The sequence below is a fragment of the Pseudomonas sp. genome (assembly GCF_040514055.1).
Taxonomy (GTDB): Bacteria; Pseudomonadota; Gammaproteobacteria; order Pseudomonadales; family Pseudomonadaceae; genus Aquipseudomonas.
This window is the reverse complement of the sequence record NZ_JBEVDL010000064.1, coordinates 55,623-165,796: the sequence shown is the minus strand read 5'-3', so window position 1 is coordinate 165,796 and position 110,174 is coordinate 55,623. Positions and strand designations below refer to the sequence as shown.

Annotated in this window: 108 protein-coding genes and 1 pseudogene (2 of these 109 cut by a window edge); 54 read left to right on the top strand and 55 right to left on the bottom strand. The window is 64.1% G+C overall.

The features are described 5' to 3' along the window. From ABWY06_RS15500 to ABWY06_RS15480, 5 genes are all read right to left on the bottom strand, one after another. A protein-coding gene (locus ABWY06_RS15500; RefSeq protein WP_353926453.1) for an acyltransferase family protein crosses the window boundary here: on the bottom strand, positions 1 to 711 show its 5' portion. The gene continues 492 nt to the left of window position 1, outside the view; only the first 711 of its 1,203 coding nucleotides appear in the window; it begins with the start codon at positions 709 to 711; its stop codon lies beyond the left edge, outside the window. 134 nt (positions 712 to 845) lie between these two features. Then, positions 846 to 2,570 carry a hypothetical protein gene (locus ABWY06_RS15495; protein ID WP_353926452.1) on the bottom strand — a complete coding sequence of 575 codons (1,725 nt, stop codon included), beginning with the start codon at positions 2,568 to 2,570 and terminating at the stop codon, positions 846 to 848. Between the two features lie 14 nt (positions 2,571 to 2,584). Continuing rightward, on the bottom strand, positions 2,585 to 3,322 hold the full coding sequence (locus tag ABWY06_RS15490) for an SDR family oxidoreductase (RefSeq protein ID WP_353926451.1): 738 nt from the start codon (positions 3,320 to 3,322) through the stop codon (positions 2,585 to 2,587). Positions 3,323 to 3,325: 3 nt separating this feature from the next. Next, positions 3,326 to 4,630, bottom strand: a complete 1,305-nt coding sequence (locus ABWY06_RS15485) for an FAD-binding oxidoreductase (protein ID WP_353926450.1) — start codon at positions 4,628 to 4,630, stop codon at positions 3,326 to 3,328. Continuing rightward, positions 4,630 to 5,217 (bottom strand): GtrA family protein, encoded by a 588-nt coding sequence (locus ABWY06_RS15480; RefSeq protein WP_353926449.1) that lies wholly within the window; start codon positions 5,215 to 5,217, stop codon positions 4,630 to 4,632. Before ABWY06_RS15480 ends, ABWY06_RS15485 begins: the two co-directional genes overlap by 1 nt. Before the next feature lie 99 nt (positions 5,218 to 5,316). On the opposite strand from ABWY06_RS15480, the gene ABWY06_RS15475 reads away from it, so the two are divergent. Genes ABWY06_RS15475 through ABWY06_RS15440 form a run of 8 tightly spaced genes read left to right on the top strand, consistent with a single transcriptional unit; the run spans position 5,317 to position 14,343 of the window. Then, a complete protein-coding gene (locus tag ABWY06_RS15475) occupies positions 5,317 to 6,231 on the top strand; it encodes a GDP-mannose 4,6-dehydratase (RefSeq protein ID WP_353926448.1) in 915 nt (304 codons plus the stop codon). Beyond that, the gene (locus ABWY06_RS15470; RefSeq protein ID WP_353926447.1) at positions 6,228 to 7,199 is read left to right on the top strand and encodes a GDP-mannose 4,6-dehydratase; all 972 of its coding nucleotides are present in this window, start codon (positions 6,228 to 6,230) and stop codon (positions 7,197 to 7,199) included. Before ABWY06_RS15475 ends, ABWY06_RS15470 begins: the two co-directional genes overlap by 4 nt. A gap of 7 nt (positions 7,200 to 7,206) precedes the next feature. Next, the gene (locus ABWY06_RS15465) at positions 7,207 to 8,646 is read left to right on the top strand and encodes a mannose-1-phosphate guanylyltransferase/mannose-6-phosphate isomerase (protein WP_353926446.1); all 1,440 of its coding nucleotides are present in this window, start codon (positions 7,207 to 7,209) and stop codon (positions 8,644 to 8,646) included. Further along, complete coding sequence (locus ABWY06_RS15460; RefSeq protein WP_353926445.1) at positions 8,646 to 9,443, top strand: ABC transporter permease; 798 nt, start codon at positions 8,646 to 8,648, stop codon at positions 9,441 to 9,443. Before ABWY06_RS15465 ends, ABWY06_RS15460 begins: the two co-directional genes overlap by 1 nt. Continuing rightward, positions 9,443 to 10,708, top strand: coding sequence for an ABC transporter ATP-binding protein (locus ABWY06_RS15455; RefSeq protein WP_353926444.1), 1,266 nt, complete (start codon positions 9,443 to 9,445; stop codon positions 10,706 to 10,708). Before ABWY06_RS15460 ends, ABWY06_RS15455 begins: the two co-directional genes overlap by 1 nt. Then, positions 10,705 to 12,096, top strand: coding sequence for a glycosyltransferase family 4 protein (locus ABWY06_RS15450; protein WP_353926443.1), 1,392 nt, complete (start codon positions 10,705 to 10,707; stop codon positions 12,094 to 12,096). The genes ABWY06_RS15455 and ABWY06_RS15450 overlap by 4 nt, the downstream gene beginning before the upstream one ends. Continuing rightward, positions 12,074 to 13,216, top strand: coding sequence for a glycosyltransferase family 4 protein (locus ABWY06_RS15445; RefSeq protein ID WP_353926442.1), 1,143 nt, complete (start codon positions 12,074 to 12,076; stop codon positions 13,214 to 13,216). Before ABWY06_RS15450 ends, ABWY06_RS15445 begins: the two co-directional genes overlap by 23 nt. Further along, a complete protein-coding gene (locus tag ABWY06_RS15440) occupies positions 13,216 to 14,343 on the top strand; it encodes a glycosyltransferase family 4 protein (protein WP_353926441.1) in 1,128 nt (375 codons plus the stop codon). The genes ABWY06_RS15445 and ABWY06_RS15440 overlap by 1 nt, the downstream gene beginning before the upstream one ends. A gap of 12 nt (positions 14,344 to 14,355) precedes the next feature. Here the strand turns inward: ABWY06_RS15440 and ABWY06_RS25935 are convergent, their stop codons facing one another. The 12 genes from ABWY06_RS25935 to ABWY06_RS15380 all read right to left on the bottom strand — a co-directional run bounded on the left by ABWY06_RS25935 (position 14,356) and on the right by ABWY06_RS15380 (position 26,907). Then, positions 14,356 to 14,586, bottom strand: a complete 231-nt coding sequence (locus ABWY06_RS25935; protein WP_502948208.1) for a DUF1127 domain-containing protein — start codon at positions 14,584 to 14,586, stop codon at positions 14,356 to 14,358. Between the two features lie 258 nt (positions 14,587 to 14,844). Continuing rightward, the gene (locus ABWY06_RS15430) at positions 14,845 to 15,063 is read right to left on the bottom strand and encodes a DUF1127 domain-containing protein (protein WP_353926440.1); all 219 of its coding nucleotides are present in this window, start codon (positions 15,061 to 15,063) and stop codon (positions 14,845 to 14,847) included. A gap of 352 nt (positions 15,064 to 15,415) precedes the next feature. Beyond that, entirely contained in the window at positions 15,416 to 16,876 is a 1,461-nt protein-coding gene (locus ABWY06_RS15425; RefSeq protein ID WP_353926439.1) for an NAD(P)(+) transhydrogenase (Re/Si-specific) subunit beta, read from the bottom strand. Position 16,877: 1 nt separating this feature from the next. Beyond that, a complete protein-coding gene (locus ABWY06_RS15420) occupies positions 16,878 to 17,189 on the bottom strand; it encodes an NAD(P) transhydrogenase subunit alpha part 2 (RefSeq protein ID WP_353926438.1) in 312 nt (103 codons plus the stop codon). 14 nt (positions 17,190 to 17,203) lie between these two features. Further along, entirely contained in the window at positions 17,204 to 18,325 is a 1,122-nt protein-coding gene (locus ABWY06_RS15415) for a Re/Si-specific NAD(P)(+) transhydrogenase subunit alpha (protein WP_353926437.1), read from the bottom strand. 457 nt (positions 18,326 to 18,782) lie between these two features. Continuing rightward, a complete protein-coding gene (locus ABWY06_RS15410; protein ID WP_353926436.1) occupies positions 18,783 to 21,242 on the bottom strand; it encodes a LuxR C-terminal-related transcriptional regulator in 2,460 nt (819 codons plus the stop codon). 209 nt (positions 21,243 to 21,451) lie between these two features. Next, positions 21,452 to 22,186: a hypothetical protein gene (locus ABWY06_RS15405; protein WP_353926435.1), complete on the bottom strand. Its 735-nt coding sequence runs from the start codon at positions 22,184 to 22,186 to the stop codon at positions 21,452 to 21,454. Positions 22,187 to 22,299: 113 nt separating this feature from the next. Next, positions 22,300 to 22,680 carry a deaminase RidA gene (gene ridA / locus ABWY06_RS15400; protein ID WP_353926434.1) on the bottom strand — a complete coding sequence of 127 codons (381 nt, stop codon included), beginning with the start codon at positions 22,678 to 22,680 and terminating at the stop codon, positions 22,300 to 22,302. A gap of 41 nt (positions 22,681 to 22,721) precedes the next feature. Continuing rightward, entirely contained in the window at positions 22,722 to 24,830 is a 2,109-nt protein-coding gene (spoT, locus tag ABWY06_RS15395) for a bifunctional GTP diphosphokinase/guanosine-3',5'-bis pyrophosphate 3'-pyrophosphohydrolase (protein ID WP_353926433.1), read from the bottom strand. 59 nt (positions 24,831 to 24,889) lie between these two features. Next, positions 24,890 to 25,153, bottom strand: a complete 264-nt coding sequence (rpoZ, locus tag ABWY06_RS15390; protein ID WP_353926432.1) for a DNA-directed RNA polymerase subunit omega — start codon at positions 25,151 to 25,153, stop codon at positions 24,890 to 24,892. 114 nt (positions 25,154 to 25,267) lie between these two features. Continuing rightward, positions 25,268 to 25,888, bottom strand: coding sequence for a guanylate kinase (gene gmk / locus ABWY06_RS15385; RefSeq protein ID WP_353926431.1), 621 nt, complete (start codon positions 25,886 to 25,888; stop codon positions 25,268 to 25,270). Between the two features lie 155 nt (positions 25,889 to 26,043). Next, positions 26,044 to 26,907: a YicC/YloC family endoribonuclease gene (locus ABWY06_RS15380; protein ID WP_353926430.1), complete on the bottom strand. Its 864-nt coding sequence runs from the start codon at positions 26,905 to 26,907 to the stop codon at positions 26,044 to 26,046. 134 nt (positions 26,908 to 27,041) lie between these two features. On the opposite strand from ABWY06_RS15380, the gene rph reads away from it, so the two are divergent. Together rph and ABWY06_RS15370 are read left to right on the top strand one after the other, a co-directional pair. Continuing rightward, entirely contained in the window at positions 27,042 to 27,764 is a 723-nt protein-coding gene (gene rph, locus ABWY06_RS15375) for a ribonuclease PH (RefSeq protein WP_353926429.1), read from the top strand. A gap of 25 nt (positions 27,765 to 27,789) precedes the next feature. Continuing rightward, entirely contained in the window at positions 27,790 to 28,155 is a 366-nt protein-coding gene (locus ABWY06_RS15370) for a DUF4870 domain-containing protein (protein WP_353926428.1), read from the top strand. Positions 28,156 to 28,209: 54 nt separating this feature from the next. Here ABWY06_RS15370 and crc read toward each other — a convergent pair whose 3' ends face one another. Further along, positions 28,210 to 28,989: a catabolite repression control protein Crc gene (gene crc / locus ABWY06_RS15365; protein ID WP_353926427.1), complete on the bottom strand. Its 780-nt coding sequence runs from the start codon at positions 28,987 to 28,989 to the stop codon at positions 28,210 to 28,212. 93 nt (positions 28,990 to 29,082) lie between these two features. On the opposite strand from crc, the gene pyrE reads away from it, so the two are divergent. Next, positions 29,083 to 29,724: an orotate phosphoribosyltransferase gene (gene pyrE / locus ABWY06_RS15360; protein ID WP_353926609.1), complete on the top strand. Its 642-nt coding sequence runs from the start codon at positions 29,083 to 29,085 to the stop codon at positions 29,722 to 29,724. Between the two features lie 29 nt (positions 29,725 to 29,753). After that, entirely contained in the window at positions 29,754 to 30,347 is a 594-nt protein-coding gene (locus tag ABWY06_RS15355) for a DUF4124 domain-containing protein (protein WP_502948207.1), read from the top strand. A gap of 139 nt (positions 30,348 to 30,486) precedes the next feature. On the opposite strand, the gene ABWY06_RS15350 is transcribed toward ABWY06_RS15355, so the two are convergent. From ABWY06_RS15350 to coaBC, 6 genes are all read right to left on the bottom strand, one after another. Continuing rightward, positions 30,487 to 32,490 (bottom strand): polysaccharide pyruvyl transferase family protein, encoded by a 2,004-nt coding sequence (locus tag ABWY06_RS15350; protein ID WP_353926426.1) that lies wholly within the window; start codon positions 32,488 to 32,490, stop codon positions 30,487 to 30,489. A gap of 35 nt (positions 32,491 to 32,525) precedes the next feature. Next, entirely contained in the window at positions 32,526 to 33,791 is a 1,266-nt protein-coding gene (locus ABWY06_RS15345; protein ID WP_353926425.1) for a phytanoyl-CoA dioxygenase family protein, read from the bottom strand. Between the two features lie 184 nt (positions 33,792 to 33,975). Continuing rightward, positions 33,976 to 34,881, bottom strand: coding sequence for an acetylglutamate kinase (argB, locus tag ABWY06_RS15340; RefSeq protein WP_353926424.1), 906 nt, complete (start codon positions 34,879 to 34,881; stop codon positions 33,976 to 33,978). A 17-nt stretch (positions 34,882 to 34,898) separates the two neighbouring features. Then, positions 34,899 to 36,293: a phosphomannomutase/phosphoglucomutase gene (gene algC, locus ABWY06_RS15335; protein WP_353926607.1), complete on the bottom strand. Its 1,395-nt coding sequence runs from the start codon at positions 36,291 to 36,293 to the stop codon at positions 34,899 to 34,901. A gap of 1,232 nt (positions 36,294 to 37,525) precedes the next feature. Further along, complete coding sequence (dut, locus tag ABWY06_RS15330; RefSeq protein WP_353926423.1) at positions 37,526 to 37,996, bottom strand: dUTP diphosphatase; 471 nt, start codon at positions 37,994 to 37,996, stop codon at positions 37,526 to 37,528. Positions 37,997 to 37,998: 2 nt separating this feature from the next. Further along, entirely contained in the window at positions 37,999 to 39,207 is a 1,209-nt protein-coding gene (coaBC, locus tag ABWY06_RS15325; RefSeq protein ID WP_353926422.1) for a bifunctional phosphopantothenoylcysteine decarboxylase/phosphopantothenate--cysteine ligase CoaBC, read from the bottom strand. A 132-nt stretch (positions 39,208 to 39,339) separates the two neighbouring features. Between coaBC and radC the strand changes: the two genes are divergently transcribed. Beyond that, positions 39,340 to 40,014, top strand: coding sequence for a RadC family protein (gene radC, locus ABWY06_RS15320; RefSeq protein ID WP_353926421.1), 675 nt, complete (start codon positions 39,340 to 39,342; stop codon positions 40,012 to 40,014). A 64-nt stretch (positions 40,015 to 40,078) separates the two neighbouring features. Here the strand turns inward: radC and ABWY06_RS15315 are convergent, their stop codons facing one another. Continuing rightward, positions 40,079 to 41,656 carry an ABC transporter substrate-binding protein gene (locus tag ABWY06_RS15315; RefSeq protein ID WP_353926420.1) on the bottom strand — a complete coding sequence of 526 codons (1,578 nt, stop codon included), beginning with the start codon at positions 41,654 to 41,656 and terminating at the stop codon, positions 40,079 to 40,081. Between the two features lie 360 nt (positions 41,657 to 42,016). On the opposite strand from ABWY06_RS15315, the gene rpmB reads away from it, so the two are divergent. Further along, positions 42,017 to 42,253 (top strand): 50S ribosomal protein L28, encoded by a 237-nt coding sequence (rpmB, locus tag ABWY06_RS15310; protein WP_353926419.1) that lies wholly within the window; start codon positions 42,017 to 42,019, stop codon positions 42,251 to 42,253. Between the two features lie 10 nt (positions 42,254 to 42,263). Further along, the gene (gene rpmG, locus ABWY06_RS15305; RefSeq protein WP_353926418.1) at positions 42,264 to 42,419 is read left to right on the top strand and encodes a 50S ribosomal protein L33; all 156 of its coding nucleotides are present in this window, start codon (positions 42,264 to 42,266) and stop codon (positions 42,417 to 42,419) included. Between the two features lie 63 nt (positions 42,420 to 42,482). Here rpmG and ABWY06_RS15300 read toward each other — a convergent pair whose 3' ends face one another. Further along, the gene (locus tag ABWY06_RS15300; protein ID WP_353926417.1) at positions 42,483 to 42,848 is read right to left on the bottom strand and encodes a cupin domain-containing protein; all 366 of its coding nucleotides are present in this window, start codon (positions 42,846 to 42,848) and stop codon (positions 42,483 to 42,485) included. A gap of 300 nt (positions 42,849 to 43,148) precedes the next feature. Here ABWY06_RS15300 and ABWY06_RS15295 point away from each other — a divergent pair, with 300 nt between their 5' ends. Both ABWY06_RS15295 and ABWY06_RS15290 read left to right on the top strand, forming a co-directional pair. Beyond that, complete coding sequence (locus tag ABWY06_RS15295) at positions 43,149 to 44,642, top strand: aldehyde dehydrogenase (RefSeq protein WP_353926416.1); 1,494 nt, start codon at positions 43,149 to 43,151, stop codon at positions 44,640 to 44,642. A gap of 94 nt (positions 44,643 to 44,736) precedes the next feature. Next, positions 44,737 to 45,891 (top strand): MFS transporter, encoded by a 1,155-nt coding sequence (locus tag ABWY06_RS15290; protein WP_353926415.1) that lies wholly within the window; start codon positions 44,737 to 44,739, stop codon positions 45,889 to 45,891. A gap of 19 nt (positions 45,892 to 45,910) precedes the next feature. On the opposite strand, the gene ABWY06_RS15285 is transcribed toward ABWY06_RS15290, so the two are convergent. Both ABWY06_RS15285 and ABWY06_RS15280 read right to left on the bottom strand, forming a co-directional pair. Next, positions 45,911 to 47,467: a phospholipase D family protein gene (locus ABWY06_RS15285; RefSeq protein ID WP_353926414.1), complete on the bottom strand. Its 1,557-nt coding sequence runs from the start codon at positions 47,465 to 47,467 to the stop codon at positions 45,911 to 45,913. Between the two features lie 116 nt (positions 47,468 to 47,583). Next, entirely contained in the window at positions 47,584 to 49,005 is a 1,422-nt protein-coding gene (locus tag ABWY06_RS15280) for an aminotransferase-like domain-containing protein (RefSeq protein ID WP_353926413.1), read from the bottom strand. A 183-nt stretch (positions 49,006 to 49,188) separates the two neighbouring features. Between ABWY06_RS15280 and ABWY06_RS15275 the strand changes: the two genes are divergently transcribed. Beyond that, entirely contained in the window at positions 49,189 to 49,431 is a 243-nt protein-coding gene (locus tag ABWY06_RS15275) for a DUF1127 domain-containing protein (protein WP_353926412.1), read from the top strand. 37 nt (positions 49,432 to 49,468) lie between these two features. Here ABWY06_RS15275 and ABWY06_RS15270 read toward each other — a convergent pair whose 3' ends face one another. Then, entirely contained in the window at positions 49,469 to 50,782 is a 1,314-nt protein-coding gene (locus tag ABWY06_RS15270) for an NAD(P)/FAD-dependent oxidoreductase (RefSeq protein ID WP_353926411.1), read from the bottom strand. 174 nt (positions 50,783 to 50,956) lie between these two features. On the opposite strand from ABWY06_RS15270, the gene ABWY06_RS15265 reads away from it, so the two are divergent. Beyond that, positions 50,957 to 51,310, top strand: coding sequence for a YkgJ family cysteine cluster protein (locus ABWY06_RS15265; protein WP_353926410.1), 354 nt, complete (start codon positions 50,957 to 50,959; stop codon positions 51,308 to 51,310). Between the two features lie 6 nt (positions 51,311 to 51,316). Here the strand turns inward: ABWY06_RS15265 and dadR are convergent, their stop codons facing one another. Next, a complete protein-coding gene (gene dadR, locus ABWY06_RS15260) occupies positions 51,317 to 51,805 on the bottom strand; it encodes a transcriptional regulator DadR (RefSeq protein ID WP_353926409.1) in 489 nt (162 codons plus the stop codon). 156 nt (positions 51,806 to 51,961) lie between these two features. Here dadR and dadA point away from each other — a divergent pair, with 156 nt between their 5' ends. The 6 genes from dadA to ABWY06_RS15230 all read left to right on the top strand — a co-directional run bounded on the left by dadA (position 51,962) and on the right by ABWY06_RS15230 (position 58,197). Beyond that, entirely contained in the window at positions 51,962 to 53,260 is a 1,299-nt protein-coding gene (gene dadA, locus ABWY06_RS15255) for a D-amino acid dehydrogenase (protein ID WP_353926408.1), read from the top strand. Further along, positions 53,235 to 53,612 carry a RidA family protein gene (locus ABWY06_RS15250; protein WP_353926407.1) on the top strand — a complete coding sequence of 126 codons (378 nt, stop codon included), beginning with the start codon at positions 53,235 to 53,237 and terminating at the stop codon, positions 53,610 to 53,612. The genes dadA and ABWY06_RS15250 overlap by 26 nt, the downstream gene beginning before the upstream one ends. A gap of 56 nt (positions 53,613 to 53,668) precedes the next feature. Continuing rightward, entirely contained in the window at positions 53,669 to 54,757 is a 1,089-nt protein-coding gene (alr, locus tag ABWY06_RS15245) for an alanine racemase (protein ID WP_353926406.1), read from the top strand. 85 nt (positions 54,758 to 54,842) lie between these two features. Next, complete coding sequence (locus tag ABWY06_RS15240; RefSeq protein ID WP_353926405.1) at positions 54,843 to 55,391, top strand: cupin domain-containing protein; 549 nt, start codon at positions 54,843 to 54,845, stop codon at positions 55,389 to 55,391. Between the two features lie 136 nt (positions 55,392 to 55,527). Continuing rightward, positions 55,528 to 55,950 (top strand): c-type cytochrome, encoded by a 423-nt coding sequence (locus tag ABWY06_RS15235; protein WP_353926404.1) that lies wholly within the window; start codon positions 55,528 to 55,530, stop codon positions 55,948 to 55,950. A gap of 96 nt (positions 55,951 to 56,046) precedes the next feature. Beyond that, the gene (locus ABWY06_RS15230; protein ID WP_353926403.1) at positions 56,047 to 58,197 is read left to right on the top strand and encodes an acetyl-CoA hydrolase/transferase C-terminal domain-containing protein; all 2,151 of its coding nucleotides are present in this window, start codon (positions 56,047 to 56,049) and stop codon (positions 58,195 to 58,197) included. Positions 58,198 to 58,267: 70 nt separating this feature from the next. On the opposite strand, the gene ABWY06_RS15225 is transcribed toward ABWY06_RS15230, so the two are convergent. Both ABWY06_RS15225 and rep read right to left on the bottom strand, forming a co-directional pair. Further along, the gene (locus ABWY06_RS15225) at positions 58,268 to 58,840 is read right to left on the bottom strand and encodes a xanthine phosphoribosyltransferase (RefSeq protein ID WP_353926402.1); all 573 of its coding nucleotides are present in this window, start codon (positions 58,838 to 58,840) and stop codon (positions 58,268 to 58,270) included. Positions 58,841 to 58,893: 53 nt separating this feature from the next. After that, complete coding sequence (gene rep, locus ABWY06_RS15220) at positions 58,894 to 60,903, bottom strand: DNA helicase Rep (protein WP_353926401.1); 2,010 nt, start codon at positions 60,901 to 60,903, stop codon at positions 58,894 to 58,896. Between the two features lie 274 nt (positions 60,904 to 61,177). Between rep and ABWY06_RS15215 the strand changes: the two genes are divergently transcribed. Continuing rightward, positions 61,178 to 62,857: a putative bifunctional diguanylate cyclase/phosphodiesterase gene (locus ABWY06_RS15215; RefSeq protein ID WP_353926400.1), complete on the top strand. Its 1,680-nt coding sequence runs from the start codon at positions 61,178 to 61,180 to the stop codon at positions 62,855 to 62,857. Between the two features lie 12 nt (positions 62,858 to 62,869). Here ABWY06_RS15215 and ABWY06_RS15210 read toward each other — a convergent pair whose 3' ends face one another. Next, positions 62,870 to 64,261 carry a NorM family multidrug efflux MATE transporter gene (locus ABWY06_RS15210; RefSeq protein ID WP_353926399.1) on the bottom strand — a complete coding sequence of 464 codons (1,392 nt, stop codon included), beginning with the start codon at positions 64,259 to 64,261 and terminating at the stop codon, positions 62,870 to 62,872. 176 nt (positions 64,262 to 64,437) lie between these two features. On the opposite strand from ABWY06_RS15210, the gene ABWY06_RS15205 reads away from it, so the two are divergent. Beyond that, entirely contained in the window at positions 64,438 to 65,358 is a 921-nt protein-coding gene (locus ABWY06_RS15205) for a LysR substrate-binding domain-containing protein (protein ID WP_353926398.1), read from the top strand. 709 nt (positions 65,359 to 66,067) lie between these two features. Here ABWY06_RS15205 and ABWY06_RS15200 read toward each other — a convergent pair. Further along, on the bottom strand, positions 66,068 to 67,561 hold the full coding sequence (locus tag ABWY06_RS15200; protein WP_353926397.1) for a YifB family Mg chelatase-like AAA ATPase: 1,494 nt from the start codon (positions 67,559 to 67,561) through the stop codon (positions 66,068 to 66,070). A 37-nt stretch (positions 67,562 to 67,598) separates the two neighbouring features. Then, on the bottom strand, positions 67,599 to 67,871 hold the full coding sequence (locus ABWY06_RS15195) for an accessory factor UbiK family protein (protein ID WP_353926396.1): 273 nt from the start codon (positions 67,869 to 67,871) through the stop codon (positions 67,599 to 67,601). Positions 67,872 to 68,290: 419 nt separating this feature from the next. On the opposite strand from ABWY06_RS15195, the gene glnK reads away from it, so the two are divergent. The 5 genes from glnK to sutA all read left to right on the top strand — a co-directional run bounded on the left by glnK (position 68,291) and on the right by sutA (position 72,326). Beyond that, a complete protein-coding gene (gene glnK, locus ABWY06_RS15190; protein WP_353926395.1) occupies positions 68,291 to 68,629 on the top strand; it encodes a P-II family nitrogen regulator in 339 nt (112 codons plus the stop codon). Positions 68,630 to 68,666: 37 nt separating this feature from the next. After that, complete coding sequence (locus tag ABWY06_RS15185; protein WP_353926394.1) at positions 68,667 to 69,983, top strand: ammonium transporter; 1,317 nt, start codon at positions 68,667 to 68,669, stop codon at positions 69,981 to 69,983. A gap of 67 nt (positions 69,984 to 70,050) precedes the next feature. Continuing rightward, positions 70,051 to 71,301, top strand: a complete 1,251-nt coding sequence (locus ABWY06_RS15180) for an ammonium transporter AmtB (protein WP_353926393.1) — start codon at positions 70,051 to 70,053, stop codon at positions 71,299 to 71,301. A gap of 200 nt (positions 71,302 to 71,501) precedes the next feature. Next, positions 71,502 to 71,927: a secondary thiamine-phosphate synthase enzyme YjbQ gene (locus ABWY06_RS15175; RefSeq protein WP_353926392.1), complete on the top strand. Its 426-nt coding sequence runs from the start codon at positions 71,502 to 71,504 to the stop codon at positions 71,925 to 71,927. A 75-nt stretch (positions 71,928 to 72,002) separates the two neighbouring features. Beyond that, on the top strand, positions 72,003 to 72,326 hold the full coding sequence (gene sutA / locus ABWY06_RS15170) for a dormancy-specific transcriptional regulator SutA (RefSeq protein WP_353926391.1): 324 nt from the start codon (positions 72,003 to 72,005) through the stop codon (positions 72,324 to 72,326). Positions 72,327 to 72,390: 64 nt separating this feature from the next. On the opposite strand, the gene ABWY06_RS15165 is transcribed toward sutA, so the two are convergent. Genes ABWY06_RS15165 through lptM form a run of 6 tightly spaced genes read right to left on the bottom strand, consistent with a single transcriptional unit; the run spans position 72,391 to position 76,968 of the window. Further along, positions 72,391 to 73,098: an HAD family hydrolase gene (locus tag ABWY06_RS15165; RefSeq protein WP_353926606.1), complete on the bottom strand. Its 708-nt coding sequence runs from the start codon at positions 73,096 to 73,098 to the stop codon at positions 72,391 to 72,393. Next, complete coding sequence (xerC, locus tag ABWY06_RS15160; protein ID WP_353926390.1) at positions 73,095 to 73,991, bottom strand: tyrosine recombinase XerC; 897 nt, start codon at positions 73,989 to 73,991, stop codon at positions 73,095 to 73,097. The genes ABWY06_RS15165 and xerC overlap by 4 nt, the downstream gene beginning before the upstream one ends. 49 nt (positions 73,992 to 74,040) lie before the next feature. Beyond that, on the bottom strand, positions 74,041 to 74,730 hold the full coding sequence (locus tag ABWY06_RS15155; RefSeq protein ID WP_353926389.1) for a DUF484 family protein: 690 nt from the start codon (positions 74,728 to 74,730) through the stop codon (positions 74,041 to 74,043). After that, positions 74,727 to 75,557, bottom strand: coding sequence for a diaminopimelate epimerase (gene dapF, locus ABWY06_RS15150; protein WP_353926388.1), 831 nt, complete (start codon positions 75,555 to 75,557; stop codon positions 74,727 to 74,729). The genes ABWY06_RS15155 and dapF overlap by 4 nt, the downstream gene beginning before the upstream one ends. A gap of 4 nt (positions 75,558 to 75,561) precedes the next feature. Further along, complete coding sequence (lysA, locus tag ABWY06_RS15145; RefSeq protein ID WP_353926387.1) at positions 75,562 to 76,833, bottom strand: diaminopimelate decarboxylase; 1,272 nt, start codon at positions 76,831 to 76,833, stop codon at positions 75,562 to 75,564. Positions 76,834 to 76,842: 9 nt separating this feature from the next. Next, on the bottom strand, positions 76,843 to 76,968 hold the full coding sequence (gene lptM / locus ABWY06_RS15140; protein ID WP_353926386.1) for an LPS translocon maturation chaperone LptM: 126 nt from the start codon (positions 76,966 to 76,968) through the stop codon (positions 76,843 to 76,845). Positions 76,969 to 77,140: 172 nt separating this feature from the next. Here lptM and ABWY06_RS15135 point away from each other — a divergent pair, with 172 nt between their 5' ends. The 5 genes from ABWY06_RS15135 to ABWY06_RS15115 all read left to right on the top strand — a co-directional run bounded on the left by ABWY06_RS15135 (position 77,141) and on the right by ABWY06_RS15115 (position 80,408). Next, positions 77,141 to 78,175 carry an AraC family transcriptional regulator gene (locus ABWY06_RS15135; protein WP_353926385.1) on the top strand — a complete coding sequence of 345 codons (1,035 nt, stop codon included), beginning with the start codon at positions 77,141 to 77,143 and terminating at the stop codon, positions 78,173 to 78,175. Positions 78,176 to 78,323: 148 nt separating this feature from the next. Continuing rightward, positions 78,324 to 78,656, top strand: a complete 333-nt coding sequence (gene cyaY, locus ABWY06_RS15130; protein WP_353926384.1) for an iron donor protein CyaY — start codon at positions 78,324 to 78,326, stop codon at positions 78,654 to 78,656. Then, entirely contained in the window at positions 78,637 to 78,846 is a 210-nt protein-coding gene (locus tag ABWY06_RS15125; RefSeq protein ID WP_353926383.1) for a DUF1289 domain-containing protein, read from the top strand. Before cyaY ends, ABWY06_RS15125 begins: the two co-directional genes overlap by 20 nt. A gap of 150 nt (positions 78,847 to 78,996) precedes the next feature. After that, on the top strand, positions 78,997 to 79,401 hold the full coding sequence (rnk, locus tag ABWY06_RS15120) for a nucleoside diphosphate kinase regulator (protein ID WP_353926382.1): 405 nt from the start codon (positions 78,997 to 78,999) through the stop codon (positions 79,399 to 79,401). A gap of 170 nt (positions 79,402 to 79,571) precedes the next feature. Then, on the top strand, positions 79,572 to 80,408 hold the full coding sequence (locus ABWY06_RS15115; RefSeq protein WP_353926381.1) for a lipase family protein: 837 nt from the start codon (positions 79,572 to 79,574) through the stop codon (positions 80,406 to 80,408). A gap of 24 nt (positions 80,409 to 80,432) precedes the next feature. Here the strand turns inward: ABWY06_RS15115 and ABWY06_RS15110 are convergent. From ABWY06_RS15110 to ABWY06_RS15095, 4 genes and pseudogenes are all read right to left on the bottom strand, one after another. Next, a pseudogene (locus tag ABWY06_RS15110) lies at positions 80,433 to 80,852 on the bottom strand (glycine-rich domain-containing protein); the annotation flags it as partial. Positions 80,853 to 80,867: 15 nt separating this feature from the next. Beyond that, positions 80,868 to 83,729 (bottom strand): class I adenylate cyclase, encoded by a 2,862-nt coding sequence (locus ABWY06_RS15105; protein ID WP_353926379.1) that lies wholly within the window; start codon positions 83,727 to 83,729, stop codon positions 80,868 to 80,870. 113 nt (positions 83,730 to 83,842) lie between these two features. Beyond that, complete coding sequence (locus tag ABWY06_RS15100; RefSeq protein ID WP_353926378.1) at positions 83,843 to 84,088, bottom strand: TIGR02647 family protein; 246 nt, start codon at positions 84,086 to 84,088, stop codon at positions 83,843 to 83,845. A 143-nt stretch (positions 84,089 to 84,231) separates the two neighbouring features. Then, on the bottom strand, positions 84,232 to 84,522 hold the full coding sequence (locus tag ABWY06_RS15095; protein ID WP_353926377.1) for a hypothetical protein: 291 nt from the start codon (positions 84,520 to 84,522) through the stop codon (positions 84,232 to 84,234). A gap of 166 nt (positions 84,523 to 84,688) precedes the next feature. Between ABWY06_RS15095 and ABWY06_RS15090 the strand changes: the two genes are divergently transcribed. Beyond that, positions 84,689 to 85,348: a glutathione S-transferase family protein gene (locus ABWY06_RS15090; protein ID WP_353926376.1), complete on the top strand. Its 660-nt coding sequence runs from the start codon at positions 84,689 to 84,691 to the stop codon at positions 85,346 to 85,348. Between the two features lie 16 nt (positions 85,349 to 85,364). Here ABWY06_RS15090 and ABWY06_RS15085 read toward each other — a convergent pair whose 3' ends face one another. Both ABWY06_RS15085 and argH read right to left on the bottom strand, forming a co-directional pair. Then, positions 85,365 to 86,237 carry a polysaccharide deacetylase family protein gene (locus ABWY06_RS15085; protein WP_502948206.1) on the bottom strand — a complete coding sequence of 291 codons (873 nt, stop codon included), beginning with the start codon at positions 86,235 to 86,237 and terminating at the stop codon, positions 85,365 to 85,367. Between the two features lie 20 nt (positions 86,238 to 86,257). Continuing rightward, positions 86,258 to 87,652, bottom strand: a complete 1,395-nt coding sequence (gene argH, locus ABWY06_RS15080) for an argininosuccinate lyase (protein ID WP_353926375.1) — start codon at positions 87,650 to 87,652, stop codon at positions 86,258 to 86,260. A 262-nt stretch (positions 87,653 to 87,914) separates the two neighbouring features. Between argH and ABWY06_RS15075 the strand changes: the two genes are divergently transcribed. The 10 genes from ABWY06_RS15075 to ABWY06_RS15030 all read left to right on the top strand — a co-directional run bounded on the left by ABWY06_RS15075 (position 87,915) and on the right by ABWY06_RS15030 (position 97,390). Further along, positions 87,915 to 88,997, top strand: coding sequence for a sensor histidine kinase (locus ABWY06_RS15075; RefSeq protein WP_353926374.1), 1,083 nt, complete (start codon positions 87,915 to 87,917; stop codon positions 88,995 to 88,997). Further along, a complete protein-coding gene (locus ABWY06_RS15070) occupies positions 88,994 to 89,740 on the top strand; it encodes a LytR/AlgR family response regulator transcription factor (protein ID WP_353926373.1) in 747 nt (248 codons plus the stop codon). The genes ABWY06_RS15075 and ABWY06_RS15070 overlap by 4 nt, the downstream gene beginning before the upstream one ends. A gap of 123 nt (positions 89,741 to 89,863) precedes the next feature. Next, on the top strand, positions 89,864 to 90,802 hold the full coding sequence (hemC, locus tag ABWY06_RS15065; protein WP_502948205.1) for a hydroxymethylbilane synthase: 939 nt from the start codon (positions 89,864 to 89,866) through the stop codon (positions 90,800 to 90,802). Beyond that, positions 90,799 to 91,584: a uroporphyrinogen-III synthase gene (locus tag ABWY06_RS15060; RefSeq protein ID WP_353926371.1), complete on the top strand. Its 786-nt coding sequence runs from the start codon at positions 90,799 to 90,801 to the stop codon at positions 91,582 to 91,584. Before hemC ends, ABWY06_RS15060 begins: the two co-directional genes overlap by 4 nt. Before the next feature lie 15 nt (positions 91,585 to 91,599). Next, on the top strand, positions 91,600 to 92,733 hold the full coding sequence (locus tag ABWY06_RS15055) for a uroporphyrinogen-III C-methyltransferase (protein ID WP_502948204.1): 1,134 nt from the start codon (positions 91,600 to 91,602) through the stop codon (positions 92,731 to 92,733). After that, positions 92,730 to 93,971: a heme biosynthesis HemY N-terminal domain-containing protein gene (locus ABWY06_RS15050; protein WP_353926370.1), complete on the top strand. Its 1,242-nt coding sequence runs from the start codon at positions 92,730 to 92,732 to the stop codon at positions 93,969 to 93,971. Before ABWY06_RS15055 ends, ABWY06_RS15050 begins: the two co-directional genes overlap by 4 nt. Before the next feature lie 219 nt (positions 93,972 to 94,190). Beyond that, positions 94,191 to 94,685: a disulfide bond formation protein B gene (locus tag ABWY06_RS15045; RefSeq protein WP_353926369.1), complete on the top strand. Its 495-nt coding sequence runs from the start codon at positions 94,191 to 94,193 to the stop codon at positions 94,683 to 94,685. 10 nt (positions 94,686 to 94,695) lie between these two features. Beyond that, positions 94,696 to 95,238 (top strand): DUF3833 domain-containing protein, encoded by a 543-nt coding sequence (locus ABWY06_RS15040; protein ID WP_353926603.1) that lies wholly within the window; start codon positions 94,696 to 94,698, stop codon positions 95,236 to 95,238. Between the two features lie 179 nt (positions 95,239 to 95,417). After that, on the top strand, positions 95,418 to 95,891 hold the full coding sequence (rsd, locus tag ABWY06_RS15035; protein WP_353926368.1) for a sigma D regulator: 474 nt from the start codon (positions 95,418 to 95,420) through the stop codon (positions 95,889 to 95,891). 461 nt (positions 95,892 to 96,352) lie between these two features. Next, the gene (locus ABWY06_RS15030; RefSeq protein ID WP_353926367.1) at positions 96,353 to 97,390 is read left to right on the top strand and encodes an AlgP family protein; all 1,038 of its coding nucleotides are present in this window, start codon (positions 96,353 to 96,355) and stop codon (positions 97,388 to 97,390) included. Here ABWY06_RS15030 and ABWY06_RS15025 read toward each other — a convergent pair. Beyond that, positions 97,387 to 97,839 carry a TIGR02444 family protein gene (locus ABWY06_RS15025; protein ID WP_353926366.1) on the bottom strand — a complete coding sequence of 151 codons (453 nt, stop codon included), beginning with the start codon at positions 97,837 to 97,839 and terminating at the stop codon, positions 97,387 to 97,389. The two genes, ABWY06_RS15030 and ABWY06_RS15025, sit on opposite strands and share 4 nt — an antisense overlap. 50 nt (positions 97,840 to 97,889) lie before the next feature. Between ABWY06_RS15025 and ABWY06_RS15020 the strand changes: the two genes are divergently transcribed. The 3 genes from ABWY06_RS15020 to ABWY06_RS15010 all read left to right on the top strand — a co-directional run bounded on the left by ABWY06_RS15020 (position 97,890) and on the right by ABWY06_RS15010 (position 101,066). Then, complete coding sequence (locus tag ABWY06_RS15020; protein WP_353926365.1) at positions 97,890 to 99,800, top strand: ATP-binding cassette domain-containing protein; 1,911 nt, start codon at positions 97,890 to 97,892, stop codon at positions 99,798 to 99,800. A 205-nt stretch (positions 99,801 to 100,005) separates the two neighbouring features. Further along, positions 100,006 to 100,638, top strand: a complete 633-nt coding sequence (locus ABWY06_RS15015) for a LysE family transporter (RefSeq protein ID WP_353926364.1) — start codon at positions 100,006 to 100,008, stop codon at positions 100,636 to 100,638. 89 nt (positions 100,639 to 100,727) lie between these two features. Next, on the top strand, positions 100,728 to 101,066 hold the full coding sequence (locus ABWY06_RS15010; RefSeq protein WP_353926363.1) for an enhanced serine sensitivity protein SseB C-terminal domain-containing protein: 339 nt from the start codon (positions 100,728 to 100,730) through the stop codon (positions 101,064 to 101,066). A 54-nt stretch (positions 101,067 to 101,120) separates the two neighbouring features. Here ABWY06_RS15010 and ABWY06_RS15005 read toward each other — a convergent pair whose 3' ends face one another. The 4 genes from ABWY06_RS15005 to ABWY06_RS14990 are packed head-to-tail and all read right to left on the bottom strand — an operon-like array spanning position 101,121 to position 104,283. Next, positions 101,121 to 101,876 carry a penicillin-binding protein activator LpoB gene (locus tag ABWY06_RS15005; RefSeq protein ID WP_353926362.1) on the bottom strand — a complete coding sequence of 252 codons (756 nt, stop codon included), beginning with the start codon at positions 101,874 to 101,876 and terminating at the stop codon, positions 101,121 to 101,123. Between the two features lie 2 nt (positions 101,877 to 101,878). Next, a complete protein-coding gene (lpoB, locus tag ABWY06_RS15000; protein ID WP_353926602.1) occupies positions 101,879 to 102,466 on the bottom strand; it encodes a penicillin-binding protein activator LpoB in 588 nt (195 codons plus the stop codon). A 31-nt stretch (positions 102,467 to 102,497) separates the two neighbouring features. Next, complete coding sequence (locus ABWY06_RS14995; RefSeq protein WP_353926361.1) at positions 102,498 to 102,866, bottom strand: YcfL family putative periplasmic lipoprotein; 369 nt, start codon at positions 102,864 to 102,866, stop codon at positions 102,498 to 102,500. A gap of 13 nt (positions 102,867 to 102,879) precedes the next feature. Next, entirely contained in the window at positions 102,880 to 104,283 is a 1,404-nt protein-coding gene (locus tag ABWY06_RS14990) for a COG3014 family protein (protein ID WP_353926360.1), read from the bottom strand. A gap of 661 nt (positions 104,284 to 104,944) precedes the next feature. Between ABWY06_RS14990 and ABWY06_RS14985 the strand changes: the two genes are divergently transcribed. Both ABWY06_RS14985 and ABWY06_RS14980 read left to right on the top strand, forming a co-directional pair. Further along, the gene (locus ABWY06_RS14985) at positions 104,945 to 106,567 is read left to right on the top strand and encodes an FTR1 family protein (RefSeq protein WP_353926359.1); all 1,623 of its coding nucleotides are present in this window, start codon (positions 104,945 to 104,947) and stop codon (positions 106,565 to 106,567) included. Positions 106,568 to 106,647: 80 nt separating this feature from the next. Next, positions 106,648 to 107,097: a YaiI/YqxD family protein gene (locus tag ABWY06_RS14980; RefSeq protein WP_353926601.1), complete on the top strand. Its 450-nt coding sequence runs from the start codon at positions 106,648 to 106,650 to the stop codon at positions 107,095 to 107,097. Positions 107,098 to 107,116: 19 nt separating this feature from the next. On the opposite strand, the gene ABWY06_RS14975 is transcribed toward ABWY06_RS14980, so the two are convergent. Continuing rightward, complete coding sequence (locus tag ABWY06_RS14975) at positions 107,117 to 107,587, bottom strand: thioesterase family protein (protein ID WP_353926358.1); 471 nt, start codon at positions 107,585 to 107,587, stop codon at positions 107,117 to 107,119. A 112-nt stretch (positions 107,588 to 107,699) separates the two neighbouring features. Next, positions 107,700 to 108,365 (bottom strand): isoprenoid biosynthesis glyoxalase ElbB, encoded by a 666-nt coding sequence (elbB, locus tag ABWY06_RS14970; protein WP_353926357.1) that lies wholly within the window; start codon positions 108,363 to 108,365, stop codon positions 107,700 to 107,702. A gap of 219 nt (positions 108,366 to 108,584) precedes the next feature. Between elbB and ABWY06_RS14965 the strand changes: the two genes are divergently transcribed. Next, the gene (locus ABWY06_RS14965; protein ID WP_353926356.1) at positions 108,585 to 109,811 is read left to right on the top strand and encodes a sterol desaturase family protein; all 1,227 of its coding nucleotides are present in this window, start codon (positions 108,585 to 108,587) and stop codon (positions 109,809 to 109,811) included. Here ABWY06_RS14965 and ABWY06_RS14960 read toward each other — a convergent pair. Then, on the bottom strand, positions 109,808 to 110,174 hold the 3' portion of the coding sequence (locus tag ABWY06_RS14960) for a DedA family protein (RefSeq protein WP_353926355.1). Its footprint extends 218 nt past the window's final position; 367 of the gene's 585 nt are visible here — the last part of the coding sequence; its start codon lies off the right edge, out of view; its stop codon occupies positions 109,808 to 109,810. The two genes, ABWY06_RS14965 and ABWY06_RS14960, sit on opposite strands and share 4 nt — an antisense overlap.

Sequence of the window (110,174 nt, the reverse complement as noted above, 5' to 3'; positions counted from 1 at the left end):
CGCCAGCAGCCAGTGGTAGGCGAAATACACCCCGCCCCCCAGGAAGAAAGCAAACAGCCCACGGCCGATCAGCGCCGACCCGTCCTGCAGGACCAGGCCGATCAGTGCCAGAGTCAACGCGACCGGCGCGCGCATGGGCAACCAGCGGGCGACGCAGAAGAAGATGCCGTAGAGCAGCACCTCCACCGACACCGACCAGATCGGTGCGTTAAAGGAAAAGCCTCGTTCGAAACCCCAGGCGGAGGCGAACAGCAGGTTGAGCAGGAAATGATAGGCATCGTTGAAGGCGTAGACGAAGTAACCGCCCTGGGTGTTCCACAGTGCCCATTGGAGCCCGGCGACCAGCAGCAGACTGGCGAGGTGCAAGGGGTATAAACGGCTCAGGCGCAGCCAGAAGAACTTTCCAGCACTGATCTGGCGCTGTCTTATGGGGCGGGCGTACAGCCAAAAAAACACGAACCCGGACAAGCCGAAGAAAAAGTCGACGGCGAGCCAGCCTTTTTCGTAGAACAGGAACAGTGCCCCATAGAAGGGCTGTTGCTGCCGGTCGAATGCCCCGGGCAGGGCGCCGTTGAAGAAGAAATGCTGCCAGTGCCAAAGCACCACGGCCAATGCCGCCAAGCCGCGTGCGCAGTCCAGTGAGTGAAAGTAATGGGTTGCGCCGGGCTGGCTGGCGCGGGAGCTCACGCACGGTGTGGGTGGTGACTGCATCATGGCTCGGTAAGGGCAAGGCCCTGCTGGTGGGTGAGCAGCACGACAGTCGGCAAAAATGGCCGCGCTGCGTGCCAAGCGTTCGAGCGGATGGTCGGCGCCGCCGCCAACCTGCACCGCGGCAATCAGCCCCGTTAGCGCAGGGACAGTTTACGGAAGGCCATGGCCATGATGCGCGGGTCTTCCGACGCCGGAGCGTGCGCGTCCGGCAGGCTGAAACCGAGCGTGTTGATTCCCGGACGTAACAGTTGCGTCGGCGCGACAAAACGAATTTCCCGTTCCCCGCCCCTGGGCCGCCCTTGATAGACCGCCGAGCCATTCAGGGTGATCTCCAGACGCTGGTCACCCAGAAACCCGGCCGTCAGGTTGAACTCGCCCTGCAGGGCCTGAGGCTCGAGTACGAAGCTCAGCTTGGCCTCCTGCCCCTCGCTCCAGCGGAAGCCGGTTTCCAGGCCGTAAAAATGCTCGAAGACCGCCTGGGTAGAGTCATAGGGAATCTCGACCTGGCCGCTGAAGGCTGGCAGCTGCTGACTGTTGAACTCCGCCAAACGTGTTTCATGACGTGGCTGGTTGTGCAGGAACTGCGGGTAGCGCCAGTCGAACAGATACTCCGGGTGCTGATCGACGTTGGGTTCGACGTTCCATTGCACGGCATAGGGATTGAACAGTCCCTGGTAGGTGTTGATGTAGATCGCCAGCAGACCGCTGATGAAGACTGCCGCATAAGCCAGGCGGCGGCGCCGTTCAAGGGCCCCCAGTGCGCTGAAGAGCCCGACGAACAGACCAGGCAGAGCGTCGACCATCAGGCGCGCGCCGAATGACCAGCCGGCCCACCAGTGAGGGAACTGGCTGATTGAGAGCCAGTGGAGCAGCGGCCAGACCAGGGTGAGCAGCCCCAGGGTGGCGATGCGGCGATTACGCGGCGCCAGTCCCAATGTCAGCAGCAGCGACACCAGCAAGAAGGGTGAAAAGACCAGCAGGCCTCTGGCCGGGCTGAACAGGTTGCCATACAGCGCATCACCGGAATCGCTACTCTCCAGTCGCTTCGGCAGGTAATAGTCGGGCAGGATTTGCCCAAACTCGCCCTGGCTCCAGCCCATGAATCCGAGCAGTAACAGGCCCAGCGTCAGGGCGGCGACCAATGCCCGTTTTTTATCCTGGGTAAAGCAGTAGAGCAGCAGGCAGGGGGCAAGCAGGGCCAATGTCGGCCTGCACAGGTAGGCCAGAAAGAGGCACAGGCCAATCAGCCCGGCACCGCTTAGCCAGCCAGCCGATCGCCGACGAAGGGTCAGCAGGATCGCCGCGCTGGAAAACACCCAGGCGAAATCGTGGGACCACAACGCGGTGCCCAGGGAGCTGGCCAAGGCGCTGCCAAACCAGCATAACCCGGTCAGTAGCAGGCTCGGTGTCTGAGGTAGGTAGAGCCGCGCGGTCTGGTAGAGCAGCGCCGCGATCAGCAGCGCCACCAGGGCCGTGATGGCCATCTGGATCAGCGGTTCGTCCTGGACCATGTCGAAACCCAGGCCCAGGGCGATAGCCACGAAAGGCGTGCTGACAACGGCGGTGCCCAGCGGGAAATAGTTGTAGGCGTGTCCGTTCTTCCGATGAATCACATAGCCGAGATTGTCGAGGACTTGCGACCCGTAGCTGTCCAACTTCAAGGTGCCGTGTTGAACCAGCGCTTGGCTGACCAGCAGCGTGCCCCGCGGGTCGCTGCTGGTGTGGTAAATCCGCTGGCTCGCCATGACCGCCAGGATCAGCATGGCCAGCACTGCGCCGAGCCAGAATAGCTGGTGAGTGCCCAGCAGCCGGCGAGCGCCGGCTGCCGGCACGCCAGGGCCGGAGTTTTGCGCAGACATGTGCAGGGCCTTGATCAGAGGGAAAGGCGCTTGAAAAGCCATTCCGGGACGCTTTTGATGATCGCCATGATCAGCCACCAGAACGACGGAGTGTACAACACGTTGCGTTTGTTCTGGATGGCCTTGTCGATGTCGCCGGCGATCTTCTGTGGGCTGGCCCACAGGGGACCCTTGGGGAAGCTGGCGGTCATGGGGGTGTCGACGAAACCCGGTTTGATGGTCAGCACCTGCACGCCGCTTTTATGCAGGCGATTGCGCAGGCCCTGCAAGAAAATGCTCAACGCACCCTTGGCGGTGCCGTACACATAGTTCGACTGACGACCGCGGTCACCCGCTACCGAGCCGATCACGGCGATGCAACCTTCGCGCTGTGCTTCGAAGTGTGGTGCCAGTAACGTCAGCAGTGAAATGACGCTCAGGGCATTGGTGTTCAGTTCCTGCAGGGTCAATGCGACGCTGGTCTCGCAGGCTTTCTGGTCGCCGAGGGTGCCGTAGGCGATCAATACCGTGTCCAGTCCGCCCAGGGTGGCGATGACCTGCTCCAGCAGCGCCGCGTGCTGCTCGAATGCATTGGCATCGAAGGCCCCATAGGCGACCGTGCTCGCGCCGCGGACCTTCAGGTCGCTGGCCAGGGTGCCGAGGCGCTCCTGGTCGCGCGCCAACAGGTAGAGCTGGGCACCTTGTGCGGCGAAGCGTTGGGCCGTGGCTTCGGCGATGGCCGATGCGGCGCCGATAATCAGTATCTTTTCCATCAGTTAGTCCAGTCCCAGTCGTTGCGCTTGTCGCGAAGTGAATTTGCCGTGGGCGCCATACTGGGCGCGCGCCGCTTGTAGCGCTTCCCAGCCTGGGTAGCTGCGCTTGAACGTCTGCTCGCTCATGCGTGCATCCTTGGTCAGGTAGATGCGCCCGCCCTGTTCCAGCACCCGTGCATCCAGGTCGTCGAGCAAGGCGAACAGGCCAGGGTCGTATTTGAAGTCCAGCGCCAGGGTGTAACCCTCAAGGGGGAACGACAGCGGGTTGCGGTTCTGCTCGCCGAAAACCTTGAGTACGGCGAGGAACGAACCGCGGTGCGAGGCGGCGATACGCTCGAGGATACCGCGCAGGCCCGTCACTCCGGCCGCCTTGGGAATCACGAACTGGTATTGCAGGAAGCCCTGGCGACCGTACATGCGGTTCCATTGCTGGATGCCGTCGAGCGGATAGAAAAAACTCTGGTAGTCCACCCGTTGCTTGGATTTCTTCTGGCGTATGCGCTGGTAGTACAGGCTGTTGAAGGCTTGCACCGACAGGGGGTTGAGCAGCATGGCCGGCATGTCCAGCGGCAGGCTCAGCGAGCGCTTTTCCGGCAGCAGCAACGAGCCGCCGCCGGCATGTTCGCCGACCATCAGCAGTGAACGGCCCAGGTCGGCGCCGCGGGCCAGGCAGTCAATCCAGGCCACCGAATAGGTGCGTTGCTGCTGGGCGTCGAACAGCTGAAGGACCTCCTCCAGGTTGGCGGCCTTGAAGGTGGTCTGGCTGATATGGGCGCTGCGGATGGGGGTCAGGCGCAGGCTGACCTCTAGAATCAGGCCGGTCAGGCCCATGCCGCCACAGGTCGCGTAGAACAGCTCGGGGTGTTGGTCGCGCGAGCAGGTCAGCAGGCTGCCGTCGGCCATGCCGAGCAGCAGTTCATCGACGAATTCGCTGAAGCAGCCATGCAAGTGATGATTTTTGCCATGCACGTCGCTGGCGACCGCGCCACCTACCGAAACGAAGCGGGTGCCAGGAGTGACCGGCAGAAACCAGCCGCGTGGCACCAGCACGGCCAGCAGTTGGTCCAAGGTGACTCCGGCCTGGCAGCGCAGGGTGCCAAGGAGTGGGTCGAAAGCCAGCAGGTGCTGCAGTTGCTGGGTGCTGGCCACCCGGGTGTGCAGCGCACTGTCGCCATAGCTGCGGCCCATGCCACGGCCAATCAGCGAGCCTTCGCTGAGCAACAGGCGCCGGGCGGTACTGAGTGTCGTTGGGCTGTCCAGGGTCACGTCATCGATCACGGGGTAGCGGCCCCAGCCGTGCAGGCGCATCAGGCCTCCTCGCTGCGAAAGACAAAACGTTTGTCCAGCAGGTATTTGGCCACATAACCGATGGAAAGGCCGATAATTGCCCCCAAATAGCGCATTTCCTTGCTCTGGAAGGCATATTCAAAGGCCAGTTCGAAGCCCCAGAAAATCATGGTGGTGAACAGGCCCATCAGCGCATAGAGCAGAAAAACCTGGCCATCGTGAATGGCATTTCGCGCTTGAAAGCGAAAAATATAGCGTTTATCCAAGGCATATTTGACAATTAACCCCACGGCGGTGCCCACCAACATGGCCAATGGCACATGATAGGGGCCTGCATACAGGCGCACCAGCAGATCCTGGGCGCCAATGTTGAAGCCAGTGGCAACCATCGCCAGCAGCGCGTAAATCACCGCGAGTTTCATAATCTTGCTGAGCTCCAGAGCGCGAAATGCTGCGCATGCTACCGTAGCGAGCCGCCTGTCTCCAGGTCGCTCGTATTGCTCGGCGGCGTACAGGCGGTCCGGTCTCTGCAGCGGCGTTTTCCATAAGGATTGCAGCGCCTGCCCATGGGGTATTGGTAATTTTTGTAATTTTTGTGCACCAAACAAGGGTTAATCGGCTAATCAGGCGGTCTAGAGCCTGACGCCGTATAGGCGAGGCGTAGCCAAGGCACATCATTCATGGGCGGCAGGAGCATTGACCCTCAGATGAAACAACTTTTAGTGACAGGCCTGAGCGGCTTCGTGGGCGGCCATGTACAGGGCGCCCTGGCATCCGACCAGCAGTCCGAATGGTCGCTGTGGCCCGCTGCGGCATTCGACCTGCTGGATACAGACAGCCTGGACCGCCTGTTCAGCCGGGGTTGTCCGGACGCGGTGATCCACCTGGCCGGGCAGACCTTTGTGCCCGAAGCCTTCAGGGATCCCAGGCGCACACTGGAGGTGAACCTGCTGGGCACGCTGAACCTGCTGCAGGCGTTGAAACGCCACGGCTTCAACGGCAGCTTTCTCTATGTCAGCTCTGGTGATGTGTACGGCAAGGTCGAGGAAGCGGACCTGCCGGTCCGAGAAACTTTATTGCCGCAGCCGCGCAATCCCTATGCGGTGAGTAAAGTTTCCGCTGAACTGCTCTGCCAACAGTGGAGCTATGCGGAGTCATGGCGCATCATAGTGGCACGTCCGTTCAATCACATCGGCCCCGGGCAAAACGACTCCTTCGTCATTGCCAATATGGCGAGGCAAATTGTTCGTGTCCGCAAGGGGTTGCAGGCGCCTCAGCTGGATGTGGGCGATGTCGATGTCACGCGTGACTTTCTCGACGTCCGCGATGTGGTACAGGCCTATCTTCAATTGTTGCAGCGCGGTAAAAGCGGCTCGGTGTACAACCTGTGTTCCGGTCAGGAGCGCCGGATACGCGACCTGATCGAAGAGATGGCGGCGCTTGCCGGTGTCGAGATCCAGTTGCAACAGGATGCGACGCGGTTACGTCTGTCCGAGCAGCGCAGAGTGGTCGGCAGCGCCGACAAGCTACAAAAAGAGACTGGCTGGAAGCCCAGCATAACGATAACGGAATCCCTGCGCAGCGTGCTCTGCGACTGGGAACTGCGGGAAACACAAGAATGAGCAAGAGTGCATTGATTACCGGGCTGACGGGCCAAGATGGCGCGTATTTGGCCAAGCTGCTGCTGGATAAAGGCTATCGCGTACACGGCATGGTCGCTCGTCGCAGCACCGACACCCGCTGGCGTTTGCGTGAACTGGGCATTGAAGGCGACATCGTTTACCTCGAGGGCGACCTGGCCGATGCCTGTGCGGTGCAACGGGCCGTGATCAAGGCCAAGCCGGACGAGTTCTATAACCTGGGTGCGCAAAGTTTTGTCGGCAGTTCCTGGGACCAGCCGGTAACCACGGCCGTGGTCGATGGCCTGGGCGTGACCCATGGATTGGAAGCGATCCGCCAGTTCAGCCCTGAGACGCGCTTTTATCAAGCCTCCACCAGCGAGATGTTCGGCTTGATTCAGGCCGAGTTGCAGGACGAGAACACTCCTTTCTATCCGCGCAGCCCCTATGGCGTGGCCAAGCTCTATGGCCACTGGATCACCGTGAACTACCGCGAAAGTTTCGGCCTGCATGCCTCCAGTGGCATCTTGTTCAACCACGAATCACCGCTGCGTGGCATCGAGTTCGTTACCCGCAAGGTCACCGACGCGGCCGTGCGGATCAAGCTCGGCAAACAGAAGGAACTGCGCCTGGGCAATATCGACGCCAAGCGTGACTGGGGTTTCGCTGGCGACTATGTCGAAGCCATGTGGCTGATGCTGCAACAAGACAAGGCCGACGACTACGTGGTGGCCACCGGTATTACCACCACGGTGCGCGACATGTGCCGTATCGCATTCGAGCACTTGGATCTCAATTATGAGGATTACCTGGTGATCGACCCGGCCTTTTTCCGCCCTGCGGAAGTCGAGGTGTTGTTGGGCAATGCCGGCAAGGCCGAGCGGGTGCTTGGTTGGAAACCCAAGACCAGCCTGGACAGCCTGATCCAGATGATGGTCGATGCCGATCTTCGTCGCATCAGCAAGGAGTAAGGCCGCGATGATCATTCCGGTAATCCTGTCGGGTGGGGCCGGCACGCGGCTGTGGCCGGTTTCGCGCGAGGGGCACCCCAAGCCCTTTATGAAACTGCCGGATGGTCAGTCGTTGCTGCTCAAGACCTATCAGCGGGCGGCGGCCTTGATCGCCGAGGGCGGTGAAATCGTCACGGTCACCAACCGCGAGTATTTTTTCGAGAGCAAGGACCATTTCACCGAGGCCAAGCTGCCGCTGCACCGCGGCCGCTACCTGCTCGAGCCGCAAGGTCGCAACACCGCGGCGGCGATGGCCGTCACGGCCTTGGCGCTGAGCGCCGAGTTTGGCGACGACGTGGTGCTGGTGGTGATGCCTGCCGACCACCTGATCGCGGACCGGACGGCATTCAAGGCCGCCACTGAACATGCAGTGGCCCTGGCCAACGCTGGGCATCTGGTGACGTACGGGATTGAGCCGACCGCCCCGGAAACTGGCTTCGGGTATATCGAGGCCGGCGCCGCGCTGGACGAGCAGGGCGGTTGCCAGGTGCTGCGCTTTGTCGAAAAGCCGGATGCGCCGACGGCGGTGGAGTACCTCGCCAGCGGCCGTTACCTGTGGAATTCCGGGATGTTCTGTTTCAGCGCCGGCAGCCTGATCCGCGAATTGGCGTTGCACGCGCCTGAATTGCTGGAACTGGCGCGCGCCTGTGTGGCCGACAGCCCGGTGCAACAGAGCGGTACCGTACTGCTGCAGGAGCTGAATGCCGAGCGGTTCGCCCTGCTGCCGGACATCTCCATCGACTACGCGCTGATGGAGCGTTCGGCGCGGGTGGCCGTAGTGCCGGCCCGTTTCGATTGGAGCGATATTGGGTCCTGGGGCGCGCTGTGCCAATTGGTGGAGCCGGATGCCTTGAACAACCGTGCCCAGGGCGATGCCCTGTTCGTCGATACCCGCAACACCTACGTGCAGAGCGAGGGGCGCCTGGTCGCCACCGTTGGGGTGGACGACCTGATCGTGGTCGACACCGGCGATGCGGTGCTGGTGGCCCGGGCGGACCGTGCCCAGGATGTCCGGCAGGTGGTCAAGTTGCTCAAGCAGGGCAATCACCCGGCCTATCGGTTGCACCAGACGGTTTCGCGGCCCTGGGGCACTTACACGGTGCTGGAGGAGGGGCCGCGCTTCAAGATCAAGCGTATCGTCGTCAAGCCCGGCGCCGCCCTGTCGCTGCAGATGCACCATCACCGCAGCGAGCATTGGATCGTGGTGCAGGGCATGGCCAAGGTCACCAATGGTGAGGGCGAGCAACTGGTCAATACCAATGAGTCGACCTTTATCCCGGCTGGCCACAAGCATCGACTGATCAATCCGGGCGTCATCGACCTGGTGATGATCGAGGTGCAAAGCGGCGAGTATCTGGGGGAGGACGATATCGTTCGTTTTGAAGACCAATACGGCAGGGTGCGCTAATGGCGGTCGGCATGGCACGCGCGGTGTGGAACTACCGCGGCTTTGTCCTCGGCAGTGTCCAGCGCGAATTCCAGACCCGTTACCGCAACTCCCTGCTGGGCGCGGCGTGGACCATCCTCAATCCCTTGTCGATGATCATCGTATACACGGTGATTTTCTCCCAGTTGATGAAAGCCCGCCTGCCGGGTGTGGATAACGGCCTGGCCTACGGCATCTACCTGTGCGCGGGGATCCTTACCTGGGGCTTCTTCGCCGAGGTGTTGGGACGCAGCCAGTCGGTGTTTCTGGAGCACGCCAACCTGATCAAGAAGCTGAGCTTTCCGCGTATCTGCCTGCCGCTGATCGTGGTGCTCAACGCCGGGGTTAACTTCGCCATTATCTTCGCGCTGTTTCTCGGGTTCTTGCTGGTGACACAGAATTTTCCGGGCTGGGCGGTGCTGGGCGTGATTCCGGTGTTGTTGGTGCAGATCGCCTTTTCGATCGGCCTGGGAATCATCCTCGGCGTACTCAACGTATTTTTTCGCGATGTCGGGCAATTCGTCGGCATCTTTCTGCAATTCTGGTTCTGGTTCACCCCCATCGTGTATCCGTTGTCGATTTTGCCCGAAAGCGTCCGCCCGCTGGTCGATGCCAATCCCATGGCGCCATTGATCGCGGCCTATCAGGGCATCTTCGTCTATGGCCTGTGGCCGGACTGGAGCAGTTTGTGGCCCACCGCGCTGCTGGCGGTGGCGCTCTGCATCCTGGGCATGCGCCTGTTTCGCAAGCGCTCCGGCGAAATGGTGGATGAACTCTGATGGGTAGTATTCAGGTTACTCAACTGGGCAAGGCTTACAAAGCCTACCCGACCCGCTGGTCGCGCCTGGCGGAATGGCTGATTCCGTTCTCACCGTCTCGCCACCAGCTGAAATGGGTGCTGCAGGACCTGTCCTTCCACGTCAACCCGGGTGAGGCGCTGGGCATCATCGGGATCAATGGCGCTGGCAAGAGCACCTTGCTGAAGATGATTACCGGTACCACCCAGCCCAGCACCGGGCAGATCCAGATTCAGGGCCGGGTCGCGGCGCTGCTGGAACTCGGCATGGGCTTTCACCCGGACTTCAGCGGCCGGCAGAACGTCTTTATGGCCGGGCAGCTGCTGGGCCTGAGCATGGACGAATTGCACGGGTTGATGCCGGAGATTGAAGCCTTCGCCGAAATCGGCGATTACATGGATCATCCGGTGCGCACCTATTCCAGCGGCATGCAAATGCGCCTGGCGTTCAGCGTGGCCACCGCGCGCCGTCCGGACGTGCTGATCGTCGACGAGGCGCTGTCGGTCGGGGACGCCTATTTCCAGCACAAGAGCTTCGACCGGATCCGAGAGTTCCGTAAGGCCGGTACCACCCTGCTGATCGTCTCCCACGACCGCCAGGCGATCCAGTCGCTCTGTGACCGGGCGATTTTGCTGGCCCATGGTCGCCTGGCACTGGAAGGGGCGCCGGAGGAGGTCATGGACTTCTACAGCGCCATGCTGGCGGAAAAGGAACAGCAGACCGTGCGCCAGGAGCGCCTGGACAACGGTAAGATCCGCACCATTTCCGGTACCGGTGAGGCTGGGTTTGCCGATATCGCCCTGCTTAACGCCGAGGGCCAGCGGGTCGAGGTGATCGAGGTCGGTAGCCGGGCCACCCTGGAGGTGACGGTCGAGATCCGCGCGCCCATCAGTCGTCTGGTGCTCGGCTTTATGATCAAGGACCGTATGGGGCAGGCCATTTATGGCATCAACACCCATCGGCTGAATCGGCCGCTGACCGATCTGGCGGCGGGCGAGCGAGTGGTCTATCGCTTTCCTTTCCAGGCTTCGCTGGGCAAGGGCAACTATTCCATCGCCTTGTCGTTATCGCGTTTCGATTCGCATCTGGACACCAACTATGAATGGCGCGATTTCGCCATGGTGTTCCACGTAATCAACATCAAGCAGCCAGACTTCATCGGCTGCTCTTGGTTGGACTCGACTGTCAATATTGAACGCAGTGCACCTGCCACTGCAGAACTAACCCGGGAAAGAAGCGGCACATGAGACTGTTGATCGAATGCACCTATGTTTATGACCACCCTGAGGACAACTCCGGGATCCAGCGTGTGGTGCGCAATATCGTCAATAACCTTGACGCACTTTCCGAACAGGCCACCTGTGTGCCGGTGATCCTGAAAAACGACAAGGTCTACAGCGTCACTCAGCTCAGTCCCTCCCGTGGGCGCATGCCGAGCCTGCAAACCTGGTTGTCGCACCAGCACGATCGACTCGGTCGCTTGCGCAACCGCATCTGGCTGGCGCATGCCCAGCGCGAGCGGCGCTGGCCGTTCCAATTCTCGCCGCTGTTGCGGTTCTTCCTGCGGCTGGCCTGCAAGGTCCTCAGTTTCTGCCTGGCGATCCCGCAAAAGATACTGGCGCGGTTGTCGTTGCGCTACGTGGACAAGGCGCGCGCGGTGGAGTTGAGCTGTCAGCCGGGTGATGTTCTGGTGCTGCTGGACTCGTCCTGGCATGCGGATTTCTTTCCGGTCGCCGAGCGGTTGCAGCAGCAGGGTGTCGGCATTGTCTCGGTGATCTACGATCTGATCCCACTGACCCATCCGCAATTCTGCGACGAGGGGCTGGTGAGGGTTTTCGAGAACTGGTTCGACTGGATCGCCCGCACGGCGGACGGTTTCATCGCCATTTCACAAACCATCAGCGACCAGGTTCGCAGCGAAGTGCAGTGGCGCTTGGGGCGGGATGTGGCTGCCGAGCGCTGGTTCGATCATTTTCACCTGGGCAGCGAACTGGACCAGGTGAATCCGCGTGCAGTCGTGCGGCAAGACGTCCAGCGCATGTTCAAGGGGCGTTCGGTCTACCTGATGGTCAGCACTATCGAGCCGCGTAAGAACCACCTGTATCTGCTCAAGGCGTTCGAGCGCTTGTGGGAGGAGGGCAGTGAAGTCGCCCTGTGCTTCGTTGGCAAGGTTGGCTGGAAGACGGAAAAGCTGATCGAGCAGATCCGGCAACACCCCAAGCTGAACACGTGCCTGTTTATGTATAACGACCTCAGCGATCGGGAGCTGGAGTACTGCTACAGCCACTCTCGCGCCCTGGTCTTTCCTTCCTATGTCGAAGGTTTTGGTTTGCCGTTGGTCGAGGCCATGCAGCGCGGGTTGCCCGCGATGGCCAGTGATATTTCAGTGTTCCGTGAAATTGGCGGGGATTCCATGGCTTATTTCGGCCTGTCCGAGCCCGAGTCGCTGTGCCGGTTGGTACGGCGCTTCGAAAGTACTGGCGTATTTCCCGCCGTCACCTGTTTGAGCCACTGGACGTGGTTGTCCTGGAAGGGCTCGGCCGCTCAACTTATCGAGCGGGTCATGCTTCAAACCCGCACGCGTCAGCAACTCTTGCCCGCAGTCGGCCCTGATGTCCTTATCGGTCGCTCTTAACGCCAGTATCCTGCGTGCGCCCAGAACCGGCATCGGTCAGTACCTGGTCGAACTGGTGGAGGCGCTGACGAGCACGGCCGAATACGAGCTGAAATTATTCAACGGCTGGCGCTGGCTCGACGAGTTGCCCGCCGCATCGTTACCGGGTTATTCGCGGTGGGCCAGCCTGGCTAGACGTTATGTGCCGAATGCCTATCGGGTACGCCGCTGGACTGAGCAACGGCGTTTCGATCGCGCGGTCGCTGCGCAGCCCGTTGCGCTTTATCATGAACCCAGTTTGTGGCCGCTGGAGTTCGAGGGGCCGATGGTCATGACCCTGCACGACCTGACGCATGTTCATTACCCCGAAACCCAGCCTCGGGACCGCTTGCGCGAGATCGAGCGACACGCGGGGCGGGCGGTACAGCGGGCGCAACGCATCCTGGTGGACTCACAGTTTATCGCCGGGGAGCTCTGCGACTACTATGGTCTCACCCCGGAGCGGGTGGTGGTGGCCCCTCTCGGCTGCGCCGCGCGTTTTCATCCGCGCGACTCTGCCATCTTGCGCGAGCCCCTGCAGGCCCTGGGGCTTGAGCCTGACGGTTACCTGCTGTGCGTGGGTACGCTGGAGCCACGCAAAAACCTCGGTGTTGCCCTGCGTGCATACCGCGGCCTGCCGGCGGCATTACGTGCGCGTTTCCCATTGTTGATCGTTGGCATGGCGGGCTGGCACCCTGACCGCCTGGCCCCAGAGTTGGCCGAGGCACTGCGTTCCGGTCAGGTCAGGTTGCTGGGTTATCAGGAGGATGAAATGCTTGCACGGTTGCTCGCCGGTGCTCGCGTGCTGCTATTCCCCTCGCTTTATGAGGGGTTCGGGCTGCCGGTGTTGGAGGCCATGGCCAGTGGTACGCCGGTGGTTGTCGGCAACTGTCCGGCCCTGGCCGAGGTAGCCGGTACTGCCGGTGCCTATGCCGATTGCCACGATCCGCGGGCCTATGGGTTAGCGGTGCAGCGGCTATTGGAGGACCCGGCCGAATGGCAGGCGCGCCGTGACGCAGGGCTACGACGGGCAGCCGATTTTTCCTGGGCGCGCTGCGCGCAGATCACCGCCGGTGTTTACCGGCAGGCGGTGAACGGCTGATGCGCGTGCTGCATTTTTTCAAGACCTACCTGCCCGAGTCCATGGGCGGCATAGAGCAGGTAATCTACCAGCTGTGCCAGAGCGGGCTGCCTCATGGGATCGAAAGCGAGGTGCTGACGCTCAGTGCCACCCCCGAGCCTTCCTCGTTGATGCTCGATGGTCATCGGGTACACCGCGCCAAACTGGACCTGCATATCGCGTCTACCGGATTCTCCTACAGCGTGATCAAGCGCTTCCGTGAACTGGCTGCCGAGGCCGACGTCGTCAATTATCACTTCCCTTGGCCGTTCATGGATCTGGTGCATTTCGCCGCGGGGGTACGCAAGCCGTGCGTGGTGACCTATCACTCGGACATTGTGCGACAAAAGTACCTGCTCAAGCTGTATCAGCCGCTGATGCACAGGTTCCTGGCGAGCGCCGATCGCATCGTGGTGGCATCGCCCAATTACTTGGCCACCAGTGAAGTGCTGGCGCATTACCGGGACAAGACTCGGGTCATTCCGTACGGCCTGGATCGTGCCAGCTACCCCAGCCCGAGCACCGAACGCCTCGCACGATGGAAGGCCGAGGTGGGCGAGCGATTTTTCCTGTTTGTCGGGGTGATGCGCTATTACAAGGGCTTGCATATCCTGCTGGAGGCCCTGGTCGGTACGGCTTTCCCTGTGGTGATAGTGGGGGCCGGGCCGCTGGAGCTGGACCTGCGTGCGCAAGCACAGGCGTTGAACCTGCAGCATGTGCGCTTTCTCGGGCGGTTGGACGATGAGGACAAGGTCGCACTGCTGCAGTTGAGCGGCGCCATCGTCTTTCCATCGCACCTGCGCTCTGAGGCTTTTGGCATCTCCCTGCTGGAGGGGGCGATGTATGGCAAGCCGATGATTTCCAGCGAAATTGGCACTGGCACCAGTTATATCAATATCCACGGTGAGACCGGTTTGGTTGTCCCGCCCAGTGATCCACACGCCTTGCGCGCCGCGCTGGGAACGCTTTGGGACAATCCGGGCCTGGCGGCTGCCATGGGCGAGCGCGCCGTGCAGCGTTATGAGCGCCTGTTCACCGCCCAACGGATGGGCGAACAGTGCGCCGAGTTGTACCGAGAGCTGCTGGCCGAGAAGTCCACCGGCGCCTGAGTCGGTGCGGGCTCAGCGCCAGAAGGGTTTCTCCATTTCGGCCGAGCGCTCGGCCAGGCTGATCCCCAGGTCTGCTAACTGCCGCTCGTCAAGGCGTGCCAGGTGTTGCCGGCTGCGCGCGCGCTGCCGGCACTCCTGCAGGCAGCCCTCGGCGGCAGTCAACCATGCCCGGACTCTGATTCGCAGGCTCGGTAGCCTACTTGGCTGCGAGGTGGGGGTAGGGGCTGAAACGAAGCGATCCATGGCTGCTGTCCTTGCCGCGTTGAGGCGGTCGTTGGCGGGTGAATCAGCATGCGCCGGAAAGGACCTGGCGATCAGCCACAGTCTACTTAAATTGTTATGGTCCAGTTTTAATGCTTTTAAAACTGTACCGGCCATGATTGCCTGGACTGTTAACCGGCGCACTCGGCTGGTCGTGTAAACGACAAACCCCGTCGCAGCCAGGCTGCGACGGGGTTTGGAGGGGGACGCTGTGGCGACTGATGGATCAGTCGCGACCCGTTAACGCCAGAACGGTTTGCTCAGCTCGGCGTAACGCTGGGCTTCGCTAATCCCGGCATCGGCCAGCAGGCGCGAGTCCAGGCGTGCCAGCTGGTGACGGCTGGCAATTCGGCGCTGCCAGACCATCAGATTGGCCAGCAGGCGCAAGGGCGCAGCAGAGGCTGCAGGGGTGGCTTCGACTTTACCGAAATACAGACCGGAACTGAGGGTACGTTCCATGATGACTTCCTTCCGCTTGTGGCGGGCTAGATGATTTAACCTGGAGCCATGATCCTCCTTGCCAGGCTGACCCAACAGTCACAGCTGGTTGAAATTGAGTGGGGGAAACGACTGTTTTGCAGTAACTGTACTGTTACCGATCGAAGCAGCTGTACCGGTTTTGCCCCGCGGAGGTGCGTTTTATCTACCCACAGTGCCGGTAACGCCCAAAAATGAGCAGGGGTGCTACCCATACAGCAGTACAGTTTTTGTGAGGTGCAGCCTGACGACTGCTCCCGCGAGCGGGCTCGGTCCCGGGCACGCGGATACAAAAACACCGGCACAAGGCCGGTGTTGAGCGGGCGGGTGAAGGTCAGTCGACTGCTTTAACCATGTCTTCGATGACTTTTTTGGCGTCACCGAAGACCATCATGGTCTTGTCCAGGTAGAACAGTTCGTTATCCAGACCGGCATAGCCGCTGGCCATGGAGCGCTTGTTGACGATCACGGTCTTGGCTTTATAGGCCTCGAGAATCGGCATGCCGGCGATGGGCGATTTGGGATCGTTCTTCGCCGCCGGGTTAACCACGTCATTGGCGCCCAGGACCAGCACCACATCGGCCTGACCGAACTCGGAGTTGATGTCGTCCATCTCGAACACCTGCTCGTAGGGCACCTCGGCCTCCGCCAGCAGCACGTTCATATGGCCTGGCATGCGGCCCGCTACCGGGTGGATCGCGTACTTGACCGTTACCCCGCGGTGGGTCAGTTTCTCCACCAATTCCATCAGGGAGTGCTGGGCGCGCGCCACCGCCAGGCCGTAGCCGGGAACGATGATCACGGTGTCGGCGTTGGTCAGCAAGAAGGCCGCGTCGTCAGCCGAGCCGGATTTGACCGGCCGGGCCTCCTGGGCGCCTGCAGGCCCCGTGACGTCGGTGGCGCCACCGAAGCCCCCCAGGATCACGTTGAAGAACGAGCGGTTCATCGCCTTGCACATGATGTACGAGAGGATGGCGCCCGAGGAGCCGACCAGCGACCCGGCGATGATCAGCATCGAGTTGTTCAGCGAGAAGCCGATACCGGCGGCTGCCCAGCCCGAATAACTATTGAGCATCGACACCACCACCGGCATGTCCGCCCCGCCGATCGGGATGATAATCAACACCCCGATGACGAAGGCCAGCAGCAGCATCACCGCAAAGGCGGTCAGGTTACCGGTGAACATGTAGGCCAGGCCGAGCCCGAGCAATGCCAGGCCGATGACCAGGTTGATCAGGTGTTGCCCGCTGAACTGTACGGGTGCGCCTTGGAACAGGCGGAATTTGTATTTGCCCGACAATTTACCGAAGGCGATCACCGAACCGGAGAAGGTGATGGCGCCAATGGCTGCGCCCAGGAACAGTTCCAGGCGGTTGCCCACCGGGATGGCATCGCCGAGGGTGGCGACTATGCCCATCGACTGGGGTTCGACCACCGCGGCAATGGCAATAAAGACCGCCGCCAGGCCGATCATGCTGTGCATGAAGGCCACGAGCTCGGGCATCTTGGTCATTTCCACCCGCTTGGCCATGATCGCGCCGGCGCTGCCGCCGACCAGCAAGCCAACCAGCACATAGCCGAGGCCACCGAGCAGGTCGATGTCGACGCCGTTGCGCTGGAACTCCTTGACCTTCATGGCGATCAGGGCGGCGGTGGTCACCGCGGCAATGCCCATGCCGAGCATACCGAACAGATTGCCGCGTCGGGACGTGGTGGGGTGTGAGAGGCCCTTGAGCGCCTGGATAAAGCAGATCGAGGCGATCAGGTAGAGGATGGTGACGAGGTTCATGCTCATGTCAGTGCTTCTCCGCCTGCGCCTTTGGCGCTTTTTTCTTGAACATCTCCAGCATGCGGCGGGTCACCAGGAAGCCGCCAAACACGTTGACCGCCGCCAGGGCCACGGCCAGGGTGCCCATGGTCTTGCCCAGTGGGGTTACCGTCAGCGCGGCGGCCAGCATGGCGCCGACGATGACGATCGCCGAAATGGCATTGGTCACCGCCATCAGCGGGGTGTGCAGGGCCGGGGTGACGTTCCAGACCACGTGGTAGCCCACGTAGATGGCCAGGGCAAAAATGATCAGGTTGTAGATACCGTCGGAAATTTCCATCGTCTTGCTCCCGCTTAACCGTTGCTGCGCACGACGTTGCCATCGCGGCACATCAGGCACGCGGCGACGATGTCGTCTTCGAGGTTGAGGTGGAACTTGCCTTCGCCGTCGATCACCAGCTTGAGGAAGTCCAGCAAATTGCGTGCATAGAGTGCCGAGGCGTCGGCCGGTACCAGCGCCGCCAGGTTGGTGTGCCCGACCAGGGTCACGCCGTGCTTGACCACCACTTGATCGGCTTCGGTCAATGGGCAGTTGCCCCCCTGAGCCGCTGCCAGGTCGATGACCACCGAGCCGGGCTTCATCTGTTTGACCGTTTCGGCACTGAGCAGCACCGGGGCTTTGCGGCCGGGAATCAGCGCGGTGGTGATAATGATGTCGGCCTGTTTGGCCCGTTCATGCACGGCCACCGCTTGGCGCTGCATCCAGGAGGCGGGCATGGGCCGGGCGTAGCCGCCGACGCCCTGCGCGCACTCGCGCTCTTCGTCGGTTTCGAAGGGGACGTCGACGAACTTGGCGCCCAGTGACTCGATCTGCTCCTTCACGGCTGGACGCACGTCCGAGGCTTCGATCACCGCGCCCAGGCGTTTGGCCGTTGCGATCGCCTGCAACCCGGCCACGCCGGCACCGAGGATCAGGATGCGGGCGGCCTTGACCGTGCCAGCGGCGGTCATCAGCATCGGCATAAAGCGCGGATAGTGATGGGCGGCCAGCAACACGGCTTTGTAGCCGGCGATGTTGGCCTGTGACGACAAGACGTCCAGGCTTTGCGCACGGGAGGTGCGTGGCGCTGCTTCCAGGGCAAAGGCAGTGATGCCGCGTGCCGCCAGTTGCGCGAGGGTATCGTTGTTGAAGGGGTTGAGCATGCCGACCAGCACGGCCCCGGCGTTGAACTGAGCCAGTTCGGCCGCGTCAGGTGCCAGCACTTTAAGTACCAGGTCGGCACCCAGCGCCGTGGCGGCATCGCCCAGGCGGGCGCCAGCGGCCTCATAGGCGCTGTCGGGGATGCTGGCGCTCAGGCCCGCTCCGCGTTGTACCGTGACCTGATGGCCTTGGCCGATCAATTTCTTCAGCGTTTCTGGCGTAGCGGCAACCCGCGTCTCGCCAGCTTGGGTTTCGAGAGGAACACCGATGTGCACTTGAAATCTCCTGCGTGATCGTTTTTTTAAAAAACCAGAGCACTACGGATGGCGCGACTGGGGTGGGATCATCACAAACCCGCAACGCAAAGAGCGACCAGCGGGGCGCGGCATTTTGCAGGTGAACCGCTAACCCATCAAGAAGTTCTGAAGGGCGACATTGTGATAACTACAAGTCACTCTTTGACCTTGGGTTCTTGTCAGTGGGTGCAAAGGCCCGTGGTGACTGGCCCCAAGCCTAAATGGGGGCGATAACGAAGGGAAGCGCATCGCCTGCCTGAATAACCGTTCATCAGGACAGTTGCAAGCTGCAGAAAGTCGTAAATGCGTCAATTGATTAAGAACTCTTGGTTTTTTCAGGGTTCTTTGGCGGTGTAAGTGATGTGGCCGAGCCTGCTGTAGCTGTGCGTAATTCTGACTACGTAGTCAATAAGGCTGAGGTTGGCGGTGCCCCGGATTACACCAACAGCCCCAGGCTTTTGGCCCGCATCACCGCCTGGGTGCGGCGCTTGACGCCCAGCTTGGTGTTGATTTTTTTGGTGTGGGTCTTCACCGTATTGACCGAAATAAACAGGTAGGCGCCAATTTCCTGGTTGGAAAACCCCTCGGCCAGGAGTTGTAGCACCGAGCGTTCGCGTTGACTGAGCGGCGCACTGCCGTCCGTGCTCTCGACGACCCCTGGCAGCGCCGGCGGGGTGCTGGCAGTTCCGGGGAGGGCGGCGGGCCACTCCTGCAGCAAGCCAAACAAAGTCAGGGTGCTGGCCTGTTCGCGGGTCTCCTGCTCAAGGGCGGCCGTGTGGCCGCCCTGGTCCTGACGTATCTGCACCAGGGCAAATTGCACTTCCAGGGCCAGTGGCTGGTAATGCAAGGCCTGGCAGCGTTCGAGCAGCGCCTGCAGGGCCGTTTCGGCCAGTTCAGCTTGCCCGCCAGCGGCCTGGGCGCGTGCATGCAGCAGGGCATTGCGCAGGGGCAGCGCCGGATAATCGAGGGTGGCGATCCAGGGTTGCTCGCCCTGGAAATAACGCTGAATGCGCGCGGCGATCGGCAGCAAGCGTTGCCAGCTGCCCTGCCGGCCGTGGATCCGCATGCGCTGCAGGTTCAATACGCCGCTGTAACTCAGGCGCCAGGCGTGGGCGCAATGCATGTAGCGTTCGGCCTCACGCAGGTGCAGGAACGCCTGGTCGAACTGGCCGGCGCGCGAGGCCAGTTCCGCCAGCCCCAGGTAGCCGTGCAGGGCGAACGGGTCGGCGCAGGCCAGCGCCTGCTTAAGCCCGATGTGCAGGGCGTTTTCGCATTCCGCCAGGTGACCTTGAAGCAGATGCACTTCCGCCTGAATCAGGTGCAGTCGGCCTAGCATCAGGCTGTCGATGCCGTTGCGGCGGCTGATCAGGGTGAAGCTCTGGTGCAGCAGCTCCTGTGCCCGCCCCAGCTCGCCGCGCAGCAGCAACAGGCGGATACGGTCCAGGTTAAGCAGGGTCTCGAACAGCAGGCTGCCTTGCCGGCGTGCCAGTTCGACACCCTTGTGCAGCAAGGGCGGGGCCAGCTCAGGTTGTTCGCTGGCCATCGCCACCCGGGCCAGCGCGGAATAGCACAGCAGCGCGGGCATCCAGTCACGGGTGCAGAACTGGTTCAGCGCCTGCAGGCAATGCTCCCGGGCCAGGGCCGCATCGCCGCGCAGCGCCGCCAGAGAACCCCAGAGCGCCTGGGCATTGGCGAGCAGTTTGCACTGGCGCCGCGCATCGGGCTGCGGCATAAAGTGCGCCAGACGCTCGATGCAGGCCTGAGCTTCGTCCAATCGCCAGGCCAGCAGCAGGCCCCAGGCATTCAGCGCGAGCAGGCGTGGCGTGCTGTCGAGCAGCACCGCCGGCAATCGATCGCGCCAACCCAACAAGCTGGCCAGGTGTTGCTCGCCGGTCAACCATTCCTGGCCGAGGCGCTCCAGGTAGTTGGCCGCGACCTCCGGTTGACCGGCACACAGCGCCTGTTCAATGGCATCTTCGGTCTGTCCGGCGGCAATGAACATGCGGCAGGCGCGCAGGTGCAACTGCGTCAGGTTCTGCGTATGTGGACGACCGCGCAGGCCGCGGGCCACCACCGGCAGCACCTGATACCACAGGCCTTCCTCATCCAAGGGAATGAAAAACGCCTGGCGCAGCAGGCTCTGGAACAGCAGCGCACCGTCGCTCTCCTCCCACAGCTGCTGGCACAGCTCGGCGCAGATCCGGGGCAGGTGAACCAGGGCGCGCAGGCATTCGACCTCTTGCGGGCTGAGGCGGGCGAGCAATTCGTGCTCCAGGTAATCTCGGACCCAGCCCTGGGCGGCGGTCTGATCCGGCTCGCCATCCTCGCTGGACTTCCCCGACAGCAGCAGGCGGATACCGGCGCACCAGCCTGCCGTTTCACGCCACAGGTCGTTGCCCAGGCTGGTCGGTGCCCGGGGGGCGAATCGGTCTACCCACTGTTGCAGTTCGCCGCGGGTGCAGGCCAGCTCGTCGCTGTCGAGCTGCATCAACTCACCGGCGAGCAGCAGTCGCGGCAGGTTCCAGCTCGGCCGTTGACGGGCGCTCACCAGCACGTGCAACTGGTGTGCCGGGTGCGTCAGCAATTGATCGATGCAGGTGTCCAGCGCTGCAGACGCCCGTGCCGGATAGTCGTCCAATACCAGGCAGAGCGGTCCCGGGTGTCGGCTGAGCAAGCGCACCAGGGCGGGACCTGGCGGCCCCGCCGGCAGCGCGCAGTTCAGTCCCTGAGCCACCTGCGAAAGAAACTCCTCCAGGCTCAGGGTGTGGCCTGCGAGGCTGAGCCAGATGATCTGGTGGCTGTCGGGCAGTAGCTGGACGAACTCGGTCAGCAGTACGGTTTTGCCAAACCCAGCCGGTGCGCAGAGCAGGCACAACCGGCTGTCGTGGGTCGCCATACGTTCAAGCAGGCGCGGGCGCGCAAGATGTCCCGGGGGCAGGCGCGGTAGGGGCGGATGACCTGAACTGCAACGAGGCATGGCGCCGCTCTCGATGGTACGGATTCTGGGTAGGCTCGAGCTGCGCTGAGCTTAGCCCCGCCGGTTGCCCTGCCCAAGCGAGATGCGCAACCGTGATGGTTCGCCATAATCGGGCGCGGCACGCCGTTTCAGTCGAGCTCGAGCAACCAGCGCCGTGGGCCGGGGCCGTACTCGGGCATCTCGTCGCTTTGCGCGCGGTTGTGCGCCTCGAAAATCTGCAGCTCATCGTCGTCGCGGACGAATATCCAGACGCTGCCCTGGTTGCCCTGTTGCAACCAAAGGCTGTCACGTTCGCCGACCATCGAGGCGCAGTCACCGGCCAGGCACAGGGCATAGCGGTCGGTGCCGGGCAGCCCTTCGAGACGACCATCGGCCTGGAACAGCACCGAGCCACCTTCACCTGGGCCCTCGACTATGGCCCATTCGCCGCCCAGATAGGCCTGATAGAGGGCCCGTTCGAAGCTGCTGCCCACGGGCGCACCGGCCGGCGGTGTGGCGGTGGCTCGGGTGAAGTGCTGGTCGGGTCCCGACTCGCTGGCAGATTGGACCAGGTTGCCATCCTCCAGCTGCAGGCTCCGGCGGTAGTCCCCGTCAAACAGGACCTGCCAGCTCCCGGGCTCCGTCGCGCTGAGGCGACCCTCCGGCAGTTCGAAGCCATTGGTGAATGTGGCCGCCTGGCGCCTGCTGTCGATCTGCCATTCCAGCACCGGGCCGTAGGCCAGAAGTGCTTCACGCAGGCTGCCGCCTTGCGTCGCGGCGTCGATGGCGGCCTGGTTGATCCAGACCCCGTTGAGGTCATCCTGGGAGTGGCCGGCGCAGCCGCCCAGCAAAACGGCGAACAAACACGGTAGGAGGGGGCGCATGACGCTTCCTTACGCTGAAAGTGGGGCCTGTCGAGCGGTTCGGCCGCCCAGCAGGCCCGTTGCCGGCACGACCGCTGACCGCTGCAGGGGCGAGCGGCCGGCGCCAGTCTCGGTTACTCGAGGACCAGAATGGCGTCCATTTCCACTTGGGCGCCACGCGGCAGTGCGGCGACGCCGATGGCGGCGCGAGCCGGGTAGGGCTGCTCGAAATAACGGCCCATCACCTCGTTGACCTTGGCGAAGTGCGCGAGGTCGATAAGGAAGATATTCAGTTTGACGATGTCGGCGAAGGAGCCGCCGGCGGCTTCGGCAACGGCCTTGAGGTTCTCGAACACCTGTACGGTCTGGGCCTCGAAGCCCTCGACCAGCTCCATGGTGGTCGGATCGAGAGGGATTTGACCGGACATGTAGACCGTATTGCCGGCCTTGATCGCCTGGGAATAGGTGCCAATGGCGGCCGGGGCCTTGGCGCTGCTGATCACGGTTTTGCTCATGGGGTAACTCCTTGTAAGGGCGGGAGGTGACAGACGGTGAATCAGGCGCGTACCCGGTTGATATGGATCACGCCCTTGAGCGCGCGCAATTTCTTGATCACACGGGCCAGGTGAATTCGGTCGTGCACGCTGACCACCAGCTGAACCACGCTGATGCGGCCGTCGCGTTCGTCCATGCTGATTTTTTCGATATTGCCGTCGGCGGCATTGACGCTGCTGGCCAGCAACGCGATCAGGCCGCGCTGATGCTCCAGCTCGATGCGCAGCTCGACGTTGAACTCGCCGACCACGTCCTTGGCCCACGAGAGCTGAATGCATTTTTCCGGGTTGTGGCGGATATCACTGATGTTCTTGCAGCTTTCCAGGTGCACCACCATGCCCTTGCCGGCCGACAGATGGCCGACGATGGGGTCGCCCGGAATGGGCGTGCAACACTTGGCGTAACTGAGCACCAGGCCTTCTGTGCCGCGGATCGCCAGCGGCCCCTGGGCGCTGGGCAACTGCTCGCCCTCGCTGGCCAGCAGGCGGCGGGCGACGACGTAGGCCATGCGATTGCCCAGGCCGATGTCTTCCAGCAGGTCTTCCATCAGTTCCAGCCGGTACTCGCTGAGCACCGGTTGCACGCGTTCGGCCGGTAACTGTTCCAGATGGCTGTTGAAGCCGGCCAGCACCTTGTTCAGCAGGCGTTCGCCCAGGCTGATGGATTCCGAGCGGCGTTGCAGTTTCAGCGCATGGCGGATATGGGTGCGGGCCTTGCCGGTGACCACGAAATTCAGCCAGGCGGGATTGGGCCGCGCGCCCGGCGCCGTGACGATTTCCACGGTGGCGCCGCTTTGCAACGGCTCGGACAGGGGGGCCAGGCGCCGGTTGATACGACAGGCAATGCAGCTGTTGCCCACGTCGGTGTGCACCGCATAGGCGAAGTCCACTGCGGTGGAGCCCTTGGGCATCTCCATGATGCGGCCCTTGGGCGTGAACACATAGACCTCGTCCGGGAACAGGTCGATCTTCACGCTCTCGATGAACTCCAGGGAGTTGCCGGCACGCTGCTGCATCTCCAGTACCCCCTTGACCCATTGCCGTGCGCGGGCGTGGGTGCCTTTGGGCTGGTCTTCCTCGTTGGACTTGTACAACCAATGGGCGGCGATGCCATTGTTGGCCATCTCTTCCATTTCGCGGGTGCGGATCTGGATCTCGATGGGCACCCCGTGCATGCCGAATAGCGTGGTGTGCAGCGACTGATAGCCGTTGGCCTTGGGGATCGCGATATAGTCCTTGAAGCGGCCGGGCAGGGGCTTGTACAGGTTGTGCACCGCGCCCAGCACCCGGTAACAGGTATCGACCTTGTCAACGATGATGCGAAAGGCGTAGACATCCATGATCTCGTTGAAGGCCCGGCGCTTGCCGCGCATCTTCTGATAGATGCCGTACAGGTGTTTCTCGCGGCCCATGACCTCGCCTTCCATGCCCTCGCGGGTGAGGCAGTGGGCCAGGGATTGCTCGATCTTGTTGACGATTTCCTTGCGGGTGCCGCGGGCGCGCTTGACCGCCTGGCGAATGCGTTCGGAGCGCATCGGGTGCATGGCCTTGAAGCCCAGCTCCTCGAATTCCACCCGCATGCTGTGCATGCCCAGCCGATTGGCGATGGGCGCGTAGATTTCCAGGGTTTCCTTGGCAATGCGGCGGCGTTTTTCGCCAGCCAGCACCTCGAGGGTGCGCATGTTGTGCAGGCGGTCGGCGAGCTTGACCAGGATCACGCGGATATCGCGGGCCATGGCCATGGCCATCTTCTGAAAGTTCTCCGCCTGGGCCTCGGCCTTGGTTTCGAAATTCATCTGGGTCAGTTTGCTGACGCCATCCACCAATTCGGCCACGGTTTCGCCGAACTGCGCATTGAGCGCTTCCTTGGCGATGCCGGTGTCCTCGATCACGTCATGCAGCATGGCGGCCATCAGGCTTTGATGGTCCATGTGCATGTCGGCGAGGATATTGGCCACCGCCAGAGGGTGGGTGACATAGGCTTCGCCGCTACGCCGGCGTTGGCCATCGTGGGCTTGTTCGGCATAGAAGTAGGCGCGGCGGACCAGGTTGACCTGATCGGCGCCCAGGTAGGTCGAAAGTCTGACGGCGAGGGCGTCTATGCTCGGCAAGGGACACCCCCTTGCCAGCCTGGCTGGCCCTGCGTCGGCTGACTTCGACCCGGCATGGTTTAGAGGGCCTCGTTGGCCTCATCATCGAACGCCGCAAAGAGCGGTTCGTCATCGACGATTTCTTCCTGGGCAATCACGTCATAATCGATCAGGCCCGCGGCGATTTCCCGCAGTGCCACCACGGTCGGCTTGTCGTTTTCCCAGGCGACTTTCGGCTCTTTGCCGCCGGTGGCCAGTTGACGGGAGCGCTTGGTGGCGAGCATGACCAGCTCGAAGCGGTTAACGACGTTTTCCAGGCAGTCTTCAACTGTAACGCGGGCCATGGTCTTCCTCGTAGCAAATCACTAAAAAGCTGTGCCCAGATGGGCGAGCGGACTGGGTAGTTTAAAAAATAACCAGCACTTAGGGAAGCGCTGATTTTCCATGGAGACGCGGCTTCAGGCCAGCAACTGGCTCAGCAGGTCGCTGAAACGCTGCTGTTGCAGCTGCTGCTGCAGCTGGTTGGCGCGGAAAATGGCCTTCAGGTCGTCCAGCGCCTGGGTGAAGTCGTCGTTAATCACCAAGTAATCGTACTCGACATAATGGCTCATTTCGCTGACCGCCTCGCGCATGCGCTGGGCGATGGTCTCGTCGCTGTCCTGGCCGCGGTTGGTCAGGCGTTGGCTCAGGGCCTGCTGGCTGGGGGGCAGGATAAAGATGGAACGGGCCTGGGGCATCAGGCGCCGCACTTGCTGGGCGCCTTGCCAATCTATTTCCAGGATCAGGTCGAATCCCTCCGCCAGGGTCTGCTCCACCCACTCTTGCGAGGTGCCGTACAGGTTGCTGAAGACCTGGGCGTGTTCGAGAAAGGCGTTGCGCTCGAGCATTTCCAGGAACTGCTCATGCTTGACGAAGTGGTAGTTGACTCCGTCGACCTCGCCGGGGCGCATGGTGCGCGTGGTGTGGGATACAGACACGCGGATCTGTGTCTGGCTGTCGATCAGCGCCTTTACCAGGCTGGTTTTGCCGGCGCCGGAAGGCGCCGAAACGATATAGAGGGTGCCAGTGGTAATGGCCATGCTAAATCCCCGAAATGCCTAGAAATAGAGTCCTGCTGGAAAGTGTATCGAGCCGAGGCCAGGCAGGCGCAATCAGTTGAAGGCGCTGAGCTTACGCCGCTGAGTCAGCCTTTTCGACGCTGGTTGCAACGCCGCCGGGCCTGACTTGGTCGCTTTTACTCGATGTTCTGTACCTGTTCACGCATTTGTTCGATCAGCACCTTGAGATTGATAGCCGCTTGGGTGCTGCGGGTGTCGATGGCCTTGGAGCCCAGGGTATTGGCTTCGCGGTTGAGCTCCTGCATCAGGAAGTCCAGGCGCCTGCCCGCCGCGCCGCCGCCTTTGAGCACCCGACGTACCTCGGTAATGTGCGTGTTGAGGCGATCAAGCTCTTCGGCGACGTCGCTTTTCTGGGCCAGCAGGACCAGTTCCTGCTCGAGTCGCTGGGGATCGAGCTCGACCTGCATGTCGGTGCAGCGCTCAATAATCTTCTGCCGTTGCGCGGCGAGCATGTGCGGTACCTGGCTGCGCAGGGTATCGATATCCTGCTGCATGGCGTCCAGGCGATCATTGAGCAATTTGGCCAGTTCCGTGCCTTCGCGCCGCCGCCCGTTCTTCAGCTCGCCCAGTGCCTGCTCGAACAATGCCAGCGCCGCGCTGGTGAGGGCCTGGGGATCACTGGCGTCCGCCACCAGCACGCCGGGCCAGGCCAGGACTTCCAGCGGGTTGAGCGGTGCCGGCTGAGCGATCAGATCGGCCACCAGTTGTGCGGCGGCCACCAGTTGGCCCGCGCGTACGCGATCGACCTGCAGCGCCTTGCCGCTGGTCTCTTCCGCGAGGCGCAGGGTGCATTCCACCTTGCCGCGCGACAAGGCTTGGCGCAGGGCATCGCGCACCGCGCCTTCAAGGTCGCGCAAGGATTCCGGCAGGCGCAGATGGGGTTCGAGATAGCGGTGGTTGACCGAGCGCAGTTCCCAGCTCAGGGTGCCATATGCGCCAGCCTGTTCGACGCGGGCGAAGGCAGTCATGCTGTGCACCATGGGGCGTACCTCGTGAGCAATTAAAGCGCGGGATTGTAGCGCAGTGCGTCGGTCGCACCCAATTATGCCGTGTCCCCTGGGCTGCCCGCCCCTATAATGTCCGGCAGTTTTCCGTCCCCGAGCAGGTATTCCAGATGAAACGTCCCAGTGGCCGCGCCGCCGATCAGTTGCGCCCGATCCGCATCACCCGCCACTACACCAAACATGCCGAGGGTTCGGTTCTGGTGGAGTTTGGCGACACCAAGGTGATCTGTACGGTGAGCGTCGAGTCCGGTGTCCCGCGCTTTCTGAAGGGCCAGGGCCAGGGCTGGTTGACCGCCGAGTACGGCATGCTGCCGCGCGCCACCGGTGATCGTAATCAGCGTGAGGCCGCCCGCGGCAAGCAGGGCGGCCGAACCCTGGAAATCCAGCGCTTGATCGGTCGTTCCCTGCGCGCCGCCCTGGATATGTCCAAGCTGGGTGAAAACACCTTGTACGTCGACTGCGACGTGATCCAGGCCGATGGTGGTACTCGTACCGCGTCAATTACCGGGGCCATGGTCGCCTTGGTCGACGCGTTGAAGATCATCAAGAAGCGCGGTGGCCTCAAGGCCGGTGATCCACTCAAGCAGATGATTGCGGCCGTGTCCGTGGGCATGTACCAGGGAGCGCCGGTGCTGGATCTGGACTACCTCGAAGACTCCGCGGCCGAAACTGATCTGAACGTGGTCATGACCAGTGCCGGTGGATTTATCGAGGTGCAGGGCACCGCTGAAGGCGCACCCTTCCAGCCGGACGAACTCAATGCGATGCTGGCATTGGCGCAGCGCGGCATGACCGAACTGTTCGAACTGCAGCGCGCGGCGCTGGCAGATTAATCGCAGTCCCAGTGGAGACGTGAATATGGAAGAGCAAAAACTCGGGGCTCCGCCCTCTCAGGAAGTCCGTCAGTGGGCGATGTTCTGTCATTTTGCGGCGTTTGCCGGAATGATCATCCCGTTCGGTAATCTACTGGGGCCGCTGCTGGTCTGGCAGCTCAAGAAGGACCTGGACCCCTTTGTCGATGCTCAGGGCAAGGAAGCGCTGAACTTCCAGATTACCGTGTCGTTGGCGATGCTGGTTAGCATGTTGCTGATGTTGGTGGTGATCGGCTTCGTGCTGATCGGGATTATTGGGCTTGGCGCGCTGGTGCTGATGATCATCGCCGGTATCAAGGCCAATGAAGGGCAGGCCTACCGCTATCCCTTCACGTGGCGCGTGATCAAATAGGCGAAAAATTTTCACTAAAAAGCCGGCGCAATGCCGGCTTTTTCATGTGTGCGATCAGGTGCTGAGGGTCCAGTCGTAATCGACGATCAGCGGCGCGTGCTGGGAAAAGCGGGGTTGGCGCGGTAGACGGGCAGTGCGTACGAAGCGACGTAGCCCGGGAGTCAGCAACTGGTAGTCGAAGCGGTAGCCCAAATTGAGCATCTCGGCCTGTTCGTTGTTCGGCCACCAACTGAACTGGTCGGCTTCGCGATTGACCTCGCGTAGCGCATCAACGTAGCCCATGGTGCCGACCACCTCGTCCAGCCAGGCCCGTTCAGGGGCGAGAAAGCCTGGTTCCTGCTGGCAATCGCGCCAGTTCTTCACGTCCAGCTTTTGATGAGCGACATACAGCGAGCCGCAATACAGGTATTCCCGGCGTTTGCGGCGTTGTTTGTCCAGATAGTGGGCGAAGTCGTCCATGAACTTGAATTTCTGATTCAGGTTCTCATCGCCGCCCACGCCAGAGGGCAGCAATACCGTGGCGATGCTCACTTTGTCGAAATCGGCCTGCAGGTAACGCCCGTAGCGATCGGCTGTCTCGAAGCCCAGGCCACTGATGACCGCCTTGGGTTGCAACCGCGAGTAGAGCGCCACGCCACCTTGGCTGGGCACTTCCGCATCGCAGGCATAGAGGAAATAGCCATCCAGTTGGAGGGCCTGGTCGTCCAGTTCGAAGGCGGAGGCACGGGTGTCCTGCAGGCAGATGACGTCGGCATTCTGTGCTTGCAGCCAGCTGAGCAAACCGCGCTCGACTGCAGGCTGAATACCATTCACGTTCACACTGATGATCCGCATAAATGGCCCCCAAAAACACATGCATGTATGATACCCGAGCTCACCGCCATTAGCGAAATTCCTAGCCAATTCCGTGCCGTCCGGGACTTTTTTATGCAGCTTTACCAACGCGAGTTCATTCGTTTTGCCATCGAGCGCGATGTGTTGCGTTTCGGCGAGTTCACCCTCAAGTCCGGTCGGACCAGCCCCTACTTTTTCAACGCTGGGTTGTTCAACAGCGGCGCTGCGCTGGCCCAACTGGGGCGGTTTTATGCCGCGGCCATCGTCGAAAGCGGAATCGCCTTCGACGTGCTGTTCGGGCCCGCCTACAAAGGGATTCCGTTGGCGGCCACTACCGCGGTGGCGCTGGCTGAGCACCATCGGCGTGACGTGCCTTGGTGTTTCAATCGTAAGGAAGCCAAGGCCCATGGCGAGGGCGGCAGCTTGGTCGGTGCGCCGTTGCAGGGGCGCGTGCTGGTGATTGACGATGTGATCACCGCCGGTACGGCGATCCGCGAAGTGATGCAGATCATCCGCACTCAGCACGCCGAGGCGGCAGGCGTGTTGATCGCGCTGGACCGCCAGGAGCGGGGCCAGGGTGAGCTGTCGGCAATTCAGGAAGTTGAGCGTGATTTCACAGTGCCAGTAATCAGTATTGTGTCCTTGGCTCAGGTATTGGAATATCTCGCAGATGATGCTGAACTCAAGCGTCACCTGCCAGCGGTGCAAGCCTATCGTGCACAGTTTGGTGTCTGAACTCTCACCCTCCATAGAGTGCTGTCTTTATGCTCACGTCGGGCACCGTCCGTTTTACCCTTCTGATCGCCCTATGCATGTCTTGGGGGGTCGGTGCCGCAGAGCTGTATCGTTACACCAATGACAAGGGTGTGGTCGTACTGGATCGCCAGGGTGTGCCGGCTCAGTTCATTGGCAAGGGGTATGAAGTACTCAATGATCAAGGGCGGGTGGTAAAGGTGGTTCCCCCGGCCCCGACTCCCGAAGAGATGAAGCGCATTTTGGCGCAAAGGGCGCAGGCCAAGACCGATGCCCAGTTACTGCGTCTTTACAGTACCGTAGAGGACGTCGAGCGGGCCAAGGAGCGCAAGCTCAATGAACTGGACGGCGTGATCAGTGGGGCGCGGGGTAACTTGCAGTCACTGGCCTCTCAGCAGGCCGCTCTGCAGAGCCAGGCGGCCGATCAAGAGCGGGCCGGGCGTGCGGTGCCCGAGCATCTGTTGACCCAGATCGATAACCTGAGAAGCGAGCAAGCAGCGGTGAAGAAGGATGTCGCCCGGTTTCAGCAGGATCGCATCAAGGCCGCAGCGGGATTCGATGCGGATCGTGCCCGCATTGCGGAGTTGGTCGGCGTACGGCCCTGAGCGTAGGGCGTGTCCGTAGCGCACGCTCCTGCGTGCGTGAGTTTTCGCCCTGGCCCGGAATGCCAGGTGATGGCTGGAACCCGCCTGGGGCGGACTGCCGGAAGCGCCTAGGCCCCGCCGTCAAAACCGAGCCGTCGCATTACCACCAACGCCTGGATTTTGCCTGATTCAGCGCCTTGCACAACGCTTCGTTTTCAATCTCCTTCAACTGCAGGGCGCGTTTCAAGTCGAGTGCATATTTTTCGGCTTCTTGCGCCGCAGTTTGCCAGTGTTCGATCACTTCCTGTGAAGCCGCTTGGGCGCGGGCTGTCGGGGTACTGTGGTTGGCTTGATCCAGCGCCTCGCGCAGGGCCTCGACTTCACGGGTCTGACGTTGCAGGGTGCTTTTCAAGTCGAGCGCATAGGTTTTTGCTTGTTGCGCTGTCGTTTGCCAATGTTCGACAGTGCCTTGTAAGCAGGCCTCGCTTATCGCCGCCGAGGCGTTGTGATTGGCCTGATGCAGCGCTTCGCGCAGTGATTCGATCTCATTGCTCTGGAGTTGCAAGGCTTGGCTGAGATCGAGGGCGTAGCGCTCCGCTTCCCGCGCCGTTGTTTGCCAGTGTTCATCGATGCCGGGTAAGAAAGTCTCCCGGGTTGCCGCTGAGGCGCTGTGCAGCGCCTGGATGAGCGCTTCGATTTCATTATTTTTCAGATGCAGCACGCGGCGTAAATCGAGAACGTATTTTTCTGACTCTTGAGTTGCCAGTTGCCAGTGATCGATAGCACCTTGTAAGGGCGCTTCCCTTGCCACCCAGCAACTGAACAGCTTGGGTGTATTGGCAATTTTGGCCAGGCCCTCGATCAAGGCGGTAGTGTCGCTGCACGGAGGTCGCTGTGCATCAGGTGCAGCGGCAAGGGCTTCTAGCAAGGCGCTTAAGCGCGCCTCACGTGGCAGGCCGTGCTGTTCCAGTGTTTTTGTCCAGGCAGCGTGCTGAAGGGAGGAGTGATGTCGAGCCTGACTTAATTCAATGACCCGTTCCGCCAGGCCTTCCCAGCGACTGCCGTTGATAAATATCAGGTCGCGCTCGCGATCGGCATGGCTCAGGGCGCCATGAAGCTTGACCAAGGTGTAGTGATCGGTGGGCAGCCCCAGGCAGGGTATGGATTTTGTCAGGGCAAAGACCAGCGGATGATAGCGTGTACTGACCACCACATCGGCCTGTTGTGTCAGCCACAAGGTTTCAGCGCTGTTGGCGACCTCCAGGACGGTCATTGCGGCAGGTCTTTTCAGGCGTTGGGCGAGCGCTTCACCGATGGCGTGATCGCCCGCATCGCGACCGTTGTCCATTGCGCGTAAATGCGGAATAAACAACAGCTGTCCGCCCGTCGCTTCAATCACCTGATCCAGCTCCGCAGCCAGGTCATTCAGCCAGTTGTTTGGCGAATCGAGGGCGAACACCGAGTGGACCGTAAGGGCTATCGTCGGCCCATTGCGTTTGCCTACGAGGCCGTCGGGCATCACGGGTGGGGGCGCTGGGGGCAAGGTCATGGTGTCGTCGAGCTGATAGTCGATACGCTCCAGAGGAACTCCAAGGGAGAGCGCCAGGGCGACTGAGCTGGCCTCGCGCAAGCCGACCCAATCGGCAGAGCATAATATTTCCGCAACCAGTTGCATGTCGTTGCCTGCCAGCACGGGTCCAATCGTCTGGCCGAGAATCACTACCGGGATGCTCTGCGCCTTTGCCAATCGCACCAGCGCAAGCCGTTCAAGAATATGCTCGGGCCACGTGCTGGAAAGATTGCCTCCTCCCGAAATAACCAGCAGATCGGCATCCAGTAAGGCCTGTCGTGCGTCCGGCGAGCGATTGGACTGATGCCGGTCACCGCTCACCCACTGATTGATACGCTGCAATTCGGCGTATCGGTCTGAGGACGCGTCAGAAAAGTCCAGGCGCGACACTGCCGCGGTGCCATACAGGTCCTGGGTCATTGCGGGGTCTAAGGTGACGACGGTAAATCGGCTTGCCGGCAAGAGACGCCTGAACATCAATAAATTGCATTCCAGCATGGCCTCATCGCCAATATGGAAGCTGGAGCGGCTGCCTACGTCCGCCACGAACAGAATATGTTCGAATCGTTGGATAGCAGCCTGTGAAATGGTCATTTCAACTCACCGTTTAAGTAGCCCCTAGCAAGCAGTTAACCCGCTCGTGTATCAGCTGTATCGAGTGCATCCGCGCGGGCCTCCAGCGCAAGGCGCAATTTGGCCACTTCCTGTTCCAGGGCGTGCGCATACTCCTGCGCCGTGGCTTGCGAATGGCGCACGGCGGCCCATTCGGCCTGTTCTGGACGGGTCTCCAGCGCAAGGCGCAATTTGGCCACTTCCTGTTCCAGGGCGTGCGCATACTCCTGCGCGGTGGCTTGTGAATGGCGCACGGCGGCCCATTCGGCCTGTTCTGGACGGGTCTCCAGCGCGAGGCGCAACTTGGCGACTTCCTGTTCCAGGGCGTGTGCATACTCCTGCGCCGTGGCTTGTGAATGCCGCACGGCGGCCCAATCGGCTTCCGCGGGACGATGTTCCAGGGCTGCGTGCAACTTGGCGACTTCCTGTTCCAAGGCGTGCGCATATTCCTGCGCCGTGGCTTGTGAGTGGCGCACGGCGGCCAATTCGGTCTGCAGGTGCTGTACGTAATGATCCGGGGTCTGCGACAGTGTGCCGGCCAGCAGCGGAAAATGATGGCCGGTCAATACACTGCGTGTCCGGCCATCCATGTAGCAAGCCGTAAAGGCCCGTCGCGGCTGATTCGACGGATTGACGCCCGAACGGTGAATCAGCCAGTTATGCATCAGGACGGCGTGTCCGGCTTCAACTTCCAGTGGCAGCGCCCGTTCGGGCGGACAGTGGCGCTGGACATCCTCCGCCCCCAGGGTGCTGCCGTGGGCGCTGAGCAGTCCAAGACGGTGAGAGCCGGGAATTATTTCAACACAGCCGTTGGCGCGCATGGCGGGATCCAGGGCGAGCCATATAGTCACCAGGGGATCGCGGTCCAGGGCCCATACATCGCCTGCGTCCTGATGCCAGGGGAGATAAGTGCCCTGGCCTGCCGGTTTGTTCATGATCATCGCCCGAAACAGCGACACCGGTGCATGAGCCCCATATAGGCGGGCGCAGATATTCAGGAAAAGTGGGTGACGAACCAGGGGCGAATACAGCGGGTCGTTTTCCAGTCCCTGAATCTTGCGGTACAGCCGTGTGCCCGACTGGAAGCTGCTGACGGCTTCGGGTAGGGCATCATAGTCCCCCCCCGTATCGAGTTGCAGCTGAACCTGCGGATTGATTTGGGCGCCGCTGGCCAGGTCATCGGCGCGCTGCGTCAGTTCAGCGATCGTATCGGCATCGAGCAATTTCCCCAAATGCACGAAACCATCCCGGTCGAAATCGCTCCATTGCAACTCGGTGAGCATACCTTCTCCTCGACGTGGGATTTGATCTGGCGGTGCGCGGTGCCGTGGTCACGGGTGACGCTCGGCGCAAACCACTGGCGATTCAGTGCCTCAGCACACCCTGGGGCCAGGCACCTTTTTGTGCCAGTGGATGGGCGTTGAGTGGTGCTCGATCAGCGTCCGCTGATCGAGCGTCTCCCGGGGCTCAGCGAGGCTTTCGGTTACTGATCAAGGTGCCGACGCCGCTGTCGGTGAAAATCTCCAGCAAGACGGCATTGGGTACCCGGCCATCGATGATGTGGGCACTGGTAACGCCACCTTGCACTGCCTCCAGTGCGCAACGGATCTTCGGCAACATACCACCATAGATGGTGCCGTCGGCGATCAGGTGGTCCACCTGCTCGGTGCTGAGCCCGGTCAGTACCTCGCCCTGCTTGTCCATCAAGCCCGCAATGTTAGTCAATAGAATCAGCTTTTCCGCTCGCAGCGCCTCGGCCACTTTGCCCGCCACCAAATCGGCGTTGATGTTGTAGGACTCACCGTTGGCCCCCACGCCGATCGGCGCGATGACGGGGATAAAGTCGCCCTTGACCAGCATGTTGAGCAGGTCGGTATTGACGCCCACCACTTCGCCAACATGGCCGATATCGATGATCTCCGGTTGGGTCATTTCCGGGGTCTGGCGGCTGACGGTGAGTTTTCGGGCCCGGATCAGCTCGGCGTCCTTGCCGGTCAGGCCGATGGCGCTGCCGCCGTGGCGGTTGATCAGGTTGACGATGTCCTTGTTAACCTGTCCGCCCAGGACCATTTCCACCACGTCCATGGTCTGGCTGTCGGTGACGCGCATGCCGTCGATAAAGTGGCTTTCGATGCTCAGGCGCTTGAGCAGGTCGCCGATTTGCGGCCCGCCACCGTGCACCACCACCGGATTGATGCCGACGGCCTTCATCAGCACGATGTCACGGGCAAACCCGGTTTTCAGCTCGTCGCTTTCCATGGCGTTGCCGCCGTACTTGATGACCAGGGTCTTGCCGACGAACCGGCGGATATAGGGCAGCGCCTCGGACAGCACCTTGGCGACGTTAGTGGCGGCATCACGGCTGAGGGTCATGCAAGGCTCCGCGGCGGTCAAAATGGTAAGTCGAGGTGAGGGGCAATGCTGTACAGCTGGGCGCGAAACAGCTCCTGGATGCGCTTGAGCTCCTCGTCGGTCTCGGCCTCGAAGCGCAGCACCAGCACCGGCGTAGTGTTGGAGGCGCGCACCAGACCCCAACCTTTGGGGTAGTCGACCCGCACGCCGTCCAGGGTGGTGATGTTCGCGTCGCCCCAATGGCCGTCACGTTGCAAGGCATCGATGATGCTGAATTTGCTCTCGTCGGTGACCGTGATATTGATCTCGGGGGTGCAAATATCGTTGGGGAAGGCCGAGAACACGTGTTCGGCATCGCGCTTGTCCTGGCTGAGGATTTCCAGCAGGCGCGCGGCGCTGTAGATGCCGTCATCGAAGCCGAACCAGCGCTCCTTGAAAAAGATATGCCCGCTCATTTCACCGGCCAGCAACGCACCGGTTTCCTTCATTTTTTTCTTGATCAGCGAGTGGCCGGTTTTCCACATCACCGGGCGGCCACCATAGCCGCTGATCAGCGGCGTCAGACGCCGGGTGCATTTGACGTCGAAGATGATATCGGCACCCGGATTTCGCGAGACCACGTCCTTGGCGAACAGCATCAGCAAGCGATCCGGGAAGACGATGGTGCCGGTATTGGTCACTACGCCGACGCGGTCACCGTCGCCGTCGAACGCGAGGCCAAGGTCGGCCTTTTCCGACTTGACCTTGGCGATCAGGTCGACCAGGTTCTCGGGCTTGCCAGGGTCCGGATGGTGGTTGGGGAAGTTGCCATCGACGTCGCAGTACAGCGGAATCACGGTGCAGCCCAGGGCTTCGATCAGTTGCGGGGCGATCACGCCTGCCACGCCGTTGCCGCAGTCGACCACCACCTTGAGGGACTTGGCCACCGCGATGTCGTCGCGAATCTGCTTGAAGTAGCGGTCCAGCACGTCGACCTGCTCGACGCGACCCACCCCGCTGGCCAGGTCGTTGGTTTCGATGCGGGTGCGCAGCGCCTGGATCTGCTCATTGGCCAGGGTGTCACCGGCGATGACGATCTTGAAGCCGTTGTAGTCCGGCGGGTTGTGGCTACCGGTCAGCATCACGCCGGACTTGCCGGCCAGAATGTTGGCGGCGTAATAGAGAACCGGGGTCGGTACCATGCCAATGTCGCTGACCTGACAGCCGCAATCGAGCAAGCCTTGGATTAACTGCTGTACCAGCTCGGGTCCGGACAAGCGGCCGTCGCGGCCCACCGATACATTAGGCTCGCCCTTGGCGAGGCTTTCGGAGCCGATGGCGCGACCCACCCAGTAGGCCGTTTCGGGGGTCAGGCTGTCGCCGACCACACCCCGGATGTCATAGGCGCGGAAAATCGTGGCGGGTAGCTTCGGGGCGACTCGTGGGGTGCTCATAAGGTTCGCTTGCTCCAATCCCAGGAGGTCCTGGTCTTCATCGAGAATGTCGATATCAAGAATATCGGTGTCTTGAAACAGGGGGTTGACCATCGCGACCGTCGGCGCCGGCTTGGCAGGTTGCAGGGGGTCGCGGTCGGTGGTCGCCGGCGCGGGCTTGCGGCGCGGCTGGCGTACCAGGCTTTGAGCCAGGCTGTCGAGCGCTGGCAAACTCAGGCTGAACCCTTTGACGGCTTTTCCTGCCGAGAGTTCTTGGATCAACTGACCCAGCTGAAATGCATCGCGGCGTACACGGTGTTGCAGGCGGTTGTTGACCAGCATCAGGCCCAACCAGGCGCCGGCCAGGGCCAACAAGGCGGCCGTCACCAGCAGCCAGGGCGCGACGCTCGATTGCGTCAGCGCCGGACCAGGGGTGAAGGTCAGGGTCCAATTGCTATTGCCGGTGGCAAAGGCGCTGGAAGTGCCGGCTCCCGCCTGGCCCTTTTCAGCCAACACCTGTGCGTTGGCATCGAATTTCTGGACCAGTTGCCACTGGCCGACGTCGACCGGTAGGGGGGGTAGTGCGGCCAGCAGGCGTTGCAGGTCCACGGCCAGCAACAAGGTGCCCTGCACCGGTTCGCTGTCGCTGCTGCGCAGCGGCGCAGCGCTGTAGACCAACCAGCGTTTGCCCACCTTGTAGGCCTCTGGTTGAGGCGCCTGGCCGTTTTCGACCTTGCGCAGCATCTCCAGTGCGGCAAAGTTCATGGGCGCCAGGCGGCTCGGGTCCTGGTTGGCCAGCCCGCGTGCGTTGAGGTGGGCGTCAGCTATGCCGTCCCAATACGCCAGGCTGCGCTCGCTCAGGCTGATCAGCGAGCGATCCTGGCTCTGCAGCGCCTGCAACAGTTGTGGATTACGCGCGGCGGCGCGGGTGTCTGCCACCAGCTGCGCCAGCGCCTGTTGTAAGGCGGCGGCCTGGCCGGCGCCCCAGGCCTGTACCAATTGATTCTGCTGCCGCTGCTGGGCGCTGCTGAAGATGCCGAATCCGAGCAAGGCGCCGGCGAGCAGCAGGCCGCCCAGCACCGGGCCCAGGCCGGGTAGCAAGGCATGCAGGTCGAGGCCCGCGGCGATCGAGGCCTTGCTCGGTTTGCCGGGTGGGCTGTCTATGACCAGCGGCTCGGGCTCTGCATGGGCGGTGGTGCGCTTGAATAATTTCACGGGCGGCCTCCTCGGCAATTCGTCCTGAATGGAGTGGTTCAGTGGCTACCGGAGTGGCCGAAGCCGCCCGCGCCGCGTTGGCTGAGGTGTCCCCGACTGTCGTCGAACTGCTCCACCAGCTCGAAATGCGCCTGCACCACCGGTACCAGGACCAGCTGTGCGATACGTTCGCCCACCGCCACGGTAAAAGGGCTGTGACCGCGGTTCCAGCACGACACCATCAATTCGCCTTGGTAATCCGAATCGATCAATCCGACCAGATTGCCGAGCACGATGCCGTGTTTGTGCCCCAGGCCTGAGCGCGGCAGGATCAGTGCCGCCAGCCCGGGATCGCCGATATGGATCGACAGGCCGGTCGGCAGCAGCTGGGTCTGGCCGGGCTCGAGCACCAGGTCTTCCTGCAGCATGGCGCGCAGGTCGAGGCCCGCCGAGCCTGGCGTGGCGTAGTGGGGCAGGGGGAAATCGTGACCCAGGCGCGGGTCGAGAATCTTGGCTTGCAAAGCGTGCATGGTTAAACCTGATTGAGGCGGCCGGCGATAAAAGCAACCAGTTGCCGGGCAATCTTGCCCTTGCTGGTCTGGGCGAAGCTGTTCTGGTGCAGGTCGCGATCGATAACGGTAATGGCATTTTCCTCGCTGTTGAAACCAATGCTCGGGTTGGCGACGTCATTGGCGACTATCAGGTCGAGGTTCTTGTCCTTGAGCTTGCGTGCAGCATAGTTCAGCAGATTCTCCGTTTCGGCGGCGAAGCCGACGCTGAAGGGTCGATCGCTGCGGCCGGCCAGGGTGGCGAGGATATCCGGGTTGCGCACCATTTGCAGGAGCAGGCCATCGCCGGTGCTCGGGTCTTTCTTCAGTTTGTGCTGGGCCACAACTTCCGGGCGATAGTCGGCCACCGCCGCGGCGGCAATCAGCAGGTCACAGGGCATGGCGGCCTCGCAGGCGGCCAGCATGTCACGGGCGCTGACCACATCGATGCGTTCGACCCGATCGGGCGTCGGCAAGTGAACGGGGCCGGTGATCAGGGTCACCCGAGCGCCTGCCTCGGCTGCGGCTTCGGCGAGGGCAAAGCCCATTTTGCCGGAGCTGTGGTTGGTGATGTAGCGCACCGGGTCGATGTTTTCCTGGGTCGGACCGGCCGTGATCAGCACATGGTGGCCGGTCAGGCTCTGACGCTGAAAGCAATCGGCGGCGCGTTGGGTCAGTTCCTCGGCTTCCAGCATCCGCCCCAGGCCCACATCGCCGCAGGCCTGGCTGCCAGAACCCGGTCCGAACAGGTGCAGGCCGCGTTGCAGCAGCGTCTGGCTGTTGGCCTGGGTGGCAGGGTCGCGCCACATGGCCTGGTTCATTGCCGGTGCCAGGGCGACCGGGGCGTCGGTGGCGAGCACCAGGGTGGTCAGCAGGTCGTCGGCCACCCCCTGGGCCAGGCGTGCCATCAGGTCGGCTGTGGCCGGCGCGATCAACACCAGATCAGCCCAGCGCGCCAGTTCGATATGGCCCATGGCGGCTTCTGCCGCCGGGTCAAGCAGGTCCAGGTGCACCGGATGGCCGGAAAGCGCCTGCAAGGTCAGTGGCGTGATGAACTCGCGCCCCCCGCGTGTCATCACCACATGGACGTCGGCGCCCTGGTCGCGCAGTCGGCGAACCAACTCCGCGCTCTTGTAGGCGGCAATGCCGCCCCCCACGCCGAGAACGATGCGTTTGCGGTACAGCCGCTGCATAGGCCTGCCTTTTATAGGGTGAAAGTGCACCGCGGCAACGACGCCTCCCCAGGCCAATCGCCGCGCAAAAGTTGGGCTAAGATAGCACAGCGTCCGTGCCGGAACAGCGGACCTGCTCGACACGGAGGTGCCATGAGCATTCGCCATTGGCCCGCGGCGGAACGTCCGCGGGAGAAGCTTCTCGACCAGGGTGCGGCGATGTTGAGTGATGCCGAGCTGCTGGCCATTTTTTTGCGTACCGGAGTCGCCGGGCAAACGGCGGTGGACCTGGCGCGCCAGCTGCTGACGGACTTCGGTGGTTTGCGCCCGCTGCTCGAAGCCGACCAGTCAAATTTTGTCCGGCGCCTGGGGCTGGGGCCGGCCAAGTTCGCCCAACTGCAAGCCGTGCTGGAGATGGCACGGCGACACTTGGCCGAGCGTCTGCAGCGCCATTCGGCGCTGGAAAGCCCGCAAGCGGTGCGCGATTACCTCAAGGCCCTGTTGCGACACGAGCCCCATGAGGTGTTCGGCTGCCTGTTTTTGGATGCCAAGCACCGGGTGCTGGCATTCGAGGCGTTGTTTCAGGGCTCCATCGACAGCGCTAGCGTCTACCCGCGGCAGGTGGTCAAACGGGCGCTGGCGCATAACGCCGCGGCGTTGATCCTGACCCACAACCACCCCTCCGGTGTGGCCGAGCCGAGTCAGGCCGATCGCGTGCTGACCCAGCGCCTCAAGGAGGCCCTGGGGCTGATCGATGTGCGGGTGCTCGACCATTTTATCGTCGGTGATGGCGAGCCGCTGTCCCTGGCCGAATACGGATGGCTTTAGGCTAAATTCGCTTCGGGGAACCGCCATGGGGGCGGTGTACACCGGTTCGTGGGCAAGGGTCGGGTTAGCGGGCCAGGCTTACGCCAGCGAAACTCTGCCGTCCGAACGGGCTGACCTGGTAACCCTTGACCTCGCGGCGAATCAGCGCGGTTGCGGTTGGGTGGGCCAGCGGCAGCCACAGCGCCTGCTGTTCGATCAGCTGCTGAGCCTGCTGGTACAGCCTGGCGCGTGTGGCCTGGTCGGCGGTGCGCTTGCCATCGTTGATCAGGCCATCCAGCGTCGGCTCACAGTAGCGGGCGAAGTTGGTCCCGGAGGTCACCGCGGCGCAGGAAAACTGCGGGGTGAGGAAGTTGTCCGGATCGCCGTTGTCGCCGGCCCAGCCCATAAACAGCAGGTCATGTTCGCCAGCCTTGGCGCGGCGGATCAGCTCGCCCCACTCGATCACCTGTATCGTCGCGCGAATGCCCACTTTGGCCAGGTCGGCCTGCAGCAATTGCGCACCCAGGCTGGGGTTGGGGTTGAGCAGGCTGCCCGAGGGACGGGTCCAGATCGTGGTGTCGAAACCCTCCTTGAGTCCCGCCTCGGCCAGCAGGGCGCGGGCGCGGGCAGGGTCATAGACGTAGCCGCGCAAGTCCTTGGCATAACCCCAGGTACTGGGCGGATAGGGTCCGCTGGCGGCCCGGGCACTGCCCTCGAAGACCGCCGTGAGGTAGCTGGCCTTGTCGAACGCCAGGTTGATGGCCTGGCGTACCTGGGGACGATCCAGCGGTGGATGCTGAGTATTGAGTGCGACGAAAGCGGTCATAAAAGCCGAGGTGCCAACCGCTTCCAGCGCCTTGTCGGTGACCGCGACCCGCACATCCTGGGGTTTCGGTGACAAGGCGACCTGGCATTCGCCCTGACGCAATTTCTGCAGCCGCACATTGGCATCGGGGGTGATGGCGAACAGCAGTTCGTCCACCGCGGGCTTGCCAGCGAAATAGTGCGGGTGGGCCGCGTAACGCACAACGGCATCTTTCTGAAAGCGCTTGAAGACAAAGGGCCCGGTGCCGATCGGTTGCGCGTTGAGTGTTTGCGGCGTGCCAGCTGCCAGCAGCTGGGCGGCGTATTCGGCCGAGTAGATGGAGGCAAAGCCCATGCTCAGGCTGGCCAGGAAGGTGGCATCGGGTTGCGTCAGGGTCACCCGCACGGTCAAGGGGTCGGGCGCCTCCACGCTGCGGATCAGCTTGGGCCACTGCATCGACTGGGCATGGGGAAAGCCGCTTTGCGCCACCTTGTGCCAGGGGTGTTGGGGATCCAGCATGCGCTGGAAGCTGAACAGCACATCCTCGGCATTCAGCTCGCGGCTGGGGCTGAAATACCCGGTCTGGTGAAAGCGTACGCCAGGTTGCAGCTTGAAGCTGTAGGTCAGTCCGTCCGCCGACACCTGCCAGCTTTGGGCCAGGCTCGGTTGCAGGCTGCCGCTGCTGGCGTCGAACTCCACCAGGCGGTTCATCAGTACATCGGCCGAGGCATTGGTGGTGGTCAGCGAGTTGTACTGCACCACGTCGAACCCTTCGGGGCTGGCTTCGGTGCAGACACTGAGTGTGGCTGCCTGGGCGAACAAGGGTGCGAATAACAGCGGTAGGGCGGCGAAGCGCATGGCAAACTCCTATTGCAAATAGGCGATCCGTGCTCGGGTACGCGGGTGAAGACCTACCCTAGACCAAGGCGGCGCCCAGGACAATCGCCTTGCAGCGACGAACGGTCAAAGTCGATGGCGGCCAGCCAGGCGGGCGTGGCCGTGGGAAAGTCATGAGGTATTTGGGTTTTTCCTGCGGCAATCCTTGTTGCATTCTGGTCTTTCTGGTATAAAGCAGCGCTCTTTTCTAGGGGCCCGGTTCCTTCGCTGGTTAGGTGTGACCGGTAAGACCCTGACGAAACGCGGCGCCCAGCGCCGAATAACAGAGATTAAGCGGCCAACCCATGCCGGGTTGGGCATGTGGTTTTAGAGGGCTGAGGTATGTCGAGAGTCTGTCAAGTTACCGGTAAGGGTCCGGTAACCGGGAATAACATTTCCCACGCCAACAACAAAACCCGCCGTCGTTTCCTGCCGAACCTGCAGCATCACCGCTTCTGGGTCGAGTCTGAAAAGCGTTTCGTGCGTCTGCGCGTAACCGCCAAGGGCATGCGCATCATCGACAAGCGTGGCATCGACGTGGTGCTGGCTGAAATCCGCAAACGCGGCGACAAGGTTTAAGGAGCAAGTCATGCGTGAATTAATCCGTTTGGTGTCGAGCGCCGGTACTGGCCACTTCTACACCACCGACAAGAACAAGCGCACTACTCCGGATAAAATCGAAATCAAAAAATTCGATCCGGTTGTTCGCCAGCACGTGATGTACAAGGAAGCCAAGATCAAGTAATTGATCCTGCACCTGAAAACCCGCCTTCTGGCGGGTTTTTTTATGCCCCGAGGAGCTCACCCGTCAGTGCGGCGCCTGCTCGAAGATCACGTAGACCTTGCGACAGGGCTCCAGCACTTCCCAGGTGCCCGAGAAGCCTGCCGGGATCACAAAGCGGTCGCCGGCACGCAAGGTCTTGCTCTGGCCCCGCTCGTCGCGCAGCACCGACACACCCTGCAGAATCTCGCAGTATTCGTGCTCGCTGTACTGCACCGTCCACTGGCCAATGGCCCCTTCCCAGATGCCCGCGTTGAACTGCCCGCAGGGGCTGCCGTAATGGTTGCGCACACTCTGGGCGGGATCGCCCTTGAGGACCTTGTGCGGCGCTGGATGGTACTGCTCCGGGCTGGCGGGGTTGTCTGCGAAGTCGATGATGGTATCGAGGCTCATCTGCATGTCCAGGCGGTGAGAGCGGCGGCAGGTGCCGTCGCAAGGTGGGTTTTCGGCGCACGGGCCTGCCTGGGCCGGTCGCACGGAGGGTTACGACTGGAGGTGGCCACTTTTTCAAAGTCTATGTTTAATAAAACGAACATGACAAGGCGGTTTTGCCGTTATCTGTCAAATATATTGAAAATCCGAGGCCCTCTGGTTTAGTGTTGTCGCCACGTAGGGCCGTGTGCAGCCTTGCAGAATAATTGACAGTGCGCGTGAGCCGAGCGCCGCGCCGCCTTCCGACGAGAGGACGTTCAAATGACCAGCTTGACCCGTGCCGACTGGGAACAGCGTGCCCAGCGCCTGGTGATCGAAGGCCGTGCGTTTATCCATGGCGAATATACCGCGGCCGTCGATGCCGCAACGTTCGAGTGCATCAGCCCGATCGATGGCCGTGTGCTGGGGCAGGTCGCCAGTTGCGCTGCGGCGGATGCCGAGCGCGCCGTGCAGTCGGCCCGGCGCACGTTCGAGTCGGGCGTCTGGTCGCGCCTGGCGCCGGTGGCGCGCAAGGCGGTAATGATCCGCTTCGCCGACCTGCTGGAGGCCCATGCCGAGGAGCTGGCGCTGCTGGAGACCCTGGACATGGGCAAGCCGATCAGCGATGCGCTGGCGGTCGATGTGCCCAGTGCCGCGCGGGCGATTCGTTGGAGCGGCGAGGCGATCGACAAGATCTACGACGAGGTGGCCGCCACGCCGCATAACGAGCTGGGTCTGGTGACCCGCGAGCCGATTGGTGTGGTGGCGGCCATCGTGCCGTGGAACTTCCCGCTGCTGATGAGCTGCTGGAAACTCGGCCCGGCCTTGTCCAGCGGTAACTCGGTGATTCTCAAACCGTCGGAGAAATCGCCGCTGACCGCCATTCGTATCGCCCAGCTGGCCATCGACGCCGGTATTCCGGCCGGCGTGCTCAACGTGCTGCCGGGTTTTGGCCATACCGTCGGCAAGGCCCTGGCCCTGCACATGGATGTCGACACCCTGGTCTTCACCGGTTCGACCAAGATCGCCAAGCAGCTGATGATCTACGCTGGCGAGTCGAACATGAAACGGGTCTGGCTGGAGGCGGGCGGCAAGAGCCCCAATATCGTCTTCGCCGATGCGCCGGATCTGCAGGCCGCCGCCGAATCGGCCGCTGGCGCCATTGCCTTCAACCAGGGTGAGGTCTGCACCGCCGGCTCGCGCCTGCTGGTCGAGCGTTCGATTAAGGAGCGCTTTGTGCCCCTGGTGATCGAGGCGTTGAAAAGCTGGAAACCGGGCAACCCGCTGGACCCGGCCACCAACGTTGGAGCGCTGGTGGACAGCCAGCAACTGGACAACGTACTGGCCTATATCGAGGCCGGCCACGCCGACGGCGCGACCCTGGTCGCCGGTGGTAAGCGCACCCTTCAGGAAACCGGCGGCACCTATGTGGAGCCGACCATCTTCGACGGCGTGGACAACGCGATGAAGATCGCCCGTGAAGAGATTTTCGGGCCGGTCCTGGCGGTGATCGCCTTCGATACCGTGGAGCAGGCCATTCAGATCGCCAACGACTCGCCCTACGGCCTGGCGGCGGCGCTGTGGACCTCCAACCTGTCCAAGGCGCACCTGACCGCCAAGGCCTTGCGTGCTGGCAGCGTCTGGGTCAACCAGTACGATGGCGGCGACATGACCGCCCCGTTTGGCGGTTTCAAACAGTCGGGCAACGGCCGTGACAAGTCGTTGCACGCCTTCGACAAGTACACCGAGCTGAAGGCCACCTGGATCAAGCTGTAAGCCTTACGCGCCAGGATCATCCTGCGGCCGCGCGTCCCTGATCGGGCGCGCGGCCGTTTTGTTGTCGAGTGCGCCATCGAGTCAGGAGCGGTGCATGCGTTGGGACAGTTATTTCGCGGTCTGCGCGGCGGTGATCAGCGTTGGCCTGGCGCTGGGGGTCAGCTTGCCGCTGGTGTCCTTGCGCCTGGAAAGCAGTGGTCATGGTGCGTTTGCCATCGGCATCATGGCCGCCATGCCGGCTGTCGGCGTACTGCTCGGCGCGCGCCTGGCGGCGCCCTTGGCGCGCCAGCTGGGCACGCCGCGCACGCTGAGCCTGTGCCTGCTGAGCAGCGGGCTGTCGGTGGCGCTCTTGGCTATTTGGCCATCCTACGGCCTGTGGTTGCTGTTGCGACTGCTGATCGGCGTGGCCCTGACCCTGGTGTTTGTCCTGGGCGAGAGCTGGATCAACCAACTGGTGCCGGACCGGTTACGCGGCCGCCTGGTGGCGCTCTATGGCACCGGCTTTGCCGTCAGTCAGCTGTGTGGGCCCTTGCTCTTGGTGCTGCTGGGTACGGCCGACAATCGCGGATTCTGGTTCGCCGCCGCCTTGCTGGCCAGCGCCAGCCTGCTGTTGCTGGGGCGCGGCGGTGCGCCCGGGATTGCCGCCGGCAGCTTGTCTGGTGGCTTCGTCGACTTCTGTCGGCAACGGCCGGCGATTGCCTGGGCGGTGGTGTTGTTCGCCGCGTTCGAGGCCATGGTGCTGACGCTGTTCCCCCTGTACATGCTGCGCGAGGGCTTCGACCAGGATCGGGCGCTGTGGATGGCCAGCGTGGTGGTGGTGGGCGAGGCGCTGTTGCAGTTGCCGATCGGCTGGTTGGCTGACCGTATGCCGCGCCCGCGTTTGTTCCGCCTCTGTGGCGTCGGCTTGCTGCTAAGCAGTCTGGGCCTGCCGTGGCTGCTGCACGGCGTCTGGATCTGGCCATTGTTGGTGCTGTTCGGTGCCAGTGCAGGAGGGCTCTATACCCTTTCGCTGATCCTGATTGGCGAGCGTTTTCGCGATGCTGCGCTGGTGCGCGCCAACGCCCATATTGCGGTGCTCTGGGGCGTCGGTTGCCTGCTCGGGCCCCTGGCGACCGGTGCCGGCAGCCAGTGGTTGAGCGGTCATGCCCTGGCCTGGATAATGGCAGCGGGGGCCGCGCTGTTCGTCTGGTTGGCCTGGCGCCGCGGGGCGTTCGATGAAACACCGGCAGGGCTGGTCCTGAGCGACTGAGGGCCAGTGTCAACAGGCCCTATAACATACGCTCCAGGCCCACGGCTTCGGCCAGCCAGGCATTGAAGTGACGCCAGAAACCGCCTGGCTCCTGCTCCAGCACGATGGGGCGACCCTGGTCCTCGGCGATCCACACCAGCTGTCCGGCGTTCCCTGCGGGCGCCAGGCGCACCTCGTAGCTGACGGTCGGCGCCATGCCCTGCTCGGTCAGCGCGCGCACGGCGGCGGTCAGCTGCGGGCTGTCGACCACCACACCGACCTCGGTATTCCACAGCACCGAGCGTGGATCGAAGTTGAACGAACCGATAAAGACTTTTTGCCGATCGAAGATCATCGCCTTGCTGTGCAGGCTCGACTCCGATGAGCCGCTGAGGCTGTAGTTGGGGTTCTCGTCCGGTTGCCGGCGCAGCTCGAACAGGCGGATGCCATGGGCCAACAGCGTGGCACGGTAGGGCGCGTAACCGCCGTGCACCGCCGGTACATCGGTGGCTTCCAGGGCGTTGGTCAGCAGGCGAATATGCACGCCCTCGTCGGCCCGCCTGGTCAGGTAGTCGAGCCCCTCGCGGGCCGGCACGAAGTAGGCGGAAATCAGCATCAGTTCTTGCTTGGCCTGCGCCAGGTGCGGCGCCAGCTGCGTGGTCAGCAGCAGGTGAGGATCGGGCACATCCCGAGCCAATACCTTGCTTGGGGCATCCCAGAGGGCCTGGCCATGAGCCCAGATCAGCTCCTGCAACCAGGTCTGCAGCTGCGGGTCTTGCCGGTAGGCCATCAACCGATCGTAGAGCGGTAGTTGCGTGCGCCGGGCCTCGTCCAGGCGGGCGTTCACCGTGGCGCGCAGCTCATCCAGCGCCTCTGTTGAGGGCACGCGCCAGACGAATTGCTGGATGGGTTTGCTCAGGGCGCTGTTCCAGTACTGATCGAAACTCTCGCCCAGCTGCGCGGCCACCGGACCCACCCCGAGCAGATCGATATCGGTGAAATTCAGCCCGCGTTCGACGCCGAAATACTCATCGCCCAGGTTGCGCCCGCCGACGATGGCCGCGCTGTTATCGGCCAGCCAGAGTTTGTTGTGCATGCGCCGGTGCTGGCGCGACAGGTTCAGCAGGCGGCTGAGGGTGCGGGTGACGCCGAATTTGCGGCCCAGGTGCAAGGGATTGAACACCCGCACCTCGATATTGGGGTGCGCCGCCAGCACTGCGATCTGATAGTCCTTGCCATCACTGGCGGTGTCGTCCAGCAGCAGCCGGACCCGCACCCCGCGATCGGCGGCTTGCAACAACTCGGCCAGCAGCGCCTGGGTGCTCAGCCCGTCGTGCACGATGTAGTACTGCAGGTCGAGGCTGTGCCTGGCGGCGCGGGTCAGCTCGGCACGGGCGCGGAACGCCTCGCGGCTGTTGGGCAGCAGGCGGAAACCCGAACGGCCTTCATGGGGCGCGGCGCGTCGTTCGATGGCCGCGCCAAAGGGCGAACTCCCGGGGAGCAGCGCCTGAGACGGCACCCGGGGCACCTGATGGGTGCATCCAGCGAGGATACAGCTCAGGCACAGCACCAGCGGTAACCTACGACGGATCGGCACCGGACCTCCGAGGCAAACTCTCCACACGCGGTTTGGACGTTACGCTTCGAACTTAATTCAGAGTAGGACTTTTGTACGCTGGCCACACGTGCCCGCGCGCATAGTCTCAACAGGCCCTAAGCCTGCGCAAGCAGCGCCGCCACCGTTTCGCCGACCGTGCGCACGGCCTGCTCGATACCCGGGCTGGGCGCGGCGGCATAGTTGATACGCAGGCAATTGCGGTATTTACCGGCGGCGGAAAAAATGCAGCCCGGGGCGATCTGGATGTTATGCGGCAGCAGGGCCCGGTTCAGGCGCAGGGTATCGAAGGTGTCGTCCAGCTCGATCCACAGCAGGAAGCTGCCTTGAGGACGACTGACCCGCGTGCCAGGCGGAAAATAGCGGGTCACCCAGTCGATCATCAGGTCGCGGCTGCGCGCGTACTGGCTGCGCATGCGGCGCAGGTGCGGCTCGTAGTGGCCGCCGGCGATAAATTCGGCCAGGGCCAGTTGCGGCAACTGCGCGGTGCTGCCGGTGCCCATGTATTTCATGTGCAGCACACGGTCCAGATAGCGCCCCGGGGCTATCCAGCCAATGCGCAGGCCGGGTGCGAGGGTTTTGGAAAAGGAGCTGCACAGCAGCACGCGGCCGTCCTCGTCGTAGGACTTGATGGTGCGCGGACGCGGGTAGCTGTAGGCCAGCTCGCCGTAGACATCGTCCTCCAGGATCGCCACGTCGTAGCGTTGGGCGAGGGCCACCAGGGCGCGCTTGTGGGCGTCCGGCATGATGTAGCCCAGGGGGTTGTTGCAGGTCGGTGTGAGCTGGATCAGCTTGATCGGCCACTGCTCCAGCGCCAGCTCCAGGGCTTCCAGACTGATACCGGTAAGGGGATCGGTTGGCAGCTCCAGGGCTTTCATGCCGAAGCCCTTCAGCGCCTGCATGACTCCGTGAAAACTCGGTGAATCGACCGCGACAATGTCACCGGGCTCGCAAATGGCGCGAATGGCCGCCGACAGCGCTTCGTGGCAGCCGCTGGTGATGACGATGTCCTGGTAGGGGATCCGACAGCCCGAGTCGAGCACCAGGCGCGACACCTGCTCGCGCAGCGTCTGGTCGCCATGGATGCCGCCGTAGGTCAGGCTGTTGAGGTCCTGGCGTCGGCTCAGGCGTGATAACGAGCGCAACAGCGGCTTGAGGGTGGGGCCACCGATATCCGGCCGGCCGCGCCCGAGCTGGAGCACCTGGTCACGACCGGGTGGGATACTGATCAGCTCCAGCACATGCTCCCACTGTGACACCTCGACCGGGCGCTGGGCCGTACGGCTGATCGCTGGCAGCGCGGGCATCTGGCGCAGGGCCGGGACGAAGTACCCGGACTTGGGGCGCGGCGAGGCCAGGCCGTTGTCTTCCAGCAACCGATAGGCCTGTTGGACCGTGCTCAGACTGACCCCGTGCTCCAGGCTCAGCGCGCGTACCGACGGCAGGCGGTCGCCGGGGCGGTACAGGCCTTGTTCGATGCGCGTGCCGAGCAGCGCGGCCAGGTCGACGTAGAGACTCATGACAGTTGCGGCTCCCCTGAAGTATCGTCTGTTTCAAAACCAGCACAGATGGCTGACTAATTCACCATTCAGCGGCCTGGAAAGCGGATCTGTATGAATTTAAAACTCTGTTTTTGAATCTGTCACGGTTTTTCCGTTCTCGTCATCATGAACTCCCATGGCACCTGTCAACAGGAGACGACGATGAGCGGCTACAGCGATCCACGACTGACATTAAGGGCCCACGAGTTGGACCAGGACGGTCGCCCGCGTGTGGCCTGTGGCGCGGCGCCCGGTACACCCTGTGAAAGCCGTCTGGGGCAGTTCTGGCGGCGGCTGAGCACGCGTCGGCGTCTGCTGGAGCTGGACGCGGCTCAGTTGCAGGATATCGGCCTTACGCTCGACCAGGCCCGGGCGGAAGCCGAGCTGCCGTTCTGGAAACTCTAGTCCGCGGCGCCGGTAACGCACTGGGGCGCCTAAGGGCCTAAACCAGCTCTTTGAGCCGGTGCCAGAGCATGCCCAGCGCCAGCAGCGGCGAACGCAGGTGTTTGCCGCCGGGAAACGTCATATGCGGCACCTGGGCGAACAGGTCGAAACCGCGACTGGCTTGGCCGCTGATGGCTTCGGCGAGCAGGTGCCCGGCCAAGTGAGTGGCGTTGAGCCCGTGGCCGGCGTAGGCCTGGGCATAAAACACATTGGGCTGCTCCTTGAGTCGGCCGATCTGCGGCAGTCGGTTGGCGCCGATGCCGATCATGCCGCCCCACTGGTAGTCGATGCGCAACTGTGCCAATTGCGGAAACACCTGCAGCATTTTGGGGCGCATATAGGCGGCGATGTCCGCCGGGTCACGACCCGAGTAATGACAGGCGCCGCCGAACAGCAGGCGGCGGTCCGCCGACAGGCGATAGTAATCCAGGGCCACGCGCTGGTCGCAGACCGCCATGTTCTGCGGCAGCACTTGGCGCGCCTGGGCTTCGCTCAGCGGTTCGGTGGCGATTACATAGCTTCCGGCGGGCAACACCTTGCCGCCCAGCTGCGGGTTCAGGCCATTCAGGTAGGCGTTGCAGGCCAGCACCAGGGTCTTGGCGCGCACCAGACCCTGGGCCGAATGCACTCGCACCTCGCTGCCGTAGTCGATACGGGTGACCGCCGAGTGCTCGAACAGCTGCACGCCCAATGTCTGGGCCACCGCCGCTTCGCCGAGCGCCAGGTTGAGCGGGTGCAGATGGCCGGAGCCCATGTCGATCAGGCCACCGACATAGCGCGTCGAGCCCACTACGCTGGCCATGTCGGCGGGTTGCACCAGGCGCAGTTCGTGGGCATAACCCAGGCCGCGCAGTTCCTCCGCTTCCTCGGCAAAACCGTCCAGGTCGCGGGGCTTGTTCGCCAGGTCGCAGTACCCCAAGCTCAGGTCGCAGTCGATGGCGTGCCGGGCCACGCGGCGACGAACGATGTCCACGGCCTCCAGGCCCATCAGCTTGAGTTCGCGCACGCCGTCACGGCCGAGTTGGCCTTCGAACTGCTCGAGGCCGTGGCCGACGCCGCGAATCAGCTGGCCGCCGTTGCGTCCGCTGGCGCCCCAGCCGATCTGCCGTGCCTCCAGCAGCACCACCGAGAGCCCGCGCTCGGCCAGCTCGATGGCGGTGTTCAGCCCGGTAAAACCGCCGCCGACGATGCACACATCGGCGCGAACCTCGCCGCTCAGGCGGGAGCAGGCGAGGTCGCGGTTAGCGCTGGCGGCGTAATACGAAGGAGCATGGCCATCGAGGCCGGAAGTGGGGCGAACGCCAGCGTTCATGTGTGAAATCCTGTTTTTTTAATGGTTTTTGTTTGGAAAATTTTACGCAGCATAAGCGTGAGGCCCCTGCGTCGCCAAGAGGCGGGTAAAAAACGCCGGGGCCGCAGGTCCGAAGGCGCAACCGCCGAGACGACGTTTGTTACCATGGATGGTCTTCCGACCACTGGATTCGCCATGAGCTGCACCCGCCGCACCATCGAGCAGTTGCGCTTGCGCATCCCGTCCTTCGCCTGCGTGCCAGGTTGTCACGACTGCTGCGGGCCGGTCACCGCGGCTTCGGAAGAAATGGCCTGGCTGCCGGTCAAGACCGATGCCGAACACGATGCCGCGCTGGCCGAGCTGAACTGCGTGCACCTGGGACCTCACGGCTGCGAGGTCTATGCCGAGCGACCGCTGATCTGCCGCCTGTTCGGCACCACCCCGAGCCTGCCGTGCCCCAATGGTCGGCGTCCGGAGCAGATGATCGAGCCGCAGGTGGAGCAGCAGGTGCACCGCTTGATCGCCACGACCCGCCAGGTGCTGGTTTAAGGATGATTAGTCGGGGACGGGCAGGTTAAGGCTTTCCTTGACCTCTTCCATGACGATGTAACTCTTGGACTCGCGCACATGGGGCAGCTTGAGCAGGATGTCGCCGAGCAGCTTGCGGTAGGAGGCCATTTCGGAAATCCGTGCCTTGACCAGGTAATCGAAGTCGCCGCTGACCAGGTGGCATTCCAGGACGTGGGGCAACTTCAACACCGCGCGGCGAAATTCCTCGAAGGTGTCGCCGGATTTGTAATCCAGGCTGATCTCCACGAACACCAGCAGATTGGCTTTCAGGTGCTGCGGGTTGAGCCGGGCGTTGTAGCCCATGATGATGCCTTCGCGCTCCAGGCGCCGCACCCGCTCGGTACAGGGGGTGGTCGAGAGGCCGACCCGTTCGCCCAGCTCGGTAAAGGAAATACGCCCATCCTCTTGCAGGATGCGCAGGATATTGCGGTCGATCTTGTCCAGCTCGCGGCGGCTCTGATGTTGGGTGCGCATGGGGAATACCCCTCTGTAAACAGCGTTTTGGCCAAGAATTATCGCCAAATATAGCTATCTATATGGTGAAAAGCACTGCTCATTGCTTCCTATACTGCGCACATCTTGGCTCATGATCACGAACGCCGGCGACCCGCCGAGGCGATGGAGGCAGACATGCGAGTAATGGTGCTTGGCAGCGGTGTCATAGGTACCGCCAGTGCCTACTATCTGGCCCGCGCCGGCTTCGAGGTGGTGGTGGTCGACCGCCAGCCCGCGCCTGCGATGGAAACCAGCTTCGCCAACGCCGGTCAGGTGTCGCCGGGTTATGCCTCGCCCTGGGCCGCGCCAGGTGTACCGCTCAAGGCCATCAAGTGGTTGCTGCAGCGCCATGCGCCGCTGGCGATCAAGGTCACCGCCGACATCGGCCAGTACCTGTGGATGGCGCAGATGCTGCGCAACTGCACCGCCAGCCGTTATGCGGTGAACAAGGAACGCATGGTGCGGTTGTCCGAGTACAGCCGCGACTGCCTGGATGAACTGCGCGCCGAAACCGGTATCGCCTATGAAGGGCGCAGCCTGGGCACCACCCAGCTGTTTCGCACCCAGGCGCAGCTGGACAACGCGGCCAAGGACATCGCCGTGCTGCAGCAGTCGGGTGTGCCTTATGAGGTGCTGGACCGCGCCGGGATCGCCCGGGTCGAACCGGCGCTGGCCTCGGTGACCGATATCCTCGCCGGCGCCCTGCGCCTGCCCAACGACCAGACCGGCGATTGCCAATTGTTCACCACCAAGTTGGCCGAGATGGCCCGCCAACTGGGCGTTGAGTTCCGCTTCGGCCAAGCCATCGAGCGCCTGGACTTCGCCGGCAATCGGATCAACGGCGTCTGGATCGATGGCAAGCTGGAAACCGCCGACAGCTATGTGCTGGCCTTGGGCAGCTTCTCGCCGCAACTGCTCAAGCCCCTGGGCATCAAGGCGCCGGTCTATCCGCTCAAGGGTTATTCGCTGACCGTGCCGATCATCGACCCGGCCATGGCGCCGACCTCGACCATCCTCGACGAGACCTACAAGGTCGCCATCACCCGTTTCGACCAGCGCATTCGCGTCGGCGGCATGGCCGAGATCGCCGGCTTCGACCTGAGCCTCAACCCCCGCCGCCGGGAAACCCTGGAGATGATCGTCAACGACCTTTATCCCAAGGGCGGTGACCTGAGGCGCGCGGAATTCTGGACCGGCCTGCGCCCCACCACCCCGGATGGTACGCCGATCGTCGGCGCTACCCCGTTCAGCAACCTTTACCTCAATACCGGGCACGGCACCCTGGGCTGGACCATGGCCTGTGGGTCCGGCCGCCTGCTGGCCGACCTGATCGCCCGCAAGCGGCCGCAAATCAGCGCCGAAGGCCTGGGTATTTCCCGTTACAGCAACCATCCCGAGAGCGATTCCCATGTCCATCCAGCGCCAGCACACTAATGCCCGTATGAGCCAGATCGTCGTCCATCAGGGCACGGTGTACCTGGCCGGCCAGGTCGGCGAGGACATGACTGCCGGCATCGAGCAGCAAACCCGCGAGACCCTGGCGGCCATCGAGACCTTGCTCGACCAGGCCGGCACCGACAAGACCCGGCTGCTGTCCGTGACCATTTACCTGAAGGATATCGATGCCGACTTCGCCGGCATGAACCGGGTCTGGGACCAGTGGCTGCCCGCGGGCGTGGCGCCGGCGCGGGCGACGGTCGAGGCCAAGCTCTGCGAACCGGAAATCCTGGTCGAGCTGTCGGTGGTGGCCGCCTTGCCTCAGGCCGGTGTGACGGCTCAGCGTTAATCCTTCCTTTTGCCTCGCCGGGTCCCCTTGACCCGGCCCCTTGCGCGAGAATTCCCATGCGCCCCGCCCGTGCCCTGATCGACCTGCAGGCCCTGCGCCACAACTATCGCCTGGCCCGTGAACTGGCCGGCGGCAATACCCTGGCGGTAATCAAGGCCGATGCCTATGGCCATGGCGCGGTGCGCTGCGCCCAGGCGCTTGAGCCCGAGGCGGATGGTTTTGCCGTCGCCTGTATCGAGGAAGCCCTGCAGCTGCGGGAGGCGGGCATCCAGGCGCCGATCCTGCTGCTGGAGGGCTTTTTCGAGGCGGACGAGTTGCCGCTGATCGAGCGCCATCGACTCTGGTGCGTGGTGCATGCGCTCTGGCAGGTCGAGGCGATCGAGCGCAGCCCCCTGCGCAGCCCCTTGCGGGTCTGGCTCAAACTGGACTCGGGCATGCACCGGGTGGGGCTGGCGCCGGCGGAGTATCCTGTGGCGCACCAACGCCTGCTGAGCAGTGGCAAGGTCGACGAGATCGTCCTGATGAGCCATTTCGCCCGCGCCGACGAGCCTGACTGCGCCAGCAGCCTGGATCAGCTGGCGGTGTTCCAGGCTGCGTGTGCGGGGCTGGTAGGCGCGGTCAGCCTGCGTAACTCGCCGGCGCTGCTGGCCTGGCCGGACATCCCCAGCGACTGGACGCGTGCCGGCATCATGCTCTACGGGGCCACGCCCTTCGAACAGGTCCAGCCAGCAGCCGAGCGGCTGCGTCCGGTGATGACCCTCGAATCGAAGATCATCAGCGTCCGCCAGCTGGCCGCCGGGGAACCGGTGGGTTATGGCGCCCGGTTCCTCACCCCGGGGCCGACGCGGGTCGGGGTGGTTGCGCTGGGGTATGCCGATGGCTATCCACGGCATGCGCCCAACGGTACGCCGCTCAGTGTCGACGGTCACCCCGCGCGGTTGATCGGCCGGGTGTCGATGGACATGCTGATGGTCGACTTGTCCGACCTGCCCCAGGCGGGCCTGGGCAGCCGCGTCGAGCTCTGGGGCAAGCAGGTGCTGGCCAGCGAGGTGGCGACCCGGGCGGCGACCATCCCGTATCAGCTGTTTTGCAACCTGCGCCGGGTACCGTTGTTGTACCGGGACGGTCCGACGGACGCTGAATAGTTTTACAGACGAAGTGTTGTAAATACTGAACGCTGTTGCGATGATACGGCGACATTTCCGTATCTTCCCGAGGGGGACTCCAGCATTGGACGTCGGTGCCCGACTGCAATCCATTCGCAAACTCAAAGGCCTTTCCCAGCGTGAACTCGCCAAACGGGCGGGTGTCACCAACAGCACCATTTCGATGATCGAGAAAAACAGCGTAAGCCCCTCGATCAGCTCGTTGAAAAAGGTGTTGGCGGGTATTCCCATGTCCCTGGTGGAATTCTTTTCCCTGGAGATGGAACAGGACAATCCCACCCAGGTGGTCTACAAGGCCACCGAGCTGATCGATATCTCCGACGGCGCCGTGACCATGAAATTGGTGGGCAGGGCGCACCCGAGCCGGGCCATCGCGTTCCTCTCGGAAACCTATCCGGCCGGTGCCGATACCGGCGACGCCATGCTCACCCATGAAGGCGAGGAGGCGGGTATTCTGCTCGAGGGCCGCCTGGAACTGATCGTCGGCAGCGAGACCTATATCCTCGAAAGCGGCGACAGCTACTACTTCGAAAGCAGCAAGCCGCACCGTTTCCGCAACCCTTTCGCCGAGCCCGCCCGGCTGATCAGCGCCACCACCCCAGCCAATTTCTAGGGACGCGCCTGGCGCGGGGCGGTGAATGACCCTGCGACAACTTGGGTTGTTTCGGCCCGACCGGGTAATCGGTATACTGCCCTTCGCCCGCGAAACCGTGGCCGCGGGCGTGACAAGCCACGATGAGGGTGTACGCGTGAACCTGATAAAAAAGATACTGGCGACACAAGCTGCCGTATTGGCCCTGTGGGCGGTGAGCGCTCAGGCTGCGACCAATGACGAGATCGCCGAACGGCTCAAGCCGGTGGGCGAAGTCTGTGTGCAAGGCGAGGAATGCAAGGGTATCGAGACCGTTGCCGCCGCTGCCGCGGGTGGACCGCGCAGTGCCGATGACGTGATCACCAAACACTGTGGTGCCTGCCATACTGCAGGCGTCCTGGGCGCGCCGAAGATCGGCGACGGGGCTGCCTGGAAAGCCCGGGCTGATAAAGAAGGTGGTTTGGATGGCCTGTTGGCCAAGGCCATCAGCGGCATCAATGCCATGCCGCCCAAGGGCACCTGTGCCGATTGTTCGGACGATGAACTCAAGGGCGCCATCCAGAAGATGTCGGGCCTCTGATTCAAGCGTCTCGGTGACCAGGCCGCCTTCGGGCGGCTTTGTCGTTTTTGCGGACCGCTGGTCGCGTCCCCCAAGTCTTACCAGAAGAGGTCCGCGATGCTCAACTGCTCCCTCGAACAGGCGGTCGACCAGGTGTTGCAGCGGATCGACGGGCCGATCCGTCTGGGGCTGCCGCTGGGTTTGGGCAAGCCGGTGGGCTTCGTCAACGCCCTGTACCAGCGCATCAAGCAACAACCGCAGCGCTCGCTGATCATCTACACCGCATTATCGCTGGGCCGCCCGCACGCCAGTAGCGACCTCGAGCAACGCCTGCTCGGACCTTTCCTCGAGCGGGTCTACGCCGACTGTCCCGAGCTGGACTACCTGCACGACCTGCGCCGTGGCACGCTGCCGAGCAATATCCAACTTGAGGAGTTCTACCTGCAACCGGGCAGCCTGCTGGGCAATCCCGCGGCGCAGCAGGCCTATGTCAGCCTTAATTACAGCCAGGTGGCCCGTGACCTTGACCGCAAGGGCGTAAACCTGGTGGCGCACCTGTTGGCCAGTGACCCTCGCTGGCCACAACGCCTGAGCCTGAGCTGCAACCCGGACATCACCCTCGACCTGTTGCCGCTGCTGGCCGCTCGCCGGGAGGCCGGCGAGACTATCCTGTGCGTCGCTCAGTGCCACGCGGATCTGCCCTTTATGCCGGGCGACGCGGAGGTGGCCCAGGACAGCTTCGATTTGCTGATCGACGAGGTCGAACGGCACCGGCTGTTCTCCACCCCGGCCATGCCGGTCAGCCTGCAGGACCATTGCATCGGCCTGCACGCCAGCAGCCTGGTACGCGACGGCGGTACCTTGCAGATCGGCATCGGCGCCATGAGCGACGCGCTGGCGGCGGCCGTGCGCGCGCGGCATGCCAACAACGGTGCTTATCGGGCCCTGCTCGCGTCCCTGCAGGTGCCGCAGCGCTGGCCCGCGTTGATCGATGCCGAAGGGGGGCTGGCGCCCTTTGTCGCCGGGCTCTATGGCTGCAGCGAAATGCTGGTGCCGGGCCTGCTCAGCCTGCTGGATGCCGGGGTGCTGCGCCGTGCGGTCTATGCCGACGAACGCCTGCAGCGACTGGCCAACGTCGGCGCCCTGGACGAGCAGGGCCGCCTGCACGACCTCGGGGCAGGCGCCCGGGAGCTACTACCGGCGCGACTGGATGCGGAAACCCTGGCGTGGCTGCAGGCCACGGGGTTGCTGGCGGCCGAGATACAACTGCAGGGCGGGGCACTGCGGCTGCCGGACGGCCAGTCGATCGCCGCCGACCTGGACCATCCCCATGGCATCGTGGTGTTGCAGCCTTATCTGGGCTCGGCCCAGGGTGGGGTGCTGGTGCACGGTGGCTTTTTCCTCGGGCCCCTGGCGTTCTATCAACGGCTGCAGCAACTGACTCCGGTGCAGCGTGGCCGTATCGGCATGACCGGCATCGGCTTTATCAACCGCCTGTATGGTCAGGAAACCCTCAAGCGCCTGCAGCGCCGCGATGCGCGCTTTATCAACAGTGCCTTTAGCGTGACCCTGCTGGGGGCCGGCGTGGCCGACCAGCTGGAGGACGGCCGGGTGATCAGCGGGGTGGGCGGGCAGTACGATTTTTTTGCCCAGGCCCACGAGTTGGCCGGGGCGCGGGCCATCCTGATGCTGCGCAGCTGGCGCGAGCAGGGCGGCGAGGTCAGTTCCAATATTCTCTGGCAGTACGGCCACAGCACCATTCCGCGGCACCTGCGCGATATCGTGGTCACCGAGTACGGCATCGCCGACTTGCGTGGCAAAAGCGATGCGGCGGTCGTCGAGGCCTTGCTGCAGATCGCCGATTCGCGTTTTCAGGATCAGCTGATCGAGCAGGCGCAGCAGGCCGGCAAATTGTCGCCGGACTTCGTGCTGGCCCCGGCCTGGCGGCAGAACACGCCGGAGCACCTGGCACGGGCCTGCGCCGGGCACCTCGGGCTGGTCGGCGAATACCCCCTGGGCTGTGATTTCACCGAGGTGGAGCAGGACCTGCTGCGCGCGCTGCGTTGGCTGAAGAGCAAACTCCGGCTCAGCGAATTGCTGGAGTTGGGCAAGGCGGCACTGTTGCACCTGCCCGAGCCCGCGACCTATGCCGAGCACTTGGCGCGCATGGGGCTGGCGCAGCCGGACGGTGTGCGCGAGCAGCTCTACCAGAAGTTGCTGCTGATCGCGCTGGGAGCGACGCCGTCCGGAGGCGGCACCCTGGCGTGAGGCATTCGGCGGGCGGTCGCGAACAGCGCGTCGAGGTCGCCCTACGGCGGTGTAGCAGTCGCGTCGTTTCTCAGTCGAGAAAACTGACCTGGCCGCCGGCCAGCGATTTAACCCGCGCCAGGGATTCCACCCGGTAACCCTGCGCGTCCAGTTCCTGGCGACCGCTCTGGAACGACTTCTCGATAACGATGCCAATGCCCGCGACCTGGGCGCCGGCCTGGTCGATGATGGAGATCAGCGCCTGGGCAGCTTTGCCGTTGGCCAGGAAGTCGTCGATGATCAGCACGCGGTCGTCGCGGCTCAGGTGCCGCGGTGAAATGGCCACGGTGCTTTCGACCTGCTTGGTGAAGGAGTATACCGAGGCGCTGAGCAGGTGTTCGGTGAGGGTCAGGGACTGGTGTTTGCGCGCGAAGATCACCGGCACCCCGAGTTTCAGGCCGGTCATGATCGCCGGCGCGATGCCGGAGGCCTCGATGGTGACGATCTTGCTGATGCCCGCCTCGGCGAAGCGCGCAGCGAACTCGTCACCGATCTGCTGCATCAGCTGCGGGTCGATCTGGTGGTTGAGAAAGGCGTCGACCTTGAGCACCTGGTCGGACAACACGATGCCGTCCTCGCGGATCTTTTGTTTCAATGCTTCCACGCCTGTTACCTCTGCGGGGGCCTGCCGGGCGGCAGGCGAACGGGTGGGGCTGCTCAGCGCTTGAGCAGCGCCCGGATATCGGCCAGGGCCGTGTTGCCGCGCACCGCCTTGACCTCTACCGGGGTGTCGTCCAGGCCTTCCCAGGCCAGGTCGTCGGGCGGCAGTTCGTCGAGGAAGCGGCTCGGCGCGCAGTCGATGATCTCACCGTATTGTTTGCGTTTGGCGGCAAAGGTGAAGGCCAGGGTCTGGCGCGCGCGGGTGATGCCGACATAGGCCAGGCGACGTTCCTCCTCGATGGTGTCGGCTTCGATGCTGGAACGGTGCGGGAGGATTTCCTCCTCCATGCCCATGATGAACACGTAGGGGAACTCCAGGCCCTTGGAGGCATGCAGGGTCATCATCTGCACCCCTTCGGCGCCGTCCTCCTCTTCCTGCTGGCGCTCCAGCATGTCGCGCAGGACCAGCTTGCCGATCGCGTCCTCGACGGTCATGTCGCCGTCTTCGTCCTTCTCCAGGGTGTTCTTCAACGCCTCGATCAGGAACCAGACGTTGTTCATCCGGTACTCGGCGGCCTTGTCGCTGGAGCTGTTGGTGCGCAGCCAGTTCTCGTAGTCGATGTCCATCACCATGCTGCGCAGCGCGGCAATCGGGTCGGCCTGGGCACACTGCTGGCGGACCCCGTCCATCCAGTGCTTGAAGCGCTGCAGGCGCTCGGTGTAGCGGCTGTCGAGGTGCTCGCCGAGACCGATCTCGCTGCTGGCCTGGTACATCGAGGTCTTGCGTTCGGTGGCGTAGTTGCCGAGTTTTTCCAGGGTGGTCGAACCGATTTCCCGGCGCGGCACGTTGATCACCCGTAAAAAGGCGTTGTCGTCGTCCGGGTTGACCAGCAGACGGAAGTAGGCCATCAGGTCCTTGACCTCCTGGCGGCCGAAGAAGCTGTTACCGCCGCTCAGGCGGTAGGGGATCTGGTGGTGCTGCAGCTTCAGCTCGATCAGCTTGGCCTGGTAGTTGCCGCGGTAGAGGATGGCGAAATCGCTGTAGGGCCGATCGCTCTTGAGGTGCAGCGTGAGGATTTCCACCGCCACCCGTTCGGCCTCGGCGTCCTCGTTGCGGCAGCGGATCACGCGGATTTCGTCGCCGTGGCCCATTTCGCTCCACAGCTGCTTTTCGAAGGCGTGCGGGTTGTTGGCGATCAGCACGTTGGCGCAGCGCAGGATGCGGCTGGTGGAGCGGTAGTTCTGCTCCAGCATGACGACTTTCAACGAGGGGTAGTCGTCCTTGAGCAGCATCAGGTTTTCCGGGCGGGCGCCGCGCCAGGCGTAGATCGACTGGTCGTCGTCGCCGACCACGGTGAACTGGTTGCGGCTGCCGATCAGCAGTTTCACCAGCAGGTACTGGCTGGCGTTGGTGTCCTGGTATTCGTCCACGAGCAGGTAACGCACCTTGTTCTGCCATTTTTCCAGGATATCGGCGTGCTCCTGGAACAGCTTCACCGGCAGCAGGATCAGGTCGTCGAAGTCCACCGCGTTGTAGGCCTTGAGCGTGCGCTGGTAGTGCAGGTAGACCACCGCGGCGGTTTGCTCCTTGGGGTTACGTGCTTTTTCCAGGGCCTCGGCCGGCAGGATCAGGTCGTTTTTCCAGGAGCCGATCATGCTCTTGATCTCGTCGACGCCGTCGTCGCCGGCGTACTCCTTCTGCATCAGGTCGGTCATCAGGGCTTTGGTGTCGGTGTCGTCGAAGATCGAGAACCCCGGCTTGTAGCCCAGGCGCAGGTGCTCCTTGCGGATGATGTTCAGGCCCAGGTTGTGGACGGTCGAGACCGTCAGGCCGCGGCCTTCGCTGCCCTGCAGCAGGGTACCGACCCGCTCCTTCATTTCCCGCGCGGCCTTGTTGGTAAAGGTCATGGCGACGATGTGCTGGGCGCGGATGCCGCACTTCTGGATCAGGTAGGCGATCTTGCGCGTGATCACGCTGGTCTTGCCGGAACCGGCGCCGGCGAGCACCAACAAGGGGCCGCCGACGTAGTTCACGGCTTCCTGCTGCCGGGGGTTGAGTCGGGACATGGGGGTGCTCGCACAGAAGTGGGCGCGCATTTTAGCAGGCCGCCAGGTTTGTGCCGTCACCGTCCGTAAGTGTGTGACGGCTCGCTTGATGGCACCCTGCCAGGGTTTGGATATCAGCGCCAAAGGGGTACGCTTGTCCCGGGTTCCGCGAGAGGCGGGCCCGCCGCCCGTTGGGCGGGGTGAGACAGAACTGCACAGGGATGCGCAAAAAGACGCCGATCACGGCGCAGGCCGGCGTTAGCGCCGCCACATTTCTGTGACCTGGGGAGGTCGCGTGTCCACGCCTGTAGAACCTTTGCGAGTGGTCGTATTGGCCGAAGCGCCCGAATGGGCTGAATTGTTACGGGAGCGGTTGCAGGCACTGGGGCGTCCTTCGACGCTGATCACCGCGCCCTCCTGGGAAGCGGCCAGCAGCCTGTTCGATGATCGCGGCCAGGGGCTGTTGCTGGCCACGCCGGGCTGTCTGCCGGCACCCGGACGCTGCGCGCTGCCCACCCTATTGCTGCTCGAGCGCGAGCCCGCCGAACCGCCCTTGGGCGTCAGCGACTGGCTGGTGCGCGAGACCCTGTCGGCCGAGGTGCTGCGGCGTAGCCTGCGTTACGTGCGCGAGCAGGGCCAACTCAAGGATACCCTGCTGCGCCTGGCCGAGCAGGATCCCTTGACCGGGATCGCCAACCGCCAGGGTTTTCACACCTTGCTGGCGGCGCGCCTGGCCGAGGATGGCGCCCTGGGCCTGACCCTCGGGCATCTGGACCTGGACAATTTTCGCCATGCCAACGACACCCTCGGGCATCAGGGCGGCGATCGCCTGATCCTGCAGGTGGTGGCGCGGCTGAAAGGGCAGTTGGAGTCCTGTGACCAGCTGGCGCGTCTGGGCAGCGACGAGTTCGCCCTGCTGCTCGACACCCGCCGCGACCCGGCGCGCGCCGAGCGTATGGCCGTGCGCATCACCGAGGCCTTATCCGAGCCCTACTGGGTGGATGGCGAGAGCCTGCTGATCGGCTGCAGCCTGGGGCTGGCCGCTTCGGCCGCCGAGCTGGGCGCCGACCCGCTGATGTGGCATGCGCATATCGCCATGCAGCAGGCCAAGGGCGCCCAGGGCTGCACCTTCTATTGCTACGACGCGCGCTACAACCGCGGCGCGCACAGCCTGGCGGAGCAGGAGAGCGAGCTGCGCCGGGCCTTGCGCCGCGACGAGCTGGAACTGCACTACCAGCCACGCTTGTGCCTGCGCAGCGAGCGCATCGTCGGCCTGGAGGCGCTGGTACGCTGGCGCCATCCCACACGCGGCTTGCTGGCGCCCGGCGAGTTCGTGCCGCTGGCCGAGGAGAGTGGCCTGATCGTGCCGCTCGGCTACTGGGTGATCGCCCGCGCCCTGCGCGATATGCAGTGGCTGCGTGGGCGCGGCGTGGCGCCCTTGCACATGGCGATCAACCTGTCGTTTCGCCAGTTCCAGGATGGCCAGTTGCTGGCCACCTTGCAGCGCCTGATCCAGGAGCGCGGCGTCGACGCCCGCTGGCTGGAATTCGAATTGACCGAGACCGCGGTGATGCGCCGCAGCGACCGGGTGCAGCAGACCATGCTGGCGCTCGGGCAGTTGGGGGTGCGCTTCTCCCTGGACGACTTCGGCACCGGGTTTTCGTCCTTCGTGCACCTGAACAACCTGCCGATCACCTTGCTGAAGATCGACAAGAGCTTCGTCGCCGGCCTGGGCGCGGGTGCCGACAAGGGCCAACTGGTGCGCGCCATGATCAATCTGGCGCATAACCTCGAGCTCGAAGTGGTGGCCGAGGGCGTGGAGACCGTCGAGCAGCTGGAGCGCCTGCGCGAATACGGCTGCGATCAGGTGCAGGGGTTCCTGATCAGCAAGTCGCTGCCGCTGACCGAGCTGGCGCGCTTTCTGGTGTTCGGCGTACGCCAGGCGCTGCGCGGCGAGCGTCAGATCAGCGATTAGCGCCGCGAACCGCTAGACCGACAGTGGGGCGCCCTTGTCGGGCGTCGCACTGGGTTTTAGCATCCGTGCGGTTTTCCACTCGAAGCCCAGGGTCAGGCCCACCGCTGCGCAGGCCAAGCCTGCCGCCAGCCCCCACCAGACCCCCGGCGCGCCCCAGCCTTGGGGAAAGGCCAGCCACCAGGCCACCGGTGCGCCGATCAGCCAGTAGCAGCCCAGGCCGACCCAAAAGGTGGTGTTGGCGTCCTTCAGGCCACGGATCGCGCCCATGGCGATGGTCTGGATGCCGTCGAACAGCTCGAACCAGGCGGCCACGGCCAGCAGGCCGACGGCCAGGGCGATGACCTCGGCGTAGGCCGGGTTATCGTGGTCGAGAAACAGCCCGATCACCCATTCGGGCTTGAGCCAGAACAGCGCGGCGAACACCAGCATGCAGGCGGCGCCCAGGGCGATGCCCAGGCGGCCGGCGCGGCGTGCCTCGTCCAGGCGGCCGGCACCGTAATGTTGGCCGATGCGCAGGGTCACCGCATAGGACAAACCCACCGGTACCATAAAGGCCACCGTGACCGATTGCAGGGCAATCTGGTGCGCGGCCAGCTGGGCGCTGCCCAGGGCGCCCATGCACAGGGCGGCGAAGGTGAACAGCCCGGATTCCACGGCATAGGTGCCACCAATGGGCAGGCCCAGGCGCAGCAGGTCGTCCAGGGCGCGGCGCGACGGGCGCCACAGGTCCTTGCCGAGCTGGTAAATCCGATACGCCGGGTGACGGAACACGTGCCAGGCCAGCAGCAGCGCCATCACGCTCATCACCAGCGTGGTGACCAGGCCGATACCGGCCAGGCCCAGGCGCGGCAGGCCGAACAGGCCGTGGATAAAGGCGTAGTTGAGCAAAAAATTGGCCAGGGCCCCGCCAATGCTGATGGCCATTACCGGACCGGCGCGGCCGATGGCGCTGGTAAAGCCACGCAAGGCCATAAAGGTCAGGTAACCGGGCAGGGCGAACACCAGGGTCGACAGGAACTGCATGGCCCGCGCGACGTTGTCCGGGGTTTGCCGGGCCAATAACAACAAGGGCTCCAGGTTCCACAGTAGCAGCCCGGCCCCCAGCGCTAGGCCCCAGGCCAGCCACAGCCCGGTTTGGGTCAGGCGCGCAGCGCCCGGGTTATCGCCAGCGCCGTGGCGGATGGCGACCAGGTTGCCGATCGCTCCCAGGATGCCGACGCAGAGGATCGAAACGAAGGAGTAGCTGGCTGCGCCCAGGCCGCCACCGGCCAGTTCGGCCGGGCCGAGCAGGCCCATCATCAGGGTGTCGGTAAAGACCATCAGCACGTGGGCCAATTGGGCGGCGATCAGCGGGCCGGCGAGGGTCAGCAGCGCTCGCAGTTCCCGGCGCAGGGGGTGGGACATGACTCATACTCACTAAAAGGAAAACCGCGGGCAGCCGCTGCCGCGCTGGTTCAGCCATTATTTCTGTGATGCAAGGCCCGGCACAAAGGGAAAAAAAACGTGGCAGTGATGAGTTAAACTCAACTATTGGACTTCCCTTATCTACCTGGCCGTCCAGGTTTCCGAGCGCAACCACCATGTCTCGCCGCTTACCCGCCCTGTATGCCTTGCGTGCCTTCGAGGCCGCTGCCCGGCATGCCTCCTTGACCCGGGCCGCCGAGGAGCTGGCGCTGACCCCCAGCGCGGTAAGCAAGCACGTGCACAGCCTGGAGGCCTATTTCGGCTGCCGGTTGTTCCAGCGCCAGGGTCGCCAGTTACAGCTGAGCGAGGCCGGACGCAGCTTGCTACCGGGCCTGAACCAGGGCTTCGACGCCCTGGAGCAGGCCTGCGCCAGCCTGCAGGTCGACGAGCGTGAGTTGCGCCTGAAGGCGCCGCCGACCATCTCGATGCGCTGGCTGCTGCCGCTGTTGTCGACTTTCCGCAACCAGGAGCCGGATATAGAGGTGCTGCTGACCAGCGCCTGGATGGCCGCCGACCGGGTGGATTTTGACCGCGAACCCTTCGACTGCGCGGTGTTGTTGGCCGAGCCGCCGTTTCCCGAAGACTGGCAAGCCACGCTGCTGTTCGCCGAATGGCTGATCCCGGTCTGCGCCCCGAGCCTGGTCGGCGCGGCCCCCTGGTCGCCCGGCCAGCTGCGGGTCGCCAACCGCCTGCACCCGACCCATGACCGCCGCGACTGGCGCCAGTGGCTGGAGGGTCAGGGCCTGCAGGACGAAAGCTGGCTGCGCGGCGGGCAGGTGTTCGACACCCTGGAGCTGGCCATCACCGCCGCCGCGCGGGGTTACGGTGTGTCGATCGGTGATCTGGTGCTGGTGGCCGAAGACGTGGCGGCGGGACGCCTGGCGTTTCCGCTGCACAGCGCCGTGGCCAGCGGCTTGTCCTATTACCTGGTCTGCCCCAGGGCTCGCGCCGAGCAGCCCAAGCTGGCGCGGCTGCGGGCGTTTTTGCTGCAGGCGGTGGCGGCCTTGGAGCTGCCCCAGGTCGAAGTCCGGGGGTAAGTGACCTGTTTGAGTTGATTCACCCTGTACCGGCGACCCGGCCGGAGGTTGCTTGCCGGCGGCGTGGCAGGTCGCATGTGAGCGGGCCCAATCAATCCTGGAGATCGCACCGTTCAGATGGGTAGTCCATGCGGGGTGTGGAAAACAGGGCTGAACCCTGCTTCAGGCAAGCGGCAACGTGAGGAAATGGGCAGATCCTTTTTCCCTGGGACGCCAACCGCTCGCGAGGCCTTGTAGAACAGCCCGCTCCACCCAGGCAGGAGTAACGACAGCGCTGGGTGCAGTGACCCAATTGTCTGGCCGCGCTTGCTCGAGGTTGGCCACCAGAACCGATTGCCCCAAGGATTCGAGCTGAACGGCAAAGGACACCCCACCCCATGCATTGCCTTGGCAGTAAGTCGGTCTGGATCGGACGGTCCAGCGATACACGTCGCCATCCACGACGATCCGGCGACTGCCCTTTTTTGCGATTGCCATCGCGCGCGCTCTTCAACTTCGTCTCGGTTGAAGAATACTCTTCTGAACCTTGAGTTAAAGCTGCTCTGGCCTACGCATCAGACAGCCCCGATGCCCCCCAGATTCCAGTCATACCCGCGCAGGCAGGTATCCAGTGACTTCGGCGCGCCCGGGTTCCCGCCTTCGCGGGAACGACGATGAACAGATAGCCCCCTACAGGCCCCACCTGCGCGAGCTGCGGCAGCAGGCTGGTTTAGCTCAAATTCAGTCGGTATTGCAGCGCCTCGCCAAGCTGTTGGCGGCCGATGGCCTCGAGGCCTTCCAGGTCGGCCAGGGTCCGGGCCACCTTTAAAATGCGATGGGCGCTGCGCAGCGACAGGTTCAAGCGTTCGCAGGCCTGTTCCAGCCAGGCCTGGTCGGTGGCGGTCAGCGCGCAATGGGCGCGCAGCCCCTGCAGGTCGAGAAAGGCATTGGCGCGGCCCTGGCGGCGGTGCTGGCAGGCGCGCGCGGCGGCCACCTGCGCAGCCGCCTCGGCGCTGCCGCCAGCTTCGCCGTCGGGCAGGCCCAGCTGGGTACTTTCCCGGGCGACCGTCAGGTGCAGGTCGATACGGTCGAGCAGCGGGCCGGACAATTTGCCGCGGTAACGCTGGACCTGGTCCGGGGTGCAGCGGCAGCGTCCACCCGGATCGCCCAGGTAGCCACAGGGGCAGGGGTTCATGGCCGCCACCAGCTGAAAACGGGCGGGGAAACGCACCTTGTCATGGGCCCGGGCGATCACGATTTCACCGCTTTCCATCGGCTCGCGCAGCACTTCCAGCACCTTGCGGTCGAACTCGGGCAGTTCGTCGAGAAACAGCACGCCGCAGTGGGCCAGGGTGATCTCGCCGGGGCGCGGGCGGCTGCCGCCGCCCACCAGTGCCGCCGCCGAAGCGCTGTGGTGGGGGTGGCGGAACGGCCGTTGTGGCCAGTTCTGCAGCGGCACCTGGCTGGCGATGGAATGGATGCTGGCCACTTCCAGCGCCTCGTCTTCGTCCAGCGGCGGCAGCAGGCCCGGCAAGCGGCTGGCCAACAGGGTCTTGCCGGTGCCCGGGGGGCCGCTGAACAGCAGGTTATGGGCGCCGGCCGCGGCCAACAGCAAGGCCCGCTTGGCCGCGACCTGCCCCTGTACGTCGGCCAGGTCCGGGTAGGGCGGGGTGGCTCGCTGCAACCCCGTGGCCTGGTAAAAGGCCAGTGGGGTGCGCCCCGTGCAGTGGGCGGCCAGCTCCAGGAGGTGCCCGGCGGCGATCACCGCCAACCCGGACGCCAGGCAGGCTTCTTCGGCATTCGCCCGCGGCACCACCAGGGTGCGCCCGGCGGCACGTGCCGCCAGCGCCGCCGGCAACACGCCCTGAACCGGGCGCAGGGCGCCGGACAGGGCCAGCTCGCCGAGGCACTCGAGGTCCTGCAGGGCGCTGGCCGGCAATTGCCCGCTGGCGGCGAGGATGCCCAGGGCAATCGCCAGATCGAAGCGCCCACCGTCCTTGGGCAGGTCGGCAGGGGCCAGGTTGACAGTGATGCGCCGGGGGGCGAAGTCGAAGCCGGCGTTGAGGATGGCACTGCGCACCCGGTCCTTGCTTTCCTTGACCGCGGTTTCCGGCAGCCCGACCAGGGTCATGCTCGGCAGGCCGTTGGCCAGGTGGACTTCAACCGTTACGGCCGGGGCTTGCACCCCGACTTGGGCGCGGCTGTGGACGATGGCCAGGGACATGGATCACTCCTTGATCGCATGCCGCCCACGAGGGCGTTTACTCGGTGGGCGGAGCGGGCTGCGGGGTGGTGCCGGCTTCCAGCGCGGCAACCTTGGCTTCCAGGGCTTCCAGGCGCGCGCGGGTGCGGGCCAGCACGGCCATCTGGCTGTCGAATTCTTCGCGGCTGACCAAGTCGAGTTTGCTGAAGCCGCTTTGCAGCAGCGCTTTGAACTGGGTCTCGAACTCACCGCGGGGCAACGGGCTTTCGCCGTTGAACAGGCGCGAGGCGTGGCCGCTGAGGGCGTCGAGCAGGGCTTTGGGGGGGAGCATGGCGAAGTTCCTCGGTCTGACGGCGGCCAGTGTAGCACGGGGTCCGTGCCGCTCAGTTGGCAGGCGGCGTTGCACGATTTTGAGCGCGGCCGGTGCAGTGGGCGCACCAAAGCTGTGCGCGCGCTGGCGGGCCTCATGCCTCTTGGCCCCGGCAGGTCCGGTTAAACGCCTGAAAAAATTGGTTTTTCGGGAACTGGCAAGCTTTCTGCTTAGTTGCTGGGGACGCGGGCACCAACGCGGTTCCAGTACCGGTTGCGGTGCGGCAGGCGAAAGGCGCAGCGGTTTCGCCAGGAACGGTCGGTTGACGTCAAAGCGGTCGAGTGCAGGCGGTCGACGCATTACAAAAGCCGGACACAGCGCTTAGACTTGAGCCGGGGTCGTATTCCTGGGGCAAGTCCACCTACACGGGAGAGAGTTTCATGAAACTAGTCACTGCCATTATCAAACCGTTCAAGTTGGACGACGTGCGCGAATCGCTGTCGGACATCGGGGTGCAGGGCATCACCGTTACCGAAGTCAAAGGCTTCGGCCGCCAGAAGGGCCATACCGAGCTGTACCGGGGCGCCGAATACGTGGTCGATTTTCTGCCCAAGGTGAAAATCGATGTGGCGATTGCCGATGAGCAGCTCGATCGCGTGATCGAGGCCATCACCAAGGCGGCCAATACCGGCAAGATCGGCGACGGCAAGATCTTCGTGGTCAACCTGGAACAAGCCATCCGCATCCGTACCGGCGAAACCGATACCGACGCAATCTAAGCGTACGACCCCCTCAAAACGCCCCAGGAGATACACCATGACTCTGCGTCGATTCGCAGGGCTAGGAGCCCTGTTGTCCCTCGTTACCCCCGGCCTGGCCCTGGCGGACGAGGTCGTGTTGAACAGCGGTGACACCGCGTGGATGCTGACCGCCACCGTGCTCGTGCTGTTTATGACCATTCCCGGCCTGGCGCTGTTCTACGGCGGCATGGTGCGCTCGAAGAACCTGCTGTCGGTGATGATGCAATGTTTCGCCATCACCGGCCTGATCAGCATCCTCTGGGTGGTGTACGGCTACAGCCTGGCGTTCGACGCCACCGGCATGGAAGATCATGTCATCAACTTAAATTCCTTTGTCGGCGGCCTGTCCAAGGTCTTCCTCAATGGCCTGACCCCCGCCAGCCTGACGATGACGGTTCCGGAAAGCGTGTTTATCGTCTTCCAGATGACCTTCGCCATTATCACCCCGGCGCTGATCGTCGGGGCCTTCGCCGAACGCATGAAGTTCTCGGCCATGCTGATCTTTATGGGCATCTGGTTCACCCTGGTCTACGCCCCGATCGCGCATATGGTCTGGGGTGGCGCGGGTGGATTGCTGTGGGATTGGGGTGTGCTGGACTTCGCCGGCGGCACCGTGGTGCATATCAACGCCGGTGTCGCCGGCCTGGTGGCCTGCCTGGTGCTGGGCAAGCGCAAAGGCTTCCCGACCACCGCCATGGCCCCGCACAACCTGGGCTACACCCTGATGGGTGCAGCCATGCTCTGGGTCGGCTGGTTCGGCTTCAACGCCGGCTCTGCCGTCGCCGCCAACGGCACTGCCGGCATGGCCATGCTGGTGACCCAGATCGCCACCGCGGCGGCGGCCCTGGGCTGGATGTTCGCCGAGTGGGTCACCCACGGCAAACCCAGTGCCCTGGGCATCGCCTCCGGTGTGGTCGCCGGTCTGGTCGCCGTGACCCCGGCGGCCGGTACCGTGGGCCCCATGGGCGCCCTGGTGATCGGCCTGGCCGCCGGCGTGATCTGCTTCTTCTGCGCCACCAGCCTCAAGCGCAAGCTGGGCTATGACGACTCCCTGGACGCCTTTGGCGTGCACGGCATCGGCGGCATCGTCGGCGCGATCCTGACTGGCGCCTTCGCCGCACCGGCCCTGGGCGGTTTCGGCACCGTCACCGATATCCCGGCGCAGCTGTTCATCCAGTTCAAGGGCGTGGCCTTCACCGTGCTCTACACCGCCATCGTCACCTACGTGATCCTCAAGGTCCTCGACCTGATCATGGGCCTGCGGGTCAGCGACGAGGAGGAGACCGTGGGTCTCGACCTCGCCCAGCACAACGAGCGTGGCTACAACCTGTAAAACGAACCAGAAAAACGCCCGGTTCGCCGGGCTTTTTTTTGACTGGCGTTTGGCCTGAGGTACACCCATGGACGATACGGCTCTGATTCCCCTGCAGTACGCGCTCGACACCTTTTATTTGCTGATGTGCGGCGCCCTGGTGATGTGGATGGCGGCGGGCTTCGCCATGCTCGAGTCCGGGCTGGTGCGGGCCAAGAACACCACCGAGATCCTGACCAAGAACATCGTGCTTTATGCCCTGGCCTGCGTCATGTACCTGCTCGTCGGGTATCAATTGATGTACGGCGGCGCGCCGGGCGGGGTGCTGCCCAGCCTGGGATTTGGCATCGGCGTCGAGCACGCTCCGGCGCGGGTCGCTGCCGGCGGGGAGGGCGCGCCTTACTATGCCAAGCGCGCGGACTTTTTCTTCCAGGTGGTGTTTGCCGCCACCTGCATGTCGATCGTCTCCGGCGCGGTGGCCGAACGCATGCGGCTGTGGGCCTTCCTGGCGTTCGCGGTGGTCATGTGCGCGCTGATCTACCCGGTGCAGGGCTACTGGAGCTGGGGCGGCGGCTTTCTCAAGCAGGCCGGCTTCAAGGACTTCGCCGGCTCCGCTGTCGTCCACCTGGCCGGCGCCACCGCGGCCCTGGTGGGGGTCCTGCTGCTCGGGCCACGCAAGGGCAAGTACGGACCCAAGGGCCAGATCAGCGCCTTCCCGGGCGCCAACCTGCCGCTGGCGACCCTGGGCACCCTGATTCTCTGGTTCGGCTGGTTCGGCTTCAACGGCGGCTCGCAGTTGAAGATCAGCAGTATCGAGGACGCCAATGGGGTGGCCGCGGTGTTCGTCAACACCAACCTGTCCGCGGCCGGTGGGCTGTTGGCGGCTCTGGTGCTAGCGCGCCTGCTATTTGGCAAGGCCGACCTGACCATGATCCTCAACGGTGCCCTGGCCGGGCTGGTGGCGATCACCGCCGAACCGGCCACGCCGACGCCGCTGGCGGCGCTGGCGATCGGCGCGCTGGGTGGCGTGCTGGTGGTGTTCAGCATCCTGCTGCTGGACAAGTTGCACCTCGACGATCCGGTCGGGGCCATCTCCGTGCATGGGGTGGCCGGGACCTGGGGCGTGCTGGCAGTGCCGCTGACCAATGCTGACGCGCGCCTGGGCAGTCAGTTGCTTGGCCTGGGCTGCATCTTCGTCTGGGTGTTCCTCGCCAGCCTGGTGAGCTGGGGCCTGATCAAGCTGCTGATGGGGTTACGGGTCAGCGAGGAGGAGGAATACCAGGGGGTCGATATCACCGAGTGCGGCATGGAGGCCTACCCGGAATTCACCAAGGGCTGAGGCTTGTCTTGGGCTGCGCGTGGCGCCACCGAGGCAAGGCGAGCAGCGCCCGGAGGCGTCCGGGCCCCACCCTTGTACGGGGTGCACAAAGGCGCCCTTTGTTTTTTCCGCAAGCGCGCTAGAATGCGCGCCGGACAGACAAAACGCCGATGCGTGGAAACTGCCGGACTCCGGCAGTGGTCAATGGAGCTCGAGAGCGGATGTGGCAGCAGACGCTGATTACCCTGGGTGCGCGGCCACGCGGTTTTCACCTGGTGACGGACGAGGTGCTGGCGGCGTTGCCGTCGCTGGCGAGCTACCGCCTGGGGCTGTTGCACCTGTGGTTGCAGCACACCTCGGCCTCGTTGACGGTCAACGAAAACGCGGATACGGCGGTGCGTAGGGATTTCGAGCGGGTGTTTCAGCGCCTGGTGCCCGAGGGCCGAGGCGATTACGAGCACGACGACGAAGGTCCCGACGACCTGCCGGCGCATATCAAGGGCAGTCTGCTGGGGTTTGAGCTGAACCTGCCGATAACCGAAGGACGCCTGGCCCTGGGTACTTGGCAAGGGATCTACCTGGGCGAGCATCGCCTTCGAGGCGGGGCGCGACGGGTCATGGCCACGCTGCAGGGCGAGGTTTATTGAATTTTTTCGGTGGCGCTCGAAAGCGCGCGCCGCTGGGCTATAACTAATCTGCTTTTCGCAGTCATGAGGTTGGACATGAGCGACGAAGAACTGGAACACGACGAACTGGAAGGTGCCGAGGAAGAAGGCGAAGAGCTGGCGGCCGCGGATGATGGTGAGGCGGACGAGGATCCGGACAGCGAAAGCGAACGGGTTGTCGCCCCTGGCAAAAAGACCAAGGCCGCCGTCGATGTCGATGAGCTGCCGAGCGTCGAAGCCAAGCAGAAAGAGCGTGATGCGCTGGCCCGCGCCATGGAGGAGTTCCTCTCCCGCGGCGGTCAGGTTCAGGAGGTCGAGCCCAATGTGGTCGCCGACCCACCGAAAAAGCCGGACAGCAAATACGGCAGCCGTCCCATCTAGGGGGCGTGCCACAAAAGAACCCGCCAATTGGCGGGTTTTTTTGCATTGGGTGCCCTGCTTGGATTTAGCCGTGGGCTGGCCAGTTCTCCAGTACGCTTGGCAGTTCGGCCAGGCTGCGGATCTCGGCGTGGGCCGGGGTCGCGCCGGTCCAGGCTTTGCCGTACGGGTTGAACCAGATGGCGCCCATCCCGGCGGCATGGGCGCCGCCGATGTCATCTTCCGGGTGGTCGCCGATATGCACCGCCTGGTGAGCTGCCACGCCGGCCCGTTGCAGTGCCGCGCGGAAGGGCGTGGGATCGGGCTTGCCGACGCCCAGTTCCTCGGCGCAGAGGGCGAAGCGGAAATAGTCGGCCAGGCCCAGGCGCCGCACATCGGCGTTGCCGTTGGTCAACACCCCCAGCATAAAGCGGCTCGCCAGGCGCTCCAGCGTCGTGTGCACATCGGTGAACAGCGCCACCTGGTGGCGCGCCTCGAGAAACACCTGGAAGCCGGCTTCGGCCAGCTCCCGGGCTTCGGTGTGGGGATAGCCGGCGTCCTCCAGGGCATGAAACAGGATGCGCCGGCGCAGTTCGCTCAAGCGGTGCTTGAGCGCCGGATCCTGCGCCATCAGGCGCGCGCGCACGGTCCAGAGGTGCTCGATGGGCACCGGCCCCAGGCGTGGCGCATGCTGCCCCAGCCAGTCGCGCAAGGCCGCCTCGGCGCCGTGCATGACCGGGGCGACGTCCCACAGGGTGTCGTCGAGGTCGAAGGTGATCAGTTGGAGGCTCATCAGTCGCTGCTGCCTTTGCGTTTGGCCCGCGGGTGGGCGGCGTCGTAGACGCTGGCCAGGTGCTGGAAATCCAGGTGGGTATAGATCTGGGTGGTGCCGATGTCGGCGTGGCCCAGCAGTTCCTGGACGGCACGCAGGTCCTGGGACGATTCGAGCAGGTGGCTGGCGAAGGAGTGGCGCAGCATATGCGGGTGCAGGTGCTGCCCCAGCTCGCGTACCCCCGCCTGGCGCACCCGCAACTGGATCGCCCGCGGCCCCAGGCGTCGGCCCTGCTGGCCGATAAAGACCGCGCCGTCCAGCGGGTTGGCCAGCGCGCGTACGGCCAGCCAGCGGCTTAGCGCCTCGCGGGCCAGGCGCCCGACCGGCAGGACCCGGGTCTTGCTGCCCTTGCCCAGGACTTCCACCAGGCCGTCGCTGAGGTCCAGTTGCGCCAGGTCCAGGCCGGCCAGTTCGGACAGGCGCAAGCCCGAGGAATAGAACAGCTCGAGCATGGCCTGATCGCGGCAGGCGATAAAGTCGTCCTCCACCGCGCCGTCGAGCAGCTGCAACGCGCGGTCGGCATCCAGGGTCCGCGGCAGCCGCCGCTCGCCCTTGGGCGGGCTGACCCCGCTGGCCGGGTCGGCCTGGCACAAGCCGTGGCGCGCCAGGTACTGGTACAGGCCGCGGGTCGCCGAGAGCAGCCGCGCCAGGCTGCGGGCCGACTGGCCTTGCTGGTGCAGGCGGGCAACAAAGCGGCGCAGGCTGCGGCTGTCCAGGCGCGCCCAGCCGTCGATGGCCTGGCCCTGGCACAGCTCCAGCAGCTTGAGCAGGTCCTGCCGGTAGGCGGTCAGGGTGTGCGGCGAGACCTGGCGCTCATGGCGCAGGTGATCGAGGTAGGCGTCGAGCTGACTCTGCATGGCGCCTCCTGGAGGGAGCAGCGATAAGCTGCAAGCGAGGTTGCGCGCCCTAGCGAACCGAACGCAGTGGCGTGGCGAAACGCGGCAGCACCCGCGCCAATACTTCGGCGATATAGCCGAGGAACAGGGTGCCCAGCGAGCTCTTGTAGTGCTGCGGATCCGCGCTGCCGATCGCCAGCACGCCGTGCAGGCCCTGGTGGCTGAGGGCGACCACCGCCGCTGAACCGACCTGGGAGGCCTGTTCTTCGCCAAACAGAAACAGCAGTTCGTGGCTGCGCAACACCCCGCAGATGGTCTTGCCGCCCGCCAGCAGGCCGCCGATGGCCTGGTGGGCCTCGGCGCTGCTGACCGAGCGGCCGACGGCCAAGGGCGATTCGCTGAACAGGATCAGGCTGACGAAGGGAACCTGGAAGGCATGGCGCAGGCTGTCTTCCAGGGTGCCGACCAGTTCCTCGAGGCTGGCCGCATCGAGCAGGTCGAGCACCAACCGACGGGTCTTGTCGAACAGCCGATCGTTGTCGCGGGCCACGTCCATCAGTTGCGACAGGCGGTGGCGCATCTCGATGTTGCGCTCGCGCAGCAGCTTGACCTGGCGCTCCACCAGCGAAACCGTATCGCCGCGCTGGTGGGGGATGCGCAGCTCCGGCAGCAGCTCGTCGTGCTCAACGAAAAAATCCGGATTGGCCTGCAGGTAGGCGGCCACGGCCGCGGCATCGAGGGAGGTGGATTGATCGCTCATAGGCGTACCTGACCTTCGTAAACCCGTACGGCCGGCCCGGTCATCATGACCGGCATGCCCGGCCCTGCCCACTCGATGGTCAGGCGCCCGCCCGGCAGGTCGACCTGCACCGGCGAGTCCATCCAGCCCTGGCTGATCGCCGCCACTGCGGCGGCGCAGCTGCCGGTACCGCAGGCCTGGGTTTCCCCGGCGCCGCGCTCCCAGACCCGCAGCCGGGCGTGATGACGATCGACCACCTGCAGGAAACCGATATTGGCGCGCTGGGGAAAACGCGGGTGATGTTCCAGCTGGGGGCCCAGGCTGTGCACCGGGGCCTGATCGACGTCATCGACGCGCAGCACGCCGTGGGGGTTGCCCATCGACAGTACAGCCAGCTGCAGGGTCTGCCCATCGCTCTCGACCGCATAGCTGATGGCCTGGGCATCGGCCTGGAAAGGCACCTGCGCCGGCTCGAGGCGCGGCGGGCCCATGTTCACGCTGACGTGGCCGTCGGCACGCATGTCCAGCTCGATGATGCCGCCAAGGGTTTCCACCCGCAGTTGGCGCTTCATGGTCAAGCGCTTGTCCAGCACGAAACGGGCGAAGCAGCGCGCACCGTTGCCACACTGCTGCACCTCGCTGCCGTCGGCATTGAAGATCCGGTAACGGAAGTCCACGTCCGGGTTGGTCGGTGCCTCGACGATCAGCAATTGATCGAAGCCGATGCCGGTGTGGCGATCGCCCCACTGTTTGGCGTGTTTGGGCAAAATATGCGCGTGCTGGCTGACCAGGTCGAGGACCATGAAATCGTTGCCCAGGCCGTGCATCTTGGTGAAGCGCAACAACATGGGCTTACCCTCCCGACGCGGCGGCAGACGCGGGCGGCAGCAGGCTTTCGCCGGCGAAGAGCTCCTGCACGGTTTCGCGGCGACGTACCTCGATCGCCTGGGTGCCGTCGACCAGCACCTCGGCGGCGCGACCGCGGGTGTTGTAGTTGGAGCTCATCACAAAACCGTAGGCGCCGGCCGAACACACGGCCAGCAGATCGCCTTCGGCCAGCGCCAGCTCGCGACCGCGGGCGATGAAATCGCCGGTCTCGCAGATCGGTCCGACCAGGTCGTAGGGACGGGTCGCGCCGTCGCGCGGGGTCACGGCGATGACGTCCATCCAGGCCTGGTAGAGCGCCGGGCGAATCAAATCGTTCATCGCCGCATCGATAATGGCGAAGTCCTTGTGCTCGGTGTGCTTGAGGTACTCGACCCGGGTCAGCAGCACGCCGGCATTGGCCACGATATAGCGGCCCGGTTCGAACACCAGGGCCAGGTCGCGGCCGGCCACGCGTTCGCGCACGGCGCGTATGTAGTCGCCGATCGCGGGCGGGGTTTCGTCCTTGTAGCGCACGCCGACGCCACCGCCCAGGTCCAGGTGACGAATGCGGATACCTTGCGCGGCGAGGCGATCGATCAGCCCCAGCAGGCGGTCGAGGGCGTCGAGGAAGGGCGGCAGGCTGGTCAGCTGCGAGCCGATATGACAATCAACCCCCAGGACGTCCAGGTTGGGCAACGCAGCGGCGCGGGCGTAGACGGTTTCGGCCGTCTCGATGGCGATACCGAATTTGTTTTCTTTCAAACCGGTGGAGATATAGGGGTGAGTGCCGGCGTCGACGTCGGGATTGACCCGTAGCGACACCGGTGCGATCACCCCCAGTTCGGCGGCGACTGTCTGCAGCCGTTCGAGCTCATCGCTGGACTCGATATTGAAGCAGTGCACGCCGATTTCCAGGGCGCGGCGCATGTCCGCGCGGGTCTTGCCGACGCCGGAGAAGACGATGCGCGAGGGTTCGCCGCCGGCAGCCAGCACGCGCTCGAGCTCGCCCAGGGAAACGATATCGAATCCCGCGCCCAGGCGGGCCAGCAGGTTCAGCACGCCCAGGTTGGAGTTGGCCTTGACCGCGTAGCAAACCAGGTGCGGAACGCCCTGCAGGGCATCGGTAAAGCTGCGGTACTGCGCCTCGATGTGCGCCCGCGAGTACACATAGGTCGGGGTGCCGAAGCGCTCGGCGATGGCGGACAGCGCGACCCCTTCCGCGAACAGTTCACCTGCGCGGTAGTCGAAAGCGTTCATGGCGCTTCCTTATTCGGATTGTTCGGCGGCGGGTTTGCTGTCGTCAGGCAGGTACAGCGGGCCTTTTTGCCCGCAGCCAGCCAGCAGCGTGGTGACGGCGACGAGCGCGATAAGGGCAGAGAACAGCCGCTTCATGGCGAAATCCTTGAGAAAGCATTGATTGCGCCGGAGTATACCGGCCCCTCGGCGCCTTGTCTCTGCGCCGCGGCAGCCGTCCGACGGGGCTTGGCCAGGGGTTTCGTGCGAGGGTGAGCAGCGGCGTGAGGCGTTGGCTTGGGGTAAGCTCGAGGCAAAAAGAGGACCTGCGATGGAGGCGTCACTCACCAGCTCGGTCTCGGTCGCCTATTTGCAAGGCTTGGTCGAGTACGTGCAGCGCAGGGGTATCGAGCCGGCGACGCTGCTGGCGCGTGCCCAGCTCAGCCCGGCGTTGCTGGCCCAGCGCGCCGAGCGTATCGCCGCCAGCGCCTACCTCGAGGTGCTCGAAGAGGCGGTGCGTCTGACCGGCGATGCCGACCTTGGCCTGCATCTGGGCGAGGCGGTGCGGCCCGGGTACTACGGAGTGCTGGGCTACCTGATCATGAGTTGTGCGACGCTGGCCGATGCGTTGCACCGCCAGGCCCGTTACGCGGCGCTGGTGGGCAATCTGGGGGTAGTCGACCTGGCCGACGAACCGCCGCGGGCCGGCCTGGAAGCCCAGGTCAGCCTCAGCTGGCGGCCCTTGTTGCCACAGCCGCAACGCCAGATCGCCGAGGAGTCGTTGGCTGGCTGGGTGACCTTCGGCCGCTGGATCAGTGGCCTGGAGCACCCGCCCAGCGAAGTACGCTTCCGCCATCCGGCGCCTGCCGATACCCAGGAGCACCGGCGGATCTTCCACTGCCCGGTGTTGTTCGAACAGCCCGACAACGCCCTGGTGTTTCCCAAGCGGCTGTTGGCCTCTCCGTTGGGGCAGGCCGATGGGCAGGTGCGGCAGATGCTCGATGCCTATGCCGACCGGCTGTTGGGCGAACTGCGCCTGGGTCAGCACGTGCTCGATCGGGCCCGCCTGGAACTGGCCCGGCAACTGCCCGACGCCGGCCCGGACCTGGCGCGTCTGGCCCATACCTTGGGCCTCAGTCCGCGAACCTTGCAGCGCCGCCTGCGCGAGGCGGGCCTGTCCTTCAGCCAGCTGGTGGACGAAATCCGCCAGCAGCTGGTGTTGCACTACCTGCGCGATCCGGCCCTGGAACTGCTGGACATCGCCTACCTGGTCGGCTTCAGCGAGCCGGGCTCGCTGGCCCGTGCGTTCCGTCGCTGGAGCGGGCAGAGCCCGGGCGAATACCGCCGCGGTCTGGCGACGGACTAACACCGATCGGCGGCCGTGAACAGGCTTAACCTGGCCGGAGGCCAGCGGTAGACTGACGTATTGGTTGCCGTCATGCGGGTCGTTGCCAGGCGCCGTTCGCGGTCGCGCAGCGGGCCAGTCCTGCCCCTATTGTCCCGAGGTTGTCCCGATGAGTTTGAGCGAAGCCCGTTTCCATGACCTGGTCGATGCCGCCCAGCAAGCGGTGGAGGATATTTTCGATGACAGCGACCTGGACCTGGACCTGGAAAATTCCGCTGGCGTGCTGACCGTGCGTTTCGAGAATGGCAGCCAGGTCATTCTCAGTCGCCAGGAGCCGATTCGCCAGTTGTGGTTGGCGGCCCGCTCCGGCGGCTTCCACTTCGATTACGACCCGGCCAGCGAGCGCTGGGTATGCGATACCAGCGATGAGCTGCTGGGGGAGATGCTGGCCCGCATCACTCTCGAACAGGCCGGTGAAGCCCTTGAGTTCGAAGAACTCTGAACCCGCCGAGGATTCCCCGGTAGCCTCGCCCTGCCGCCGGCAATGTTGCCTGGATGAGCACGACCGGTGCCTGGGCTGCGGCCGCCTGCTCGCCGAGATCCTCGAGTGGGGCGGGGCCGACAATCAACGTCGGCGTGCCATCTGCGCCGCGGCCCAGGCCCGCCTCGGGCGCGCGCCCGCAGCAGGCTGACTGAGCGGTCTTGTTTATTTGCCCGCCTGTGATACGGTCGCAGGCATGCCCGTTTTCCGCTATGCCACAGCGAAACCCCGCCCTGTCGGGGTTTTGTTTTTTCGCTCGTCCGTCCGGATGCCCTTTGCTTTCAGGAGTCGCGCTTTCACCATGAACAGTTCACCGCCCATCACCATTACCCGCCTCGACCTGCAACGGCTGGAACGTCTGCTGGACGAGCAGCCCGACGCTGCCGGTGCCGCCGCGCTGGAGCAGGAGCTGGCGCGGGCGCAGGTGGTCGGTCACGACCAGGTGCCGCCCGGTGTGGTGACCATGAACTCCCGGGTGCATTGCCGTGAGGAAAATGGCGGCAAGGATTACCACCTGACCCTGGTCTACCCCGCGGACGCCGGCCGCGAAGGCACGGTGTCGATTCTCGCACCGGTCGGCAGCGCCCTGCTCGGGCTCAGCGTCGGGCAGCACATCGACTGGCCGGGACCGAACGGCAAGGCGATCCGGCTGGCGCTGCTGGCCGTCGAGTATCAGCCGGAGGCGGCCGGCGAATACCGGCGCTGAGTGGCCCAGGCTGGTCTAGAGTCGAGGGGGGTCGATCCGGCGGGTGCGGGTCGACGTTGCGCAATGAGGCGCCGTAACCCGTCCTGAACGCTAATTCACGCCGTGGGTTCGCCCACCTCGGGACGCCAACGCCTCAGCCAGTCGCGCCGGTCTGTCGGCAAGGAGCCAGGATGTCCAGTCTGCCGCTGTATTTCCCACCGGGATTCGCCCTGCCCCAGGCGCTGCTATGCGCGCGCCTGGTCGCAGCGGCCTACGCTCAATATGACCAATGGCGTGCCGCCCAGCAGCCGCGACGGCCCCAGGACTTTGACTGGACCCCGCCAACGATGGACGGCTGGCGGTTTTCCGCGCCGATCTGGAGCATCCTCAGCGAGCTGCATTTCATCAACGAATCCGAGCCGTTCGGCTTCGCTGCACGTGATCCCCAGGGCGACGTTTATCTGGTCTTCCGGGGGACCGATACCGTGCAGGATTGGCTCGATGACCTGGATGTCGACCAGCGTCCCTACCCCTGGCAAGCCAACGTGGGGCAGGTGCACGACGGCTTTCTGAAACTCTACCGCTCCTTGCGCGACCTGGCGCTGCAGGCTGCCGACGGCTTGCAGCCTGGCGCCCGGCTCTGGGCCTGTGGCCACAGCCTGGGGTGCGCGCTGTCCAGCCTGGCGGTGCTGGACTTGCGCGAGCGTTGGCCCGACCTGCCCTTGGAACACTACAACTTCGCCAGTCCGCGCCTGGCCGCGCCGGATTTCGCCAGCCACTACAATGCGCTGCAGGTGCCGACCTACCGCGTGGTGAATGACAGTGATCTGGTGCCCGAGATACCGCCGGGGGTAACCGACCACTGGCTCTACCAGCACCTGGGTCAAGCCGTGACCTTTACCGCCAGCTACGCCGGGGTTGCCGCCGACCACAGCCTCAGCGACTGCTACCTTTATGCGCTGCTCAATCCCGAATCGCCCATGCGTATGGGGTCATCAGTCGCCGCCGCCGTCACCGCCGCGGTCTGAGTCAGTGCCATCGTCGCCGCATCAGCCGGCGCTGCAGCCGATATGGCTGGCACACTAGGCGCCGTCGCCGGGTCGGCAGTGCAGTTGGTAGCGAAAGCCGCAGACGATCCCCAGTTCGGCATCCAGGGCGAAGAGCAGCTGCAGCCGGTTGGACCGCTTCGAGTCTATCCCTTCACGGGCGCAGGCCAGGCGCCAGGCCCGGCGGATGCTGGCCTGGGCGCGCATGGCTTCGCTGGGGATGTGGTGCAGAAAGCGCCCCAGGCTTGGTCTGCAGAAATGTTGATACAGGCGGGTATGCAGGATGCATTCGTGCCAGGCCAGGTCCACCGCCTGGGACGGCATCGCCACTGACTGGCGGCCGCCGAGACGGCAGATCAGGACGTACTCGCGCAGGCCCTGGACGACTTTTTCAGTCTGCTCCGGCGTCAGCTGGGGATAACGTTCGACGGGACGCTCGCGTCAGGCCTGTTGCAGGGCGTTGTTCAGCGCGGCTTCCAGCTCGACCTTGTAGCGCAGGTAATGCACCGTCTGTGGCTGGCGCTCTCCCGACACCCCGGACAGGTCGAGGTCGGTGATATAGCAGGGATAGGGCTCGGGCGAGCGGCGCTGGGTGAGGATATGCCGTGCCACCGCGCCATACAGGTCATGGCCGTATTCCAGTTCGGAGAATTCGCGGTGGTTGCAATACAGGGTGACGTGCGCCGGTTTGCCGGCCTTGGGCTCGATAATGGCCTGGACATCATAAAAGGGATGGCTGACCGGGGTCTGCGGCAGCGGTCGGCGCTCCAGGCTGCGCGGTCGCTGCGGGGCGTTCGGCAGCACCTGATAGCAGAGGATCTCCAGGGCCAGTACCGGCGGTGCAGTGTCCAGGGGCGCGAGGGCATTGTGGCGATAGAGCAGCGATTGCAGGAAGCGTTGCAGCGGCACCAGCAGGCTCTGTTCGTCGCGAAAGGCTACCCGCTGGCGCCATAGCGCGTTGTGCTCGTCGAGCAGGGTCAACTCCGCCTGCTGGTCGTCATGCAGGCGATAAAACAGTTGCAGGCAACCGGGCCGACCCAGCGGCAGGATCAGTGCCAGGTCTTCCCCGTCCAGGGCATAGCGATCCAGACGTAGCGGGCTGTAGTCGTGCTGGTCTTCACCCAGGTGCTGGAGTAACGCGGGCAGGTCGGCCAGGCTGGTATGCCGGACATGCCCGGGTACCAAGTGCAGCACATGGTAGCGCTGCTGGATCTGCACCAGGTAGCGCGGGTTGGTCCCGCCAAAATGGTCGAGGATATCCTGGAACAGTTCCCGGACCCGCTCGCTGATGGCTTGCGCGCGGTTGCGACAGAAGCAGCGCACTTGCAATTTTGGCGCGGCACCGGCGGGCAGGCTGTTGAGAAAATCACGCAGGCAATCGAGCAGGGCATTGGCCCCGTCGTAACGCTGCACCAGCAGTTCGTTCCAGCTGTTCAGGCTGACCTGGTCGAGGGTCAGTACCAGGTTCTCGCGCACGCCGGAATAGCCCAGCGAGTCGGTTCGCCCGCTGGTCATGTGCACGTTCATCTGGCTGTGCTGCTTAAGCGGATCGACGCCGACGTTGACCAACAGCAGCACCTCGCGCGGGGCGCTGGGGTGCTGCAGCGCACTTTCTGCTACGGGCGGCAAGGGCAAGGGCACCAGTTGTTGCAGGCTGCCGAGCAGGTTGGACAGTTCGAACTCGCCCAGGTCGCTGTCACCCGGGTGCAGCGACAGGCGCGTGCTGCTGTCGATCACGCCGTTGCGGTGACACCAGGCGAGCAGTTCGATCAGTTCACGGGCGCGTTTGAGCGGTGCGAAATCTGGCCACTCCTGGGCATTCAGGCTGCCACTGTAGAGGGCCCATTGCAGCTCGTCCGGTGTCTCAGGGCTGGCACTCTGCACCAGGGTCAGGGTGTCTTCCGCCAGGTCCGGGGCGATGCCCGGGTTGATGAACTCGACCTTGCCGGCCTTGCGCTCGAAGGCGGCATACAGGCGGCGTCCGAGAATGCCCAAGTCGCGGCTGTTCAGTGAGCTTACGGCGTGTTCGCTGCGGGCGAACTCGGACAAGAAGCGATAGCTATAGGTCAGCTCGTTGACCAGGGCGCGGCGTTCGGCACTGACCTGGCGCACCTTCCACTGGCTGCGGCTGTCGAGCATGCTCAGCTGGCGGGCGTCCCATTGCCACTCGCCGGTCAGGCGTTCGAGCAGCAGGCGTTGCCAGCTCTTGCCACGTCCACGCGGCGGGCTGCTGAGCTTCTTGTTGACCTTCAGGTACAGGCAGCGGCGGATCAGCTCCAGGCGCTCCGGCTCGGCACGCATCGTCAGGTATTCCTCGAGGCGGCGGTAGACCACGATATAGGGGTCGAGCTCGTCCAGGTCCAGGCGATTGGCAAACACCGCCTGCTTGAACCGCAGGCTCAGGCACTCCACCCGCGGGTGCTCGCTGGCATAGACCTCGGTCAGCAGCAGTTTGAGTACCGACTTGTAGGGGGATTCGATGCCCTTGAACAGTTGCCACATGCCGGCGCCGATGAATTCCCCCGGTGGGATACGCGCCAGGTGGCCCAGGTCGATCACCTCCTCGGCACGGATAAAGCGTTTACTCAGCAAGGTGGCGGTGTATGCCTGGTAACGCTGCTCCTCATACACCGGTACCAGCCACCACAGTGGTGTGCGTCCGGCCAGCCAGATGGCGGTGCGGTAAAACTCGTCCAGCAGCAGGTAATGCTGGGTGGTCCCGCAGTCGTCCGAGGTCAGCTGGGCCTCACGGTCGCCGACGGTGAAGCGTGCCGGATCGATCAGGAAGAAATGCGCTTCGGCGCCCAGGGTCGCCGCCCAGGCTTCCAGCAGCGTGCATTTGCGCTGCAGTTCGTCGACCTCCTGCGCCGTCAGGTCCGGGGCATGGCAGACCCACAGGTCCATGTCGCTCTGCTCGGCCTGGGCCACGGTGCCCAGGCTGCCCATCAGGAACAGGCCGTGAATCGGCAGCGGCGGCTTGCCCCCGGCCGGCGCGGCGCGGCGACTTTTGTAGGCGAATGAGCGGGTCAGCCGCTGCGCCTCGGCCAGCAGCGCCTCGTCCGGTTCGAAACCGGACAAGCCGGCCGGGGTCAGGCCCGAGACATAGCCGGGCAACAGCGGGTGATTGACATGGAACAGCAGCGGCAGCAGCTTCAGCACCAGTTGCTGGCGGGTCGAGAGGGCCTGCATGGCGCGGTTCAGGCGGCCGCTGTTGACCGTGAGAAAGCGCGCGCGCAGTTGCGTCAGGACCTTGCGGTCGATGCCGTCGTCGAGATCGGGGCGAATTTCCTGGTTGCGTGTCATAACCACCGGGCGCCGAATGATGGCTTGATAGTATCAGCGACTGCCCTGGTGCGGCAGCCCCAGGTCGGCATTCGCACCGCCGACGCAGGCGGCGGTGCGGCAGGGGACAGCGGTTAGGCGGGCTCTTGAACGGTCAGTATGGTGAGCAGGCCTTGAGCGTGCTCGGCGGCATCCAGCCCCAGGCTGGTCAGGTAACCGCCGTCGGTCTGGGTGATCAGGCCTTTTTCGTGCAAGCGCTTGGCCGCGGCGATCGCCTGGGGTGCGGCGACCTGATGGACTTTCAGGCCCTCCTGGGTATTGGCCAAGTTGAACAGCGCGAGAATTTCCAGTTCAGCAACCAGCTCGGGGGTGAAAGACATAGTGGCTCCAGGTTCTTCTAGGCGTAAGCCTCGGCACCTGCGACCGGTACCGGGCGATGCGCCCCGGGATCATGCGGCAACGGGGCTTTTGGCAGTGTAGCGAGGTCGGCGGCTCACTGTCGCAACTCTTTGCACTGATCCGCTCAAACACCGCCTAGGTCGGGTTCGGCTGGCAGTTCCGGCAGCGCGCGCAAGGCCTGTTCGTACCAGAGCAGGTCGAATTTTCGGTCCTCGCGCAGCATGCAGTTGATCTCCTGCGCGAGCACCAGCGCCATCAGGTGCAGGCTCTCCTCGCGCGGGTAACCGACCAGCGTCAATTTGTTCAGGGTCGCCCGAACCGCTGGCGGGCTGTCGGCCTCGAGCTGGTTTTCGATGGCGTCGACCAGGGTCTGTTCGGCGAAGGTTTCGTCGTCGTTGTCGTCGTGCTCGCTCATGGGGGGCCTGTTGTAAGCTGATTGGAAGCCAGGCATTAGTGTGCCACGTCGTGCGCGCCTGTTGAGCGCCATTCAGCCTGTGGATACTGCTGGGTGGCGGGCCCATTGCGGGGTATTGCTGTCAGTCCCATCCCACCCATTCCGCGCGGCGGTTGGAGAATGCCCGATGCTCAGGTTGCATGGATTTGCCGTCAGCAACTATTTCAATATGGTCAAGCTGGCGTTGTTGGAAAAAGGCCTGCCGTTCGAGGTGGTGCAGGTTCAGGGCAGCCAGAGCGAGGCGTTTCTGGCCATCAGTCCGCGCGGTAAGGTACCGGTGCTGCAAACCGAACAGGGGTTTATCAGCGAAACCAGCGTGATCCTCGACTACCTGGAAGAGCAGCAGGGCGGTAAGCCCCTGTTGCCGGTCGCGCCGTTCGAGCGTGCCCAGGTTCGCGCGCTGATGCGCGAGATCGAGCTGTATATCGAACTGCCGGCCCGTGCCTGTTACCTCGAGGTGTTTTTTGGCGGGCAGGTGGACCCGGCGATCAAGGCCAAGAGCCGCGCCGATGTGCTGGCGGGCATCGCCGCGCTCAAGCGCCACGGACGTTTCGCGCCCTATGTCGCAGGTGACCGGCTGAGCCTGGCGGACCTGTATTTCCTCTACAGCCTTGACCTGGCCTGCGCAGTGGCGAAAAAACTTTTTGCCCTCGACCTGCTGGAGGACTTCCCGGCCGCCGTTGCGTTGTTCGCGCTGCTCAAGGACAACCCCCATGTGCAGCGCATCGCCGCCGACAAGGAGCTGGAAATGGCGGCATTTCTGGCGAAGATGCGGGTTGGTCCCTGAGGGGCTGCCGGAGCGTTCAACGCCACAACCAATTCCACAGGCCCGGCAGTTCAGAGGGTTGGCTCGGGTCGCGCAGGGTGCGCGCCAGGGCCGCGCGCTGCAGCGCGACGCGGTTATCGTAGAAGGGAATGGCGGCTGTGGTCAGTCCGGCCTGGTGGGCTTCCTCCAGCAGGATCTGCAGGTATTCCTGCAGATGCCGGGCGGTGTAGGAATTGAGGTCGTGAAAGGTCGCCACCAGCGGGATTTCTCCCGCCACGACCGGTAGCTCCCCCGCGAGAATGCGTTCGCGGACCTGCAGCAGCTGCGCACGCAGATTGCTGCGTCGACGCGGGCTGCCGTTGAAGCCCCAAATCTTGCCATCGTTGGCGCTCAGGTCGGTCAGCAGGACACTCAGGCCGTGCCGTCGGTAAGCCTCGAACGTGTGCCGGTCGTAGCTCCAGAAGGGCGGGCGCACCAGGCGCGGCGGCTCGCCAAGTACCGCGCCGAGGTCCGCCACGCCGCCCTGGAGGGAATCGTCCAGCGCCTGCGGACTGAGAAAGCGGTGATTGCTGTGGCTGGCCGTGGCGGTGTGGAAGCCCAGCAGGTGCCCCTCGCGTTGCTCGCGACGCATCAGGCTCTGCCCCACGGAACTGGCACCGGCCCGTGCGGCCCGGGTCTGGACGAAGAACAGCGCCTTGATGCCGGGCTGGATGGGATTGCGCGCCAGATCGTCGAGGATCGAGCGGGTCGGGTTACCCTCGAGGGCTGCGCTGGGGCCGTCATCGAAACTCAGCAGAAACCTGACCGGGATAGCGGACGCCGGTGGCAGCGAGGCGGGTGGCGCGCTCGCGCAACCGCCCAGCAGCAAGCCCAGGGCCAGGGTAGCGCGCGCCCAGGCGCGCCGTCGCAAAAGCGCCTTAGCAGACGCGCTCAACGCCCGGCGAGCAGCGCCTTGCCGCGCTCCACCGCCGCGCGCACCTGAGCCGGCGCGGTACCGCCGAAATGGTCGCGGGCGTTCACCGAGCCTTCCAGGGTCAGCACGGCGAAGACGTCCGCTTCGATCTGGTCGCTGAACTGGCGCAGTTCATCCAGGCTCATCTCGGCCAGGTCCTTGCCGGTCTGCACCCCGTGCTTGACCGCGTGCCCGACGATTTCGTGGCAGTCGCGGAACGGCAAGCCCTTGCGCACCAGGTAGTCGGCCAGGTCCGTGGCGGTGGAGAAACCGCGCAGCGCCGCTTCGCGCATCACGTCGGGGCGCGGGCGAATGGCCGGGACCATGTCGGCGAAGGCGCGCAAGCTGTCGCGCAGCGTGTCGGCGGCATCGAACAGCGGCTCCTTGTCCTCCTGGTTGTCCTTGTTGTAGGCCAGCGGCTGGCCCTTCATCAAGGTCAGCAATCCCATCAGTGCGCCGAACACTCGACCCGACTTGCCGCGCACCAGCTCCGGCACGTCGGGGTTTTTCTTTTGTGGCATGATCGAGCTGCCGGTGCAGAAACGGTCCGGCAGATCGACGAACTGGAACTGCGCGCTGGTCCAGAGCACCAGCTCTTCGGAAAAGCGCGACAGGTGCATCATGGCCAGCGAGGCCGCCGCGCAGAATTCGATGGCGAAGTCACGGTCCGAGACACCGTCCAGGGAATTACCGCCCACCGCGTCGAAGCCTAGCAACTGGGCGGTGAGTTCGCGGCGGATGGGGTAGGTGGTGCCGGCCAGTGCGGCCGAACCCAGGGGCATGCGATTGGTCCGCTTGCGACAGTCGACCAGCCGTTCGTAGTCGCGGCTGAGCATCTCGAACCAGGCCAGCAGGTGGTGGCCGAACGTTACCGGTTGCGCGGTCTGCAAATGGGTAAAACCCGGCATGATAGTACTGGCTTCACGCTCGGCCTGTTCCAGCAAACCCTGTTGCAGGCGCGTGATCTGCGCCAGGATCAGGTCGATTTCGTCGCGCAGCCACAGGCGGATATCGGTAGCGACCTGGTCGTTGCGCGAGCGTCCGGTGTGCAGCTTCTTGCCGGTGACGCCGATGCGGTCGGTCAGCCGTGCCTCGATGTTCATGTGCACGTCTTCCAGGTCGACCCGCCACTCAAAGGTGCCGGCCTCGATCTCGCCCTGGATCTGTTGCAGCCCGGCCACTATGTCATCGCGTTCGGTGGCACTGAGCACCCCGACCTCGGCCAGCATGCTCGCATGGGCGATGGAGCCCATGATGTCGTGGCGGTAAAGACGCTGGTCGAAGGACACCGACGCGGTAAAACGGGCGACAAAGGCGTCGACGGGTTCGCTGAAGCGGCCGCCCCAGGATTGGTTGGTCTGCTCAATGCTCATGGAATCGCTCGGCTGGTGCGCAAAATGGCGTGTAGGGCAGGCCGTCGCGGTCAACGGGCGGCATGCGGGCTGGGTACGTCGATAATAACAGGGCCGCTCGGCAAAATCGCCGCGCCACTGGACTACCCTGGCAGTGGGCCCGGTTGCAGGCAATGTCAGGCCCGTCACAGTTTTTCGCACCCGGCGACGCTTCAGCGCTCTATTTTGCCCGGCTGTAGCGCGTCGGCTTGCCGTTCGTCGGGTTCGCACCGACACTGGAGTGATGATAATCGACTGGTTCAAGACAAAAAGCGCCCCCGCGCCGAGCGACGATTTTTTCCTGCCGGAATTGTGCCTGCCAGAAACCCTGTTGAGCATGGTGGTGCTGGCCGAACTGCTGGTGCTGGTGCTGGTGCTGTCCGAGCCCATGCAGCCTGGCTTCAACTGGGTACGGTTGGCGCTGACTTCACTGTTCGTGCAGTGGATCGTGCTGCTCTCGGCGGCCTTGATGTGCCGCTTGAGGCCGCTGTTGCGGCGTATGAGCACGGCGCTGGCGGGGATCAGTGGCTGCGCGATAGTGGTCGGCCTGACCCTGGCCTGCACCGCGATGGCGGACTTCTTCCAATTGGGTGGGTCGCTGACGCGTGCGGGCGAGGTCAACCTCTACCTGCGCCACGCCCTGATCGCCCTGATTATGTCGGCACTGTTGCTGCGCTATTTTTATCTGCAGAGCCAGTGGCGGCAGCAGCAGCAGGCAGAGTTGCGCGCGCGCATCGAGTCCTTGCAGGCCCGGATTCGGCCGCACTTTCTCTTTAATAGCCTCAACAGCATCGCCAGCCTGGTGGTCAGCGACCCTTACAAGGCCGAGCAGGCGGTGTTGGACCTGTCGGACCTGTTTCGCGCCAGCCTGGCTAAACCCGGCAGCCTGGTGTCCTGGCACGATGAGCTGGAGCTGGCGCAACGTTACCTGTCCATCGAACGATATCGCCTGGGCGATCGTCTACAACTGGAGTGGCAGGTCGAGGGAGTACCGGCGGATTTGCCCATTCCACAACTGACCTTGCAGCCGTTGCTGGAAAACGCCTTGATTTACGGAATCCAGCCGCGTGTAGAAGGCGGCCTGGTGCAGATCGAAGCACATTACCGCAACGGGGTATTCGAACTGTGCGTCAGCAACCCTTATGACGAAAGCCTGGAACGGCAGCCCTCGCGGGGAACACAGCAGGCGCTGGTGAATATTGATGCGCGACTTGGGGCACTTTTCGGGCCACGAGCGAGTCTGAGCGTCAATCGCCGTGACGGACGGCACTTCACCTGTCTACGCTATCCTTGTACGCGACTCATGCAGGAAGCCCGAGCAATATGAATGTCCTGATCGTTGATGACGAACCCCTGGCCCGCGAGCGCTTGAGCCGTTTGCTCGGTGAGCTTGACGGGTACCGGGTGCTGGAGCCCAGCGCCACCAATGGCGAAGAGGCCCTGCAGCTGATCGACAGCCTTAAACCTGACGTGGTGCTGCTCGATATTCGCATGCCTGGCCTGGATGGCCTGCAGGTGGCCGCCAAGCTCTGCGAACGCGAAGCCCCGCCCGCGGTGATCTTCTGCACCGCTTACGATGAGTTCGCGGTGGAAGCCTTCCAGGTCAGCGCGGTGGGCTACCTGGTCAAGCCGGTGCGTCCGGAAGCCCTGATCGAGGCGCTGAAAAAAGCCGAGCGGCCCAACCGTGCGCAACTGGCTGCGTTGACCCGGCCTGTGCCGGACAGCAACGGCGGTCCGCGTAGCCATATCAGTGCTCGCACCCGCAAAGGCATCGAGTTGATCCCGCTCGATCAGGTGATTTTCTTCATCGCCGACCACAAGTACGTGACGCTGCGACATGAGGGCGGCGAAGTCCTGCTGGACGAGCCGCTCAAGGCCCTGGAAGACGAGTTCGGTGACAGGTTTGTGCGTATCCACCGTAATTCACTGGTCGCCCGTGAGCGCATCGAGCGCTTACAGCGCACCCCGCTGGGGCATTTTCAGCTGTTTCTCAAGGGCCTCAATGGTGATGCCCTGACCGTCAGCCGTCGGCATGTGGCCGGCGTGCGCAAGCTGATGCACAACTTGTAGCCGGCTTCCGGCGACATTCCCGACTTCCGTGCGCGGCCCCTGCCTGGCCGCGGCTACGCGCCGCGCTGAGGCTGCCGGTCCAAACTGCTATGATTCGCGGCAGTTCGTTCTCCGGAAATGTCCATGATTCGTGAAATCCGCATCGCCACCCGCAAGAGTGCCCTGGCCCTGTGGCAGGCTGAATACGTCAAGGCCCGCCTTGAACAGGCGCATCCGGGGTTGAGCGTCACCCTGGTGCCGATGGTGAGCCGTGGCGATAAACTGCTCGACTCGCCCCTGTCCAAAATCGGTGGCAAGGGCCTGTTCGTCAAAGAACTGGAAACCGCGCTGTTGCAGCACGAGGCGGATATCGCGGTGCATTCGATGAAGGATGTACCGATGGATTTCCCCGCCGGACTGGGGCTGTACTGCATCTGCGAACGTGAAGACCCACGGGATGCCTTTGTCTCCAATACGTTCGACAGCCTCGATGCGCTGCCTGCCGGCAGTGTCGTCGGCACCTCCAGCCTGCGCCGTCAGGCGCAGTTGCTGGCGCGACGACCCGACCTGCAGATTCGCTTCCTGCGCGGCAACGTCAATACCCGCTTGGCGAAGCTCGATGCCGGCGAATACGACGCGATTATCTTGGCCGCCGCCGGCCTGATTCGATTGGGTTTTAGCGCCCGTATCCGCAGTAGCCTTAGCGTGCAAGACAGCCTGCCGGCGGGGGGGCAGGGCGCGGTGGGCATCGAATGCCGCAGCGGCGACCCGGCGATCCATGCGCTGCTGGCGCCCTTGCACCATGCCGATACGGCGCTGCGGGTGAGCGCCGAGCGGGCGTTGAACAAGCGGCTCAACGGCGGCTGCCAGGTGCCTATCGCCTGTTATGCGGTGCTCGAAGGTGAGCAGCTCTGGTTGCGTGGCCTGGTTGGCCAACCGGATGGCGAGCGACTGTTGCGGGCCGAGTCGCGCGGCCCGGCAATCCAGGCCGAGGCCCTGGGCCAGGCCGTCGCCGAGATGCTGCTGAACCAGGGCGCCGAGGCCATCCTGCAGACCGTGTATGGCGAGGCGGGTCCGGCGTGAGCCACGGGCCAGCCGCTGGCTGGCGGCTGTTGCTGACCCGTCCCGCCGAAGAGAGCGCCGCCGTGCAGGCACAGCTCAGCGCTGCCGGCGTATTCAGCAGCGGCTTGCCATTGTTGACCATCGAGCCGCTGCCGCAGTGCGCGCAGCAGCGCGCCACTTTCACCGACCTGAAACGCTATTGCGCTGTAGTGGTAGTCAGCAAGCCCGCCGCCCGCCTGGGACTGGCGCGGCTCGCCGAGTACTGCTTGCCGCCCGTGGCCGGCCAGCCCTGGTTCAGTGTGGGCGCTGGCACCGCGCAGATACTCGCCGATGCTGGACTGAAGGTGTTCTATCCGCCCGCAGGGGATGACAGCGAAGCATTGCTGGCGCTGCCGGAGCTGGCGGCCGCGTTAGGGGTGCCAGCACCCCGGGTGTTGATCCTGCGGGGTGAGGGTGGCCGCGAAACCCTGGCCGAGCGCTTGCGCGGTCAAGGCGTGGTGGTCGACTATCTGTCACTCTATCGCCGTTCCTTGCCGCGCTATTGGCCGGGAGTGATCGAAGCGCGGGTTGCGGCGGAACGCCTGAACGGCCTGGTGGTCAGCAGTGGGCAGGGTTTCGAGCACCTGCGCCAGTTGGCGACCGCGGCCTGGCCGCAACTGGCCCGCCTGCCGTTGTTCGTACCAAGCCCCAGGGTGGCCGCGTTGGCTCGTGCCGCCGGCGCCCTGACTGTTGTGGATTGCCGTGGCGCCAGCGTCGCGGCTTTGCTGGCGGCCCTGGAGACCCGATCTCCTGCCGCCCCCTGATGCAAGGATGGATACGTGAGTGACGCAACTGCTGCCCCAGACGATGCCCTGCCCGACGTGCTTCTTCCACCCCCAACCCAGCCTCTAGCTGCCGCCGCGCCGCGCCGCGCTGGTCCGCTGGCCGTGCTGGCATTGCTGGTGGGCGGCGCTGGCGTCGCGCTGGCTGGCTGGGGCGTCTGGCAAGTGCAGGGCCTGCAAAGCCGCGAGCTGCAGCAGCGGGGTCGACTGGAGGCTATCCAGACGAGCTCCGAAGCGTTGAAAAACCGTGCTGACGGCCTTTCCAATACCCTGGCCGGCTTGCCGACGGCGCAGGCGCTGGACGAGCGCCAGCGCCTGCTGGCGACGTTGCAGGGCGAGCAGCAACGCCTGAGCCAACGCCTGGAGACTGTGCTCGGCGCCAGTCGCCAGGTGTGGCGCCTGGCCGAAGCGGAGCATTTGCTGCGCCTGGCCAGCCTGCGCCTGTCGGCGCTACAGGACATCGGCAGTGCCCGTGCCCTGGTGCAGGGCGCGGATGAAATCCTCCAGGCCGAGGATGATCCGGCGGCCTTTGCCGCGCGCGAACAATTGGCGAAAGCTCTGCAAGCCTTGCGCAGCGTAGCCCAGCCCGATCGTACCGGGCTCTTTCTGCAACTCGGTGCCCTGCGTGAGCAGGTGAGGCAGCTCAATAGCCTGAACCCGACTTTCGTTGCCTCGGACGATACAGCCCCGTTGGCCAGCGATGGCCGCTGGACCGCCTGGTGGAAACAGCTTTCCCGCTTTGTGCGCATCGACTTCGATGCCGAACAGGACATTCGCCCGCTGTTGGCGGGCCAGAGTCTGACCCAGGTCCGCCTGGCCCTTAGCCTGGCGCTGGAGCAAGCCCAGTGGGCGGCCCTGAATGGCGAGGCGGCCGTCTTTCGCCAGGCATTGGCCCAGGCGCACGACATCCTGGCAGCTCATTTCAGCCAGGACAATCCGCAGCGCAAGCTCCTCGAGACGCGCCTGAACGAACTGGGCGAGTTGCCGGTCGCGGTGGTGACGCCCGATCTTGGACCGGCCTTGAGTGCGCTGCAGGCCTACCTGGCACAACGTCAATCGGCGGTCAGCGCGGCACAAGCCGAAGGGCAACCGCAACCGGATGACGCCGAGCTGGAAGGGGCGCTTCCATGATGCGCGCCTTCCTGATCTGCCTGATGGTCATTGCGCTCAGTGCCCTGCTGGGGCTGGCCATTGCCGAACAGGCCGGCTACGTACTGATCGCTTACAAGGGGTTTCGCTACGAATCCAGTCTGTGGGCGACCCTGGCCCTGCTGGTGGCGGCCTGGCTGATCTATCGCGGTCTGCGCCTGGCGGCGCGCCTGCTCGGGTTGTCCGGCGCGGTGGTCAACCCCTGGTCGCGGCACCATCGCAACCGCCGGGTGCGCCTGGCGGCCCGCCGCGGTCAGATCGACCTGGCCGAAGGGCAGTGGGCGCAGGCGCTGCGCCACCTGCGCCGCGCGGCCGCGGTGGATCCACAGCCGCTGGTGCATTACCTGGGGGCGGCGCGTGCCGCCAGCGAACTGGGCGACTTCGAGCAAAGCGACCAGCTGCTGCAGCAGGCCCAGGAGCATGAGCCCGGCGCCAGGGTGGCGGTCGGCCTGACCCGGGCCCAACTGCAGATCGCGCGCGGCCAGTACCCCGAGGCGTTGTCGACCGTGCAGGAACTGCACCGGCTGCAGCCGCGCCAACAGTATGTGCTTCAGTTGCTGCAACAGCTGTACGTGCAACTGCGGGATTGGCCGGCGCTCTGCCAGTTGCTGCCAGCATTGCGTAAACAGCGGGTGCTCGATGAAGACCAGTTGCAACAACTGGAGCGCGGGGCTTGGGCGGCATCGCTGCAGCAGGCCGGACAACAGGGCCTGAACCAGGGCGAGACCGCGTTGCAGCCGCTGACGCAGCAATGGAGTCAGTTACCGGCAGCGCTGCGTCAGGAGGCCGATTTGGTGCTGCCCTATGCCGAACAGCTGCGGGTATTGGGGGCGTCGGAGCAGGCCGAAGATGTCTTACGTGCGGCCATCAAACGGCATTATGACCCGCGCCTGGTCTATCTGTATGGACAAGTCCGCGGGCGTGATCCGGCCCGCCAACTGCAGGCGGCGGAGGGGTGGCTGAAGGGCCGGCCGCACGACGCGGTGCTGTTGCTCAGCCTTGGACGTCTATGCTTGAACAGCCAGCTGTGGGGCAAAGCGCGTGAGTATTTCGAGGCGAGCCTGAGTCAGGGCCCGAGCGCGGAGGCCTGCGGCGAATTGGCGCGTCTGCTGGCCCAGCTCGGCGAGATGCAGCGTAGCAATCAGTTGTTCCAGGAGGGCTTGCAGTTGCTCAATCAAGCCTTGCCCAATACGCCGCGGAAAGCGATCCAGCCGGTGTAAGCGGGTGTTCGGTGGAGCGGCGCGCTGAGCCATGGGGCTCGCCGTTCGCGCTGACGCCGTTGGCGTACCCTGCGGCGGACACTGGCCTGCGACGGCTGCTGGCAGATGGCCGGTTGTCGATGCCGGACGACCGTCCGCCGCCGGTGCGGCGTGCGCCTTGAAAGGCGCGGGTGCTTTCCACTACCGTAGCGGACTTTCCTTGCCTCCTCCGGAGCCGTTATGTCGCTGGCCAGTCCGCGTTCCCTGTTTTTCCTCGGTTTCCTTGCCTGTGTCGGGCTCATGGCGGTCGGGTTTTACCTGCAGTATGAATTGGGGCTCGAGCCCTGCCCGCTGTGCATGGTCCAACGAGTCTTTTTTGTCGCCTTCGGCTTGGTCTGCCTGATCGCCGCGGTGCACGGCCCGGCGCGGGGTGGTCGCCGGGCCTATTCGGTCGTGGCGTTGCTGATGGCGGCCTGCGGTGCCGCCACGGCCGGGCGCCAGGTCTGGTTGATGACGGTGCCGGCCGACCAGTTGCCCTCGTGTCTGCCAGGTCTGGAGTACATGCTGCAATCCGGCCAGCCCTGGATGCAGATCATCGGCACCATCCTGCACGGCTCCGCCGATTGCACCGAGGTGAAGTGGACGTTCATGAGCATGAGCATTCCCGAGTGGAGCCTGTTGGCCTTCTGTGGCATGGCGGTGTTCGCACTGTTCCAACTGCTGCGCCGCGGTTGAGTTCGTGAGCCTGCCGCGCCTGTTGGCGGCCCTGCTGCTGGCGCTGCTGGGGGGCTGCAGCGGGCCAGCCATCGAGGATTACGCCGAGCAGCAGCCGCGCCTGGAACTGGCGGAGTTCTTCGAGGGTGAGTTGCAGGCCTGGGGCATGTTCCAGAATCGCTCCGGTGCAGTGGTCAAACGTTTCAAGGTGGCCATGCAAGGCACTTGGGAGGGTGACACCGGGGTGCTTGACGAGCGTTTCACCTACAGCGATGGCAGTATCGAGCGCCGCGTCTGGACCCTCAAACGCCAGGCCGATGGGACCTGGCGCGGTACTGCCGACGATGTGGTGGGTGAGGCCATCGGCGAGGTGGCGGGCAATACCCTGCATTGGCGCTACCAGTTGAACCTCAAGGTTGACGACGCGGTTTATCGGGTCGACTTCGATGACTGGATGTATCTGCTGGACGAGGGCGTTATGCTCAACCGCGCCCGGATGTCGAAATGGGGCATTGACCTGGGCCAGGTTACCCTGACGTTCAGCAAGCCTGGACGCCCGGCACGCAGCGATTAAACGCCCGTATGAAATTTTTCCCCGGGTCGCCTTGATGGCGATGCCGGGCGGGCATAATCTGGCCCGCATGTATCGCCGGAAAATTGCCGTTTCGGCAGTACCTTCCCCGATCACGCACCCACACGAATCCGCTTGCCACGGACGCATAAACGGCATTATCGATAAGGGAAGTGAGCATCATGCTTGAGAGTTGTCAGAATGCCCAAGAGCGTTGGGGTGGCGTCCACCAGCTGATTGACCGCTGGCTACAGGAGCGCCATGAGCTGGTTCATGCCTATGACCTGCTCAACGACTCGGCGAGCGCCCCGGCGGCCTCCACGCCGGAATTGCAGCGGTTTTGCGAAATCTTGCTCGACTACGTATCCGCGGGCCATTTCGAGGTGTACGAGCAACTCACCAGTGAAGCCAAGGCGTTTGGCGATCAGCGAGGGCTTGAGCTGGCCAAGCAGATCTACCCGCGCATCGAAGCCATCACTGAAGTGGCGCTGGCGTTCAATGACCGCTGCGATCAGGTCGAGGGTCGCGACAGTGTGTCATTGGGCGTTGAGCTCAAACGTCTGGGTCAATTGTTGCACGAACGTTTCGAGCTGGAAGATTGCCTGATCGAAGTGCTGCACAACGCTCATAAACAGGCTGCAGTCGCCGCGCTTTAAGCGTTTGTACGCGGTGCCTGTGCGGGTGTCCGCCAGATACATCGAGTCACGCCAGCTCGACATTCCGCACCGTATCCGCGTGTAACAGGCTCCAGGTCGATTCGCTGCGCGGGGGCCGCTTCACGCTCGTGGGTCGTAGGATGGGTGGAGCGTAGCGATACCCATCTGCAAGGTTTCTGGTTCACGGGTTCATCGATAAATCCGCGTCCGTCCCAGGCTTTGGAGACTATTGGCATCCGTGTAACCCCGCATTTTTTGTTGACGGCTACCCCGTCAACCGCCAAACGGCCAGGCCAGGCCGAACCGCTGTCATCGGACTGGGCGGTCCTTTGCTGCCTGGCGTCCTGTCGACGCACAGGCAGTGGTCAGTTTTTAGCCAATGCGCGCTGATAACCAGGCTGGCGACCAGCGGGGCAGGGGGCTAGTATGCTTGCAACCCATTGTCCGTCAGGAGACGCCGTATGCCGGTCAAAAAGAAAGCCGTCAGCACCCCGCTGCACCTGCTTCAGCAGCTGTCCCACAGTCTGCTTGAACACTTGGAGAACGCCTGTTCCCAGGCCCAGGCCGAAGCCGAGAAGATGCTGGCCAAGCTTGAGAAGCAGCGCGGCAAGACCCAGCAAAAACTGCACAAGGTCCGCGCCCGCGTGCAGGATGCGGCCCTCGCAGGCAAGGCCAAGGCACAGCAAAAGGCCAAGCAGGCATTGGCCGAGCTGGACCAGTTGCTCGATGACCTGCAGGAGCGCCAGGCCGAAACCCGCGCGTATATTGTCCAGCTCAAGCGTGATGCCCAGGACAGCCTGAAACTGGCCGAGGGTGTGGTCAAGGTGAAGGACGCCGCGGCTAAGGCGTTGCATCTTCGCCAGAACAGGTCCGTGACGGCTCAAGCGGCCGTGGCGTCAAAAGCGCCGGCCACCAAGGCGGTGAGCAAGTCCGCTGCGCCGGCCAGCAAGTCGAGCGTGGCCGCCAAGTCGCCGGCAACTTCGCCAGCCAAGGCGGTGAAGGCTCCGGCCAAGGCCGCGGCTCAGGCTAAAAGAACTACCGTCAGCACGTCGGGTACGGCGTCCAAGGTGGCTGCCGCTGCCGCGGTCAAATCCGCCGCCAAGGCACCGAGTAAGGCCCCCGCCAAACCTGCGGCACTGACCGCTCAAGTCAAGAAACCCGCGGTCGGCAAGCCGAGCGCTGTGTCGAAGGCACCGGCAGCCGCCGCCACCAAACCGGCGGCCAAAGCGGTGAGCAAGGCTCCGGCCAAGCCCGCTGTACCGGTCGCTCAGGCCAAAAAGCCGACGGCTAGCAAATCCGGTGCGGCGTCCAAGGTGTCGACGGTCGTCGTTGCCAAGCCCGCGGCCAAGTCGACTGCCGCTGCGGCATCGGTTAAAAAGCCGGCGGCCAGCAAACCGAAGGCTGTCGTAAAACCCACCGTGAACGCCGAGAAGCCCGCTGCAACCGCGGGCGAGCCATCCGCCGCGCTCGTTCCGAGTGCTCCAGGCTCCACGCGTTAGACTGCAGCTGCTGCGACGCGCACTAGCTCCAGTGCGTCGCGGTTTCCCTTCAGGTTGTGCAGCCAGCTACCGCCCAGCGGCGTCACGCTCTCCTTGCCCCACGTCCGGCTGACTGCGTCCAGGCGCTGCAGCAACTGCTGTTCGGCCGCAAGTTCCAGCTGTTTCACCTGCTCGCGGAGCTGGCCCAGTGAGGGGTCGTCGAGGGCTGGCGCGCGCCAGTGCTGGCGTAGCTGGCGCAAGGGCCGTATCACCTCCTCTTGCCAGGGTTCTGCCACGGCCTGGAGCGTCTCCAGGTACTCCACACCGCAGGGTACGCCGTGCCGCTCGAGCCAGGCACAGCACAACAACAGGCAAACGTCCTGCCCTTCTGCTTGCAGTTGCAAGCAGGCGTCCTCGACCCCCGGTTGGGCGTAGAGGCGTTGGGCGAAGCGCCAAAGGTCGGTCGACATGGTGCTATCCGGGCGATTGGTGGGCGAAGCTGGTAGACTCCGCCGCCATTATGATTCGAATTCAAAACCTCACTTTACAGCGTGGCCCTCAGCGTCTGCTAGAAGACGCCGAGCTGACCCTGCACCCCGGCCAAAAAGCCGGGCTGATCGGCGCCAATGGTGCCGGCAAATCCACCCTGTTCGCCCTGCTGCTTGGCCAGCTGACGCCGGACGCCGGCGATTGCCTGCTGCCCGCCGATTGGCGGATCGCCCATATGCGCCAGGAAATCGAGACCCTTGACCGGGTGGCGGTGGACTACGTGCTCGATGGCGACCTGCGGCTGCGCCAGGTACAGGTCGCGCTGGCCGCGGCCGAGGCCGCTCAGGACGGGGATGCCCAGGCGCGCCTGCATGCCGAGCTGGACAGTGCCGATGGCTACAGTGCCGACGCCCGGGCGCGCAAGCTGCTGGCGGGCCTGGGGTTCACCAACGAGCAGATGGACAAGCCGGTGGGGGATTTTTCCGGTGGTTGGCGTATGCGCCTGAACCTGGCCCAGGCCTTGATGTGCCCTTCGGACCTGCTGTTGCTCGACGAGCCGACCAACCACCTGGACCTCGACGCGATCCTCTGGCTGGAAGACTGGCTCAAGGGCTACCCCGGCACCCTGCTGCTGATCTCCCACGACCGTGATTTCCTCGACGCGGTGGTCGACCATATCGGCCACTTCGAGCAGCGCAAGCTGACGCTTTACCGCGGCGGCTATTCGGCGTTCGAGCGTACCCGCGCCGAACGCATGGCGCAGCAGCAGCAGGCGTACGAGAAGCAGCAGGCGCAGCGCGCCCATATGGAAAAGTACATCGCCCGCTTCAAGGCACAGGCGACCAAGGCCCGCCAGGCGCAGAGCCGGATCAAGGCCCTGGAACGGATGGAGGAGCTGTCCGCTGCCCACGTGGACTCACCCTTCGATTTTACCTTTCGCGAATCGGACAAGATTTCCAGCCCCTTGCTGGACCTGACCGAGGGCCGTCTTGGCTATGGCGAGCGGGCCGTGTTGCAGAAGGTCAAGCTGCAGTTGGCGCCCGGGGCGCGGATCGGCCTGCTCGGCCCCAATGGCGCCGGCAAGTCGACCCTGATCAAGACCTTGTCCGGCGAGTTGCAGCCCTTGGGCGGGCGCCTGGTCCGCGGTGAAAACCTGGTGGTGGGCTATTTCGCCCAGCACCAGCTGGACTCGCTGGATGCCAAGGCCAGTCCCTTGTTGCATTTGCAGCGGCTGGCGCCGACCGAGCGCGAGCAGACCCTGCGCGACTTTCTCGGTGGCTTCGATTTCCGCGGGCCACGCCTGGATGAGCCGGTGCTGAATTTCTCCGGCGGCGAAAAGGCCCGCCTGGCCTTGGCCCTGATCGCCTGGGGTAAACCCAACCTGTTGCTGCTGGATGAGCCAACCAACCACCTCGACCTGGAAATGCGCCTGGCGCTGACCATGGCGTTGCAGGAATTCGCCGGCGCGGTGCTGGTGGTTTCCCACGATAGGCACCTGCTCAAGAGCACCACCGATGAATTCCTCCTGGTCGCCGACGGGGTTATCCAGGAGTTCGACGGCGACCTGGACGATTACGCCCGTTGGCTGGTCGATTACCGGGCGCGTCAGGTGCCCGCCACCGCGGGTGGTCCGGCGGCCGACAAACCGGATAAAAAAGCCCAGCGCCAGGCCGCGGCGGTGCTGCGCCAGCAACTGGCGCCGCACAAGCGGGCGGCGGACAAACTCGAACAGGAGCTGGGTACCCTGCACACCCAGCTGGCCAAGGTCGAGGCGAAGCTGGGCGACAGCGCTATCTACGAAGCGGCGCGCAAGGACGAATTGCGCGAGCAGTTGGCCGAGCAGGCGCGCCTGAAGGTGCGTGAAGGCGAGCTGGAAGAAGCCTGGATGCTAGCCCTGGAAACGCTCGAGCAGATGCAGCAGGAGCTGGAAGCGCTGTCGTAACGCCGCCGTGCAGCCTTGGCCTGCTGCAGGTCTTCGCGCGCGACCGGGCCCGGTTGGGCGCTCTACGGCGTTACTCGTCGCTTACTTGGAATGAGCAAACCCCGCGACTTGTGCCCAGCCTGGCGCATAGGGTCTAGAGGCCCTAGGCAGTCCGACGAGCGAGCTGTAGGCTAGGGCCTGGTTCTTCGTACCCGAGGTGATGGGCATGACACTGGAAACTTGGTTGGCATTCTTCCTGGCGTGCTGGGTTATCAGCCTGTCGCCCGGGGCCGGCGCTATTGCCTCCATGTCCAGCGGGCTCCAGTACGGCTTCTGGCGCGGCTACTGGAATGCCCTGGGCCTGCAGCTCGGCCTGGCCTTGCAGATTGCCGTGGTGGCGGCCGGTGTTGGCGCCATTCTCTCCACCTCCGCGCTGGCCTTCAGCCTGATCAAATGGTTCGGTGTGGCCTACCTGGTCTACCTGGCGGTACGCCAGTGGCAGGCGCTGCCCACCGACCTGGCCGCGGATGCCGCCGAGCGGCCACTGGGTCGTCCGCTGACGCTGGTGCTGCGGGGCTTCCTGGTCAACGCCAGCAACCCCAAGGCGGTGGTATTTATGTTGGCGGTGCTGCCGCAATTCATCGACCCGCTGCGGCCGCTGTTGCAGCAGTACCTGACCATAGGCGTCACCATGGTGGCGGTCGACCTGATCGTCATGGCTGGTTACACCGGGTTGGCGTCGAAGGTGTTGCGGGTACTGCGTGAGCCCCACCAGCAACGGTTGATGAACCGCACCTTCGCCGGTCTTTTTATCGGCGCGGCCGCGCTGCTGGCCTCGGTACGCCGTGCAGCGGCGTGAGCCAGTCGAGGCGCTGGACGTGATACGGCGCCACGACAGCGCGGTGGCGACGGGCTAGGCTGCGGTTTCTCGTGCAGTGGAGTCGTCGCATGCCTTCGTCCCCGATTACCCCCGACCAATACACTGATGCCTCTGAGCTAGGCCTCGCCGCGGTAAGTCACCCGCCCCTGGAGCGGATGCTTACGGCCCTCTGTCGTGAGCGGGCCGTGCGTCAGGCCTATCTGGCGGCAGTGCAGGACCCGGCGCAAGGGCCGAAGCCGCGCTTGCTGCTGGCCCTGGCCGGGGCCGATCAGGCGGCGCGGCAGCGCCTGGCCGAGCAGGTCTCCGACTGGCTTCCCGCCGGCCTGGCACTGGACCTGATTGAACTGGCGGACGACAGCCTGTCCGTCGCCATCAGGGCCCAATGCGTGCCCTTCCATCGTCTCTAGGGTCTGGTCCCATAAAAAAAGCGACCCGAGGGTCGCTTCGTCTGGCGAGGCCGGTCAGCGCAGGATTTTCGCCGGCTCGTCCGGCGGCAGGTTACTGCGTGCCGGGCTGCCGCCGTCATCCAGGCGCTGGCTGTCGATGCCCAGCAACTGCTCCTGCAGCTGACGGCTGACGTCCAGGCCGAGGGCCTTGGACACGTCGCGGATGACCCGGCCACGGTTGGGGGTGACACGCACGTCATTGCCGTTGACCAGCTTGACGTCCTGAGCTTCGCCCATGGCGGTGAACGCCGAGGTGACGGCGTAGGTCTTGGTGTTGATCAGGCTGAAATCCGCCACCAGGGTCAGGCCCAGCACCTTGGAGTAGCTGTCGGTGTTGCCGATATCGTTGATGTCCGAGCGGAAGTCGACATCCGACACCGTGCCGAACAGCACAAAGTCAGCGCCCTTGAAATGGCCCTGCTTGATCCGGGCGATAACGTCGTACAGCCCTTCGTTTTTCTTGGCGGTGTAGGGCGTGCCCTGGATCAGCTGGAACAGTTTGGACTTGATGATCTCGCCCTTGAGGTCTCCGGTGAATTTGCGCAACTCTCCGCGCTCGATATAGCTGTAGGTGCCCTCTTCCTCTTTATAACTGGCTGAAGAGTTCCCTGCGTAGCCACTGTTCTGGGTCTGGCTGTTGGCGGAAACCTCGTGAAAATACTCACGCACGCGTTCCTCGTAGGCGAGGTCGCTGACCGCCACCTTGGGCGCGGGGGCGGCTTGAGCCCCCAGCGCGAAGGCCAGGCCGAAGATACCGATCCAGGTCCGCATGTTCATCGCTCCGTGGTTTTGCGAATTTCTTTTTCGTCCATCCATTCGGCCAGGCCGCTTTCGACATCGATCAGCTGCAGGCTGAATTTGTAGAACACGTCCTTGTAGTCTTCGCTGCGTTTGACGATCGAGCTGATCGAGCCTTCCAGGCGGTACTTGGCGGCGATCATGTTGCCGGTCTTGTTGACGGTGGAATCCTTGTACAGACCGCTCTGGTTCTGCAGCTTGAGCTGGTCGACCTGGCTCTGCATGTCGGCGTTGTCGCTGGCGAAGCGCGCGGTACCGGTTTTCATCAACTGGGTCTTGATCGAGGTGGTGATCTCGCGGGTGTCGATGTATTCGCTGGTCTTGTTCTTCACGTCGTAGACCTGCACCACCGGGCGGCCCTGCAGAATGCCGGACTGCGCGAGGGAGCGGGTCATGGACTCGGCGATCATCTGCAGGTCGGTGGAGCCGAACTCATTGGTGACCAGCTCGACAGCCTTGCTGTCGCCGTAGCTGGTGTCCGAGCCGCCGACCACCGGCGAGTTGTTGGCACACCCGCTGGCCACGAGTGCGACGGCAGCGAGGAGGGAGATGCGGGCGAGCAGCATAGGTTTTCTCTCGGCAAGAGTGGGTGAGTTACGGCGTTTTGACTTCAAGACGGAAGTCGGTGGCTTGCGGCAGCGGTGCGATCGTCGGCAGGTAGCTGGTCTGACTGCCATACAGGGTCAGGCTTTTCCAGCTCTCCTCCGAGCCGACCGGGAAGCCGTCGTTGCCCAGCCAGGCAAAGCGATAATACATCGACTGATTGCTGCTGCTGGTGTTGATCAATTGGACTTTGACGGTGAGAAAGCCATTTTCGCGGGCGACCCGCATGGCGCCCACTTCGATGTCGTCCATGTCGCCCAAGGTGACCACCTTGCTGGCGGCGCTGCCCGGAGCCGGCGGCGGTGTCGAGCAGCCCGCGAGCAAGGCAATGGCCAGGGCGGCGATGAGTGTGCGGTACATGGCAGTACTCCGTTTAAGGTTGGGCGGCATCGGCCAGTGCCTGGCCGACCACGGGGGGGGTGACACGGGTAGCGTTGCCGCTGGCGAACACCTGGGTGCCAACCACGCGCAAGGGAATGACCTGGAACTTGTCCTTGATGGTGATTTCGACTTCGGTCACCCCGTAGACCGCTGGCAAGCTCAGGCGATGGGTGCCTTTGCTCAGGTTCAGGCGCGCGACCTGGATATTGTCAGGCAGGGTGCGCCAGGTGCGTTCGTCGGCACCCTCGGTAATCGCCGAGGCGATTCCCAGGGCCAGTCCGGCCCAGGGATTTTCTTCATTGAGCTGCTTCTGCGCCACGGCGCGGGTGGCCGCGCGCAAGGTGGTACGCAGGATAATGCCCGGCATGTCGTCACGCAGCGCCCGTCGCGACATCGCGTCGATGCTGCTCAGCTCGGTCAGCTCCAGCGTTCTGCCGTCGAGTTCCACGCTGGAGAAGCTCGGCGTGCTAGTGTCCGGGGTCATCAGCGGGAACGACAGCGGCGCGATGATCAGACCGTCATTGGTGGGTATCGGCAGGGGAATGCGCAGTGAGTTGCGGGCGGGCGCCAGGCCCGTCTGCACCACCAGCAAAACGTCGCTGTCAGCGATCTTTTTACCCTTGATCGGACGATCCAGGTTCAGCAGCGCCTGCTCCAGCAGCGGCGTGTCTGGGCGAAGCTCGATCGCCTTGCGGTAACCGGGCGCAGCCAGGCCTTTTTCGCCCAGGGCTTCGTAGACGAAGCCGGACAAATAATGGCTGAAGGCGCTCTGGTAGCTGTTTTTCAGGCCAGTAACTTCCGGATCGTTCAAGGCTTCCACCGGGTAACCCTGCAGGTCCTTGTACTCGGTGGTGACGCCCTGTTCCTCAGCCTCTTGTTCCTGATCGAGGTACTGCTTGTCACGCAGCTCGGCAATCAGGGCTTCACGCTCATGGGTCTTCTTGATCTCGGTGCGCGCGCTGTCAAAGTCATGGAGCGCCACGTCGTTCAAGGCCATCTGGGTGGTTAGCATGACTTTTTCGTAGTCGTAGCCTTCGTAACGGCGAACCTTGTCGTTGATCAGAAAACTGCCCACCTCACCCAGGTATTTGTTCGGATCGGCCTTGACCGCCTCCTCCCAGGCATAGATGACCTGGTCGGCCTCCCTCCAGGCCACCTGGCTACCGGTCAGGTCACCCTTGGCGCGCAGCAGCTCGCCTTTCTCGAAGTAATACAGCAGGTCCTTGTCGGCCGAGCTGTTGTTCTTCTCCAGCAGGGCCAGGGCACCCTCGACATTGCCACTGCCCAGCTGTTGGCTGGTTTCACTGAGCTCGGTCTCATAACTGCGAAAGGTCGAGCAGCCGCTGGCTTGCACGCACGCGATCGTCACCAAGGCCCATACAACACGAGGGGTCATGCAGAATTCCTTCAAGGGTCTGTTTAGGGCTGGCCGAGCTGATCATCGGAGTCAAGGGTGGGGCACGGGTGGGCCGCCCGATGGCCTTGAACACAGATCGCCTGACGCCCGAAAAGCCGCCCGATTATAGGCCTAAGGCCTGGTTGGAAGCTGGGCTTCATTACGCTTTTTACACCTCATTGCGCGAATACTGTTTCGGCCTCTCGCCAGGGGGTAGCTTGGCCGTCCCAGGCGATGAACTGGCCCGATCTGCGGCGCCCGGCTGATCCAGTGTGGTCAATGGAGCATGGGCCGCGGATGCCAGGGTAAACAGCACGGGCACGCAGACTTGGAGCAGCTGACAGTGGTGGCTGGATGCAGCGCCACAGGGTTGAGTCGGGCCGGCTCAATGCTGGCGGTGTACAGCAACTGGTCCGCGGGGCCTGGTTGGCGCGGTAGTTGGACCAGCCCCTCAGGCGGTTGTCGCCGATCGAGCCGACGCGGGCCGAGAGTGCCACAGAGCAGTATCCGTGCCGGATCCTCCAGTTGCTTCCCGCGCGCGCGGTCACGGCAGAGGGTGGTTGCGACAAAACGCCGCGACCCCGTCAGTCATTGAAACTTGAGGAAAATCGTTAGGGCGGTAACAATTTGATTCAATTTATCGTATTGGGATGCATTCGTGATGCGCGCTTTCAGCTGTTACCTGCGCGGGCTGTTGTTCGGCTTGCTGTCGTTGTGCAGCTTGGTCGCGTTGGCCGGGCCTGTCGAGGACCCCGGCCAGGTGCCTGCAATTACCCCGGATCCCGCGCGGGGCGCGCCGCTGTATGCCCAGCACTGCAGTGTCTGTCATGGTGTTGAAGGCGCCGGTGACGGCCCGGCGGGAGTCGGCCTGACACCGCCACCCGCCAACCTGCGTGACCAGGCGCGCCTGGATCGGCTGAGTCTATTCAATCTCTTCAGCACTATTGGCCAGGGTATCGACGGCACCGACATGGTCGCCTACGCCGATCAACTGGACGAACGCCAGCGCTGGGATCTGACGGCCTATATTGCCGGCCTTGGCGTCGCGGTGTCGCCCGTGGGACCGACCTTTACCCGGGCGCAGTTGGCCGGCTCGACCCCGCTCCAGGTTGCCGCGCAGCTGGGCGATTCGGCGGCGGCCGGTTTTCGCGTCCAGCGTGCGCGACCGCCAGTGGAGCAGCGCGCACCACGACAACTGATCGGCTACACCGCCAGCACCCTGGAGCGGAGCCTGCAGGCCTACCGCGTGGGCGAGCCGGAGCAGGCCTACGACCTGGCGGTGGGGGCCTATCTGGAAGGCTTCGAACTGGTCGAAAGTGCGTTGGACAATCTCGACACGGTCCAGCGCAAGGCCACCGAGCAGACGCTTATGGCCTATCGACAGGGGCTGCAGGATGGGGTGTCCGTCGAGGAGGCGGCGCGTCGCCTGGCGACCGCCCAGGCGCAGCTGCAGCACTCGGCCCAGTTGCTCGACGCGGGTGGGCTGTCGGCATCGCTGAGCTTTGTTTCAAGCCTGTTGATTCTGTTGCGCGAAGGGCTGGAGGCAATCCTGGTGCTGGCGGCGATCCTGGCATTCCTGCGCAACACCGGGCAGGCGCAGGCGGCGCGCAGTGTGCACGTCGGCTGGTTGCTGGCGCTGCTGGCCGGGGTACTGACTTGGGCGTTGGCGGCGTACCTGATCGAGGTCAGTGGCGCCCAGCGTGAGTTGCTGGAGGGCATGACAGCCCTGTTCGCCAGCGTCATGGTGCTCTGGCTCGGGGTGTGGATGCATGATCGGCGCCATGCGGCAGCCTGGCAGTCGCAGATCAAGGGCCATTTGCTGGGCGGCGGCGGTCGCTTCGGTTTTGCCGTACTGGCCTTTTTCTCGGTCTATCGCGAGCTGTTCGAGGTCATTCTGTTTTATGAAACCCTCTGGTTGCAGGCGGGACCGGCCGCCCACGGCATGGTACTGGCGGGAGCGGCGACGGCCCTGGTGCTGCTGGTGGGGCTGGCCTGGGTCATCCTGCGCGGTTCGCGCCGAGTGCCGTTGGCGTTGTTCTTCCAGGCCAATGCGGCGCTGCTCTGCGTGCTGTCGGTGGTGTTCGCCGGACACGGAATAGCCGCCCTGCAGGAAGCCGGGGTGTTGGGCACACGGCCCGTGGCGTTCTTCGAGTTCGACTGGTTGGGCATCCACGCCGACGCCTATGGCTTGGCCGCCCAGGGCGCCGCCATGGCCGCCATCGTGCTGTTGTACGGACGCAGCTGGCGAGCCGAGCGCCGTCGCGTCGCGCAGCTGGCCGGTTAAGCGCGGCAGGGCTGCCGGGAGCGGCCGGTTCGGCGATACTGACGGCCGTTCTGGCGCGCGCCGCCGTGGAGACAGTCGTGATACGTGTATGGATCGATGCCGATGCCTGCCCCCGGGCGGCCAAAGACCAGGTGATCAAGTTCGCCCTCAAGCGCCGCTTCGAGGTCTGCCTGGTAGCCGGGCAGGCGCAGCTCAAGCCGGCGTTCGCCTGTGTGCGGCTGATCGTGGTGCCCAGCGGCCCGGACGCGGCCGACGATTACCTGGTCGAGCATGCCGTGCCGGGCGAATTGGTGATTTGCAGCGACGTGCCGCTGGCCGACCGGCTGGTGAAGAAGGGCGTGGCGGCGCTCGATCCGCGCGGCCAGGAATTCGACGCGGGCAACATGGGGCAGCGCTTGGCCGTGCGCAACCTGTTCACCGACCTGCGTGAGCAGGGTCAACACAGCGGCGGTCAGGGAGCCTATGGCGACCGCGAAAAACAGGCCTTCGCCAACGCCCTGGACCGGATTTTGACGCGCCTGTCCCGTTGAGCCTGGCTCAGCCGCCGAGCTAGCCGCACAGGTAGGTGCCAGTGCCCACCGCTACCAGGGTGCCGTCGTCGGCATGCAGTTCGGAACGCACCACCGCGACCTTGTTGCCCGAGCGCAGCAGCACCGCCTGGGCGATAAAATGCTGGCCGCGGCCGGGCCGCAGGTAGTCCACACGCAGGTCGATGGTGCCCAGTTTCGACAGCTTGGCCATGCGTTCGGCCGTGGGCAGCTGGCGATGCCGCTCGAAGGCCCCGATCAGCGCCATGGCCCCGCCGGCGACGTCCAGCAGCGTGGCTATGACACCGCCATGCAGGATGCCGTGGACGAAGTTGCCGATCAGTTCATCCTTCATCGGCAGGCTCATGCGCACCCGCGCCAGCGACAGTTCGTCGAGCTGGATGCCCAGCACCTGGTTGAAGGGAATGCGCTGGAAAAATTCGCTGACCGCCTGCTGCAGTTCGGCAGTCAGTTCAAAGGGCGACTCGGACATGGTGGGTACTTCTCAGGTGGAAGGCCCCAGCCTGCCTGAGCCCCGCCGGGCATGCCAGGGGCATGGCGGGAGCGGCCCGCACAGTGGCGCAATTGGCCTGGCGGGTACGGGTTCAATGGGGGTGGGCGGTCAGCTCGAGGACCCGATCGACCAATTTATTGATGCCCGAAGCCGCCTCGCTGAGCGACTGGGCCAGCATATAAGCTGGGGTCGTCACCAACTTGCGCGCCGTGTCCTCGACGATCTCACTGACCTCACAGACCTCGTGGTTGGCGGCCATCTTGCCCAGTTCGGCGCTGGTGCTGGCATCGTTGCCAACGGTGCAGGTCACGCCTGGCCCGTAGATGCTGGGCGCCAATACCGGTGCAATGCAGATCAACCCTATGGGTTTGCCGGCCTGGGCAAAGGCCTTGGCGAACGCCAGCACGTCGGCTTGGACCTGGCAGTTGGCACCGCCGGTGGCGAAGTCGGAGAGGTTCTTCGCCACGCCAAAGCCGCCGGGGACGATCAGCGCATCGAATTCCTCGACGCGGGCCCCGAGCAGGTCCTTGACCTGGCCGCGTACCACGCGCGCCGACTCCACCAGCACGTTGCGCGACTCGTTCACTTCGTCGCCGGTGTAATGGTCCACCACGTGCAATTGCGGCACGTTTGGCGCGAAGCACTGCACCTGGGCGCCACGCTGGTCGAGGCGCAACAGGGTGATGACGCTCTCGTAGACCTCCGCGCCGTCATAGACGCCGCAGCCGGACAGAATCACCGCTACTTTCTTGTGCATGACGTACTCCCGATGATGGTGATTAGGCAAAGTGTCGCACAGGAGGTTCCACGGCGCTCGGTACTGAAGCGGTGGACCGCGCTCGGGTGTCTGGCGGGCTGTCGCCAAATGCCCTTCGGACTGGCACCGGCAGCCGCGGGAGACGCGCAACCTTGGCGTAGCATCTGCTTACAGCCTAGACCAGGCACCACAAACGCTGTTTACCCGCCGGGGTTCGCGATGGACTTGATTCTTTTTGCCGTTCCCTTTTTCTTCCTGTTGATCGGGCTCGAACTGCTGGCCGACCGTTGGCGCGGTGTGCGCAGCTACCGCCTGGCCGACAGTCTGAACAGTCTGAGTGCCGGCGTGCTGTCGACCAGCCTGGGGCTGGTGACCAAAGGGCTGGCGTTGCTGACCTACGATTTCGCCTGGCGTCACCTGGGGTTGTTCGCGCTACCGTCCGACAGTTCCTGGGTCTGGTTGGGCGCGTTCGTGTTCTACGACCTGTGTTACTACTGGCATCACCGGTTGGGCCACGAGCGCAATGTGCTGTGGGCAGCCCACTCGGTACATCACCAGAGCGAGGAGTACAACCTGTCCACGGCCCTGCGCCAGACCAGCACGGGTTTCCTGTTCGGCTGGTTGTTCTACCTGCCCATGGCCGTGGCGGGCGTGCCGCCGCAGGTGTTCCTGACGGTGGCGGCCCTTAACCTGCTCTACCAGTTCTGGGTGCACACCCGGCACGTGCCCACGCTGGGCTGGGTGGAGTGGGTGATGGTTACCCCCTCCAACCACCGTGCCCATCACGCGCAGAACGCGATCTACATGGACCGCAACTATGGCGGCGTATTTATCGTCTGGGACCGCTGGTTCGACACCTTCCAGGCCGAACTCGACGAGCACCCCGTGGTGTTTGGTATCACCACCCCGCTGGCCAGCTGGAACCCGCTGTGGGCCAACCTGCAGGGCTATGCCGTGCTCTGGCGGGATGCCGTCGGCACCGCGTCCTGGTGGGACAAAGGGCGAATCTGGTTTATGCGCACCGGCTGGCGCCCGGCCGACCGGGTGGCTGCCGTGCCACAGGTCAAGGCGGACCTGAGCCAGTTCGTCAAGTTCGCGGTGCCACTGGCGCCCGCTCGCCAAGTCTATGCCCTGATTCAGTTCGGTTTCTACGTGCTCGGTGGCAGTTACCTGTTGGCGCACGGCGACAGCCTGAGCGGCGGGGCGCTGCTGCTGAGCTGTGGCTGGATGATGGGCAGTCTGTACAGCCTGGGTGCCTGGCTGGAGTCCCGGGCCTGGGCCATGCGCCTCGAATGCCTGCGCCTGTTGCTCAATGTGCCGGCCCTGCTCCTGGCCCAGATGCTGGGGCTGTTACCGGCCGGTGGCGCGGCCGGGTGGTCGCTGCTGCTCTACAGCCTGTGCAGCGCAGTGGCGCTGGGGTGGTTGCGTCGACGGGCAGTGGTCTAGGGCTGAGGGCCCGAGGGTTTGTCGCGCTCGGGGCGTGGGGTCTTCAGCCAGCGGCGCAACCACAACCCGCCACCCAGCAGCAGCAGGCCGCCGAGTACCCACAGCTCATACTTCTTGATATTGCCCAGCAGTCCTTCGAGTACCGAACCGAAGTGGTAAGCCGCCAGGCCCAGGGCCAGGGCCCAGACCACGGCGCCGATGCCGTTGAGCACCAGGTAGCGTAACGGTGGATAGCCAGACAGCCCGATCGCCACTGGCATCACCGTGCGCAGGCCATAGACGAAGCGGAAACCCAGCACCCAGATGTCCGGGTGGCGGCGCAGGTGAGCCAGGGCCTTGTCGCCCATGACCTGCCAGCGTGGT

What these genes read in the sequence shown, in the direction of transcription:
- rsd (WP_353926368.1), top strand. Translation starts at nt 95,418, where the DNA reads ATGCTTGAGAGTTGTCAGAATGCCCAAGAGCGTTGGGGTGGCGTCCAC.
- ABWY06_RS15355 (WP_502948207.1), top strand. Translation starts at nt 29,754, where the DNA reads ATGCTCACGTCGGGCACCGTCCGTTTTACCCTTCTGATCGCCCTATGC.
- ABWY06_RS15425 (WP_353926439.1), bottom strand. Translation starts at nt 16,876, where the DNA reads ATGAGCATGAACCTCGTCACCATCCTCTACCTGATCGCCTCGATCTGC.
- argH (WP_353926375.1), bottom strand. Translation starts at nt 87,652, where the DNA reads ATGAGCATTGAGCAGACCAACCAATCCTGGGGCGGCCGCTTCAGCGAA.
- lptM (WP_353926386.1), bottom strand. Translation starts at nt 76,968, where the DNA reads ATGAAGCGGCTGTTCTCTGCCCTTATCGCGCTCGTCGCCGTCACCACG.
- rpoZ (WP_353926432.1), bottom strand. Translation starts at nt 25,153, where the DNA reads ATGGCCCGCGTTACAGTTGAAGACTGCCTGGAAAACGTCGTTAACCGC.
- hemC (WP_502948205.1), top strand. Translation starts at nt 89,864, where the DNA reads ATGATTCGTGAAATCCGCATCGCCACCCGCAAGAGTGCCCTGGCCCTG.
- coaBC (WP_353926422.1), bottom strand. Translation starts at nt 39,207, where the DNA reads ATGCAGCGGCTGTACCGCAAACGCATCGTTCTCGGCGTGGGGGGCGGC.
- ABWY06_RS15135 (WP_353926385.1), top strand. Translation starts at nt 77,141, where the DNA reads ATGGAGGCGTCACTCACCAGCTCGGTCTCGGTCGCCTATTTGCAAGGC.
- ABWY06_RS15005 (WP_353926362.1), bottom strand. Translation starts at nt 101,876, where the DNA reads ATGCGGACCTGGATCGGTATCTTCGGCCTGGCCTTCGCGCTGGGGGCT.
- ABWY06_RS15420 (WP_353926438.1), bottom strand. Translation starts at nt 17,189, where the DNA reads ATGGAAATTTCCGACGGTATCTACAACCTGATCATTTTTGCCCTGGCC.
- rpmB (WP_353926419.1), top strand. Translation starts at nt 42,017, where the DNA reads ATGTCGAGAGTCTGTCAAGTTACCGGTAAGGGTCCGGTAACCGGGAAT.
- ABWY06_RS15045 (WP_353926369.1), top strand. Translation starts at nt 94,191, where the DNA reads ATGTCGCTGGCCAGTCCGCGTTCCCTGTTTTTCCTCGGTTTCCTTGCC.
- ABWY06_RS15105 (WP_353926379.1), bottom strand. Translation starts at nt 83,729, where the DNA reads ATGACACGCAACCAGGAAATTCGCCCCGATCTCGACGACGGCATCGAC.
- ABWY06_RS25935 (WP_502948208.1), bottom strand. Translation starts at nt 14,586, where the DNA reads ATGGATCGCTTCGTTTCAGCCCCTACCCCCACCTCGCAGCCAAGTAGG.
- ABWY06_RS15275 (WP_353926412.1), top strand. Translation starts at nt 49,189, where the DNA reads ATGAGCGGCTACAGCGATCCACGACTGACATTAAGGGCCCACGAGTTG.
- ABWY06_RS14965 (WP_353926356.1), top strand. Translation starts at nt 108,585, where the DNA reads ATGGACTTGATTCTTTTTGCCGTTCCCTTTTTCTTCCTGTTGATCGGG.
- rep (WP_353926401.1), bottom strand. Translation starts at nt 60,903, where the DNA reads ATGTCCCGACTCAACCCCCGGCAGCAGGAAGCCGTGAACTACGTCGGC.
- ABWY06_RS15450 (WP_353926443.1), top strand. Translation starts at nt 10,705, where the DNA reads ATGAGACTGTTGATCGAATGCACCTATGTTTATGACCACCCTGAGGAC.
- ABWY06_RS14995 (WP_353926361.1), bottom strand. Translation starts at nt 102,866, where the DNA reads ATGTACCGCACACTCATCGCCGCCCTGGCCATTGCCTTGCTCGCGGGC.
- ABWY06_RS15020 (WP_353926365.1), top strand. Translation starts at nt 97,890, where the DNA reads ATGATTCGAATTCAAAACCTCACTTTACAGCGTGGCCCTCAGCGTCTG.
- dadA (WP_353926408.1), top strand. Translation starts at nt 51,962, where the DNA reads ATGCGAGTAATGGTGCTTGGCAGCGGTGTCATAGGTACCGCCAGTGCC.
- ABWY06_RS14990 (WP_353926360.1), bottom strand. Translation starts at nt 104,283, where the DNA reads ATGACCCCTCGTGTTGTATGGGCCTTGGTGACGATCGCGTGCGTGCAA.
- ABWY06_RS15430 (WP_353926440.1), bottom strand. Translation starts at nt 15,063, where the DNA reads ATGGAACGTACCCTCAGTTCCGGTCTGTATTTCGGTAAAGTCGAAGCC.
- ABWY06_RS15295 (WP_353926416.1), top strand. Translation starts at nt 43,149, where the DNA reads ATGACCAGCTTGACCCGTGCCGACTGGGAACAGCGTGCCCAGCGCCTG.
- ABWY06_RS15455 (WP_353926444.1), top strand. Translation starts at nt 9,443, where the DNA reads ATGGGTAGTATTCAGGTTACTCAACTGGGCAAGGCTTACAAAGCCTAC.
- ABWY06_RS15405 (WP_353926435.1), bottom strand. Translation starts at nt 22,186, where the DNA reads ATGCGCCCCCTCCTACCGTGTTTGTTCGCCGTTTTGCTGGGCGGCTGC.
- ABWY06_RS15465 (WP_353926446.1), top strand. Translation starts at nt 7,207, where the DNA reads ATGATCATTCCGGTAATCCTGTCGGGTGGGGCCGGCACGCGGCTGTGG.
- glnK (WP_353926395.1), top strand. Translation starts at nt 68,291, where the DNA reads ATGAAACTAGTCACTGCCATTATCAAACCGTTCAAGTTGGACGACGTG.
- ABWY06_RS14975 (WP_353926358.1), bottom strand. Translation starts at nt 107,587, where the DNA reads ATGTCCGAGTCGCCCTTTGAACTGACTGCCGAACTGCAGCAGGCGGTC.
- rpmG (WP_353926418.1), top strand. Translation starts at nt 42,264, where the DNA reads ATGCGTGAATTAATCCGTTTGGTGTCGAGCGCCGGTACTGGCCACTTC.
- ABWY06_RS15200 (WP_353926397.1), bottom strand. Translation starts at nt 67,561, where the DNA reads ATGTCCCTGGCCATCGTCCACAGCCGCGCCCAAGTCGGGGTGCAAGCC.
- ABWY06_RS15115 (WP_353926381.1), top strand. Translation starts at nt 79,572, where the DNA reads ATGTCCAGTCTGCCGCTGTATTTCCCACCGGGATTCGCCCTGCCCCAG.
- dut (WP_353926423.1), bottom strand. Translation starts at nt 37,996, where the DNA reads ATGCACGCTTTGCAAGCCAAGATTCTCGACCCGCGCCTGGGTCACGAT.
- lysA (WP_353926387.1), bottom strand. Translation starts at nt 76,833, where the DNA reads ATGAACGCTTTCGACTACCGCGCAGGTGAACTGTTCGCGGAAGGGGTC.
- ABWY06_RS15095 (WP_353926377.1), bottom strand. Translation starts at nt 84,522, where the DNA reads ATGAGCGAGCACGACGACAACGACGACGAAACCTTCGCCGAACAGACC.
- ABWY06_RS15175 (WP_353926392.1), top strand. Translation starts at nt 71,502, where the DNA reads ATGTGGCAGCAGACGCTGATTACCCTGGGTGCGCGGCCACGCGGTTTT.
- ABWY06_RS15475 (WP_353926448.1), top strand. Translation starts at nt 5,317, where the DNA reads ATGAAACAACTTTTAGTGACAGGCCTGAGCGGCTTCGTGGGCGGCCAT.
- ridA (WP_353926434.1), bottom strand. Translation starts at nt 22,680, where the DNA reads ATGAGCAAAACCGTGATCAGCAGCGCCAAGGCCCCGGCCGCCATTGGC.
- ABWY06_RS15070 (WP_353926373.1), top strand. Translation starts at nt 88,994, where the DNA reads ATGAATGTCCTGATCGTTGATGACGAACCCCTGGCCCGCGAGCGCTTG.
- ABWY06_RS15270 (WP_353926411.1), bottom strand. Translation starts at nt 50,782, where the DNA reads ATGAACGCTGGCGTTCGCCCCACTTCCGGCCTCGATGGCCATGCTCCT.
- crc (WP_353926427.1), bottom strand. Translation starts at nt 28,989, where the DNA reads ATGCGGATCATCAGTGTGAACGTGAATGGTATTCAGCCTGCAGTCGAG.
- ABWY06_RS15100 (WP_353926378.1), bottom strand. Translation starts at nt 84,088, where the DNA reads ATGTCTTTCACCCCCGAGCTGGTTGCTGAACTGGAAATTCTCGCGCTG.
- ABWY06_RS15300 (WP_353926417.1), bottom strand. Translation starts at nt 42,848, where the DNA reads ATGAGCCTCGATACCATCATCGACTTCGCAGACAACCCCGCCAGCCCG.
- rph (WP_353926429.1), top strand. Translation starts at nt 27,042, where the DNA reads ATGAAACGTCCCAGTGGCCGCGCCGCCGATCAGTTGCGCCCGATCCGC.
- ABWY06_RS15155 (WP_353926389.1), bottom strand. Translation starts at nt 74,730, where the DNA reads ATGAGCGATCAATCCACCTCCCTCGATGCCGCGGCCGTGGCCGCCTAC.
- ABWY06_RS15180 (WP_353926393.1), top strand. Translation starts at nt 70,051, where the DNA reads ATGGACGATACGGCTCTGATTCCCCTGCAGTACGCGCTCGACACCTTT.
- ABWY06_RS15495 (WP_353926452.1), bottom strand. Translation starts at nt 2,570, where the DNA reads ATGTCTGCGCAAAACTCCGGCCCTGGCGTGCCGGCAGCCGGCGCTCGC.
- ABWY06_RS15445 (WP_353926442.1), top strand. Translation starts at nt 12,074, where the DNA reads ATGTCCTTATCGGTCGCTCTTAACGCCAGTATCCTGCGTGCGCCCAGA.
- ABWY06_RS15345 (WP_353926425.1), bottom strand. Translation starts at nt 33,791, where the DNA reads ATGCTCACCGAGTTGCAATGGAGCGATTTCGACCGGGATGGTTTCGTG.
- ABWY06_RS15485 (WP_353926450.1), bottom strand. Translation starts at nt 4,630, where the DNA reads ATGCGCCTGCACGGCTGGGGCCGCTACCCCGTGATCGATGACGTGACC.
- ABWY06_RS15090 (WP_353926376.1), top strand. Translation starts at nt 84,689, where the DNA reads ATGCTCAGGTTGCATGGATTTGCCGTCAGCAACTATTTCAATATGGTC.
- ABWY06_RS15250 (WP_353926407.1), top strand. Translation starts at nt 53,235, where the DNA reads ATGTCCATCCAGCGCCAGCACACTAATGCCCGTATGAGCCAGATCGTC.
- dadR (WP_353926409.1), bottom strand. Translation starts at nt 51,805, where the DNA reads ATGCGCACCCAACATCAGAGCCGCCGCGAGCTGGACAAGATCGACCGC.
- alr (WP_353926406.1), top strand. Translation starts at nt 53,669, where the DNA reads ATGCGCCCCGCCCGTGCCCTGATCGACCTGCAGGCCCTGCGCCACAAC.
- radC (WP_353926421.1), top strand. Translation starts at nt 39,340, where the DNA reads ATGAGCATTCGCCATTGGCCCGCGGCGGAACGTCCGCGGGAGAAGCTT.
- dapF (WP_353926388.1), bottom strand. Translation starts at nt 75,557, where the DNA reads ATGTTGTTGCGCTTCACCAAGATGCACGGCCTGGGCAACGATTTCATG.
- ABWY06_RS15440 (WP_353926441.1), top strand. Translation starts at nt 13,216, where the DNA reads ATGCGCGTGCTGCATTTTTTCAAGACCTACCTGCCCGAGTCCATGGGC.
- rnk (WP_353926382.1), top strand. Translation starts at nt 78,997, where the DNA reads ATGAACAGTTCACCGCCCATCACCATTACCCGCCTCGACCTGCAACGG.
- xerC (WP_353926390.1), bottom strand. Translation starts at nt 73,991, where the DNA reads ATGCAGAGTCAGCTCGACGCCTACCTCGATCACCTGCGCCATGAGCGC.
- ABWY06_RS15030 (WP_353926367.1), top strand. Translation starts at nt 96,353, where the DNA reads ATGCCGGTCAAAAAGAAAGCCGTCAGCACCCCGCTGCACCTGCTTCAG.
- ABWY06_RS15370 (WP_353926428.1), top strand. Translation starts at nt 27,790, where the DNA reads ATGGAAGAGCAAAAACTCGGGGCTCCGCCCTCTCAGGAAGTCCGTCAG.
- ABWY06_RS15280 (WP_353926413.1), bottom strand. Translation starts at nt 49,005, where the DNA reads ATGAGTCTCTACGTCGACCTGGCCGCGCTGCTCGGCACGCGCATCGAA.
- ABWY06_RS15075 (WP_353926374.1), top strand. Translation starts at nt 87,915, where the DNA reads ATGATAATCGACTGGTTCAAGACAAAAAGCGCCCCCGCGCCGAGCGAC.
- ABWY06_RS15410 (WP_353926436.1), bottom strand. Translation starts at nt 21,242, where the DNA reads ATGGCGACCCACGACAGCCGGTTGTGCCTGCTCTGCGCACCGGCTGGG.
- elbB (WP_353926357.1), bottom strand. Translation starts at nt 108,365, where the DNA reads ATGCACAAGAAAGTAGCGGTGATTCTGTCCGGCTGCGGCGTCTATGAC.
- gmk (WP_353926431.1), bottom strand. Translation starts at nt 25,888, where the DNA reads ATGGCCATTACCACTGGCACCCTCTATATCGTTTCGGCGCCTTCCGGC.
- algC (WP_353926607.1), bottom strand. Translation starts at nt 36,293, where the DNA reads ATGAGCACCCCACGAGTCGCCCCGAAGCTACCCGCCACGATTTTCCGC.
- ABWY06_RS15315 (WP_353926420.1), bottom strand. Translation starts at nt 41,656, where the DNA reads ATGCGCTTCGCCGCCCTACCGCTGTTATTCGCACCCTTGTTCGCCCAG.
- ABWY06_RS15470 (WP_353926447.1), top strand. Translation starts at nt 6,228, where the DNA reads ATGAGCAAGAGTGCATTGATTACCGGGCTGACGGGCCAAGATGGCGCG.
- ABWY06_RS15185 (WP_353926394.1), top strand. Translation starts at nt 68,667, where the DNA reads ATGACTCTGCGTCGATTCGCAGGGCTAGGAGCCCTGTTGTCCCTCGTT.
- ABWY06_RS15015 (WP_353926364.1), top strand. Translation starts at nt 100,006, where the DNA reads ATGACACTGGAAACTTGGTTGGCATTCTTCCTGGCGTGCTGGGTTATC.
- ABWY06_RS15050 (WP_353926370.1), top strand. Translation starts at nt 92,730, where the DNA reads ATGATGCGCGCCTTCCTGATCTGCCTGATGGTCATTGCGCTCAGTGCC.
- ABWY06_RS15265 (WP_353926410.1), top strand. Translation starts at nt 50,957, where the DNA reads ATGAGCTGCACCCGCCGCACCATCGAGCAGTTGCGCTTGCGCATCCCG.
- ABWY06_RS15230 (WP_353926403.1), top strand. Translation starts at nt 56,047, where the DNA reads ATGCTCAACTGCTCCCTCGAACAGGCGGTCGACCAGGTGTTGCAGCGG.
- cyaY (WP_353926384.1), top strand. Translation starts at nt 78,324, where the DNA reads ATGAGTTTGAGCGAAGCCCGTTTCCATGACCTGGTCGATGCCGCCCAG.
- ABWY06_RS15205 (WP_353926398.1), top strand. Translation starts at nt 64,438, where the DNA reads ATGTCTCGCCGCTTACCCGCCCTGTATGCCTTGCGTGCCTTCGAGGCC.
- ABWY06_RS15490 (WP_353926451.1), bottom strand. Translation starts at nt 3,322, where the DNA reads ATGGAAAAGATACTGATTATCGGCGCCGCATCGGCCATCGCCGAAGCC.
- ABWY06_RS15350 (WP_353926426.1), bottom strand. Translation starts at nt 32,490, where the DNA reads ATGACCATTTCACAGGCTGCTATCCAACGATTCGAACATATTCTGTTC.
- ABWY06_RS15460 (WP_353926445.1), top strand. Translation starts at nt 8,646, where the DNA reads ATGGCGGTCGGCATGGCACGCGCGGTGTGGAACTACCGCGGCTTTGTC.
- ABWY06_RS15195 (WP_353926396.1), bottom strand. Translation starts at nt 67,871, where the DNA reads ATGCTCCCCCCCAAAGCCCTGCTCGACGCCCTCAGCGGCCACGCCTCG.
- sutA (WP_353926391.1), top strand. Translation starts at nt 72,003, where the DNA reads ATGAGCGACGAAGAACTGGAACACGACGAACTGGAAGGTGCCGAGGAA.
- ABWY06_RS15210 (WP_353926399.1), bottom strand. Translation starts at nt 64,261, where the DNA reads ATGTCCCACCCCCTGCGCCGGGAACTGCGAGCGCTGCTGACCCTCGCC.
- ABWY06_RS15380 (WP_353926430.1), bottom strand. Translation starts at nt 26,907, where the DNA reads ATGGTGCACAGCATGACTGCCTTCGCCCGCGTCGAACAGGCTGGCGCA.
- argB (WP_353926424.1), bottom strand. Translation starts at nt 34,881, where the DNA reads ATGACCCTCAGCCGTGATGCCGCCACTAACGTCGCCAAGGTGCTGTCC.
- ABWY06_RS15010 (WP_353926363.1), top strand. Translation starts at nt 100,728, where the DNA reads ATGCCTTCGTCCCCGATTACCCCCGACCAATACACTGATGCCTCTGAG.
- pyrE (WP_353926609.1), top strand. Translation starts at nt 29,083, where the DNA reads ATGCAGCTTTACCAACGCGAGTTCATTCGTTTTGCCATCGAGCGCGAT.
- ABWY06_RS15290 (WP_353926415.1), top strand. Translation starts at nt 44,737, where the DNA reads ATGCGTTGGGACAGTTATTTCGCGGTCTGCGCGGCGGTGATCAGCGTT.
- ABWY06_RS15025 (WP_353926366.1), bottom strand. Translation starts at nt 97,839, where the DNA reads ATGTCGACCGACCTTTGGCGCTTCGCCCAACGCCTCTACGCCCAACCG.
- ABWY06_RS14985 (WP_353926359.1), top strand. Translation starts at nt 104,945, where the DNA reads ATGCGCGCTTTCAGCTGTTACCTGCGCGGGCTGTTGTTCGGCTTGCTG.